Annotated in this window: 101 protein-coding genes; 75 read left to right on the top strand and 26 right to left on the bottom strand. The window is 43.3% G+C overall.

What is annotated here, in order from left to right:
• From ACNQO6_RS15740 to ACNQO6_RS15690, 11 genes are all read left to right on the top strand, one after another.
• On the top strand, positions 1 to 872 hold an 872-nt coding region (locus ACNQO6_RS15740), incomplete at its 5' end, for a DUF2345 domain-containing protein (protein WP_440209582.1).
• Positions 869 to 2,281, top strand: a complete 1,413-nt coding sequence (locus ACNQO6_RS15735; protein WP_440209581.1) for a hypothetical protein — start codon at positions 869 to 871, stop codon at positions 2,279 to 2,281. The genes ACNQO6_RS15740 and ACNQO6_RS15735, both read left to right, overlap by 4 nt.
• Before the next feature lie 6 nt (positions 2,282 to 2,287).
• Positions 2,288 to 2,710 (top strand): hypothetical protein, encoded by a 423-nt coding sequence (locus tag ACNQO6_RS15730; RefSeq protein ID WP_343580467.1) that lies wholly within the window; start codon positions 2,288 to 2,290, stop codon positions 2,708 to 2,710.
• Positions 2,711 to 2,885: 175 nt separating this feature from the next.
• Positions 2,886 to 3,344: a hypothetical protein gene (locus tag ACNQO6_RS15725; protein ID WP_075168164.1), complete on the top strand. Its 459-nt coding sequence runs from the start codon at positions 2,886 to 2,888 to the stop codon at positions 3,342 to 3,344.
• Positions 3,345 to 3,489: 145 nt separating this feature from the next.
• Entirely contained in the window at positions 3,490 to 3,930 is a 441-nt protein-coding gene (locus ACNQO6_RS15720; RefSeq protein ID WP_440209580.1) for a hypothetical protein, read from the top strand.
• A gap of 133 nt (positions 3,931 to 4,063) precedes the next feature.
• Positions 4,064 to 4,258: a hypothetical protein gene (locus ACNQO6_RS15715; RefSeq protein ID WP_343580462.1), complete on the top strand. Its 195-nt coding sequence runs from the start codon at positions 4,064 to 4,066 to the stop codon at positions 4,256 to 4,258.
• Complete coding sequence (locus tag ACNQO6_RS15710; protein WP_440209579.1) at positions 4,259 to 4,573, top strand: hypothetical protein; 315 nt, start codon at positions 4,259 to 4,261, stop codon at positions 4,571 to 4,573.
• Between the two features lie 279 nt (positions 4,574 to 4,852).
• Positions 4,853 to 5,758: a tetratricopeptide repeat protein gene (locus ACNQO6_RS15705; protein ID WP_343580461.1), complete on the top strand. Its 906-nt coding sequence runs from the start codon at positions 4,853 to 4,855 to the stop codon at positions 5,756 to 5,758.
• Positions 5,759 to 5,913: 155 nt separating this feature from the next.
• Positions 5,914 to 6,807: a tetratricopeptide repeat protein gene (locus ACNQO6_RS15700; protein WP_343580460.1), complete on the top strand. Its 894-nt coding sequence runs from the start codon at positions 5,914 to 5,916 to the stop codon at positions 6,805 to 6,807.
• Between the two features lie 141 nt (positions 6,808 to 6,948).
• A complete protein-coding gene (locus ACNQO6_RS15695) occupies positions 6,949 to 7,896 on the top strand; it encodes an RDD family protein (protein ID WP_440209578.1) in 948 nt (315 codons plus the stop codon).
• Between the two features lie 187 nt (positions 7,897 to 8,083).
• Positions 8,084 to 9,268, top strand: a complete 1,185-nt coding sequence (locus ACNQO6_RS15690) for a porin (protein WP_343580457.1) — start codon at positions 8,084 to 8,086, stop codon at positions 9,266 to 9,268.
• A gap of 51 nt (positions 9,269 to 9,319) precedes the next feature.
• Here the strand turns inward: ACNQO6_RS15690 and ACNQO6_RS15685 are convergent, their stop codons facing one another.
• Both ACNQO6_RS15685 and ACNQO6_RS15680 read right to left on the bottom strand, forming a co-directional pair.
• On the bottom strand, positions 9,320 to 10,153 hold the full coding sequence (locus ACNQO6_RS15685) for an EamA family transporter (RefSeq protein WP_440209577.1): 834 nt from the start codon (positions 10,151 to 10,153) through the stop codon (positions 9,320 to 9,322).
• 75 nt (positions 10,154 to 10,228) lie between these two features.
• Positions 10,229 to 11,209 carry a LysR family transcriptional regulator gene (locus tag ACNQO6_RS15680; RefSeq protein ID WP_440209576.1) on the bottom strand — a complete coding sequence of 327 codons (981 nt, stop codon included), beginning with the start codon at positions 11,207 to 11,209 and terminating at the stop codon, positions 10,229 to 10,231.
• Between the two features lie 100 nt (positions 11,210 to 11,309).
• Here ACNQO6_RS15680 and ACNQO6_RS15675 point away from each other — a divergent pair, with 100 nt between their 5' ends.
• From ACNQO6_RS15675 to cntB, 6 genes are all read left to right on the top strand, one after another.
• Positions 11,310 to 12,422, top strand: a complete 1,113-nt coding sequence (locus ACNQO6_RS15675; protein WP_343580451.1) for a tartrate dehydrogenase — start codon at positions 11,310 to 11,312, stop codon at positions 12,420 to 12,422.
• Positions 12,423 to 12,461: 39 nt separating this feature from the next.
• Positions 12,462 to 14,117 (top strand): BCCT family transporter, encoded by a 1,656-nt coding sequence (locus ACNQO6_RS15670; RefSeq protein ID WP_440209586.1) that lies wholly within the window; start codon positions 12,462 to 12,464, stop codon positions 14,115 to 14,117.
• Complete coding sequence (locus ACNQO6_RS15665; protein WP_440209575.1) at positions 14,114 to 15,067, top strand: alpha/beta hydrolase; 954 nt, start codon at positions 14,114 to 14,116, stop codon at positions 15,065 to 15,067. The genes ACNQO6_RS15670 and ACNQO6_RS15665 overlap by 4 nt, the downstream gene beginning before the upstream one ends.
• 64 nt (positions 15,068 to 15,131) lie before the next feature.
• Complete coding sequence (gene cntA / locus ACNQO6_RS15660; protein ID WP_343580448.1) at positions 15,132 to 16,247, top strand: carnitine monooxygenase subunit alpha; 1,116 nt, start codon at positions 15,132 to 15,134, stop codon at positions 16,245 to 16,247.
• A gap of 74 nt (positions 16,248 to 16,321) precedes the next feature.
• Entirely contained in the window at positions 16,322 to 17,773 is a 1,452-nt protein-coding gene (locus tag ACNQO6_RS15655) for an NAD-dependent succinate-semialdehyde dehydrogenase (protein WP_440209574.1), read from the top strand.
• 105 nt (positions 17,774 to 17,878) lie between these two features.
• Positions 17,879 to 18,835, top strand: coding sequence for a carnitine monooxygenase, reductase subunit CntB (gene cntB / locus ACNQO6_RS15650; protein WP_343580445.1), 957 nt, complete (start codon positions 17,879 to 17,881; stop codon positions 18,833 to 18,835).
• 185 nt (positions 18,836 to 19,020) lie between these two features.
• On the opposite strand, the gene pcaU is transcribed toward cntB, so the two are convergent.
• Entirely contained in the window at positions 19,021 to 19,845 is an 825-nt protein-coding gene (gene pcaU / locus ACNQO6_RS15645) for an IclR family transcriptional regulator PcaU (protein WP_440209573.1), read from the bottom strand.
• A gap of 247 nt (positions 19,846 to 20,092) precedes the next feature.
• Here pcaU and ACNQO6_RS15640 point away from each other — a divergent pair, with 247 nt between their 5' ends.
• The 17 genes from ACNQO6_RS15640 (at position 20,093) to ACNQO6_RS15560 (ending at position 38,198) form a co-directional block, all read left to right on the top strand.
• Positions 20,093 to 20,776: a 3-oxoacid CoA-transferase subunit A gene (locus ACNQO6_RS15640; RefSeq protein WP_440209572.1), complete on the top strand. Its 684-nt coding sequence runs from the start codon at positions 20,093 to 20,095 to the stop codon at positions 20,774 to 20,776.
• Between the two features lie 2 nt (positions 20,777 to 20,778).
• Positions 20,779 to 21,432 (top strand): 3-oxoacid CoA-transferase subunit B, encoded by a 654-nt coding sequence (locus tag ACNQO6_RS15635; RefSeq protein ID WP_440209571.1) that lies wholly within the window; start codon positions 20,779 to 20,781, stop codon positions 21,430 to 21,432.
• A gap of 133 nt (positions 21,433 to 21,565) precedes the next feature.
• Positions 21,566 to 22,774 (top strand): 3-oxoadipyl-CoA thiolase, encoded by a 1,209-nt coding sequence (gene pcaF / locus ACNQO6_RS15630; protein WP_440209570.1) that lies wholly within the window; start codon positions 21,566 to 21,568, stop codon positions 22,772 to 22,774.
• A gap of 8 nt (positions 22,775 to 22,782) precedes the next feature.
• Positions 22,783 to 24,132 carry a 3-carboxy-cis,cis-muconate cycloisomerase gene (locus tag ACNQO6_RS15625; RefSeq protein ID WP_440209569.1) on the top strand — a complete coding sequence of 450 codons (1,350 nt, stop codon included), beginning with the start codon at positions 22,783 to 22,785 and terminating at the stop codon, positions 24,130 to 24,132.
• A gap of 4 nt (positions 24,133 to 24,136) precedes the next feature.
• Positions 24,137 to 24,922, top strand: coding sequence for a 3-oxoadipate enol-lactonase (pcaD, locus tag ACNQO6_RS15620; RefSeq protein WP_440209568.1), 786 nt, complete (start codon positions 24,137 to 24,139; stop codon positions 24,920 to 24,922).
• A gap of 43 nt (positions 24,923 to 24,965) precedes the next feature.
• Positions 24,966 to 26,321 (top strand): MFS transporter, encoded by a 1,356-nt coding sequence (locus tag ACNQO6_RS15615; RefSeq protein ID WP_005231116.1) that lies wholly within the window; start codon positions 24,966 to 24,968, stop codon positions 26,319 to 26,321.
• 15 nt (positions 26,322 to 26,336) lie between these two features.
• Positions 26,337 to 26,750, top strand: coding sequence for a 4-carboxymuconolactone decarboxylase (pcaC, locus tag ACNQO6_RS15610; RefSeq protein WP_032875567.1), 414 nt, complete (start codon positions 26,337 to 26,339; stop codon positions 26,748 to 26,750).
• 10 nt (positions 26,751 to 26,760) lie between these two features.
• Entirely contained in the window at positions 26,761 to 27,486 is a 726-nt protein-coding gene (gene pcaH / locus ACNQO6_RS15605; RefSeq protein ID WP_004654275.1) for a protocatechuate 3,4-dioxygenase subunit beta, read from the top strand.
• Between the two features lie 12 nt (positions 27,487 to 27,498).
• Positions 27,499 to 28,128: a protocatechuate 3,4-dioxygenase subunit alpha gene (pcaG, locus tag ACNQO6_RS15600; RefSeq protein WP_005231114.1), complete on the top strand. Its 630-nt coding sequence runs from the start codon at positions 27,499 to 27,501 to the stop codon at positions 28,126 to 28,128.
• A 167-nt stretch (positions 28,129 to 28,295) separates the two neighbouring features.
• Positions 28,296 to 29,135 (top strand): type I 3-dehydroquinate dehydratase, encoded by an 840-nt coding sequence (gene aroD / locus ACNQO6_RS15595; protein WP_440209567.1) that lies wholly within the window; start codon positions 28,296 to 28,298, stop codon positions 29,133 to 29,135.
• Between the two features lie 20 nt (positions 29,136 to 29,155).
• Positions 29,156 to 30,616: a right-handed parallel beta-helix repeat-containing protein gene (locus ACNQO6_RS15590; protein WP_440209566.1), complete on the top strand. Its 1,461-nt coding sequence runs from the start codon at positions 29,156 to 29,158 to the stop codon at positions 30,614 to 30,616.
• 18 nt (positions 30,617 to 30,634) lie between these two features.
• The gene (locus ACNQO6_RS15585; RefSeq protein ID WP_440209565.1) at positions 30,635 to 31,864 is read left to right on the top strand and encodes a carbohydrate porin; all 1,230 of its coding nucleotides are present in this window, start codon (positions 30,635 to 30,637) and stop codon (positions 31,862 to 31,864) included.
• Between the two features lie 16 nt (positions 31,865 to 31,880).
• Positions 31,881 to 34,304, top strand: coding sequence for a glucose/quinate/shikimate family membrane-bound PQQ-dependent dehydrogenase (locus tag ACNQO6_RS15580; protein ID WP_199948875.1), 2,424 nt, complete (start codon positions 31,881 to 31,883; stop codon positions 34,302 to 34,304).
• Between the two features lie 175 nt (positions 34,305 to 34,479).
• On the top strand, positions 34,480 to 34,980 hold the full coding sequence (gene uraD, locus ACNQO6_RS15575) for a 2-oxo-4-hydroxy-4-carboxy-5-ureidoimidazoline decarboxylase (protein ID WP_440209564.1): 501 nt from the start codon (positions 34,480 to 34,482) through the stop codon (positions 34,978 to 34,980).
• Positions 34,980 to 35,315, top strand: a complete 336-nt coding sequence (gene uraH / locus ACNQO6_RS15570) for a hydroxyisourate hydrolase (protein ID WP_440209563.1) — start codon at positions 34,980 to 34,982, stop codon at positions 35,313 to 35,315. The genes uraD and uraH overlap by 1 nt, the downstream gene beginning before the upstream one ends.
• Positions 35,316 to 35,364: 49 nt before the next feature.
• Positions 35,365 to 36,738, top strand: a complete 1,374-nt coding sequence (locus ACNQO6_RS15565) for a nucleobase:cation symporter-2 family protein (protein ID WP_440209562.1) — start codon at positions 35,365 to 35,367, stop codon at positions 36,736 to 36,738.
• A 176-nt stretch (positions 36,739 to 36,914) separates the two neighbouring features.
• Positions 36,915 to 38,198 carry an OprD family outer membrane porin gene (locus ACNQO6_RS15560; protein WP_440209561.1) on the top strand — a complete coding sequence of 428 codons (1,284 nt, stop codon included), beginning with the start codon at positions 36,915 to 36,917 and terminating at the stop codon, positions 38,196 to 38,198.
• Between the two features lie 113 nt (positions 38,199 to 38,311).
• Here ACNQO6_RS15560 and hpxO read toward each other — a convergent pair whose 3' ends face one another.
• Positions 38,312 to 39,469: an FAD-dependent urate hydroxylase HpxO gene (hpxO, locus tag ACNQO6_RS15555; protein ID WP_440209560.1), complete on the bottom strand. Its 1,158-nt coding sequence runs from the start codon at positions 39,467 to 39,469 to the stop codon at positions 38,312 to 38,314.
• Between the two features lie 182 nt (positions 39,470 to 39,651).
• Positions 39,652 to 40,368 (bottom strand): FadR/GntR family transcriptional regulator, encoded by a 717-nt coding sequence (locus ACNQO6_RS15550; RefSeq protein ID WP_440209559.1) that lies wholly within the window; start codon positions 40,366 to 40,368, stop codon positions 39,652 to 39,654.
• Positions 40,369 to 40,532: 164 nt separating this feature from the next.
• Here ACNQO6_RS15550 and alc point away from each other — a divergent pair, with 164 nt between their 5' ends.
• From alc to ACNQO6_RS15535, 3 genes are all read left to right on the top strand, one after another.
• Positions 40,533 to 41,537: an allantoicase gene (alc, locus tag ACNQO6_RS15545; RefSeq protein WP_440209558.1), complete on the top strand. Its 1,005-nt coding sequence runs from the start codon at positions 40,533 to 40,535 to the stop codon at positions 41,535 to 41,537.
• A gap of 67 nt (positions 41,538 to 41,604) precedes the next feature.
• Positions 41,605 to 42,141 carry an ureidoglycolate lyase gene (locus tag ACNQO6_RS15540; RefSeq protein ID WP_440209557.1) on the top strand — a complete coding sequence of 179 codons (537 nt, stop codon included), beginning with the start codon at positions 41,605 to 41,607 and terminating at the stop codon, positions 42,139 to 42,141.
• Between the two features lie 148 nt (positions 42,142 to 42,289).
• On the top strand, positions 42,290 to 43,066 hold the full coding sequence (locus tag ACNQO6_RS15535; protein WP_440209556.1) for a hypothetical protein: 777 nt from the start codon (positions 42,290 to 42,292) through the stop codon (positions 43,064 to 43,066).
• 51 nt (positions 43,067 to 43,117) lie between these two features.
• Here ACNQO6_RS15535 and ACNQO6_RS15530 read toward each other — a convergent pair whose 3' ends face one another.
• Positions 43,118 to 44,131, bottom strand: a complete 1,014-nt coding sequence (locus tag ACNQO6_RS15530) for an isopenicillin N synthase family dioxygenase (protein ID WP_343581755.1) — start codon at positions 44,129 to 44,131, stop codon at positions 43,118 to 43,120.
• 335 nt (positions 44,132 to 44,466) lie between these two features.
• On the opposite strand from ACNQO6_RS15530, the gene ACNQO6_RS15525 reads away from it, so the two are divergent.
• The 5 genes from ACNQO6_RS15525 (at position 44,467) to ACNQO6_RS15505 (ending at position 49,488) form a co-directional block, all read left to right on the top strand.
• Positions 44,467 to 44,922 (top strand): hypothetical protein, encoded by a 456-nt coding sequence (locus tag ACNQO6_RS15525; RefSeq protein ID WP_440209555.1) that lies wholly within the window; start codon positions 44,467 to 44,469, stop codon positions 44,920 to 44,922.
• Between the two features lie 436 nt (positions 44,923 to 45,358).
• Positions 45,359 to 46,351 carry an ABC transporter substrate-binding protein gene (locus ACNQO6_RS15520; protein ID WP_440209554.1) on the top strand — a complete coding sequence of 331 codons (993 nt, stop codon included), beginning with the start codon at positions 45,359 to 45,361 and terminating at the stop codon, positions 46,349 to 46,351.
• A gap of 77 nt (positions 46,352 to 46,428) precedes the next feature.
• Complete coding sequence (locus tag ACNQO6_RS15515; RefSeq protein WP_440209553.1) at positions 46,429 to 47,250, top strand: ABC transporter ATP-binding protein; 822 nt, start codon at positions 46,429 to 46,431, stop codon at positions 47,248 to 47,250.
• On the top strand, positions 47,243 to 48,037 hold the full coding sequence (locus ACNQO6_RS15510; protein WP_436870617.1) for an ABC transporter permease: 795 nt from the start codon (positions 47,243 to 47,245) through the stop codon (positions 48,035 to 48,037). The genes ACNQO6_RS15515 and ACNQO6_RS15510 overlap by 8 nt, the downstream gene beginning before the upstream one ends.
• Positions 48,034 to 49,488: an amidohydrolase family protein gene (locus tag ACNQO6_RS15505; RefSeq protein ID WP_440209552.1), complete on the top strand. Its 1,455-nt coding sequence runs from the start codon at positions 48,034 to 48,036 to the stop codon at positions 49,486 to 49,488. Before ACNQO6_RS15510 ends, ACNQO6_RS15505 begins: the two co-directional genes overlap by 4 nt.
• 134 nt (positions 49,489 to 49,622) lie before the next feature.
• Here ACNQO6_RS15505 and ACNQO6_RS15500 read toward each other — a convergent pair whose 3' ends face one another.
• The 5 genes from ACNQO6_RS15500 to ACNQO6_RS15480 all read right to left on the bottom strand — a co-directional run bounded on the left by ACNQO6_RS15500 (position 49,623) and on the right by ACNQO6_RS15480 (position 54,116).
• Complete coding sequence (locus ACNQO6_RS15500; RefSeq protein ID WP_440209551.1) at positions 49,623 to 50,801, bottom strand: OmpA family protein; 1,179 nt, start codon at positions 50,799 to 50,801, stop codon at positions 49,623 to 49,625.
• A gap of 139 nt (positions 50,802 to 50,940) precedes the next feature.
• Entirely contained in the window at positions 50,941 to 51,186 is a 246-nt protein-coding gene (locus ACNQO6_RS15495; protein WP_032867068.1) for a zinc ribbon domain-containing protein, read from the bottom strand.
• Positions 51,187 to 51,449: 263 nt separating this feature from the next.
• On the bottom strand, positions 51,450 to 52,004 hold the full coding sequence (locus ACNQO6_RS15490; protein ID WP_440209550.1) for a dihydrofolate reductase family protein: 555 nt from the start codon (positions 52,002 to 52,004) through the stop codon (positions 51,450 to 51,452).
• Between the two features lie 100 nt (positions 52,005 to 52,104).
• Positions 52,105 to 53,055 carry an allantoinase PuuE gene (puuE, locus tag ACNQO6_RS15485; RefSeq protein WP_343579919.1) on the bottom strand — a complete coding sequence of 317 codons (951 nt, stop codon included), beginning with the start codon at positions 53,053 to 53,055 and terminating at the stop codon, positions 52,105 to 52,107.
• Between the two features lie 128 nt (positions 53,056 to 53,183).
• The gene (locus tag ACNQO6_RS15480) at positions 53,184 to 54,116 is read right to left on the bottom strand and encodes a LysR family transcriptional regulator (protein WP_440209549.1); all 933 of its coding nucleotides are present in this window, start codon (positions 54,114 to 54,116) and stop codon (positions 53,184 to 53,186) included.
• A 163-nt stretch (positions 54,117 to 54,279) separates the two neighbouring features.
• Here ACNQO6_RS15480 and ACNQO6_RS15475 point away from each other — a divergent pair, with 163 nt between their 5' ends.
• The 9 genes from ACNQO6_RS15475 (at position 54,280) to ACNQO6_RS15435 (ending at position 65,334) form a co-directional block, all read left to right on the top strand.
• On the top strand, positions 54,280 to 55,335 hold the full coding sequence (locus tag ACNQO6_RS15475) for a Rieske 2Fe-2S domain-containing protein (protein WP_440209548.1): 1,056 nt from the start codon (positions 54,280 to 54,282) through the stop codon (positions 55,333 to 55,335).
• A 137-nt stretch (positions 55,336 to 55,472) separates the two neighbouring features.
• On the top strand, positions 55,473 to 56,225 hold the full coding sequence (gene hutC, locus ACNQO6_RS15470) for a histidine utilization repressor (RefSeq protein ID WP_005231077.1): 753 nt from the start codon (positions 55,473 to 55,475) through the stop codon (positions 56,223 to 56,225).
• On the top strand, positions 56,222 to 56,803 hold the full coding sequence (locus ACNQO6_RS15465; RefSeq protein ID WP_440209547.1) for a HutD/Ves family protein: 582 nt from the start codon (positions 56,222 to 56,224) through the stop codon (positions 56,801 to 56,803). Before hutC ends, ACNQO6_RS15465 begins: the two co-directional genes overlap by 4 nt.
• A 238-nt stretch (positions 56,804 to 57,041) precedes the next feature.
• Entirely contained in the window at positions 57,042 to 58,718 is a 1,677-nt protein-coding gene (hutU, locus tag ACNQO6_RS15460) for a urocanate hydratase (RefSeq protein ID WP_440209546.1), read from the top strand.
• An 84-nt stretch (positions 58,719 to 58,802) separates the two neighbouring features.
• Complete coding sequence (gene hutH, locus ACNQO6_RS15455; protein ID WP_440209545.1) at positions 58,803 to 60,341, top strand: histidine ammonia-lyase; 1,539 nt, start codon at positions 58,803 to 58,805, stop codon at positions 60,339 to 60,341.
• 64 nt (positions 60,342 to 60,405) lie between these two features.
• The gene (locus tag ACNQO6_RS15450) at positions 60,406 to 61,818 is read left to right on the top strand and encodes an amino acid permease (RefSeq protein ID WP_440209544.1); all 1,413 of its coding nucleotides are present in this window, start codon (positions 60,406 to 60,408) and stop codon (positions 61,816 to 61,818) included.
• Positions 61,819 to 61,870: 52 nt separating this feature from the next.
• Positions 61,871 to 63,076, top strand: a complete 1,206-nt coding sequence (hutI, locus tag ACNQO6_RS15445; protein WP_440209543.1) for an imidazolonepropionase — start codon at positions 61,871 to 61,873, stop codon at positions 63,074 to 63,076.
• Positions 63,077 to 63,109: 33 nt separating this feature from the next.
• Positions 63,110 to 64,030 (top strand): formimidoylglutamase, encoded by a 921-nt coding sequence (hutG, locus tag ACNQO6_RS15440; protein ID WP_440209542.1) that lies wholly within the window; start codon positions 63,110 to 63,112, stop codon positions 64,028 to 64,030.
• A 32-nt stretch (positions 64,031 to 64,062) separates the two neighbouring features.
• On the top strand, positions 64,063 to 65,334 hold the full coding sequence (locus ACNQO6_RS15435; protein ID WP_005286774.1) for a Glu/Leu/Phe/Val family dehydrogenase: 1,272 nt from the start codon (positions 64,063 to 64,065) through the stop codon (positions 65,332 to 65,334).
• Between the two features lie 63 nt (positions 65,335 to 65,397).
• Here the strand turns inward: ACNQO6_RS15435 and ACNQO6_RS15430 are convergent, their stop codons facing one another.
• Together ACNQO6_RS15430 and ACNQO6_RS15425 are read right to left on the bottom strand one after the other, a co-directional pair.
• The gene (locus ACNQO6_RS15430) at positions 65,398 to 66,225 is read right to left on the bottom strand and encodes an SDR family oxidoreductase (RefSeq protein WP_440209541.1); all 828 of its coding nucleotides are present in this window, start codon (positions 66,223 to 66,225) and stop codon (positions 65,398 to 65,400) included.
• A 37-nt stretch (positions 66,226 to 66,262) separates the two neighbouring features.
• Positions 66,263 to 66,979 (bottom strand): enoyl-CoA hydratase/isomerase family protein, encoded by a 717-nt coding sequence (locus ACNQO6_RS15425; protein ID WP_440209540.1) that lies wholly within the window; start codon positions 66,977 to 66,979, stop codon positions 66,263 to 66,265.
• A gap of 118 nt (positions 66,980 to 67,097) precedes the next feature.
• Here ACNQO6_RS15425 and ACNQO6_RS15420 point away from each other — a divergent pair, with 118 nt between their 5' ends.
• Positions 67,098 to 68,180 carry a helix-turn-helix domain-containing protein gene (locus tag ACNQO6_RS15420; protein WP_440209539.1) on the top strand — a complete coding sequence of 361 codons (1,083 nt, stop codon included), beginning with the start codon at positions 67,098 to 67,100 and terminating at the stop codon, positions 68,178 to 68,180.
• Here the strand turns inward: ACNQO6_RS15420 and ACNQO6_RS15415 are convergent.
• From ACNQO6_RS15415 to ACNQO6_RS15405, 3 genes are all read right to left on the bottom strand, one after another.
• Entirely contained in the window at positions 68,141 to 69,571 is a 1,431-nt protein-coding gene (locus ACNQO6_RS15415; RefSeq protein ID WP_440209585.1) for a PLP-dependent aminotransferase family protein, read from the bottom strand. The two genes, ACNQO6_RS15420 and ACNQO6_RS15415, sit on opposite strands and share 40 nt — an antisense overlap.
• Positions 69,572 to 69,768: 197 nt before the next feature.
• Positions 69,769 to 70,773 (bottom strand): cytochrome d ubiquinol oxidase subunit II, encoded by a 1,005-nt coding sequence (cydB, locus tag ACNQO6_RS15410; RefSeq protein ID WP_343579908.1) that lies wholly within the window; start codon positions 70,771 to 70,773, stop codon positions 69,769 to 69,771.
• Entirely contained in the window at positions 70,766 to 72,211 is a 1,446-nt protein-coding gene (locus ACNQO6_RS15405) for a cytochrome ubiquinol oxidase subunit I (RefSeq protein ID WP_440209538.1), read from the bottom strand. The genes cydB and ACNQO6_RS15405 overlap by 8 nt, the downstream gene beginning before the upstream one ends.
• 359 nt (positions 72,212 to 72,570) lie before the next feature.
• On the opposite strand from ACNQO6_RS15405, the gene ACNQO6_RS15400 reads away from it, so the two are divergent.
• The 5 genes from ACNQO6_RS15400 to ACNQO6_RS15380 all read left to right on the top strand — a co-directional run bounded on the left by ACNQO6_RS15400 (position 72,571) and on the right by ACNQO6_RS15380 (position 78,047).
• Complete coding sequence (locus ACNQO6_RS15400; protein WP_440209537.1) at positions 72,571 to 73,389, top strand: hypothetical protein; 819 nt, start codon at positions 72,571 to 72,573, stop codon at positions 73,387 to 73,389.
• Positions 73,390 to 73,432: 43 nt separating this feature from the next.
• Positions 73,433 to 73,606 carry a hypothetical protein gene (locus ACNQO6_RS15395; RefSeq protein WP_324622158.1) on the top strand — a complete coding sequence of 58 codons (174 nt, stop codon included), beginning with the start codon at positions 73,433 to 73,435 and terminating at the stop codon, positions 73,604 to 73,606.
• 192 nt (positions 73,607 to 73,798) lie between these two features.
• Complete coding sequence (locus tag ACNQO6_RS15390) at positions 73,799 to 76,207, top strand: FdhF/YdeP family oxidoreductase (protein ID WP_440209536.1); 2,409 nt, start codon at positions 73,799 to 73,801, stop codon at positions 76,205 to 76,207.
• A 25-nt stretch (positions 76,208 to 76,232) separates the two neighbouring features.
• Positions 76,233 to 77,021, top strand: a complete 789-nt coding sequence (gene fdhD, locus ACNQO6_RS15385) for a formate dehydrogenase accessory sulfurtransferase FdhD (protein WP_440209535.1) — start codon at positions 76,233 to 76,235, stop codon at positions 77,019 to 77,021.
• A gap of 84 nt (positions 77,022 to 77,105) precedes the next feature.
• Complete coding sequence (locus ACNQO6_RS15380) at positions 77,106 to 78,047, top strand: Dyp-type peroxidase (protein WP_440209534.1); 942 nt, start codon at positions 77,106 to 77,108, stop codon at positions 78,045 to 78,047.
• A gap of 44 nt (positions 78,048 to 78,091) precedes the next feature.
• On the opposite strand, the gene ACNQO6_RS15375 is transcribed toward ACNQO6_RS15380, so the two are convergent.
• The 4 genes from ACNQO6_RS15375 to ACNQO6_RS15360 form a co-directional block, all read right to left on the bottom strand.
• Positions 78,092 to 78,487 carry an acyl-CoA thioesterase gene (locus tag ACNQO6_RS15375; RefSeq protein ID WP_440209533.1) on the bottom strand — a complete coding sequence of 132 codons (396 nt, stop codon included), beginning with the start codon at positions 78,485 to 78,487 and terminating at the stop codon, positions 78,092 to 78,094.
• Between the two features lie 85 nt (positions 78,488 to 78,572).
• Positions 78,573 to 79,973 (bottom strand): AdeC/AdeK/OprM family multidrug efflux complex outer membrane factor, encoded by a 1,401-nt coding sequence (adeC, locus tag ACNQO6_RS15370; RefSeq protein ID WP_440209532.1) that lies wholly within the window; start codon positions 79,971 to 79,973, stop codon positions 78,573 to 78,575.
• A 79-nt stretch (positions 79,974 to 80,052) separates the two neighbouring features.
• The gene (locus ACNQO6_RS15365; protein ID WP_440209584.1) at positions 80,053 to 83,163 is read right to left on the bottom strand and encodes an AdeB/AdeJ family multidrug efflux RND transporter permease subunit; all 3,111 of its coding nucleotides are present in this window, start codon (positions 83,161 to 83,163) and stop codon (positions 80,053 to 80,055) included.
• On the bottom strand, positions 83,163 to 84,308 hold the full coding sequence (locus ACNQO6_RS15360; protein ID WP_440209531.1) for an efflux RND transporter periplasmic adaptor subunit: 1,146 nt from the start codon (positions 84,306 to 84,308) through the stop codon (positions 83,163 to 83,165). The genes ACNQO6_RS15365 and ACNQO6_RS15360 overlap by 1 nt, the downstream gene beginning before the upstream one ends.
• Positions 84,309 to 84,454: 146 nt before the next feature.
• On the opposite strand from ACNQO6_RS15360, the gene adeR reads away from it, so the two are divergent.
• Positions 84,455 to 85,183 (top strand): efflux system response regulator transcription factor AdeR, encoded by a 729-nt coding sequence (gene adeR, locus ACNQO6_RS15355; protein WP_396514153.1) that lies wholly within the window; start codon positions 84,455 to 84,457, stop codon positions 85,181 to 85,183.
• A gap of 26 nt (positions 85,184 to 85,209) precedes the next feature.
• Here adeR and ACNQO6_RS15350 read toward each other — a convergent pair whose 3' ends face one another.
• Complete coding sequence (locus tag ACNQO6_RS15350; protein WP_440209530.1) at positions 85,210 to 85,482, bottom strand: transporter suffix domain-containing protein; 273 nt, start codon at positions 85,480 to 85,482, stop codon at positions 85,210 to 85,212.
• A 150-nt stretch (positions 85,483 to 85,632) separates the two neighbouring features.
• Between ACNQO6_RS15350 and adeS the strand changes: the two genes are divergently transcribed.
• Positions 85,633 to 86,709 carry a two-component sensor histidine kinase AdeS gene (gene adeS / locus ACNQO6_RS15345; RefSeq protein WP_440209529.1) on the top strand — a complete coding sequence of 359 codons (1,077 nt, stop codon included), beginning with the start codon at positions 85,633 to 85,635 and terminating at the stop codon, positions 86,707 to 86,709.
• Here the strand turns inward: adeS and ACNQO6_RS15340 are convergent.
• The gene (locus ACNQO6_RS15340) at positions 86,693 to 87,310 is read right to left on the bottom strand and encodes a TetR/AcrR family transcriptional regulator (RefSeq protein ID WP_343581434.1); all 618 of its coding nucleotides are present in this window, start codon (positions 87,308 to 87,310) and stop codon (positions 86,693 to 86,695) included. The two genes, adeS and ACNQO6_RS15340, sit on opposite strands and share 17 nt — an antisense overlap.
• Before the next feature lie 490 nt (positions 87,311 to 87,800).
• On the opposite strand from ACNQO6_RS15340, the gene ACNQO6_RS15335 reads away from it, so the two are divergent.
• The 5 genes from ACNQO6_RS15335 (at position 87,801) to ACNQO6_RS15315 (ending at position 93,390) form a co-directional block, all read left to right on the top strand.
• Positions 87,801 to 88,760, top strand: a complete 960-nt coding sequence (locus ACNQO6_RS15335; RefSeq protein ID WP_440209528.1) for a metal-dependent hydrolase — start codon at positions 87,801 to 87,803, stop codon at positions 88,758 to 88,760.
• Positions 88,761 to 88,965: 205 nt separating this feature from the next.
• Positions 88,966 to 89,940 (top strand): metal-dependent hydrolase, encoded by a 975-nt coding sequence (locus ACNQO6_RS15330; protein ID WP_440209527.1) that lies wholly within the window; start codon positions 88,966 to 88,968, stop codon positions 89,938 to 89,940.
• Positions 89,941 to 89,978: 38 nt separating this feature from the next.
• Positions 89,979 to 90,803, top strand: coding sequence for an SDR family NAD(P)-dependent oxidoreductase (locus ACNQO6_RS15325; RefSeq protein ID WP_343580643.1), 825 nt, complete (start codon positions 89,979 to 89,981; stop codon positions 90,801 to 90,803).
• A 92-nt stretch (positions 90,804 to 90,895) separates the two neighbouring features.
• Complete coding sequence (locus ACNQO6_RS15320) at positions 90,896 to 92,416, top strand: flavin-containing monooxygenase (protein ID WP_440209526.1); 1,521 nt, start codon at positions 90,896 to 90,898, stop codon at positions 92,414 to 92,416.
• A 95-nt stretch (positions 92,417 to 92,511) separates the two neighbouring features.
• Positions 92,512 to 93,390 (top strand): class I SAM-dependent methyltransferase, encoded by an 879-nt coding sequence (locus tag ACNQO6_RS15315; protein ID WP_440209525.1) that lies wholly within the window; start codon positions 92,512 to 92,514, stop codon positions 93,388 to 93,390.
• A 71-nt stretch (positions 93,391 to 93,461) separates the two neighbouring features.
• On the opposite strand, the gene ACNQO6_RS15310 is transcribed toward ACNQO6_RS15315, so the two are convergent.
• Together ACNQO6_RS15310 and crp are read right to left on the bottom strand one after the other, a co-directional pair.
• Positions 93,462 to 94,238, bottom strand: a complete 777-nt coding sequence (locus ACNQO6_RS15310; RefSeq protein WP_343580639.1) for a M48 family metallopeptidase — start codon at positions 94,236 to 94,238, stop codon at positions 93,462 to 93,464.
• 204 nt (positions 94,239 to 94,442) lie between these two features.
• Positions 94,443 to 95,150, bottom strand: a complete 708-nt coding sequence (gene crp / locus ACNQO6_RS15305; protein WP_343580638.1) for a cAMP-activated global transcriptional regulator CRP — start codon at positions 95,148 to 95,150, stop codon at positions 94,443 to 94,445.
• A gap of 148 nt (positions 95,151 to 95,298) precedes the next feature.
• On the opposite strand from crp, the gene ACNQO6_RS15300 reads away from it, so the two are divergent.
• A complete protein-coding gene (locus ACNQO6_RS15300) occupies positions 95,299 to 95,721 on the top strand; it encodes an OsmC family protein (protein WP_005231034.1) in 423 nt (140 codons plus the stop codon).
• A gap of 71 nt (positions 95,722 to 95,792) precedes the next feature.
• Here the strand turns inward: ACNQO6_RS15300 and ACNQO6_RS15295 are convergent, their stop codons facing one another.
• Positions 95,793 to 96,593, bottom strand: a complete 801-nt coding sequence (locus tag ACNQO6_RS15295; RefSeq protein WP_440209524.1) for a peptidoglycan DD-metalloendopeptidase family protein — start codon at positions 96,591 to 96,593, stop codon at positions 95,793 to 95,795.
• Between the two features lie 263 nt (positions 96,594 to 96,856).
• Between ACNQO6_RS15295 and clpB the strand changes: the two genes are divergently transcribed.
• Together clpB and ACNQO6_RS15285 are read left to right on the top strand one after the other, a co-directional pair.
• On the top strand, positions 96,857 to 99,436 hold the full coding sequence (gene clpB / locus ACNQO6_RS15290) for an ATP-dependent chaperone ClpB (protein ID WP_440209523.1): 2,580 nt from the start codon (positions 96,857 to 96,859) through the stop codon (positions 99,434 to 99,436).
• Positions 99,437 to 99,601: 165 nt separating this feature from the next.
• A complete protein-coding gene (locus ACNQO6_RS15285) occupies positions 99,602 to 100,021 on the top strand; it encodes a hypothetical protein (protein WP_440209522.1) in 420 nt (139 codons plus the stop codon).
• Positions 100,022 to 100,034: 13 nt separating this feature from the next.
• Here ACNQO6_RS15285 and rlmKL read toward each other — a convergent pair whose 3' ends face one another.
• Entirely contained in the window at positions 100,035 to 102,239 is a 2,205-nt protein-coding gene (rlmKL, locus tag ACNQO6_RS15280) for a bifunctional 23S rRNA (guanine(2069)-N(7))-methyltransferase RlmK/23S rRNA (guanine(2445)-N(2))-methyltransferase RlmL (RefSeq protein WP_440209521.1), read from the bottom strand.
• 286 nt (positions 102,240 to 102,525) lie between these two features.
• On the opposite strand from rlmKL, the gene ACNQO6_RS15275 reads away from it, so the two are divergent.
• The 8 genes from ACNQO6_RS15275 to ACNQO6_RS15240 all read left to right on the top strand — a co-directional run.
• Positions 102,526 to 102,894 carry a hypothetical protein gene (locus tag ACNQO6_RS15275; RefSeq protein ID WP_440209520.1) on the top strand — a complete coding sequence of 123 codons (369 nt, stop codon included), beginning with the start codon at positions 102,526 to 102,528 and terminating at the stop codon, positions 102,892 to 102,894.
• Positions 102,895 to 103,035: 141 nt separating this feature from the next.
• A complete protein-coding gene (locus ACNQO6_RS15270) occupies positions 103,036 to 104,052 on the top strand; it encodes an aspartate carbamoyltransferase catalytic subunit (RefSeq protein ID WP_343580626.1) in 1,017 nt (338 codons plus the stop codon).
• A gap of 12 nt (positions 104,053 to 104,064) precedes the next feature.
• Positions 104,065 to 105,300: a dihydroorotase gene (locus tag ACNQO6_RS15265; protein ID WP_440209519.1), complete on the top strand. Its 1,236-nt coding sequence runs from the start codon at positions 104,065 to 104,067 to the stop codon at positions 105,298 to 105,300.
• A 196-nt stretch (positions 105,301 to 105,496) separates the two neighbouring features.
• Positions 105,497 to 106,066: a hypothetical protein gene (locus tag ACNQO6_RS15260; protein ID WP_343580624.1), complete on the top strand. Its 570-nt coding sequence runs from the start codon at positions 105,497 to 105,499 to the stop codon at positions 106,064 to 106,066.
• Positions 106,067 to 106,377: 311 nt separating this feature from the next.
• Positions 106,378 to 107,793: an OmpA family protein gene (locus tag ACNQO6_RS15255; protein ID WP_440209518.1), complete on the top strand. Its 1,416-nt coding sequence runs from the start codon at positions 106,378 to 106,380 to the stop codon at positions 107,791 to 107,793.
• A gap of 184 nt (positions 107,794 to 107,977) precedes the next feature.
• Positions 107,978 to 109,027, top strand: a complete 1,050-nt coding sequence (locus ACNQO6_RS15250; RefSeq protein ID WP_440209517.1) for a DUF1311 domain-containing protein — start codon at positions 107,978 to 107,980, stop codon at positions 109,025 to 109,027.
• 81 nt (positions 109,028 to 109,108) lie between these two features.
• Positions 109,109 to 109,882: a Rossmann-like and DUF2520 domain-containing protein gene (locus ACNQO6_RS15245; protein WP_440209516.1), complete on the top strand. Its 774-nt coding sequence runs from the start codon at positions 109,109 to 109,111 to the stop codon at positions 109,880 to 109,882.
• Positions 109,883 to 109,969: 87 nt separating this feature from the next.
• The coding region (locus ACNQO6_RS15240; protein WP_440209583.1) for a hypothetical protein at positions 109,970 to 110,060 on the top strand (91 nt) is incomplete at its 3' end.

Below are 110,060 nucleotides of genomic sequence, written 5' to 3'. Positions count from 1 at the left end.
AGCAGGATCAAGCGCAAGGTGAACATCTGGATGCACAGCCTGCTAAACAGCAGCTGGAAGGCAATCAAAACAATGCCAAGGCGCTGAGTGAAGTCGCCAAAAACCAGCAGACCGATGAGATTGAATCATTGGATCAGCTCAAAGAATTCACTGAGCAGATTCAAGAAAAGATTGCGCAATTTAAAAAATCATTATTATTGCTGAACTCACCTGCGGGTATTGGATTAAGTACCAGTGAGGATATTCATCTCTCTGCGGACGGGCAGATCAACCAGTTTGCAGGCGACAGTATCAACTTAAGCACGCAGAAGAACCTGATTACGCATGCACAAAACAGAATCAGTGTATTCGCTGCGCAGAATGGAATTAAACAGGTGGCTGCGAAAGGTAAGTTTGAGGTTCAGGCGCAGTCAGATGGCATGGATTTACTGGCCAAGCAAGGCATCCAGATTATTTCAACTGAAGATCGGATTGAAATTACCAGTCCGAAAGAAATCGTGATCACTGCGGGTGGTTCTCAGATCAAGCTGAATGGCTCAGGGATTTTCCCTGTGACCAGTGGCAAGTTTGAGGTGAAGGCTGGGCAGCATTTGTTTATGGGTGGGGCAGCTATATCCCCTAAAATACCTGTTTTACCTGAAATGGATAACCCTTTTATTCTTCAATATCTAGTGAAAAATAAAGAAGGTCAGGTTATGACTGATAAACCTTACTTATTATTTGATGAAGATGGCAATATTCAGAAGGGAAAAACAGATGAGAATGGCTTTATGAAGTTAAAAACAGCATCATCGGCTCAAAAAATTGCAACCCGCGTGATGATGAATGAAATTGAACAAGCTGGTGAAGAAGACTCAGGAGAACAAGAATGAAGAGCCATTTCAGTCGATTAAAACTAACTGTTCAGACTCCATTAAAATTAAAAGATTTAACTTATAAGTTTATTGTAATAAATAATGCGACTAAGAAAAAAACTATATTTGAAGGTAATTTTGATGACCAAGGATTAACGGATTGGACCCAAATATATAATTTAAATACCACTCTGTTTTATGAAGTCTATTTGCGGGGTGAAATCCTACAAAAAATTGCTGTACAAGCTTATCCAAATAAGAAAACGCATAGTACCTTTACTATTAAGATGACTATAGAAATAGCTGAGAAGGTAAAACAAAATATTAAAGAAATTTATTTGAATGATGGAGAGGTGGCTTGGTATTTAATTAAAAAAACTGAAACAATGTTAGATTGGTCAAAAAGAGTTTTTAAAAAGCCTTTAAACGCATCAGATTGGGATATACTCCGAGCAAACAACCCACATATTTCAAATATAGCACCTATTCGGCTTCTGACCCCAGGGATGGTAGTGATTCTTTCAAACTCAACATCAGCAAAAGAATTGCAAAAATATAAGAATGATGCACAAAAAGCTCAGACTAATATTGAGCTTATGAAAAAAGATAAAAATTTTGATGCAGGATTCTTCGCTCAGAACTATGAATTTTTTTATGACGCCTTGAGTGATAGCAGAACGGAGATTACATATAAGAATATCTTTGAAAATAATGACCATCCTTTAGTTCAAAAATTTGAAAATCCTTCAAATGATAGTGGAATAGCATGGGGAGCAATTGCTAAAGGTGGAATTGATGCAACTTTAGCATTTCATGAAGGTACGACCACACGAATGAATAAAATTCATGGTCAATTAGCGTTAAAAATGGCTGAAGAAAGAGCAAAAGGATCAGGACTAGCAAATCCTAAAAACTTTAAGGCTTTTAGGCGTAAATATAGTGATTTATATAAGCAATTAGATCATGAATATTCAAAAGGAATTTTTAAGTGGGATCAGTCTATCAAAACTAATAATATGCGACGTATGATTAGTCAATCCTCCTTGGCCAGAGGAACAACTTATAAAGGTGGTATGAAAGAGTATGTAGAAAAAATGGCTGAGTTAGGGAGAATGAGCAAAGTCATTAAAGGTGGGGGATACTTATTTTTAGCAATTGATGTTTATAATGCAGGTGATGCAATTGCCAATGCGAAACCTGAGGAAAAAACTAAAACCACTGTAGTAGAAGTATCTAAAATTGCTGGAGGAATTGCTGGAGGAGCAGCAGGAGCTTTTATTGTATTAACTGTTGCTACAGGAGGGACTTCATTGGTGGTACTAGGGTTAGCGGCAGCACTTTCTGCTGGATTAGGGTGGTATGGTGGTGAAAAAGGAGGAGAAATTGGTGAGGCTGTTTATAACCAACTGGAAAATATAAAAAAGTAGTTTAATATGACTGAGACAATTATTTATTTATTTAAAACAATTCCTTTTGCTATGCTAGGAGGTTTTTCGTTAATTCTTTTTGTTATTCTTTCAATCTCTTTGTATATTTATATTTCAATGAATCTAAGAGGGATTCTAAGAATAATATTTAAAGATGAAGCATATTTTAAGCTTCCACTAGAGCCATTTAATTATTTTTTTATAAGTATTTTACCTTTAGTTTTTTGGCGTGAAATTTTAAATATAAAAAGAGGAATCACTTTTAAAAAATTATATGATAAGAATTTTTATTATCCATTAAATAAAAATCAACTATTCTTACTTTTGAAAAATTATCCATTATTTTTCTTTATCCAATATTTTATTTTCTTATTTTCTTTACTTTTTTTGATTTTTGGAACTTTCTTTAGTTTATTTGAAAAGGTTTAGTTTTGATTGAAAAGAGATAATTATTTGGTGCTGCAGCTGGAGTAATTGGATATACAATATTCCTACCTGTTTCCTTGACTATTACAGCTGTTGTTGGTGCAGGAATGATTGGTGGTGGAATGTTTATTGGAGATGCTGCTGAAGATGTATCAAAAAATATTACTGGTATATGTAAATGAATGAAAAATTAGTCATCTACGAAGCTTGGATCCTTTTTGGTTCAATAGGATTGGTTTTGATAATGCTTTTAATTATATTTATTTATAATTATATATTTATTAAAAATAATAGTAGAGAACTCTCTGAAAGAATTTATGGTATTGAAGAATATTTAGATAATGTTGGAGTTAATTTTGAGACTGTATTGAAATTAAGTTTTGTCTTTTCATTTATGTTTTTTTCTAGATTTATTGAATATCCATCATTTGGACGGATGTCTTATTTCGTCAAGCGTGGAGAAAAGAATGTAAACTTATATCCAAATCTTTATCAGGACAATGTATTTTATTTGTGCGAGAAATTTAAAAAGCAAATTATTATTCATGAAATATTGGAGGTCTTCTGTATATTGATAGGGGTAATAATGTTTTTTTACAAATATATTGCAAATTATATTATAAATTTAGGTTTTTGATATCTCTAAAAAAGTTGTTTACATATATCAGCACCTCTTTATTTCAAGATTTCTGCTGTTGAAGTGGGAGTAGGTATCTTTTCGGTGGTAAATATGGTGCAGACTTTGTTGAGGATGAACTCAAAAAAAGAACGGGGGTATGCTAATGGAAAGTCAATTAGTTGATTTTTATGGTAGCGTTTTAATTAGCTTGCTTGTTATTGGCTTAATACTAATTTTATATACATATATATATAACCTATTATTTATAAAGAAAAATAGTAAAGAACTTTCTGAAAAAATATATGGTATTGAAGAGTATTTAGATGAGGTGGGAATTTCTTTTGAAAAGGTACTACAACTTAATTTTATATTCTCCATGATGTGGTTTTCATATTTTATAACATACAAACGTTATGAAAAGATGCCGTATTTTGCAAAACGTGGAGAAAAGAGTCCAAGCTTGTATCCAAATCTATATCAGGATAATGTTATTTATTTATGTAAAAAATTTAAAAAACAAATTATTATAATTGAGATCTTATCTTTGTTTGTTTTTATTTTTGGAATCACATTTTTTTCTATGAGTCTATTGCTGATTTCCTAATATATTTAGGTTTTTAATGTCTGTTAAATATATTTATTTTTAGCGCCTATTTATTTCAAAAATTCTGTTGCAATAATGGAATTAGTATAAGTTTAAGAGATGTATATCTGATACTATAGAGCTTACCAAAAAAGTGATATATGTTGAAACAGCAAAATTTACTGGTGAATTGGTTGGAGGGGCTGTTGCATCAGCTAGTGCTGTTTTGATTGTTGGTAGTATTGGAGGAGGAGCAATAGTTGTAATTGCTCTTGCTGCTTACTTTGGTGGTAAATACACTGGTGATATTACAAAAGATATAGTAGCGAATAAAGTAGGTATCTGTTAAATGCAATTTTTGAATGAGCTAAATTTGGCTGAAAAAATATTCTTTTTATCATTGGTATTTAATATAATTTTATTACTGTTTTATTATTTTTTTTCTAAGAAAATGATTATTGATAATAAAAGGTATATTGGTGAGCTCCTGTTTAATGATGGAGAATATATAGAAAAATTTAGTTTGGAGGAAATTTTTATATTTACCTCTAGTCTTGCAAGAGTTTTTATTTCATATATTATCGAAATAAAAATTCTTAAAAAAGAAAAAATGTTTTTTTTAAAGAAGGAGAAAGTAGTCCTACGTATATTTATCCAAATTTAAATTTTATTAATGCTATTAGATTAATTGAAAATTTTCCTAAATGGATGATTTTTAATGTTTTTTTCTTTTTTTATTGTTTGCTCTATATTTTTGCTTTAATTTTCTTTAGAGAGGTTTTAGATTTGGGGAAATATTAAACTTTAAGTCATGAAGTGAGATATTACAGAATCATGTGCTAAGTGGGCTGTTTTATGAGGTGGTGGTAAATAAACTATTGAAAATTAAGTAATACTTGATTGTGTTGAAATAGTAGTTTGCTATTAAATTGGGGAGTTAATAATGAAATTTCGTATTTTATTAATGATTTTTGTTGTTCTTACATCAGCATGTAGTGAAGGCGGGCAGAATAATAAATCTGGAATTTTAACCAAAGACTATAAAGAAATTTCTGACTTTAAGACAAAAGATGATTTAGAAAAAGCGGCAAGAGCGAATGATCCTGAAGCATTATTCGTGTTAGGTTCCATGTATGCTACTGGTGAAGGTGTTGAATTTAATCAGAAAAAAGCTTTTGAATTATTTGAAAAATCTGCCAAATTAGGTTCTTCTAATGCAATGTTACAGCTAGGCTTGATTTATCGCAATGGTAATGATGCTGTAGAAAAAGATGATCAAAAAGCTTTGATGTGGTTTAAAGAGGGAGCTAAAAGTGGAAATCCTTCTGCAATTCATAATGTGGGTTTGGCTTATTATAAAGGTTTAAGTGTTAAAGAAGATAAAGCTACAGCATTTAAATATTTTATTCAATCAGCTCAATCAGGCCTATTACAGTCTCAAACTATTGTGGCATCTCAATTATATAATGGTGATGGCATCGATAAAAATTTGAAGGAATCATTTAAGTGGTCATTAAAGGCAGCAGAGCAAGGTGATGTAGAATCACAAAATGATGTAGGACTTTCATATGAGTTAGGAGAAGGGGTTCAAAAAGATCCAATTAAAGCACTCACTTGGTTTAAACGTGCAGCAGAAAATGGGCAGATCGAAGCTCAATATAATACTGCACTTAAATATTATAATGGTGCAGGTGTTGGACAAAATTTAGATGAGGCCCTTAAATATGCGGAAATGGCGGCTAATAATGGAAGTAATTCTGCCATAAAATTAATTTATTCTATTTATGCTAATGAGAGTAGTTCGAAGTATAATCCAGAAAAAGCACAATATTGGAAGTCTAAAATTTAATATTTTAATCTTGTTAAAAAGAAAACCCATTAAACTTAATGGGTTTGAAACTTATTTTTCCTTAAAGGTATAATTTGAGCGGGAGTAGATATGAGTTGTTATTGCTTCGGAGTTTTTAAACGCATTATTTAAGATGAAATATAAGGTTATTATTAATGAAGCTTAGATTGATATTTATTGCCTTAATAGGTTTTACATCCGCTTGCAGTGAGGGGAGTAATCAGGCATTAGATTCTCAAGTATCAAATTCAGGATTTTCATCTCAAAAAGAGTTAGAAAAAGCTGCTCAAAAAGGTGACTCTAAAGCTTTATTTATACTTGCATCTAGTTATGCAACAAATAGTGATAGCTTTGATGATCAGAAAAAGGCATTTCACCTATTTGAGCAGGCTGCAAATCTTGGTAATGATGAGGCTATGTTGCAGCTCGGCCTTTTATACCAGGATGGATCAAGTTACGTAAAAGAAATTGATAATCAAAAAGCTTTATTATGGTATAAAAGAGCAGCAGAAAAAAATAATATCGTTGCTTTACATAATGTTGGTGTTGCTTACTATGATGGTGTGGGAGTTACTGAGGATAAGAGTAAAGCGTATCAATATTTCCAGAAAGCAGCAAAATTAGGATTTTTACAATCTCAGAAAATTATAGCTTATCAACTATATACTGGTACTGGAGTAAATAAAGATTTAGAGCAGTCTTTTTATTGGTCTATGAAGGCGGCTGAGCAAGGAGATATCAAGTCTCAAAATAATGTGGCTCTCAATTTTGAAAAAGGTGAAGGGGTTGTAAGAGATCCTATTCAGGCGATGAATTGGTTTTTAAAATCAGCGAATAATGGTAATCATGAAGCACAATATAATGCTGCTCTTAAATATTATACAGGAAATGGTACTAATCAAGATCTAAATAAATCTATTGAATATGCAGAGAAATCAGCAATGCATAAAAATAAAGCAGCAATACAGCTTTTGGTTGATATTTACTCTGATATAAAAAGTCCAAAGTATAATACAGAAAAAGAAAACTACTGGAAGTCTAAGCTTTAATATTATTAAATGTAGGTTACTAAATGTAACATATCTAATTTTTTTAAATATAATTTAAGTTTTATCAAGGTGTTTGTATAATCCTAAATTACTGTTTAAGTAATTAAAGTATAGATGTTGATTAATTATAAAGGGTAAGTTTTGTCTTCTGTAAAATTTTCTTATATCGCTGGTTTCTGGCGTCGATCATTCGCTTTTCTTATTGATTTATTACTGGTAGGAGGTTTCTGCTGGAGTACAATTCGACTTCTCTCTGAGTTTATGTATCCATTTCCAGTTATATCTATTTTTATTGGATATGCCTTTGTTATTTTATATTTTGGATTGTTAAACAGCCACTTACATTCCGGACAAACTTTTGGTAAACAGCTTTTAAAAATCAAAGTGACTGACACACATGGGAAAGATCTTGCTGTAATCCCATCATTGCTTCGTTCAGCCATCTTGTTTGCGCCATCCTGCCTCATATCATTAAGTGGTTATTTTCCGATTTTACTGTTATCTGAATTATTCAACCTGTTATTGGTCTGCTTACAAATCCTGCTTATTTATTTTTATATTTTTAACCGACAAAACCGTCGTTCAATTCATGACTTCGTTGTGGGTTCAATGGTGATTAATTTAAAAAAAGATGATCAAGGACAGCAAGTTCCTGAGATGTGGACTAAGCATAAGATTTTTGCAGCATTGATTGCGTTGGTGGGTTTAGGCATTGGAATTTCTTCTTTCAATTTGTTTGACCGCAATAATACTGTTGAAATTAAAAAGTTTAAGGACATTCAACCAGAAATTATTCATGTAAAACGGATTTCAGAAACGGATGAAGAATCAGAGACTCAACTCATTTTATTTGATGTACAGATCAATGATCCAATAAAACTTAATAATTCATTTTTTGCCCAAGCGTTCGCAGATCATCTACAGACACTTGAGCCGCAGTTGATAAATGACAGCAGTAACATTTCAATTCTTTTGAGCACACGACTTCAATTTGGCTTAGCCTCCTCAATTGATTTGAATATGTACTCGGTTAAAAAAACACAGCAAGGGTTAAAAGTTGTAGAAGAGATTTCTACCGTAAATTTTTAAACCATGAAAAAAGCTGAAGCTATCTATGGCATGAATTAAATTTTTTTAATCTGTGTGCACATAGCTTCAGCAACTCGAATCCTGTCCCATTAAACACATTCCGTAAAGACCGACTTTATAGTTTAAGCATTGTTTGTCAGCGTGAATTTCTTCATTTTCATATGAGGTTAAACAAGGACGTACAACAATGAAAAAAGCACTGCTTCTCTTGGGTTCAATGGGTGTCTTGGCCAATACGCCAGTCTGGGCCGCCGATATCAGTATCGGTGACCCAAAAACCCAAGCGGGTGAACTGAAACTGACAGGTGCCATCCGTACCCGCTATATCCATAAAGACTATATTGTCGAAGCCAATGAAGGCTCCAAAAATGATGACTGGCGGTTGGCCGATATCAAGGCGGTCTTGAGTTATGAAAACCCGAACTGGATTGCATCGATGGATGTACGTTGCTACCAGTATGACCGCTTGTGCGATGCACTATTTTTAAAAGATGCTTGGGCAGGCTATAAATTTTCAGATCAGCAACGGCTGACAGTCGGTTTTCAATCGGTTGATTTTGGCTTTGGGCGACTCTGGGGCAATAGTTATTATGAAACTTTGCTGAATACCGTAGGACTGGAAGACATTCAAAATCTTGGGGTGAAGTACCAGTTTAAGGACAATCTATATAACTTTATTCTCGGTTTTTACCCGACCGATGGTGGTAATTACAAAGGTACCTCCAAGGATTCCAGTCGCTATAGCGGCAACTTTGTGCGGGCAGATGATCTGACCCAAGGCACTGATATTGATGAAAAGAATATGTGGGTGACGCGTTTATCCCGAAAATTTGAGCTAGATCAATCCCAGAATTTCTCCACGGAAATTGGTGGTTCTTACTGGTATTCGGAGTTGGAAAATAACCGCAGCAACCGAGATGGGCATCGTAGTACCTGGAGTATCTTTAGCACCACCAATTATCAGGCATGGCAATGGTTGTTCCTGGCAGGCGAGCAGGACATTAAAAACGCAGATGATCTTTTGCCAAAAAGTTCGACCATTGGCGCATTTGACTATCCTTATCAAGTGGCCAACAAAGGTAAATATATGGCCAATGAAATTAACTACACCTTTGCCGAGCCTTTTCATCAGTTAGAAAATATTAAACCTTATGTGTCGTATAGCCGTTTTTATAAAGATGAAGCAGGCTATCAAGATTCGGATCGCTTAATCGCAGGTCTATATTTTAACTATAAAAAAGTCGGCATACAGGGTGAATATATCTGGAGTCGCAATGACCCAATGACGGGCAGTGGCGCAGATGGACTGGCACAAGGTGACAGCAATCAATGGAATAAATTGTTCTATTTATCGCTGGGTTATTATTTCTAAATCCAGCTTGGAAAATGAGCCAGTCTGTTTGCGATAGACTGGTTTTTTCGTTTAGGCGGTTCTTAAGATCAAAGCCCCGATTAAAATGATGCACGAAGAGATAATCCGTACTGCATTGATGCGCTCTTTTAGAATAAAGATCGAGATCAGCGTGGCAAATAAAATCGAGGTTTCTCTTAGTGCGGCAACAATCGCAACCGGTGCAAGCGTCATTGCCCAAAGTGCCAAGCCATAAGAGAAAAATGAGCCGATTCCACCGATTAAACCTAAATGCCAATTATGGCGAAAATACGCACCCATCTGACGATACTGCATTTTCAGGGCAAACATAAAAAAGATCAGTCCTGAGAGCACGAAACTCCATAGGATATAGGCAATGGCTGATCCTGCAAGGCGAACGCCATGACCATCCAGCAAGGTATAACCCGCAATCAGGACGGCATTGACTAAGGCCAGACCAATACCTTTGCGTCCCGTTTTGGGCGCAGCCAGAATCATCGATAAAATGCCGACAGAAATGGTAATGATGCCTAGCCATGGATTGAATTGTAGTTGTTCATGCAGCAACAAGGTGCCTAAAACGGCAACAATCAGCGGTGCTGTGCCACGCATTAAGGGATAAGTCAGCCCCATATCGGCAACACGATAGATTTTAGCCACCATACCAAAATACAGAATCTGTATTGCGGTTGAAGCTAGAATATAAGGCCAGCTTTCGCGATGCGGTATGGGAAAAAAGGGCAGCAGGAGTGCGGCTAAAACTGCTGCGGATGCCGTAACCAGTACCGTGGTTAAAAACTTATTTGTCCCTGCTTTTACAATGGCATTCCATGTGGCGTGACATGTTGCCGCAAGTAAAATAAGGCCAAATATTGCCGTGCTCATACGCTGCCTGCTGATTTATGATCTTGCTAATGTGCATGATAGAGTTGAAAAAAGAAAGCCGGCAGCTTATCGCAATTATAGAAATACTTTCTCGGTATTGGGATTGATCGGTTCAATCGGTTGGATCAACTGACCACGGCTTAGATTCTGAATATGCTGTAAACGGTTGATCAGTTCATTTTGAATAAACAGGATACAGGTCTGTAATTTAGATGAGCTTTTTAAACGTGAAGGATACACTGCCCAGACATCAGCATCTTGCCAGTACTCAGGCAAGATATGCTGTAACTGACCGCTAATCAATTCATCTGCCACATCCCAGATCGAACGTAAGATAATGCCATGTCCTTCAATTGCCAGTTGGTGAATAATCTCGCCGTTATTGGAAATAAAACGTGGTGTGACATGCACCGAACGATCTTCCGAAGGATGGCGTAATTTCCATAACACTGAGGATTGATCTCGTTCACTGATGGTCAAGCAATCATGATTGCGCAAATCGTCCAGACTTTCAGGCATGCCTTGTTGCAACAAATAGCTGGGCGCAGCGCAGAAAATCCGGAAATTCGGCACCAGTTTTTTGGCAATCATGTTCGGGGCAATGTCATTGCCAATGCGAATATCCAGATCAATGCTGTGCTGGATCAGGTCTTTGGTGTTGTCGATGGTATCAAACTGAATCTCCAGTTTGGGGTACATGGTCATCAGTTTAGACAAAATGGGCGCAACATGTTTACGGCCAAAACCGAAGCTACTGACTATGTCGAGATGACCCGTGGGCGTGCTTAAGGGGTTATTCACCAGCTCACTGATTTCATCAAATTCATCCAGAATATTGGAGACCCGGTCCAGAATCAGTTTGCCATCTTCGGTCAAACTGACATGACGGGTACTGCGATGGAACAGTTTACAGTTCAGATTGGTTTCTAAAATATTGATGCGTTTACTGATAAATGCAGGTGAAGCACCGAGCTCCTCCGCTGAGTCGACGAAACTCTTACGTTTGGCGACTGTGCAAAAAACCTTTAAATCCGATAGGTTAGGTAGATTATTCACGATCCGTGTCCATTGGGGTGATAGTTTTCTTATTGATCATTGCTGTCGAAAACAGCATGTTTACAACTCAGGATATTAACCAAAGGTGTAAGGGAGCGTTATGGCAAAAAAGTATAAAGTTGCCACGATTGCAGGCGATGGAATTGGCTTAGAAGTTCTACCAGAAGGCATCAAGGTTGTAAAGGCAGCAGCAGACAAATATGGCATTCAAGTTCAAATGGATAGCTTTGATTGGGCCAGCTGTGATTACTACCTTGAACACGGCAAAATGATGCCGGATAACTGGTTTGAAGTCTTACAGGAATATGATGCAATTTTCTTTGGTGCGGTGGGTTGGCCTGAAAAGGTGCCGGATCACATTTCACTATGGGGATCATTGCTGCAGTTCCGCCGTCGTTTTGATCAGTATGTGAACTTACGCCCGGTCCGGTTAATGCCAGGGGTGAAATGTCCACTGGCTGGCAAGCAACCGGGCGATATCGATTTTTATGTGGTGCGCGAAAATAGTGAAGGTGAATATTCTGCCATTGGTGGTAAAGCCTTTGAAGGCACCGATCGTGAGTTTGTGTTGCAGGAAGCGGTATTTACTCGTCACGGTGTGGATCGCATTTTGAAATATGCCTTTGAATTTGCCGACCAGCGTGAGGCTAAGAAAATCACGGCTGCAACCAAGTCGAACGGGATTGCGGTGAGCATGCCGTATTGGGATGAACGAGTTGATGAAATGGCGAAACGCTATCCGCATATCAAGGCAGATAAGCAACACGTTGATATTTTAGCGGCGCGTTTTGTTCTACAGCCTGAGCGTTTTGATGTGGTGGTGGCGTCGAATTTATTTGGTGACATCTTGTCGGATTTAGGTCCTGCATGTACCGGCACCATTGGTCTGGCGGCTTCGGCTAACCTGAATCCTGAACGTAAGTTTCCGTCCTTGTTTGAACCTGTACATGGTTCAGCACCCGATATTTACGGCCAGCAAATTGCCAACCCGATTGCAGCGATCTGGTCGGGTGCCATGATGCTGGATTTCTTGGCAGATGGAGATGAGCAGGTGATTCAGGCAGGACAGGAGATTATGCAGGCGATTGAGCATGTGTTGGTGCATGGCCCGAAAACACCTGATGTCGGTGGAACTGCCAAGACTTATGAAGTGGGTGATGCGATTGCAGCCTGTGTGACTCAGCAAAAAATGGATTTATTCGCGATGGAGTAAGTACCCCTCAGGGAATAGTCACTATCCGAGATGGATTGAATAGATATGGATAATCAAATTACAAAACCTTATACAGATAAGACGCTTGCGATCACCAGTCTGGCCGTTGTATTTACTTCGGTGGCTGGTCTGGCAATCTACTCATCTGAATCAATACAACTGGCAGCAAAATGGATGCAATGGACCACGTCGGTATTTACCACGCCAGTCCTGTTATTTGCTTTTTTATCAATTATTTTTACCTTCGGTTTGGCCTTTAGTAAATACGGCAAAATCAAGCTGGGTGAAGGTAAGCCCCAATACAGCACCATGTCATGGATTTTCATGTTCATTTTGTCGGGGATTGGGTCATCTACCTTGTACTGGGGCTTTCTGGACTGGGCCTATTATTATCAAACACCGGGTTTGAATTTAGCTCCTGAATCAGCTGAAGCGCTGAAATACAGCGTGGCTTATTCCTTCTTTCACTCTGGTTTGAGTGCATGGTCGATTTATGCTTTGGCATCGATTTCACTGTGCTATAGCTACCATGTCAGAAAGAATAAAGGCTTGAGCTTAGCGTCAATGGTGGAAGCGGTTACTGGCTTTAAAGCGACAGGACCTGTTGGACGTGTGGTCGACCTGATGTTCTTGCTGTGTATGTTTGGTGCCTTGACCATTTCGCTGGTTTTGACTGCGGTCACCTTTACCAACATTCTGTCGCAACTCACGGGTATTCCCAATACCTTTATGACCAAAGTGATCATTATTTTAGCGGTATCGGTGTTATTTGCACTCAGCTCCTATGTCGGTATGGATAAAGGCATGCAGCGTTTGAGTCATATGGTGTGTTTGGGCGTGGTGCTGTTTGCGATCTATGTGCTGTGCTTTGGACCAACCCAATTCATTATGAATAATTCATTGATGAGTTTTGGACTGATGGCGACTAACTTTGTCGATATGAGCCTGTTTACCGACCCGATGGGCGATGGAAAATTCACCCGTGAATGGACGGTGTTCTACTGGTTATGGTGGATTTCTTATGCACCGGGCGTGGCGTTGTTTGTCACCCGTGTATCTAAAGGACGCACCATTAAAGAAGTGATTCTTGCCATGGTCATCGGCGGAAGTGTTGGTTTATGGTTCATCTTCGGAGTATTTGAGAATTACAGTGTCTATAGCTTTATTCACGGTATGGTCAATGTTCCGCACATCTTGAGTCAGCAAGGCGGGGAAGTGGCGATTGGTCAACTACTCGGCTTATTGCCAATGGGCAAACTGATGATGTGGTTGTTCCTTGGCATTATGGTGATTTTTCTTGCTGCACATATGGATGCGGTGGGCTATGCGGTGTCTGCAACCTGTACCCGTGGTTTAAGTGAAGGGCAAGATCCATCTCCGAATGCGCGCTTGTTTTGGTGTCTGATGTTAACCCTGGTGCCGATTGCGATGATTTTCTCAAAGGCACCCTTAGACACCATGAAAACGGCCACCATTGTGACTGCCTTACCGTTTATTGTGATTATTCTGGTGCAGACCTATGGTCTAGTGAAATGGTTGATTGAGGATTATTCCAAAGTGCCATCGCATTTGATTGAACAGCGCAGCTTTAGTGATCTGGACGCGCTTGAGCATACTGACCCAAATCAACAGATGCAGATTGATATTGCGGCAACCGCACTGGCCCATAAAAGCAGTCAAAAGGAATTGTCATGACACAGCAACCGAACACGCGCTATGAGTTAAGCGAAGAAATGCAAAGCCTAGTCTACTGGAGCAGCATTTATTCAGCCGCGGATAACGATATTGATTCGATACGTGCAGCCTATGATGCGATGTGCCTGCACTACACCTTGCCACGCGATGGGTCAGTCCATATTGAAGATAAAACCGTTGCGCATGCGACTCATCCAGTGAATGTTCGGTTGTATTCACCATTAGGCGAAGCACCCGCGGAGGGTTGGCCGTGTATCCTGTTTATCCATGGTGGTGGCTGGATGCTGGGCAATCTGGATTCACATGAATTTATCACCCGCTATTTAAGCCGTGATCTGAATGTTGCGGTACTGAGCGTAGATTACCGTTTGATACCCGAACATCATTTTCCTGCGGCTTATGAGGATTGTGAAACGGTCTATTACTGGCTGCGCACGCATGGGGCAGACTGGAACATCAATCCAGCGCAGATTGTGTTAGCAGGTGATAGTGCAGGTGGCAATCTAGCCGCAGCACTGGCGGTTCAGTTGCAACATACAGGGAAACAGGCCTGCGGACTGGCCTTGATCTATCCATGTTTAGGCAGCAGTTTTGATACCGCGTCTTGCCAGCAGCATGCACATGCACCGTTACTGACGCTCGAGGAAATGCATTATTACCTGAAGGAATATGCACCCAACGCAAGCGACTGGAAAGATACACGTTTAGCGCCATTGAACGCACAGGATTTTTCTGACATGCCGCGCAGTTTTGTTGCGGTGGCTGAATACGATCCACTGAGTGACGACGGACGTATTTTCGTGGACAAGTTAAAACAAGCCAATATTGCTGCCGAGTTTTATCTCGGCAAAGGATTACTGCATGGCAGTTTACGTTTAGTACGGGACTGTCCTGTGGTGCAGGATTTATATCAGCACATGCTGAGTTCGTTAAAGCAAATGTTCAAGTGATTTGAACATCAGCCAATTTTGATAAAACGGTCGTTAGGACAAAAGAGTTTAATGGAGTAAAACCATGAATGCAGTTGAAAAATTACCAGAAGATTTCTGTTCAAACCCAGATGTTGCATGGACATTCCCCAAAGTGTTCTATACCTCATCTCAGGTATTTGAGCGTGAAAAAGAAGAAATTTTTGCGAAAAGCTGGATTTGCGTGGCACATGGCAGTGAAGTTGACCAGAACAATGACTATATTACCCGTAAGGTCATTGGTGAAAACATTATCGTGATTCGCGGCAAAGACAGTGTATTGCGTGCATTTTATAATGTCTGCCCACATCGTGGTCATGAGCTGTTAAGCGGTAGCGGTAAAGCCAAAAACGTGATTACCTGTCCGTATCATGCATGGACCTTTAAGCTAGATGGGAGCTTGGCACTGGCGCGTAACTGTGATCATGTCGAGTCTTTTGACAAGCAAAACTCCAGCATGGTGCCGTTAAAAGTGGAAGAATATGGCGGTTTTGTCTTTATTAATATGGATGAAAATGCCACTTGTGTTGAAGATCAGTTGCCTGAATTTGCACAAAAACTGAATGAAGCCTGTGCGGTGATTAAAGACCTGAAACTGGCGGCACGTTTCGTAACGGAAACACCTGCCAACTGGAAAGTGATCGTGGATAACTATTTGGAATGTTATCACTGTGGTCCAGCACATCCGGGTTTCGCCGATTCAGTGCAGGTCGATAAATACTGGCACACCACTCATCAGAACTGGACGTTGCAGTATGGTTATGCACGTTCTTCAGAAAAGTCATTCAAGCTTGATCCATCGGTGAAAGACCCGACCTTTAGCGGTTTCTGGACCTGGCCGTGCACCATGTTTAACGTGCCACCCGGTGCAAACTTCATGACCGTGATCTACGAGTTCCCGATGGATGCGGAAACTACCTTGCAGCACTATGACATTTTCTTCACCAATGAGGAATTGACCCAAGATCAGAAAGACTTGATTGAATGGTATCGCAATGTCTTCCGTCCTGAAGATCTGGAACTGGTTGAAAGCGTGCAACGTGGCTTGAAATCACGGGGTTATCGTGGTCAGGGCCGGATTATGACCGACAAGCAACGTTCAGGCATCAGTGAGCATGGCATTGCCTATTTCCAGAATCTTGTTGCGCAATACCACAAATAATCGCGTATCAGCTATTCAGTCATTTAAGGTGCGGGACGCAACCGTACCTTGCTTTCAATCAATAGGATCATGACATGTCAACTTTGCAAGGAAGTCCATTATTTCAACAACGCGGATTGATCAATGGTGAATGGGTCAATGCACAATCCAGTGCCACAATCCCTGTGACCAATCCGGCGACGGGTGAAGAAATTGGCCAGATTCCAAATATGGGTGCAGCGGAAGCTACGCAAGCGGTAGAAGTGGCGTATCAGGCTTTAGCAGCATGGAAAGGATTAACGGCACAAAAACGTGCAGACCTGTTACTGGCTTGGTATCAACTGGTTTTGAGCCACGCGGATGAGCTGGCACGGATCATGACCATTGAGCAGGGTAAGCCTTTAGCCGAAGCCTTGGGTGAAGTGAAATATGCTGCTTCATTTATTCAATGGTTTGCCGAAGAAGGCAAGCGTGTTTATGGCGATGTGATTCCAACCACCAACAGTCAGCAGCGTTTTATTGTGACCAAAGAACCTGTGGGTGTGGTTGCCGCCATTACGCCGTGGAATTTCCCGATTGCGATGATTACCCGTAAAGCAGCGCCTGCTTTGGCAGCGGGCTGTAGCATCGTGATCAAACCTGCCAATGAAACGCCGTATTGTGCACTGGCAATTGCCAAGCTGGCAGAAATGGCCGGTATTCCAGCAGGTGTCATTAATGTGGTGACAGGCAAATCACAAGAGATTGGTTCGGTCTTTACCAGCCATGAAAAAGTCAAAAAACTGACCTTTACCGGTTCTACACCCGTCGGTCGTTTATTGATGCAGCAATGTTCAGGCACCATTAAAAAACTGGCGCTGGAACTGGGGGGCAATGCACCCTTGATCGTGTTTGATGATGCCGATCTGGATAAAGCGGTACAAGGCGCAATCTTTGCCAAGTTCCGTAATGCTGGCCAAACCTGTGTCTGTGCCAATCGAATCTATGTCCATGACCAGGTTTATCAGGCCTTTACCGAGAAATTTGTGCAAGAAGTACAGAAATTCAAAATCGGCAATGGTTTGGAGCCGAATGTGCAGATCGGACCTTTAATCAATGACAAGGCGGTAGTGAAAGCCAAACAGCTGATTGATGATGCCTGTGAAAAAGGGGCACAAGTGGCGTGCGGTGGTCAACAGCATGCATTGGGTCAGACTTTCTTTGAACCGACGGTGTTAATCGATGTTTCGCGTGATATGGACATTGTACAGGAAGAAATTTTTGGCCCCGTTGCACCGTTAATTCGCTTTACAGACGAAGCCGATGTGGTGGCACAAGCCAACGATACGATTTTTGGTTTGGCCGCTTATGTTTATAGCGAAAATATTTCACGGATTTGGCGTGTGGCTGAGCAACTGGAATATGGCATGGTCGGGATGAATTCCACCGCTATTTCCAACGAAGTCGTGCCATTTGGTGGTGTTAAACAGTCAGGAGTGGGGCGTGAAGGTTCTAAATACGGTTTAGAAGAATTCATGACCATTAAGTATATGTGTTTAGGATTATAGCAATACAGCCTGTTGGGATACGCTGAATAATCGGTCCAACAGGCCATTTGCGTTTAAAAATAGAAAATGCTGGGATGAGCAGCAGGCGGTAAAGAGGATTTAGACATGGCGAGTCATTATGAAATGTTCCCTTCAGTGGTCACTTGTGTAGAGCAACTGACTCCATTGATTAAGCGGTTCACATTTAAACGTCAGGATGGACAAAATTTCCCTCAGTTTAATGGCGGCAGTCATATCATTGTGAAAATGAATGATCAGTTGTCCAATGCTTATTCATTAATGAGCTGTGCTCAAGATCTGTCGACTTATCAAGTCTGTGTACGCAAGGATGTCGAAGGTAAGGGCGGTTCAGTCTTTATGCATGATCAGTGTAATGAAGGCTGCGAGATTCTGATCTCTGAACCGAAAAATTTGTTTCCATTGGCGGCAGATGGCGAGAAACATATTCTGATTGCGGGTGGGATCGGGATTACGCCGTTTGTACCGCAAATGGATGAACTGGCTGCACGCGGTGCCGACTATGAATTGCATTATGCCTATCGTTCCCCAGAGCATGCAGCACTGTTGGAAGAGTTAAAACAAAAACATGGCGAACATATATTTAGCTATGTGGACTCAGATGGAAAATGTCTTGATCTAGATCAACTGATTGGGTCTCAACCCAAAGGCACGCATGTCTATGTATGTGGACCTAAGCCAATGATTGATGCGGTGATTGATCGTTGCAATTACCATCGTTATCGTGATGAATATATTCACTGGGAACAATTTGCTTCAACTGTACCTGAAAAGGGGGAAGCATTTACGGTGGTGTTGGCAAAATCCAATCAGCAAGTCGAAGTTCAAGGCAATCAAACCATTTTACAAGCAATTGAATTGCTCAATATAGATGTGGAGTGTTTATGCCGTGAAGGAGTGTGTGGCACGTGTGAAACCACGATTCTGGAGGGTGAAGCTGAACATTTTGACCAATATCTCAGTGATGATGAAAAAGCCTCACAGCAGTCGATGATGATCTGCGTGTCGCGTGCCAAAGGCAAAAAACTGGTACTTGATCTGTAAGTTGTCTGATTGATCCAGCGTGTTTTTTAGCCAGTCACATCAATCTCGATGTGTGAAGTTGAAAAATTAATATTCATTTAAGCTGGGGTAATTAATTTAAACACACGGACATGACCCGTATACACAGTACACCTTTCGCCACATTCCAGATGTGGCATTTTTTTGCCTTGAATTTAAAGGGTGGGTTAAATCACTTGGCGCAAATCACGCGCCGTTTCCTGGAGCAAAGGTAAAATATGCGCAATTAAATAATCTTTGGTGGTACGCATGGTCGGAGACACGATATTTAAGGCAGCAACGACGCTGGCATTGGAGTCATATATAGGGACAGCCACAGCATGTACGCCCAGTTCATGTTCTTCACAGGAATAGCACCAATCCTGTTCCTTGATTTCGTGCAGTAATTCTAAAAATAGCTCAGTTTCGGTATGGGTATATTTGGTCAGGCGTTTTAAGGGATATTTTTCCAGCCAGCGCTTTTGTTGTTCGGGCGTTAAATGTGCAAGCAGAATCTTTCCAGCAGAAGTTGCATGGGCAGGGAGTCTATTACCTAAATGTAAGCCATAAGGATTGACCCGATCAGTTTGTTGGTGAGCTGCACTACGGGCAATGGTAATTGCTTCATAACCATCTAAAATCATCACTGAATAAATCAATGAGGTTTGATTGGTTAAAAGATTTAATAAGGGCTGACAGATTTTTGGAAGTGTAGAGCCATCCAGATAAGCCCCTGAAAATTTTAGAATCTTGGGGGATAAATAATAGTAATGCCCATCAAAATCCAAATAGCCTAAGTATTCTAATGTGAGTAAATGGCGTCGTGCAGCAGCACGGGTCATGCCGGTTTTTTCAGCGGCGGTACTCATATTCAAGCGGTGTCGTTCGGGACCGAAGCATTCCAGAATAGCCAAACCTTTGGCGATTCCTGCAATAAAGTCTTCATGGCGGATGGTCTTTTTATTTTCATTATGGTGAATTAACCGAGGGCTTTTAGCTTCATCATTTTCCATTGATTAGGTATCCGTTCCAAATCTTTTGTTGAAGAATTATTCTAAACCAAACATGACTATTTTACTTGGATAATGTTCGATGATCGAACATAAAAAATAATCATCGAACAAAATGCACTTCAACGTCTAGAAGTGAGCGCAGAATTTATCAAGAATGAATAGAAGAAATCCGAACAAAACACTCGACTTAATTTCATCGGTTTTCAGGATGAAAATACGAGTGATGCATCGTACAGGAAGTAGGTAGATGATTGATAAAAGTACGCTCACATTGACTGAGGCACTGGCACAGATCAAGGATGGCGCAACCATCATGATCGGTGGCTTTGGCACCGCAGGACAACCCGCTGAACTGATTGATGGATTGATTGAGCTTGGTATCAAGGATTTAGTCATCGTCAATAACAATGCAGGCAATGGCGATTACGGTTTGGCCAAACTGCTTAAAACAGGTGCGGTTCGTAAAATTATCTGTTCTTTCCCGCGTCAGTCCGATTCATGGGTGTTCGATGAACTGTATCGTGCCGGCAAGATCGAACTGGAATTGGTCCCACAGGGCAATCTGGCCTGTCGTATTCAAGCCGCAGGAATGGGGCTCGGTGCTGTATTTACCCCAACTGGCTTTGGTACCTTATTGGCAGAAGGCAAAGAAACCCGGCATATCGATGGTAAAGACTACGTGCTTGAGTATCCGATCAAGGCTGACTTCGCCTTAATCAAAGCACACAAAGGCGATCGCTGGGGCAATCTGGTCTATAACAAATCTGCGCGTAACTTCGGCCCGATCATGGCTATGGCCGCAGATGTCACCATTGCGCAGGTGTCTGAACTGGCTGAACTTGGTCAACTTGATCCTGAACATATTATTACCCCCGGGATTTTTGTACAGCATGTGGTCGCTGTCGATGCAGCCAATGGCATAGGAGCATAAACATGAGCTATCAAAAACTAAGCCGTGACCAGATCGCTGAACGTGTCGCGCAAGATATTCCAGATGGTGCTTATGTCAATCTGGGCATCGGCCTGCCAACCAAGATTTCAAACTATCTTCCAGCCGATAAAGATGTATTCCTGCATTCGGAAAATGGCCTACTCGCATTCGGTCCACCACCAGCCAAAGGTGAGGAAGACCCTGAACTGATCAATGCGGGTAAAGAATACGTCACCATGCTGACGGGTGGCAGCTTTTTCCATCATGGTGATTCCTTTGCCATGATGCGTGGCGGACATCTGGATATTGCGGTACTCGGTGCCTTTCAGGTGGCGGCCAATGGTGATCTCGCCAACTGGCATACCGGTGCAGCTGATGCCATTCCTGCGGTGGGCGGTGCCATGGATCTCGCTGTCGGTGCCAAGAAAGTGTTTATCACCACCGATCACAACACCAAGCAAGGTGAACCAAAGATCGTCGAAGCACTCACTTATCCGGCAACGGGATTGAAATGTGTTGATCGGATTTATACCGACCTGTGTGTGATTGATGTGACTCAAGACGGTTTAAAAGTGATTGAAAAAGTGGATGGTCTGAGCTTTGAGGCGTTACAGGCGTTGACGGGTGCTCAGTTGATTGATGCGACGCATGGATAATGTTTACACAGCCACTAATTACGGGTTAAAGCAGAGGCTTTTTATATAGGCATTGCCTACGCAAAGGAAGAATGACTAAACCCATAATTTGTGGCAGTGCTCACAACAGATTTAGAAATGGAAATGTAAGACTATGAAAAACGCTTATATCATTGATGCCATCCGTACCCCATTTGGTCGTTATGCAGGCGGTCTTGCCCCAGTACGTGCTGACGATCTGGGGGCAGTTCCAATCCAAGCACTCATGCAACGTAACCCAACTGTGGATTGGCAACAGGTCGATGATGTCATCTATGGTTGTGCCAACCAAGCGGGTGAAGATAACCGTAATGTGGGGCGTATGTCAGCACTATTAGCAGGTGTACCGTATCAGGTGCCTGCTACTACAGTGAACCGTTTGTGTGGTTCATCACTGGATGCGATTGCCATGGCTGCCCGTGCCATTAAAGCCAATGAAGCCGACCTGATTATTGCTGGTGGCGTAGAAAGCATGAGCCGTGCCCCTTATGTGATGGGCAAATCGGATAGTGCCTTTGGCCGTAGTCAAAAAATTGAAGACACCACCATGGGCTGGCGTTTTATCAATCCAAAGCTCAAAGAAATGTATGGTGTGGACAGCATGCCACAAACCGCAGAAAACGTGGCGGAACAGTTCAACATCAACCGTGCCGATCAGGACCAGTTTGCTTTAAACAGTCAGCAGCGTACTGCAACGGCGCAAGCCAAAGGTTTCTTCACCAATGAAATCGTGCCTGTCAGCATTCCTCAGCGTAAAGGTGATGCAGTTGTGGTCGATCGTGATGAGCATCCACGTGCATCAACCACTTTAGAAGCATTAACCAAACTCAAAGGTGTGGTCAAAGCCGAAGGTACTGTGACCGCAGGTAATGCTTCTGGAATTAATGACGGCGCGGCCGCTGTATTGATTGCTTCAGACGACGCAGTGGAAAAATATCAGCTCAAACCACGCGCCAAAATCATTGCTGCGACTACAGTCGGTGTTGAACCACGGATTATGGGCTTTGCGCCTGCACCTGCGATCAAGAAACTGCTGAAACAGGCCAATCTCACGCTAGAACACATGGACGTGATTGAATTGAATGAAGCTTTTGCGGCACAGGCTTTGGCAGTCACCCGTGATTTAGGTTTGGCAGATGATGATGCACGGGTTAATCCGAATGGCGGTGCAATTGCATTGGGTCATCCTTTAGGTGCCTCTGGTGCGCGTCTGGTGACCACGGCCTTAAACCAGCTTGAACAGATCAAGGGACAATATGCCTTGTGTTCGATGTGTATTGGTGTCGGTCAAGGGATTGCCTTGATTATTCAACGTGTTGAGTGAGGTCTGTTATGAGCCAGTTATACGCCAGCTTATTTTATCAGCCTGATGTCACTGCAATTTTTAGTGATCACGCTTTATTGGGATATATGGTACAGGCCGAAGTGGCTTTAGCTAAAGCTCAGGCACAGGTCAACGTCATTCCTGCTTCAGCGGCAACGATGATTGAACAGGTTGGTCAAAATGCGGTAGCGCACATCGATCTGGATGCGTTGGCTACAGCAGCAGGGCTGGCAGGTAATGTTGCGATTCCATTGGTCAAGCAATTCACTGCCTTGGTAAAACAGCAGAATGAAGATGCTTCACGCTATGTGCATTGGGGTGCAACCAGTCAGGACATCATTGATACAGCAACGATTTTGCAGTGCCGTGATGCCTTGGCATTGATCGAAAAGCAATTGCAACAGGCCTATCAAATTTGTTTAAAGCAAGCGCAGCAATATCGCGATCAGGTCATGATTGGGCGTACCTGGTTACAGCAAGCTTTACCCATTACGTTAGGTCATAAATTTGCCCGTTGGGCAGCTGCCTTGAAACGTGATCTTGATCGTCTACAGGCCATGAAAAGTCGCGTATTGACTGCACAACTCGGTGGTGCAGTAGGTTCACTGGCATCTTTACAGGATCAAGGCACAGCTGTGGTTGCAGCTTTTGCAGCACAACTCAATTTAACAGCGCCTGAATGTACATGGCATGGTGAGCGCGATCGTATGGTTGAGCTTGCCAGCACGCTTGCCTTGATTGTAGGGAATGTTGGCAAGATGGCAAAAGACTGGTCATTGCTGATGCAAACCGAAATCGCAGAAGTTTTTGAACCGACAGCAAAAGGGCGTGGTGGATCATCGACCATGCCGCATAAGCGTAATCCGGTGGCTGCAGCTTCAATTCTTGCCGCAGCCAATCGTGTACCGGCCTTAATGGCAAGTGTCTTTCAAAGCATGGTGCAAGAGCATGAAAGGGCTTTAGGGGCTTGGCATGCGGAATGGCTGGCGATTCCAGAAATTTTCCAGCTATGTGCAGGTGTTTTAGAGCGAAGCAGTGACGTACTTGAGCACATGCAGGTCAACACAGACGCGATGCAACGTAATCTTGAATGTACCCATGGCCTCATCATGGCAGAGGCGGTGATGATGGCGTTGGCCCCAAAGCTTGGCCGTTTGAATGCACATCATCTGGTTGAGCAAGCCTGCCAGCAAGCTGTTGCCCAACAGCAGCATTTAAAAACCGTGTTAGCAGACATGGAGCAAGTGCGAGCCCATTTCAATGATCAGGCATTCGATGAGTTGTTCAATCCTGCATCTTACCTAGGCAATATTCAGGCACAGATCGATGCAGTCCTATATGCACAACAAGGAGAGTAAGTACATGATCACGCATATCAATAATCGTCAGGGACATCCGCTGGCTGTTCAGGTTCAAGGGCGCAAAGATGCACCTGTGATCATGTTCTCTAACTCTTTGGGAACCGATCATGGGATGTGGCAGGCGCAAGTGACAGCTTTAGCTGAGCATTATCAGGTCATTACCTATGACACACGTGGACATGGTACCAGTAGTGTGATTGCCGATACGAGCTTGCAAAATCTGGTTGAAGATGTGATCGATATTCTTGATGCTTTAGCTGTTGAAAAAGCCCATTTCTGCGGTATTTCAATGGGTGGAATTACAGCCTTGGCCTTGGCCATCAATCATGCACAACGCTTTCATAGCATTACGGTTGCAAATTCGGCTGCAAAAATTGGGAATGCCGAGGCATGGAATACCCGTGCAGATAGCGTAGAACAAAACGGTTTGGCAGAACTTGTAAAAACCACGCATACCCGTTGGTTTAGTGAGCATTTTGATTATGCGCATGATGTGCTGGCACAAAAAACCATTCAGAGTCTGGCAGTGACACCAGCACAAGGCTATGCCAATGCATGTCGTGCCTTAGCTGATGCCGATGTTCGGGCGCAACTTGGTCAGATTCAAATTCCCGTTTTAATTATCGCAGGGCAATACGACCCCGTCACCACAATCCAGGATGCAGAGTTTATGCATCATCACATTGCAAACAGTCAGCTTGAGATTTTGCTGGCTTCACATTTATCGAATATTGAGCAACCACAAGTATTTACTCAGGAACTGACAAAGTTTATCCAAAGAATATAAACACTTAGGTTTGTTAAAAGGATTTCGCCTCAAGGAGACTACTATGGCGTTTCAGGATTACGCTGCAAAAAATAACAGCATGGATGCACAGGAATTAATTGATAATGCGCCGATTAGCAAGTATCAATGGATGATTGCAATTATCTGTTTTTTAATTGTTTTTTTTGATGGTGTGGATACTGCTGCAATGGGTTTTATTGCACCAGCCCTCACACAGGACTGGGGCATTGACCGTTCCCAGTTAGGTCCGGTGATGAGTGCCGCTTTGGGCGGTATGATTATTGGGGCTTTAGTCTCGGGACCAACGGCTGACCGTTTTGGCCGTAAGATCGTTTTGACAGTGGCCATGCTGATTTTTGGTGGTTTTACCTTTGCTTCTGCCTATGCATCAGGTCTGGATCAATTGGTGGTATTACGCTTTTTAACCGGTATTGGTTTGGGTGCAGCCATGCCGAATGCCACAACCTTGTTCTCGGAATATTGCCCGAAACGCGTACGCTCTATTTTAGTGGTGTGTATGTTCTGCGGTTTTAATCTTGGGATGGCGATTGGTGGCTTTATCAGTAGTTGGCTTATTCCTGCTTTTGGTTGGCACAGTTTATTCCTGTTTGGCGGAATTATTCCTTTGATATTGATGCTTCTGGTGATTGTATTCTTGCCGGAGTCTTATCGCTTCCTGATTGTAAAAAATAAGAGCCCTGAAAAAGTACGTAAAATTTTAAACCATATTGCGCCTTCACAAGTCCAAGGTATTACCCAGTTTCATATTCCTGAAGAAGAATCCAATGTTGCACCCAAGGGCAACGTATTCAAGATGTTGTTTTCTAAACAATATGCCAAAGGTACGGTTTTATTGTGGCTCACCTATTTCATGGGGCTGGTCATTATTTACCTATTGACCAGTTGGTTGCCAACCTTGATGCGTGAAACCGGTGCGAGCATGGAACGTGCGGCATTTATCGGCGGGTTATTCCAGTTTGGCGGTGTACTCAGTGCATTGGTGATTGGTTGGGCAATGGATAAATTCAATCCGAACCGGGTATTGGCAGTGTTCTATGTCGTGGCAGGTATTTTCGCTGTAGCCGTTGGTCAAAGCCTGAATAGCCCGACCTTATTGGCCATTCTGGTGCTTTGTGCCGGTGTTGCCATCAATGGTGCCCAGTCTTCCATGCCTGCATTAAGTGCCCGTTTCTACCCAACTCAATGTCGTGCAACAGGGATTGCATGGATGATGGGAATTGGACGTTTTGGTGCGGTATTTGGTGCATGGATCGGAGCGATCCTGCTTGGAAATAACTGGTCATTTACCGCCATTCTGAGCCTGCTAATGATTCCTGCTGCCGCAGCAGCAGTCGCCATTTTTGTTAAATCTATCGTTGCCCATACCGATGCAACCTAATCGAGGAAAAAGTCAATGAATGATGAGCAGCGTTATCAACAAGGACTGAAAGTCCGTACCGAAGTACTGGGCGAAAAACATGTCGGACGTTCTTTACAGAACCTGAATGATTTCAATCAGGACTTCCAGAACTTTATTAGTCGCTTCGCCTGGGGGGAAGTGTGGTCACGTGAAGGTTTACCACGCCATACCCGCAGTCTGGTCACGATTGCCATCTTATTGGCTTTAGGGCGAGAAGACGAACTGAGAATGCATTTACGTGCCTGCTTCAATAACGGTGTGACTAAAGATGAATTAAAGGAACTGATTTTACATAGTTCTTTATATGCCGGTTTGCCAGCAGCAAATGCGGCGATGCATATGGCCGAAGAAGTCTTTAAAGAACTTGGCATTGACGTGCAACCCGTTGCGGCACAACCACAGGATTAAGGAGACAGGCATGTTAAAACATACATTAGGTGCATACCCACAACGAAATACAGATGATCATCCGCCAGCATATACACCCGGCTATAAGACCAGTGTATTACGCTCGCCAAAGAATGCATTGATTTCAATTAATGAAACCTTGACTGAAGTGACGTCACCGCATTTTTCACCGAGTATTTTTGGCCCCAAAGATAATGACCTGATTCTGAACTATGCCAAAGAAGGATTACCGATTGGTGAACGTATCATTGTGCATGGTTATGTACGTGATCAGTTTGGTCGTCCTGTGAAAAATGCCTTGCTGGAAGTATGGCAAGCCAATGCATCGGGTCGTTATCGTCACCCTAATGACAAGTTTATTGGTGCGATGGACCCTAACTTTGGTGGCTGTGGCCGTACTTTAACTGATGAAAATGGTTTTTATATTTTCCGCACCATCAAGCCGGGACCATATCCATGGCGTAACCGGATTAATGAATGGCGTCCGGCGCATATCCATTTTTCCCTGATCGCTGATGGTTGGGCACAGCGTCTGATTTCGCAGTTTTATTTTGAAGGCGATACGCTGATTGACACCTGTCCGATTTTAAAAACCATTCCATCTGAAGATCAGCGTCGTGCCTTGATCGCACTGGAAGATAAAAACAATTTCATTGAAGCAGATAGCCGTTGTTACCGCTTTGATATTCATCTGCGTGGTCGTCGTGCGACTTATTTTGAAAATGATTTGACATAAGGGAGACATACGATGAATGCATGGAATTTTCAGGAATTGAAAGAGACCCCATCACAAACCGGCGGTCCTTATGTGCATATCGGCTTATTACCACAACAGGCCAATATTGAAGTATTTGAGCATAACTTCGATAACCAGTTAGTCAATGAGCAGACACAAGGGCAACGGATTCGTCTGGAAGGTCAGGTGTTTGATGGACTCGGTTTGCCATTAAGAGATGTGTTACTGGAAATCTGGCAGGCAGATGCCAATGGGGTTTATCCAAGTCAGGCGGATACCCAAGGCAAAACTGCCGACCCACATTTTCAGGGATGGGGACGTACAGGTGCCAATTTTGAAACAGGCTTCTGGAGTTTTCATACGGTAAAACCGGGCGCTGTTGCCGGCCGTAAAGGCTCGATTCAGGCACCGCATATCGCAGTCGCAGTTTTTGCCCGTGGTATTAATATCGGTTTGCACACCCGTATCTATTTTGATGATGAGGTGGATGCCAATGCCAATGATCCAGTGCTGAACAGCATTGAGTGGGCAGTACGTCGCCAGACTTTAATCGCCAAACGCAGTGACGTGGATGGTGAAGTGGTCTATCGCTTTGATATCCGTATTCAGGGTGATGATGAGACCGTGTTCTTTGATATTTAGATATTTCTTTAAATGTCTTCGTTTCAGGGATGGGCTGATCATGGAATTACTTGATTCCTGAAATTGGAAATACTCCTCATCTTAACCGGTGAGGAGCAATCAAAAAATGAAATGAGAACTCGGCAAGACGTCGCAGAGTTGTAAAAAATTTATTAAGGATGATACCGATGAAAATGAAAACACTGGCAGCAGTAATGTTGCTTGTTAGCCCCTTATTGATGGTTCAAACAGCACAAGCGCAAGATCATCAGCAAAAACAGGTTGAATTATCTGAACTGGCAAAGCTGCCGGTGAAAACCATTGTACCCATTACGGCTAAAACCAGAGAGCAGGCCATTGCTCAGGCAAAAGTGATTGCAGCCAATGCGGATGCCGATCTTGCGGAGTTTCGGATTGATTTACTGAATTTTGCCAGTGATCGCAAGCAGGTGATTGCCTTAGGCCATGAACTCAAACAGATATTAGGCACTAAACCGCTGATCGCCACGATTCGTACCCATAACGAAGGTGGGCAATTAACGATAAGTGATGCAGATTATGGCAAGACCTATCAGGCGTATTTACAGCAGCCATTTATGGACATGCTGGATGTGGAAATGTTCCGTGATCAGCAGATTGTGAAGGATACCGTGAAAATGGCGCATGCGAAAAAAGTACTGATCGTCATGTCCAATCACGACTTCCAGAAAACGCCACCCGAGTCTGAGATTATCAAGCGGTTACTTCAACAGGATGAGTTAGGTGCCGATATTCTGAAAATCGCAGTGATGCCGCAAAACAAACAGGATGTATTTATCCTCATGAATGCGACCTTGAAAGTCAGTCAACAGTCTAAAAAACCGTTACTCACGATGTCGATGGGCAAACTGGGCACGATTTCCCGCATCGCCACTGCCAACATGGGCGGTAGCTTTAGCTTTGGCATGATTGGTGAGGCATCGGCACCCGGCCAGATTGATGTGACCCAACTGAAACAGTTTTTAAAAACGGTTCAGCCTACGCAATAATTTAAAAAGGATGTTTAGACATGAAAACAATTTACTTACGTTTAAGTACTTTAGCCATCGCTATGGCAGTTTCGGGTTGGGCAGCAGCAGAAACGTATATTGTTGATCGTTATCAGGATGATGCGGATAAAGGTTCTTTGCGCTGGGCAATTGAGCAAGCCAACAGCAAGCCGACAGAAAGCAGCGAGATTCTGATTCAGGCAGTCGGCAAAGGCCCTTATGCCATTAAGGTGAATCGTCCATTACCTGAGATCAAAGCACCGGTAAAAATTATCGGAACGCAATGGGCAAAAACAGGGGAGTTTATTGCAGTCGATGGATCAAATTATATTAAAGGCACAGGAGTTGAAGCTTGTCCGGGGGCTGTTGAAGGACAATTCGGGACCAATGTTCGGACGACGACTTTACCGGGCATCGTGTTACGTGACATCAATGGCGTAACGATTCAAGGTTTGGAAATCCGTCATTTCTGTATCGGAATTTTAATGAACCGTGCGAGCAATAACTTGATTCAAAATAACCGCATCATGCATAACTACGGTGGTGCAGGGGTGATGCTGACAGGCGATGATGGCAAGGGCAATCCAACAGCGACCACCACCAATAACAACAAAGTATTGAACAACTATTTTCAGGACAATGGTGACGGGCTTGAACTGACCCGTGGTGCAGCATTCAATTTGGTTGCCAATAACAATTTTATTTCTACAGCAGCCAATCCTGAACCATCACAAGGGATTGAAATCTTGTGGGGCAATGACAATGCCGTGATCGGCAATAAATTTGAAAACTATTCGGATGGCCTGCAGATCAACTGGGGCAAACGCAACTACATTGCCTATAACGAACTGACCAATAACTCTAATGGTTTTAACCTGACGGGTGACGGCAACATTTTTGACAGCAATAAGGTACATGGCAATCGGGTGGGAATCGCGATCCGCTCTGAAAAAGATGCCGATGCACATATCACATTGACTAAAAACCAAATCTGGAATAATGGTAAAGAGATTAAACGTTGTGAAGCAGGTGGCAGTTGCGTACCGAATCAACGTGTCGGCGCGATTATTTTTGACGTTCCAGGACTGGAACATGCGCATTTTGTGGGATCTCGCGGTCATGGCGTCAAGATTGATCCTGCAAACTTACAGAAGACCTGCAAGCAGGCCAATGAACAAGGCTGTAATGCTCAACCCAACCAAAATATTCAGGCACCGAAATTAAGCTTGTCCAAAGGACAAATTGCAGTCGAAGTTAAAGGGCAGCCGAACCAGCGTTATCAGGTCGAGTTTTTTGGAAACTCATCGGCAAATTCAAATGAAGCCGAGTTTTATTTAGGTTCGGCGGTTGCTGCCACCAATGCGCAAGGAATAGCGACGCTGACTTGGAAACCGACAGCACAAGTTGCTTCAGTGACAGCAAATATTACGGATCGTTTGGGTGCAACGTCTGAACTCAGTTCAGCTGTAAAACTGAAATAAACGGCAAGGAGGCTGAATATGAATTCGAATGCATTTTTGCTCAAGATGAGCTGTCTGGCTGTGGCGATATGTGCCGCTCAATCTGGTTTTGCGGATCAACCCTGGTCACAGGATCGTCAATGGCTCCTCGGCGACTGGAATGGCCAGCGCCAGCAACTGGAAAAAGAGGGCTATAAATTTAACCTCAATGTCATGAACCAGACAGCAACAGTGCTGGAGGGTCTGGACCATCATCCCACCAAAAATGCCAATCAGGTGGCATTGGGCGCAAATTTTGATTTGGCTAAAATTGCGGGATTACCCAACACGACAGCCGCTCTCACTGTGACCAAACGGGATGGACGTAATATTGCCAGCAATATTGACATGAACGGTAGTCCAACGGAAATCTATGGGCGCGGTAATATCTGGCGCTTGACGCAAGCATGGATTAAAACAGGATTTCTGGACAATACCCTGCAGTTTAAGCTTGGGCGTATGGGCATGTCTGAGGACTTTAATGGCTCACACTGTAATTTCCAGAGTCTGATTTTATGTGGTGGCCAAGTGGGTAAGAGTCAGGGTGATGTCTGGTATAACGGTCCGGTGAGTGGCTGGGCTGCAAATGTTAAATACCAGTTTCTGCCAGAATGGACATTTGGGGTGGGCGTTTATGAAAATAATCCCGAAAATACTGAAGTGAAGGACAATGCCAATTTTAACCTGTCTACGGATCGGGCGAAAGGTGTCCTGATTCCAGTCGAATTGGCTTGGAAAACCAACAAATTAAACGGCTTGGCGGGCGAGTATAAAGTTGGCGGTTTCTGGAGTAGTCATGACTATGACCGGGTTGATACACAAGCAGGACATGATCCAAAGTCGGCTATCTGGCTGAATACCCAGCAACAGTTGAGCAGCAATGCCACAGATTCAAAGGGTGGTTTATATGGCGCCGTGAATCTGGTCTGGAACAACGATAAAACCGCCAATATTTCCGATACCCAGCAAATCGCCTTCTGGTACAAGGGAGCCTTGCCATCACGACCGGCCGACCAGATCGGTTTCGGGGTGGGGCGTTATAAATTTAACGACCAGATCCCTGCCAATCATGATCGTGATGATGAGATGAATGTTGAACTGAACTATGTTTACAACTATTCCCCAGCCGTAATGTTACGTCCCAACATCCAGTATGTTTATCAGCCAAGGGGCAATCCGTCTCGTGATAATGTCTGGGTAGCCGGTATTTCAGTTGGACTGAATTTCTAATACAGGAGTATGACAGATGTCTGAATCTTCAAGCTCGCATACCATACTGAAAATATGGTGTTTTATTCTGGGGCTGGTTTTATTGCTGACCGGACTGTTTTTTACAGTCGGTGGGGTAAAGCTGGCGACTTTAGGTGGATCCTGGTATTTCGTGATTTCAGGTGTCCTCACGCTGATCGCTGCACTTTTTATTTTCAGGAAAAAAGCGCTTGGTGTCTGGTTATTTACCCTGGTGTTTGCGGGGACAATCGTCTGGTCGTTGTTTGATGCAGGGCTGGAGTTCTGGCCTTTATTTTCACGACTGATGTTCCCAGCAGGCTTGTTTGCGGCCCTGATGTTTACTTTACCTGCCATTCGTCGTTATCAATTTCAACCGAGTGCGGATTTACCTGCTTATGGTCTTGGAATATTGACAGTGATTGGCATGGTGATTGGTCTCTATCAGATGTTCCAGCCACACCCAACCGTCACTGCATCGGGACAGGCATTACCGCTAATCCCGGTAAAAACCGATATGAAGCAGACCAACTGGCAGCATTATGGTCAGGATGCAGGTGGAAGCCGTTTTGCGGCACTGGATCAGATTACACGTGATAATGTGCACCAGTTGAAAGAAGTCTGGCGTTTCCGTACCGGTGATTTCACCACGGGTTCAGGCAATGGTGCAGAAGATCAGATGACCCCGCTACAGGTGGGCAACAAGATTTTCCTGTGTACGCCGCATAACAATATTTTTGCCTTGGCAGCGGACTCCGGTAAACAACTCTGGAAAGCAGAAGTCAATTCCAAGTCAGATGCATGGGAACGTTGCCGTGGTGTTGCTTATTTTGACTCAACGCAAGCGCTGGTTCAGCCGACGCTGGCTGGAGCGACCCCAGTAAAAGCGGTGGCAAACAATACCTCATGCTTACGTCGTGTTTATACCAATACACCGGATGGTCGTTTAATTGCCGTCAATGCAGATACGGGCGAACGTTGTAAAGACTTTGGTGTAGAAGGCACCGTTGACTTGCTCAAAGGCTTGGGTGAGGGAACCACAGCACCACGTTTTGAAGTGACTTCAGCACCAACCATTGCGGGTACGGTAATTGTCGTCGGTAGCCGTATTGCCGATAATTTTGCAGCGGATATGCCTGGTGGTGTAATTCGTGCATACGATGTCATTACAGGTGAATTACGTTGGGCCTTTGATCCACGCAATCCTGATCCGAACTATGTATTGAAGGATGGTGAAACCTATAAACGCAGTTCGGCAAATTCATGGGCGGCGATGTCTTACGATCCGCAAATGAACACGGTGTTTTTGCCAATGGGTAGCTCATCTGTCGATGTATGGGGCGGTAACCGTCAACCATTAGACCATAAATACAACTCATCCGTACTGGCTTTAGATGCGACCACAGGTAAGGAAAAGTGGGTCTATCAAACGGTTCATAATGATTTATGGGATTTTGATTTGCCAATGCAGCCTAGTCTGGTCGATTTCCCGATGAAGGATGGCAGCAACAAGCCTGCTGTGGTGATTGGTACAAAATCTGGCCAGTTCTTTGTACTGGATCGTGTAACCGGGCAGCCATTAACCAAGGTGGTTGAGCAAGCGGTGAAGCCTGCGGATATTCCAGGGGAACAATACAGCCCAACACAGCCACGTTCAGTCGAAATGCCGCAGATTGGTAACCAGACCATAACGGAATCTGATATGTGGGGCGCCACACCATTTGACCAGCTCATGTGTCGTATTAACTTTAAATCGATGCGTTATGAAGGTTTATTCACTGCACCGGGTACCGATAAATCATTGAGCTTCCCGGGTTCTCTAGGCGGTATGAACTGGGGCAGTATTGCCTTTGATCCAAGCCATCAATATATGTTCGTCAATGACATGCGTTTGGGCTTATGGATTCAGTTAATTAAACAGACGCCGGAAGATCTGGCAGTTCAGGCCAATGGTGGTGAAAAAGTGAATACCGGTATGGGTGCCGTGCCAATGAAAGGAACCCCATACAAAGTCAATAAAGACCGCTTCTGGTCGAAATTGATGATTCCTTGCCAAAAACCACCGTATGGCACCATGACCGCAGTAGATATGAAAACGCGTCAGGTTGCATGGCAAGTGCCAATGGGAACGGTAGAGGATACTGGCCCGATGGGAATCAAAATGGGCCTGCCTGTTCCAATTGGTATGCCAACCATTGGCGGTCCAATGGCAACTCAAGGTGGTTTAGTCTTCTTTGCCGCGACTCAGGATTATTATTTGCGTGCACTGGATTCATCTTCAGGTAAGGAGCTGTGGAAAGCGCGTTTACCTGTCGGTAGCCAAGGTACACCAATCAGTTATGTGTCACCGAAATCAGGTAAGCAGTATGTGCTGATTACTGCGGGTGGCGCGCGTCAATCACCTGATCATGGTGATTATGTGATTGCTTATAGCCTGAACTAAAGCTTTTTTAATCGATAGTAATAAAAAAAACGGCGATCCTCGGTGATTGCCGTTTTTCATTTAGATATCCAAACAAACGCTATCGAAAGCTTCATACGCCATAATTGGCATATTCATTGCTTTATTTAGGATATCTGGTCTGACCAGTCAGACAATGCCTTAAATTGGAGCAGAGATGCAACTCGAAACATTTAATCAACTCGATCCAGACAGAGCAGCAGGTGTTTTACAGGCCTGTGTGCATATCCCGAACTGGATTGCTGAACTGCTACAGCAACGTCCTTATCCAGCTAAAGAGCAACTTTATCAGGCTGCAGTGACACAAGCGCAGGCATGGTCATGGCCTGAAATTTCTGTAGCTTTGGCGCAACATCCTCGCATTGGCGAGAAAAAAGCAGCAGCAGTTTTGTCTGAGAAAGAGCAGCATTTTTCCCAACGTGAACAAGCTCAGATTGAAACGGATGCTGTGCTGCAACTGGCGCTATATCAGGGCAATTTAGATTACGAGCACAAATTTGGGCATATTTTTCTGATCCGTGCAGCGGGCCGCTCTGGTCAGCAAATCTTGTCCGAATTGCAACGTCGCTTACTCAATACGGTCGAACAAGAGCAAGTCGAAGTAAAACAACAATTGGCTGAAATTGCCTTGTTTCGTTTAAAACAGGAGATTCAATAATGGCGGGTATCAGCACACATATTTTAAATGCAGCACTGGGCCAGCCAGCACCTCAGGTTTTGGTGAAACTCTATCAGGAAATCAATCATAAATATGTTTTGCAGGATGAACAGTTAACGGATGCGGATGGCCGTATTCCGGCTTTCAGGATCGAAGCATTTATCCAGGCCAATTATCAGTTGATTTTTGAAGTGGGGGATTATTTTCAGACTTTGAACACAGCCAGTTTCTATCCAAGCGTCTGTATCGATTTTAAGGTCACTGATACGCAACAGCATTACCACGTGCCTTTATTGATCAGTCCATTTTCTTATTCAACTTATCGCGGCAGCTAAATCAACTTAAACAATGTGGACCTTATGAATCTAATTTGAGGAATTAACCATGCATCAAGACAACACACCTACAGAACGAGATGCGCTGATCTCGGCAGAACATCAATATTTAGGCATGAATAAAAACATTTTATATGGTTTGCAGCATGTGTTGACGATGTATGGTGGAATTATTGCACCCCCATTGATTATTGGAGCAGCTGCAGGACTGGAGGCTTCAGAAATTGGATTGCTGGTGGCTGCTGCCTTGTTTGTAGGGGGATTGGCGACGGTGTTGCAAACCATGGGTCTCAAGCATTTCGGAGCAAAATTACCGATTGTTCAAGGCGTTTCTTTTGCAGGCGTTGCGACCATTCTGGCAATTGTCAGCACCGGTGGCGGGTTAGCCTCTGCCTTTGGTGCTGTAATCGTTGCTTCCCTCATTGGTTTATTGCTGACGCCATTTTTCGCTAAAATCATCCGCTTTTTTCCACCCGTGGTAACCGGTTGTGTGATTACCATGATTGGTATTTCATTGCTGCCTGTGGCGATCCGCTGGATTATGGGAGGTAATCCCAAAGCTGAGAACTGGGGTGATCCGGCTAATGTCGGTCTGGCGGTGATGACGCTGGCGATTGTGATTATCTTCAGCATGTTGCGTAGCCAGATGCTCCGTCGGCTCGCGATTCTGGTTGCCATTGTTCTAGGTACTGTGCTCGCCTATGCGGCAGGATTTACCGATTTTTCAAAGGTCAGTACAGGTCCGGTTTTTGCATTTCCAAGTTTCTTCCATTTTGGTTCGCCTGTATTTGAGTTTTCTGCCATTCTTTCCATGACGATTGTGACCTTGGTGATTATGACCGAAACCACTGCCGATATTATTGCCATCGGTGAAATTGTTGGAACCAAAGTTGATTCGAAACGTATAGGCGACGGTTTACGTGCCGATATGTTATCGAGCGCCATTTCTCCGATCTTTGGTTCATTCATGCAAACAGCTTTTGCCCAAAATGTCGGGTTGGTTGCCATGACGGGCATTAAAAGCCGTTTTGTGGTGGCGACTGCAGGAGGAATCTTGATTATCCTCGGCTTATTGCCTATCGTGGGGCGGCTGGTGGCATCGATTCCCATGCCTGTTTTGGGTGGGGCAGGTATCGTGTTATTCGGTACGGTTGCCGCCAGTGGTATACGTACCTTAGCCAAAGTGGATTATAACGATCATAAAAACCTGATTATCGTGGCCACTTCACTGGCTATCGGCATGATTCCTATCGTCAATCAGGAATTCTATGCGCAATTTCCAACATGGGTAAAAACTTTATTGCATTCAGGTATTAGCTCAGCCTGTATTACCGCTATCTTACTCAACCTCATTTTTAACCATCTACCTTTCACTAAAAAAACAGTGGAAGTAGCAAGCTTGCCTTTAAATTCAGGGCATTGATCATCGCGGGTTCAGGTCCGAATATTCAGTCTGAATCCCGCTTTTACCTGCACATCATTCAAAGTTGCTTATTCAAGCTTGAATAGGTCAAGGGGAGTTTTTGTCTTGAAAAAGTCAGAAACAGGATTTTTAAAAGCCAAAAGTGATTTTTAAATCAAATCTTACGGGGAATTTTTATGAGAAGTTTTAAATTAAAATCAGCCATACTCGTGCTCGTGATGAGCCCAGCCATACAGGCGTGGGCGGCTGATACCAGTCTGAATCATCTATTGAACCTGCAACAGGATTGTCAGGCGAACGATCAACTGGCTGCGGCATTTGCCTGTGGCAGTCTGCATGGTGCAGTGAAATCAACCTATTACTCACTCAATAATGCTTATTTTGTGGATAATCTGAATCAGGATACGGCTGTCATCGGTGGTTATATAAAGTATGAAACAGCGCCTTTTTATGGGGTACAGGCCGCTGTTGGTTATGATATTCAGCGTCGTTTAGATGAGAAAGATAATAAGGCTGAAGTCGATGAACTCAAGGAAGATGGTGATGGTTTAGCAGAAGCCTATCTGACGTGGAAAAATGATTTGGCTCGGGTGACCGTCGGGAATCAGCGTCTCAATTTACCGTTTATGGGGGATTATGCAGACCGCCGTGTCTTGATGTTTTTATATCAGGCCGCCGATGTCCAGATCGGAGACAATAACGATTTCTTGCGCCTGACCAAAGTCAATAAATATAAAAGTTATGGCGAAGATGAGTTTACAAAAAGCGCTCGTCAGAATTCGAATCTGCAAACCGATGGGGTTTGGTCAGTGGGTGTTGGGAAACGTTTTCACTTAGCCGACGATCGAAGCTTAAAAACCCAGTTGTGGTATCAAAGTTATGATGATTATATCCGCCTGATTTATACACAAGCGGATCTGGCAATGCCAAAACTTAAATATGCCCCTGAGTTTTCACTGCAATATATGTCTGGCAAAGATCAGGGCAAAGCACTGGCAGGTGAGGTGAACAGCCAGATTTTTGGTGCACAGGCAGCAGTTAAGGTCTTGCCTGTAGCCACTTTAAAAGTTGCATATAACTATATTAAACCGGATCGTGAAAGTTATCTGAATGGTGCACTGTTAACGCCGTATGCCGCCAAAACCTCTTCAGGTGAAATTTTTGCCCAGCCTTTTTTTACCAGTACTCAGGATCTAGGTGCAGGTCATGCCCTGATGTTGTCTTTGGAAGGAAAAGTCTCTGATCAGCTCATTGCCGGTGCGCGTTATTCATTTATGGACTTAAAGGAAGCAGCACAAGTTGCCAGCCGTAATCAATCTGAATATATGCTGTTTGGAGTTTATAATTTTACAGGGGCGCTAAAAGGTTTCAGTATCAGTAATTTTGCAGGGATTCAGACTTCCCCACGTTATGACAAGAACTTCTTGCAGAACCGTTTGTCACTGAGTTATAAATTTTAAGCAATAAGTTCAACATCGAATGCATATTCTCGTCGGGATATGCATTTTTTGTGGACTGCAACATAACACGAAAAAAAGCCCCCTAGATAGGGGGGAGTTAAAAACAAAAACACTTAATCCAGTGGATTACCGATAATATTACTGATGATGCCTTGCATGATGTGTGATCCTTGCTCCTGATAGAGCGATTGATACCATTCTTCAGTTACCTGAGGATCTTTCATATGGGTGACATCACAACGTTTACGTGCTCTCAAGACCATTTCTCGTGTGCGTTCATTACGTTTGTTTTGATAACGTGCCAAAGCATCTTCCAGACCGAAGGTATTGATTTGCAAGGCACGGGCGAGATATATCGCATCTTCCATGGCCTGACAGCCACCTTGGCCAATATCTGGTGTGGTGCTATGTGCTGCATCACCTAACAGCACCACACGTCCTTTGTAGAAGTCCATAAAAGGTTCAATATCATGGATTTCGACACGATTGGTTTTTTGCTCATCTAAATGTTCAATCAGTTTTTGTACAGGTTCACACCAGCCGCTAAAATGAGTTTTGAGATCTTGCTTATAGTATTCACGTCGATTTTCCAGTCCTGCCTCCAAGGGGACATCAAAGAAGAAATAAAAACGATTTTGGGCCACCGGCATCAGTGACACACGTTTGCCTTCGCCGATATAAGTGGTCCATTGCATGGCAGGCGCAATGGTTTCATCAATATTAACCAGACCGTTCCAATTGACATAACCCGCATAGCGGCGTTCGACTTGATAGCCCAGTACAAATTGTCGGGTGAGAGAATGTGTACCATCTGCACCGATCAGTAAATCAGCCCGAACTTGTGAGCCATCCTGAAAATGAATGGTGACTTCTTCTTGATGGTTTTCAATTGCCGTCATTTTCATGCCCAGTTTGATATCTGCCAGACCAAATTGCTGCATTAATAAGTGTTGTAGATCGGCCCGGGCGACCGGGTAGGCGCGTTGCCCGACTTCTTTATATAAAGGAGATAAGCTAAATTGAGTCATGGTTTGTTGGCTCAGTCCATCGACATAGGCCAAAGACTCCATTTGCCCGCCGAGCGCCTGAATTTGATCGGTAAGGCCTAGATAATTCAGGCATTTGACTCCATTTGACCACAGTGAAATGGCTGCACCGACCGGTAATATTTCGGCTGCCTGTTCATAGATCGTGACCTGATGACCAAATTTTTTTAACGCGATACCAGCAGTCAAACCGCCCATACCTGCACCTACAATCGCAATATTCATCGTTCAGACCCTAAATATATAAATAAGTTTCTAAACAGTTCTAAGCGAGAAGTGTGCCAATTTTAGCAACTGGTTTTACTGGTCATACCAGATGATTTGCTTTATTAAAAAGCATAAAAGGGAAGGCTGCATGGATATGGTTCAAGGCATGGAGCAAAGTAGTGCAGATTTAATTTTCATACTTAGATTGAGCTGTTATGCCGAGCAAAGTACACACCCGCACGTTGCGCAGCACCAATAATATGCGCTTGCATGGCTTTTTCAGCCGCAGCTGCATCCTGATTAAATAAGGCTTGCAGAATGATTTCATGTTCCTGAATGGTTTTAAATGCCAGATTCGGCTGGACAAAAGGCAGGATCTGGCTTTTTTTAATCCATTCGGTATGCATTTTAAGTGTTTGAATAATAGACTGATTATGACTAAGTTCAATAATATGCTGATGAAAGGCATAATCTGCCTCAGAGGCTGCCTGCCAGTTCTGTGTCTGAATTGCAGAGGCCAGTGACTGGTAATGTTGCTGTAAGGTCGATTTATCCTGTTCAGTTAAATATTCGCAGGCCAACAGCGCACAAAAACCTTCCAGTACATAGCGTAATTGATAGAAATCCTTGAGAGAAACACGGTGTTCGCCGTCCCATTGTTCGGCGGCCTGACTGTGTTGTGAAATCACATAAACCCCTTTACCCGCCTTGATTTCCAATAATCCTAAAGCGGCAAGACGGGTGAGGGCCTCGCGTAACGAAGCACGGCTGATGCCCAACTGGAGGGCAAGATCACGTTGTGAGGGTAAAGCAGAACCGACAGGATAGGTATTTTGTTGAATGCGTTGATGAATCACTTCCACCGCTTGCTCAGTCACCTGAGATGATTTTCCATTGAGCATAGCTTGTGGACTCATAAGCAACACGCCTTAAAGATAAAAATAAACAGTTTGATTCTACACAAAATTCATCTTTTTGTTGGCGATGTCGATCAAAAATCGCTATATTTTTAACAACAGGTCAGACCAGTTGGACTGGATCTTGCATAATAGAATAGAAATCAAACCTTCAGGAACGATCAATGACAGTGCATGTTGCTAAAACCGTGGCTTTACCGACCCATTTGCAAGCGTTAACCAATCTCGCTGATGCCAGAATTGGTGCAAATATTGTGAGTTGTTCCGATGAGTTTTTTGCAGAAGCTGCAAGAATGTTGCAAAGTGCACCCGCTCAATTCATCGAAGGAAAATATGATGACAATGGCAAATGGATGGATGGATGGGAGACCCGCCGCAAACGTGAGTCTGGCTATGACTGGTGTATTGTTCGTTTGGGCGTAACGGGAATTGTATCTGGATTTGATATTGATACCTCATTTTTTACAGGAAATTATCCGGCATCTGCTTCTATTGAGGGCTGTTATGCCCCAGATAATCAACTGGAAGGGATCACCTGGACTGCTTTATTAGAAAACTCGGTTTTATCTCCGGATCAGCATCATTTTTTCGACTGCGCTGCTCAGAAAGTTACCCATATTCGTATTAATATTTTCCCTGATGGGGGCATCGCGCGTTTAAGAGTGTATGGCCGTGTGGTGCTTGAACATGTCGATACAACCCGGCAGATGGATTTAATTGGTTTAAAAAATGGTGGGCGTATTGTGGCCTTTAGTGATGCGCATTTCGGCCATCCGAATAATCTGCTCAGTCCTAATCGCGGCATTAATATGGGCGATGGTTGGGAGACCAAACGTCGCCGTGCCCCTGGTTTTGATTGGTGCATTATTGCTTTGGGACAAACAGGGCAGATTGAAAAAATTGAAGTCGATACCGCATTTTTTAAAGGCAATTTCCCCGCATTTTGTTCGATTCAAGCCGCTTATATTGAAAATGCAACCGATGCACAACTGATTCCGCAAAGTATGTTCTGGCCATTTCTATTGGAACAGCAACCTTTGACCATGGACCATATTCATGAATATGTTGCAGAAGTACTGCAACATCAAAAAGTAAACTATATCCGCGTCAATATGATTCCCGATGGCGGGATTAGCCGGATTCGTTTATGGGGAAAAGCGGTTAAATAATTTCTCATGAGTAAATGGCCTCATTGTGATCCCATGAGGCCGATAAGAAATGGAAGAGAATCCACCTATGCATGAAAAAAATATTGTAATCCAGCCTTTAACTCAGGACAGTTTTGCTGCTTTTGGGGAGGTCATTGAAAAGAGCGGCAAAGACTTTATCCCGATTAATCAGGGACTCACTGAGCGTTATCACGCCTTATCACTGGCACAAATTTCAGGTGATCATGTTGCTGTTGGGATGAGCATTTTTCACAATTTATTTGCAACTCAGATTCCATTTCAAATTGAGATGCTGGAACGACATCCTTATGGTTCACAGTCCTTTATTCCTTTACAGCAGCAGAAATTTATTATTGTTGTGGCACTGCCTTTTGATCAGGATCGTCCCGATGAACAAAGGATTTATGCATTTATGAGTAACGGACAACAGGGGATTACTTATCATCAGGGTATATGGCACCACCCTTTAATTACTTTGGAAGCCCATAGTGATTTTCTCGTGGTCGATCGTATTGGTGGCGGCAGTAATTGTGATGTGTATCATTTATCTCAACCTGTATGGATCAGTGAAGCTTTAGCACAGTCAGCGATCGTTAATCTCTGACTGTATATTGAAAAAATATATTTACCTTAGAAGATTGGAAGGAGATTCGTTTTAATTTAGAATTCTCAAGCATATTAATATTCGTATCTTTTTATTTTTTTAATTAAGATTTTTTTGTAGACCACCTAAATATTTATTCTAATTTTCTATGTCAACAAAACGCTATGTAGCAAGAGAATTGCTTGAACAGCATACAAAGCAAAAGAAGCAGGAGAAATTAGAACGAAGACGTTTGGCGCTTGAACAACAAGCAAAGCACAAGAAACAGAATAAAGTTCTACTCGTATTTTTATTGATTCTGTTTGTCCCACCTTTACTTTTATTTCCAGCATATCCACGCAATCAGTGGCAATTTGAGATTTATCGTTATATCACAGAGCAGATGTTGATTACGGTAGGGACCAAAGGTCCATTGCCATTTTTTACTATTCTTTCAAGTATTTATTGTACTGTTTTAACTTTTGTCGCGGGCTGTTGCATATGCCTGTTATTTATTAAGAAAATAGGCGTGAACAAAGCGTTTCAGGAAAAAATTTATAGTAAATTCTTTCAGGCTGAGTTTGAGGCATCGAAGAAATATCCGTGGCTGGAGAAGCCTTGGATTAAAAAAACGATTGTTTCAGGAATGTTTTTCTTTTGTTTTTTAATGGGTCTGATCCATTTTCTTTTGGATAATATCTCCTTTCAGGATGGTAGTCGTAGAGGTGCACTTATCCAGTTAGGTTATAATTATCGGATCGGTGTACTTTTTTGGGAAAGTACGTTTAGTATCTTTACCATATTCCCATTTTTTTATTTTGGTTTTTTATTTATTTATCTTGTTAACTATTTTTTCCGAGGATTAGGCACTGGAAAAATTATTATTTCCCAAAAAGTGGTATCTAAAAGAACCAAGAAGAGATCACGGAAAAAAATAAATCGATAATTTTTAATGGCAGACAGAGACCATCTGCCTCTGTCTACAAGGAATCAACGATTAATATTTCCCTTTAAAATTCGCACTGATGCGTTGTTTTAAATATTCTTTGGCTGTAATTGCTGGATATTTCTTTTGAGGACTTTCAATCAGCACATCTTCATTGGCTTGGCAGAAGAATGCCAGACTATAACGCGGCCCTTGATATTCATCTGCTTCCGGATTTTTGACCCGATGGAAATTAGAAGGTAATTGGTCATCACTCCAACGCATCAGCATATCGCCAATATTACAGGTGATGACATCATCCCGCGGCTCAATACTGGTCCATTGTTGTTGCTCCATATCTTTACCTGGGCAGACTTGCAGGCCGCCTTGTCCTTTACGCTGGAACAGTAGGGTTAAACAATCAAAATCGGTATGTGCACCGGCACGCCATAGCCCCAATTGATCTTTTAAAGCAGGATCAATGGCATAGTAATGCAACATTCTTAAAGTACTTTGATAGCTGTCTTGTTCCGGATCATGGGCAAGGCTAAAAAAGTTGTCTGCAAAACCCAGTTTATAAGCGAAACAGGAGAGTATTTTCATGCCCACTTGCCAGCAGGCCCGTTCAAATTCCAGCATGGTATTTTTAAAGTCGGGTAGCTCTTGCTCGGTCGGATAAAGTCCATCCATTCGTGGACGAGTGATTTGGTAGGATTCTTTCTGGTCTGGGGTACTGGTTGATGGACGTACCTGCGCCTTACTTTCCCAACCTGCATTGCGATTGAGCGGGTAACGCGCTTTGACGGGTTCAGGCAGAGCAAAAAACTGTTGTGTCATATCAAATGCGGTTTGAATCTGCTCAAGTGGAATACCATGATGCGAGACCTGAAAAAAACCAATATCCGTTGCTGCTGCCCAAAGCTGTTCGGCAATTTCATATTTACGTTGTTCAAAGTTGGATAAATCAATCACCCGAACTTCACGTTCAAAGGTCTCTTGACCTAAAGCGCCCATACGCGCTTCTTTTTGCAGTTCTTCTAAGCTGTAGTCATTTTCCGCTAATGCAGACATGTTGGCGCTATTCATATTTCAACCTCATCTTCTGGATAAACCGTGACCCAATCAAATGAATTGAAAGAGACGGGGTCACATTCAAAAAAAAGCTGCACTTTTTCCATAAGAGAAAGCTGGGTGGGAAAAGTGAGCTGATTTCTGAGCAATGACCCACATAACAGCCGATGTGACTGACTATGCTGAACGCTTCTACTCTGACAGAAAGGATGAAGCAGTTTTTGTGCCAGTTTATAAAGTGAAATAGATTGATGTTAAGATCGGCCTGAATTTTGAGCTATGTTGAATGGTTTAATTCACACTGCGTAAAATTAATTCAATGGTTAAGCTATCTGCAAGAAAGGACAGTAATGAGCGTATTTAATCGGCATACAGTGAATTGTCCACCATTTGGAAGATTGAAATATGGCAGTGCATATTGGCTGGGAGAAGTTGAACTTGATGCATTCGAAGGGATGCTTAGGGTTATTGTTCGAGCAAAACGTGATGGTCCAACAGATGCGCAGATTGCAGCAATGGCTCGTTTGCTTTCTGATGTCGCGTCCATCAAGGCATTGGCAAGTAAGGCAATGGTTGATGTTTTTGAGGATTGTGAACTTCTTCCAAGCGACTTTGGTTCTGATGTGCATCATATCTGGCAGTATCTTTCCCCTTGTGAAATAGAGGTTTCCGATGAAAACTATTTTGGTGGTGAAGATAGTCGGATCAATATAATGATTATTTTTGAGTCACCACAACATTTGGATTTTTTACCCGCTATAGTGACGATTGATGGGTACTTCGAGGAATGTGTGTCGGGAACTTGATGGCTACTTATTTTTTAAAACCCAGTTTTAGAATAATTGTTAATATGCAACATGGCTATTTAAAACATCCATTTGTCCAGTAGGTAGTTCATTTAAGGTGCATCTGCACTTACTGAATGCACCATTAAACTGCACTCAAAACCAAAGACTCAATACAGTTTATTCATCTTAGAACAATTAAAAATAAATCCGGCCTAGAGAATTACCAACAAAAACAAGGTGGAATCAATCTTGGCACAGAGCTTGCTAAATCATGATTGAGTATAAGCGGTCAGTATGTTGTGAACATACGGGACATTGCTCTACAGCGTTTGCTGTTCCTCTTTCGGGGACAAAGCCAATTGATTTGGCTTTGAGAGAAATGTGTACTTATACATTGATTATCCCCCTAAAAAGAATAGCAAGATGAATCCATACAGATTTAGGGGTCTTATTTATGAATATTCAGCACTATGTAGGCAAAGGGCGACGTACTGTAATTGCGGGCGCGTTATTGGGGTTGGCAATAGTTATCAGCTCAACCAGTTTTGCAGCCGATAAACTTGTTTTACAAACCACATGGTATGCGCAAGCCGAGCAAGGTGGATATTATCAGGCACTGGCACAGGGAATTTATAAAAAATACGGACTTGATGTCGATATCAAAATCGGCGGGCCGCAGGTCAATAACATGAGCTTATTATTGTCCAAGCGAGCCGATATTATTATTAATTATGATCTACAGGTCCTAAAAGGCATCGAAAGCAACTTTCCTATCAAAGCGGTGGCAGCACCATTCCAGTTTGATCCGCAAGGTGTACTAACCCATAGCGATGTAAAGTCTTTGGCCGATCTGAAAGGAAAAACGATTCTGGTCTCGACCAGTGGACAAGCAAGCTGGTGGCCTTGGTTAAAAGGCAAATATAAATTAGATGCAGCACAAGCTCGCCCGTATACCTTCAATATGCAGCCTTTTTTAGCAGGCAAAAATGTCGCACAACAAGCCTATGCCACATCTGAGGTTTTTCAGGCCAAAAAAGCAGAACCTTCGAGTCATTTCTTTTTATTTGCTGATGCGGGTTATCCAGCCTACGGCGGTATCTTGGTGACCCGTAATGATGTGATTCAAAACAAACCAGAGGTACTACGCCGTTTTGTTCAGGCATCGATGGAGGGATGGAAAAATTACTTAGCCGATCCACGTTTGGGTAATAGCATCATTAAAAAAGAAAACCCGAATATGAATGATGAACTACTCACTTTTGCTGTAGGACAAATGCGCAAATTGAAGTTGATTGATGGTGGAGATGCCAAGACTCAAGGCATTGGCGTCATGACGGATGCACGTTGGAAAGCAACGCGAGATTTTATGGTGAGTGCAGGGTTGCTGAACACTAAAACCAATTGGAAAACCGCTTATACCACGCAGTTTATTAAAGCAGCCAAATAATCTTAGATACTTTCCTTACAAGGAAGCCATGGTGAAAGGGTTAATAAAATAGCGCATTTGCATCAAGGGGAAATCACATGAATTCTGCTTTACCAATAGATACGCCAATACCTGAGTCTTCGAGCTTTATTACGCCGATGATTATGGCCAGAGGGGTTGAAAAAACCTATCCAAATGGCACCAACGCCTTACAACGATTAGATTTAAATATTGCCCGCGGTGAAATTGTTTCATTACTGGGGCCGTCAGGTTGCGGTAAAAGTACCTTGCTAAAAATGTTTGCCGATCTGGAGCAGCCTTCTGCGGGTGTGGTGCGCTGGAATGGCAAGGCTGAGATGCAATCGCAATGCAAAATGGCCATGGTGTTTCAGGAGGCAACGCTGATGCCATGGGCCAATATCGAAGACAATGTGCGTTTGCCTCTCGATTTACAACATATCTCAAAATCAGTGAGTACCCCGAAAGTGATGGCGGCTTTAGCAGCTGTAGGTTTAGAGAAGTTTAGCAAAGCCTATCCACGCGAACTTTCAGGGGGAATGCAAATGCGTGCTTCATTGGCTCGAGCACTGGTGACGGAACCAGACTTGTTGTTAATGGATGAACCTTTTGGCGCTTTGGATGAGTTTACTCGCCATAAACTGGATAGTGATATCCGGCAATTATGGTCAGAACGAGATCTCACGGTGGTGTTTGTCACGCATAGTATTTATGAGGCTGTGTATCTGTCTTCACGGGTTATTGTGATGGGCGCACGGCCTGGGCGGGTAGTCGCCGATCTGGACATTGAAGGACCTTATTTACGTGACGACACTTTCCGAAGCTCAGACATTTTTATCCGACAATGTTCGCATCTATCGCAATTACTGGCTGAGGCAAGCGGAGGGCATGCTCATGATTAAACCCTTGATACAACATCCAACCGTACAACGTATCGCAGCTCCGCTCGGGTTGGGGCTGGTCTTCTTGCTGATTTGGCAGTTGAGCTTCCAGCAGCTTGCGGTGCCGGTTTATGTGGTACCCAAGCCCAGCGATATTGTGATGGCGTTGATTCATCAATCCAGTATGTTATTTGGCAGTTTATGGGTGACTTTAAAAATCACCTTATTGGCTTTTGTCTGCGCCGTAATGATTGGCACATTGATCGCTTTTGTGTTTGTACAAAGTCGCGTGCTCGAAGCCTGTTTTATGCCGTATGCCATTTTATTTCAGGTCACACCGATTGTCGCGATTGCACCTCTAGTCATCATCTGGATTCAAAATACAACTTTGGCGTTGGTGGTGTGTGCCATGCTGGTTGCGGTTTTTCCTATATTAACCAATACCACTTTAGGTTTGCGTAGTGTTAATAAAGGCTTGCTTAACCTTTTCCAAATCAATAAAGCCAGTCGCTGGCAAATTCTGATGCGCTTACGTGTGCCGAATGCGTTGCCTTATTTCTTTGGTGGCTTGCGGATTTCCTGTGGCTTGGCGCTGATTGGTGCTGTAGTTTCCGAGTTCGTTGCCGGCGCGGGCGGCACCAGTGCAGGCTTGGCTTATCAAATCTTGCAAGCAGGTTTTCAACTGGATTTACCGCTGATGTTTGCTGCCTTATTCCTGATAACCTGTACGGGTTTGGGCTTATTTGTCGTGATGTCTTTATTAAGCCAATTTTTTCTAAGTAAATGGCATGAGAGTGAACAAGTATGAGTTCAAAGCAATTAAATCAAAGCTATTTAATTCAAAATGCCCATGCCATTTTAACGGGATTATCTGGTGACGCAGCGCGTTGTTCATCCACTGATATCCGTATCCAGTCAGGTAAGATTACTGAAATAGGGCGGTTAAGTGCTCAGCCGAATGAACAGGTTGTGAATGCTCAAGATTGTGTGATCTACCCAGCATGGGTAAATACTCATCATCATTTATTTCAGTCCTTGTTAAAGGGTGAGCCACAAGGTTTAAATCAAAACCTGACCTCATGGCTTGCCAGTACACCATATCGGTTCCGTAGAGCATTCGATGAAGCAACTTTTCGGGTTGCAGTGCGGATTGGTCTTGTCGAGCTATTACGTTCGGGGTGTGCAACGGTAGCCGACCATCATTATTTGTATTGGCCCAAGATGCCGTTTGATGGCGCTGCGATTTTATTTGATGAAGCCGAAAAACTGGGTATGCGCTTTGTGTTGTGTCGTGGTGGGGCAACACTTACACGTGGCTTGGAAAGTGAATTGCCTCAAGCCCTACGCCCTGAAAAGTTTGAAGACTATATGGCGGATATTGAGCGTTTGGTGCAGCACTATCATCAACCAGATTCAGATGCTTTCCGAAAAATCGTGATGGCACCGACCTCGACTTTACATTCGACTACAGCACAGCAATTACGGGAAAGTGCCAAAATCGCCAGACAATTGGGGATTCGGATGCATAGCCATTTATCTGAAACGGTGGATTATCTGGATGCTGCACGCGCCAAGTTTGGCATGACCCCAGTCCAGTTCTGTGCCGAGCAGGACTGGATTGGCAGTGATGTCTGGTTTGCCCATCTGGTGAAATTATTACCCGAAGAAATTCAGTTGCTGGGTCAGACCAAAACAGGTATTGCGCATTGTCCTCAGAGTAATGCCCGTTTGGGGAGTGGTATTGCCGATCTGGTTGCTTTGGAACAGGCAGGCATGACGATTTCGATCGGGGTAGATGGTGCAGGTTCCAATGAGGCTGCAGATATGTTATCTGAAACCCATGCCGCTTGGTTATTGCAGCGAGCCAGAAAGGGGATGTTAGCCAAGCCACAATATGAGGGCGGACAATTTGAAGGGGGTGCAGATGCTGCCCGTATTGAGGATGTAATCCGTTGGGGAACGGTGGGGGGAGCCAAGATTTTAGGGCTTGATCAAGTCGGGACAATCGAGGTGGGGCAACAGGCTGACTTGGTCATATATCAGTTAGATGATCCTCGTTATTTTGGATTACATGATATGGCGATTGGACCTGTGGCAAGTGGCGGACGCGCGCATATTAAGGCGATGTTTGTAGCCGGGAAAATGGTGATGGAAAATGATCAGGTTCCTGATCTGGATATGATGGAGTTGGCTTGGCAAGCCAAGCAAGCGGTGAAGCTGTTACAACAGCGGAGTATGGACATGGCAAAAATAGCCTAATCATCAGTTGTTAGATTGAAATCTATATAGACAAGATCCAAGGTTTAATCGTTCATCAAATGCGCATTGCAATACTGAGCTATTGCAATGCGCTTACGAGCATAAAACGTGACCATTGTTGCCTGCTGGCATCATTAAGTGCGCACGAAGATTTCCACCCGTCGGTTCAACTGTCTGCCGGCGGGGTTGTCTTGGCCGCTGACCTCGTTGGGCGCTACAGGCTGCGACTCGCCGTAACCATGTGTACTGGCGGCAGCTGCAGCACCACGCTGGCGCAAGGCCATGCCCACTGATTTGGCACGGCGTTCGGACAAATCCAGATTGTAGGCATCACTGCCCTTGGCATCGGTATGACCGCGAATTTCTATTGCCTTGGCTGGTACTTTCTGCAAGGCCACGGCCAAGCTGTCCAGCACCTTGGCTGCGTCAGGACGGATATCCGACTTGTCGAAATCGAACAACACCTGATCATTGAGAGTGATGATGAACCCGCATGGCGCGCCTGATGGAGCGAATTTTTTTAACGGTGGAAACTTGCCAGCTGGCGCGACCTTGGGAATTGGTGCCATTTTCACTTGACGTGCTGGTGTACCTATGCTGCCGTTCCCTTTGCCATCGTTGCTCACCAACCCGTGTGGACCGTTCCAGGTACCGCTGCCATCGGCGTTGATCGTGACAATGCCTTGCGGACCGTTCCAACTACCTGAACCATCACCTTCGTTACGAATCACACCATGTTCACCGTTCCAGGTGCCGCCACCTTTGCCGTCCAGTACGATGATGCCGTACTTGCCGTTATATGTGCCCGAACCGTCGGCCTCGACCGAGATGATCCCATCGTCAGCACCACCGTCGCCATTACCGTTGATTGTACCACTACCGTCTGCGTTGACGACGATGACGCCGCCTTCATAGTTGGCGGTGCCACTGCCATCTGCGTTGATATGGAAGATGCCTTCATTACCGTTACGCGATAGATTGCCTTGCGCATCCATGCTGGTGATGCCTGCATCGTTGAGTAATGCGCCGTCGGTCGCACAGTGAGCGGGCTTAACGCTAATACCAGCAACTGGATCAATGATGTCTTGCATTGATGCTTCCAGTGCTCGCTGGGCCGGGCCAATGCCGATGATCTCTGGCACAACGATTTGCGGGATCACCGGGAAGTCGACATCCCCGGCGGACTTGGCTGCGACTTTGGCAGTTTTCGCAGTCGCATCATTGGTCTTTTGCTCGTCAGCCGAGGGTAACTTCGTGCAGGAGCAAGCGAGCAATGCCATTCCCAGCACCATGAACCTGTTCATTGAAAACATGTCTAATTACTCTACTTATATATTGATCGTGTTTTGTTTTAATTAAGTCGCTTTAAATCTTTCAAATGCCTATGTTGCTTAATAAAAATCACGTGTACAACTCCACAACAAGGTGATGTAGTTATTTCATTAAGATCAATTATTTACTCTTGAGCAAAAAATAGGCGAAGACAAGCACCGCTAGTCCGAACAGAAGTCGCGCGATCCAGGGTGTGACCAGCCAAGCACCGAGTGCCATGATGGCGCGGCTCAAGACATGCGGTGATTGTAATGCCCCTGACTCGGGCGTGTGACGTTGGGTCTGCAGCGGATAACCGCAATGCGGGCAGGAGTTGGCTTGGGTCGAAACCTGACTGCTGCATTCGGGGCATGAAATAAGCGCCATAAGTATTCTTCCTTTTAAGTTATTTTCCATTTGGGCATTAAGAAATGCCGTATAGACACATGTTGTCGATTCGCAATCAGGTCATAAAATTGTATCAGCTAAAAGATTGGAAAATTTTTCCGAATCATCCATTTTATTTAACAGAATAGGTTGTTTCGGCTGAGTTGAGGGGGTTGCCAATTGCTTTGCTGTTCTCTAGTAAGGTAGATAAATAAATCATTTAAGGCAATAGATCATTTAAGGCATTCAACATCTGGCTAATTTTATATGGGTGCAACGGTATAATGTAATTCAACCCTACCTTCACCCATATGATGAACGGAGATTAATTTAAGTGTTGGCGCAAGTACTCGTCGGGGAAATAGTGCTTTTCCTTTCCCAAGGGTGACTGAACCAATTTGTATAATAAGTTCATCAAGTAAATTGGCGTCGTAGAACTGTCCAGCCAATTCGCCACCACCTACAATCCAGATATTCTTATCCGCAATGATGGATTGTATTTCAGCATAAACCGGAGTGATGTCTCCTTGCACAAAATGGATAGTTGCTCCTTCTATCAAGGGCAGTTTACGGCTGGAAAACACCCAGGCTGGCTGGGTATAGGGCCAAGGTGAACCTGTTTCGGCAGCAACTTGCTCTGCGTTATTCAATATCCATTCATAAGTTGCCGAGCCCATGACCAACGCACCAACATTTGCAATAAAGGTGGGATAACTTGAGTTATCTAGTCCCCCTAATGTAAATAACCATTCTAAAGAATCGTCTTCGGTCGCAATAAATCCATCTAATGTACTCGCTGCAAAATATTGTACTTTCATCCTGATCATCTCCTTATTTCAAAGGAGTAGCTTAAAACTTATTTTCTTTGGATAAATTGTTTAAATCGGATATACGACACTTTAGGACGCTTTAATAAAATTAAGCTTGAAAAGGATGATGTTTATACCAATGCTCAGCAATTTGTTGACGGGTACAAATCCAGACCCGATCATGATTTTGTACATAATCCAAGAAGCGTTGTAACGCCTTAAAGCGGGCAGGACGTCCTAAAATGCGGCAATGCATACCAATCGAAAGCATTTTCGGACGAGTTGCTCCCTCTGCATAGAGGACATCAAAAGCATCTTTTAAATATTCAAAAAAATCCTCACTACGATTAAAACCCGTAGGGGATGCAAATTTCATATCATTGGTATCAAGTGTATAGGGAATAATTAAATGCGGACGGGTTGCACCTGCTGCATTGCGGAGTGTTGTCCAAAAAGGTAAGTCATCACCGTAATAATCACTGTCATATTGCACCTGATCATATTCAGCCAATAATTGACGGGTATTGGGGCTATCACGGCCTGTATACCAGCCTGTCGGCATTTCACCAAACAAATCTTTAAGGATGTGCATGGCTTCATGCATATGTTGTTTCTCGGTTTCAATATCCATATTCTGATAATGAATCCAGCGTAAGCCATGTGAAACCACATCATAGTTGTGTTGTTTGATGGCTTCGACCACCAGTGGATTACGTTGTAAAGCCATCGCAACGGCAAAAATGGTCATGGGCAATTGACGTTTGGCAAACTCCTGCTGAATGCGCCAGAAACCGACCCGTGAACCATATTCGTAAATCGAGTCCATTGAAAGATGCCGTGCAGGATAACTTTCTGCACCACTGATTTCAGACAAAAACTGCTCTGATCCTTCATCGCCATGCAGAATATGTTTTTCACCACCTTCCTCATAATTCAACACAAACTGCACCGCGATTTTCGCTTGATTGGGCCATTGGGCATGGGGCGGTTGATCGGCATAACCGACCATATCGCGTGGATAATCTGCTGTTAAATGAGTGTCTGTATTGGGCCAAACCATAGCAATGCCTGAATCGTGAAAAAGGTGAATCTTCACATCAACTTACCCGATTGAATCTTTGAGTGTCAAATATTATATTGATTTAAATCAATGGTTTGTGTGTTTTGTTTTGGTGCAAAAATACAATTTTATTGATGAATATTGTTTTGCATGCGCGATTTTAGTGCCTCCATCTCGATAATGATTTGATTCATCATGATTTGCGCAATCCGGGAAAGTTGCCGTTTTGGTGCAGTACAAAGTGCAACCGTAATTGGATGAAGGCCGTGGTCATTGATTGTTCTAAACTCAAACGTACCATTTTCAATATATGGGGCTGTATCTAGATAACTCATGATGCTGATGCCTAAGTTTTGCTTAAGCAATGAGACCATCATACGGATATCATTACATTCGATTGTGTGTGCTGGGTTGAAGTCATGCTTTTTATAGAGTGCATGCACATGATCATGAATAATCAATGGTTCGGCAGCAACAATATGATTGAACTCCAGCGTATCGGAAAAGTAGATTTTTTCTTTATGGGCTAAAGCATGCTGTTTGGGAATCACGAAACCCAAGGGCATTTCAATAAAGGCGCTGATCTGTAATTGGTGCTGATGTTTGGGATTCAGTATCAAGCCAAAGTCGAGTTCAGCATTGATTACCAGATCAGCAATACGCTCACTGTCCATGACCCGAAGCTTAAAATTAATCCATGGATATTCCTGAGCAATCGACTGCATCACGGTACTGACAAAACTTTCACTGAGCGCTGCAATCATTCCAAAATCAATAGAACCGCGCTGTAAACCCTGGATTTCATTTAAACGCTTTTGTGTAGCTTGAAACTCTTTTTGCCAACTGCGTAGATCGGCATAGAGTAATTCACCAGCCAAGGTCAGCTTGAGTCCATTGGGCAAACGTTCAAATAAAGCCACACCGAGTTCTTCTTCTGCCAAAACGATTTGTCGATGTACCGCGGAGACAGAAATAAAAAGTTGATCGGCCGCTTTTCTTAAACTGCCTGTTTTGGCAACGGCAATAAAATAATCTGCAAAACGTGAAAACGGCAGTGCCATCATAGGCTCTCAATATAAAAACTGATACAGATGCAAAAGCAATTTTAGTGCCCAGCCTGTTCTAATTTTTAGAATGATGCATATAAATCATTCTAATAGACGAGAATATTGATCTATTCCACACTGCTCATGAAGAGAAAAATCTTAAAAATGAGCACAGGATATGAACGCAATTCCATTCATCAATCTTCCAAATAAGCCATGTCATAGCCAATTTGATGATCAGGACTGGCAGATTCTTGCGCAGCATTGGTATCCCGTGGCACGTATCGAAGATGTGAGCAGCAAACCGCAGCAAGTCACCTTACTGGATATGAATCTGGCTTTGTATAAAACCGAAACAGGGCAGATTCATTTAGCTCGGGATATTTGCCCGCACCGCGGTGTGCCTTTGAGTAAGGGCTGGGTTGAAGGAGACACTTTGATTTGTCCTTATCATGGCTTACATTTTAATGAAGACGGCAAATGCAGCAAAATTCCAGCGCAACCTGATTTAACTCACATTTCAGAGCGCTTTTCGTTGACCAAGTTTCCTGTGGTTTTAAAATATGGCTTGGTCTGGACCAGTATTCTCGGCAGAGATGAAAGTTTGGCGAATTTTCCTGTATTAGACACATGGGAGAGTGCGGCACATCAAGCCATTTTACCACCGTCTGTGGATATTGCAGGTTCCAGCGGTCGTCAATTGGAAGGCTTTATTGATGTCGCACACTTTGCCTGGGTACATCATCAGGCTTTTGCAGATCGAGACAATCCTGTGGTACCTAAATATTTGACCGAGCGTACGGATTATGGCTTACATACCAATTACATCAGTAATGTCAGTAACTATCCGCATGGGATGCAGCATTTAGCCCCTGATGATTTTTTATGGGAACGGATCTTTGACGTTTATCCGCCATTTTCAGCCGTACTGACCATTCATTTTCCGAATGACGGGGTGTTGAAGATTTTAAATTCCTGTTGTCCCGTCTCACATAACAAGACCCGTTTATTTGTACCCTTGACCCGTAATTTTGATACCACGGGGGACTTACAGGCTGTCTATGATTTTAATGCACAGATTTTTGCGGAGGATCAGGAGATGGTGGAGGCGCAAAAGCCAGAAGAATTACCTTTAGATATGAGTATGGAAGCACATTTTGAAGCAGACCGTTCTTCGGCGATGTATCGCCGGATCTTGGCTGAATGGGGCTTAAGCAAACGATATACGGTGTAGGGCACAATCAATTTAGTGGTTCAAACGGTGATTTGGATACTATTTCGTCTAAATTATTTATTTGTATAGGCTTGTATATACAATTTGCCTCAATTCAATATACAATGACTTAGAATATTTAGTATGAGTTTTAGCCAATGTCAAGAGCGACAAAGCAAAACGATTTAGATTTGTCCTTAGAAGAAGATAGTCCGGTTCCTTTGTATCTACGTGTGAAGCAAATGATTTCACAAAAGATTTATGAGGGAAGCTGGACTGTTAACAAAAAGATTCCTTCAGAAAGTGAATTGGTCAATTTACTGGGCTGTAGTCGCATGACGGTGAATCGGGCTTTACGCGAGCTCACCAGTGAAGGTTTATTGGTGCGTATCCAAGGTGTCGGTTCTTTTGTTGCAGAAGGACAAGGGCGTACCGCTTTATTTCATGTCAATAACATTGCCGAAGAAATTATTGCACGAAATCACAAGCATCATGCTGAAGTTTTGGTGCTGGAACAGATTCAGGCCAATGCCGAACAAAGTATGCTGATGCAGATTCGGGAAGGGCAAAAGCTCTTTCACTCGATTATCGTGCATTATGAAAATGATGTGCCTGTACAGATTGAAGATCGACTGGTCGATCCGATGTTGATTCCAGATTATTTGGCACAAGATTTTAAAAGTATTACACCGAATGCGTATTTAATGTCGAAAGCGCCGGTGACTGAAGGTGAGCATGTGGTCACCGCAATTTTAGCCTCAGCACAAGAGTGCAAATGGCTGAAAATCAACAAGACTGAGCCTTGTCTGTTGATTCGTCGTCGTACCTGGTCGAATAAACAGCTGATTTCCAGTGCCCGATTGATTTATCCAGGTAGTCGTTATTATCTGGAAGGTAAATTTACCCAATGATTCAACACTTAGACATAGCTGATTATCAGCAGATGCTATGGAAAAACGGGGCGGGTTATACCATTGAACTTGCCCGAAGTGACGGTGACAGTCTGGATACGTTTGATTGGCGTATTTCCATGGCAGATGTCAAAACTTCGGGTGATTTTTCCCTCTTTAAGGGCATGCAGCGTATCCTCACGGTACTGGAAGGTTCTGGCATCGTATTGAATATTGACGATGATTCCGAACATCTGAAAACTTTACAATCTGCGCAATTTAGTGGTGATCGAAAGACCAGCTGTGAACTGATCGACGGGCCAATTCGGGACTTTAATCTGATCTATAATCCTGAAAAATGGCGTTCTCGCTACCAATGGCTATTTGAGTCAGCCAGCACTGAGATGTTCAGTTCAGCCGATCTGATTTTTATTTTTAATCAGAGTCCAGAACCTTTGGAAATTGAAGTTGATCAGCAGGTTTTTCATTTGGCACACCAGCAAAGTCTCAAGATTGAGCAGCAAAAAACATTAAAAAAATTGCTTATAAAGTCACAGTTTTTAAAGCAGACTTGTCTCATTGAGCTCACAAAAATCTAATTTTTAGACTTTTAAAAAAACACATATGACCCCAGCTTGTATGTGTTTTTTATTGTCGATCAAAAAATAAATCTATTTATTTCATTGGTTTGTAATTTATTTTCATAAAAGAGTTGAAAAGCATCTTTTCAATATAAAAGTTTTGTGTAGTATATGGATGTATATACAAGTTAATACATTGCTATACAGTAAAAGCAGATTAATTTGCTGGTTCAAACTCAATGGAAGGAGTCCGATTGTGACAACAACGACAACAAAATTTCGTGATGTGGAAATTCGCGCACCGCGTGGTACACAGCTCAATGCCAAAAGCTGGTTAACAGAAGCGCCACTGCGTATGTTGATGAATAACCTAGATCCTGATGTCGCAGAAAATCCAAAAGAACTGGTGGTTTACGGTGGTATCGGTCGTGCTGCACGTAACTGGGAATGTTTCGACAAGATCGTTGAAACGCTAAAGAATTTAGAAACAGATGAAACTTTATTGGTTCAATCGGGTAAGCCAGTAGGCGTATTTAAAACCCATAAAGATGCGCCACGTGTTTTGATTGCCAACTCGAATCTGGTGCCTCATTGGGGGAACTGGGAACATTTCAATGAACTGGATGCGAAAGGTTTGGCAATGTATGGCCAGATGACAGCGGGTTCTTGGATTTATATTGGTAGCCAAGGTATTGTACAAGGCACTTATGAAACCTTTGTCGAAGCAGGTCGTCAGCACTATAACGGTGACTTGAAAGGTCGTTGGGTATTAACGGCTGGTTTAGGCGGTATGGGTGGTGCACAACCTTTGGCTGCAACACTTGCAGGTGCATGTTCACTCAATATCGAATGCCAGCAAACTAGTATCGATTTCCGTTTACGTACCCGTTATGTCGATGAACAAGCCACTGATCTGGATGATGCTTTGGCGCGTATTGAAAAATATACCAAAGAAGGTAAGGCGGTTTCGATTGCACTGCATGGCAATGCTGCTGAAATTTTACCTGAATTGGTTCGTCGTGGTGTGCATCCAGATATGGTGACTGACCAAACCAGCGCCCATGATCCATTAAATGGTTATTTGCCAATTGGCTGGACATGGGAAGTGTACCGTCAGCGTGCTAAAACTGAGCCAGAAGTTGTGGTGAAAGCAGCGAAACAATCGATGGCGAAACATGTTCAAGCCATGCTGGACTTCCAGAAAATGGGTGTGCCAACTTTTGATTATGGCAACAACATCCGTCAAATGGCGCAAGATGAAGGTGTAGAAAATGCCTTTGATTTCCCAGGCTTTGTTCCAGCCTATATCCGTCCATTGTTCTGCCGTGGTATTGGTCCGTTCCGTTGGGCTGCACTGTCAGGTGACCCGGAAGATATCTATAAGACAGATGCCAAAGTAAAAGAACTCATTCCAGATGATGAACATTTACATCGCTGGTTAGATATGGCGCGTGAACGTATTAGCTTCCAAGGTTTGCCAGCACGTATTTGCTGGGTGGGCTTAGGCTTGCGTGCAAAACTGGGTTTGGCATTTAATGAAATGGTGCGTAGTGGTGAGTTGTCAGCGCCTATCGTAATTGGTCGTGACCATCTGGATTCAGGTTCAGTGTCTAGTCCGAACCGTGAAACCGAATCAATGAAAGATGGTTCTGATGCCGTATCGGACTGGCCATTATTGAATGCCTTATTGAATACTGCTGGCGGTGCGACTTGGGTGTCATTGCACCATGGCGGTGGTGTAGGTATGGGCTTCTCGCAACACTCAGGTGTGGTGATTGTGTGTGATGGTACAGATGAAGCAGCAGCACGTATTGCACGTGTACTGACCAATGACCCTGCAACAGGGGTGATGCGTCATGCCGATGCGGGTTATGACATCGCAATTGACTGTGCCAAAGAGCAAGGCTTGAACTTGCCGATGATCACGCAATAAACAGACAAGGACATTACGATGCTTTTTGCAATTGTGTAAACAGCATCGTAAGCGAACAATAGAGTGCAAAACAGGACGCCAACAATGGAACTTCTAATTCAACCCGGCAAACTTAGCTTAGCAGATCTGCGCCACGCTTATTTAAATCCAATCAAAGTGAAACTCGATGACAGCGCTTCTGCTGGCATTAATGCAAGTGTTGCTTGTGTCGAAAAAATCGTGAATGAAGGCCGTACTGCCTACGGGATCAATACCGGTTTTGGTTTACTTGCATCAACTAAAATTGCACCAGAAGACCTAGAGCAATTACAGCGCTCATTGGTACTGTCACACGCTGCTGGCGTAGGTGAGCCGCTTGATGATGCGATGGTACGTCTGATTATGTTGCTTAAAGCAAATAGCTTGGCACGTGGTTTTTCGGGGATTCGCCGTAAAGTGATTGATGCCATTCTGGCGTTGATCAATGCTGAAGTTTATCCGCATATTCCACTCAAAGGTTCTGTTGGTGCTTCAGGTGACTTGGCGCCACTGGCACATATGTCTTTGGTATTATTAGGCGAAAGTAAAGCACGCTATAAAGGTGAATGGTTGCCGGCAGTTGAAGCACTTAAAATTGCAGGACTAGAGCCAATTTCTTTAGCGGCGAAAGAAGGTTTGGCACTGTTAAACGGTACGCAAGTTTCAACCGCTTATGCTTTACGTGGTCTGTTTGAAGCAGAAGATTTATTTGCTGCTGCAACAGTGTGCGGTGGTTTAAGCGTTGAAGCCATGTTGGGTTCGCGCGCGCCATTCGATGCACGTATTCATGAAGTGCGTGGTCAACGTGGTCAAATTGATGTGGCTGCGGCTTATCGTGACTTGTTGACTGAATCAAGTGAAATTTCTCATTCACATGAAGATTGCAGCAAGGTTCAAGATCCGTACTCATTACGTTGCCAACCACAGGTGATGGGGGCGTGTTTGACCCAGATCCGTCAAGCGGCAGAAGTACTGGAAATCGAAGCAAATGCGGTATCGGATAACCCATTGGTCTTTGCTGCTGAAGGCGATGTGATTTCGGGTGGTAACTTCCATGCAGAACCTGTTGCCATGGCAGCGGATAATCTGGCATTGGCGATTGCAGAAATCGGTTCATTGTCTGAACGTCGTATTTCCATGATGATGGACCGTCACATGTCACAGTTGCCGCCGTTCCTGGTTGCCAATGGTGGAGTCAATTCTGGCTTCATGATTGCTCAAGTAACAGCCGCTGCGTTAGCAAGTGACAATAAAGCACTTGCACATCCTGCCAGTGTTGATAGTTTACCGACTTCTGCAAATCAGGAAGACCATGTTTCCATGGCACCGAATGCTGGGAAACGCTTGTGGTATATGGCTGACAACGTTCGCGGCATCCTTGCAGTTGAATGGCTAGGTGCATGTCAGGGCCTTGATTTCCGTGAAGGATTGAAGAGTTCTCCAAAACTTGAGCGTGCGCGTAAAGTGTTGCGTGATCAAGTGCCTTACTACAGTGAAGATCGTTTCTTCGCGCCAGATATCGAGCAGGCAAGTGAATTGCTCGCGAGTGGTTGCCTGAACGAATTACTCATTCCGAGGCTATTACCGAGTTTGTCTGAAGTGTGATCAATAAATCGGTCACATGGAGTGGCCGAATCTAACTAAATTTCCTCAAGGATTGGAGATTATAATGTCACAGCACTCCACATTACAGCGGGGGCTAAACACCCGCCATATTCGTTTTTTGGCATTGGGTTCAGCCATTGGGACAGGACTCTTTTACGGTTCGGCCACTGCCATCAAAATGGCAGGCCCGTCCGTATTACTCGCATATATTGTTGCAGGGATTGCAATTTATATCGTGATGCGCGCACTCGGTGAAATGGCGGTACACAACCCGGTATCAGGTTCATTCAGTCATTATGCTTCTCAATATATTGGCCCGCTTGCAGGTTTTACCACCGGCTGGACCTACGTTTTCGAAATGATCATCGTTGCACTTGCCGATGTGACAGCGTTTGGGATCTATATGGGATTCTGGTATCCCGATGTGCCACGCTGGATCTGGATTTTGTCACTGATCATGTTCTTGGGTGCAATCAACCTGATTCATGTCAAGGTCTTTGGCGAGCTTGAGTTCTGGCTTTCCATCGTCAAAGTCACTGCCATTGTAGCCATGATTGTTGGTGGTTTGGGATTGATGTTCTACGGTTTCCATGCGGACCACAGTGGCTTTACCACAGGTATTCAAAATTTATGGATTCATGATGGCTTTATGCCAAATGGTATTGCAGGTTTGGTTGCCTGTTTATCTGTGGTGGTGTTCGCTTTTGGTGGGATTGAAATTATCGGTCTGACTGCGGGTGAGTCTCAGGATCCTAAAACCTCGATTCCCCGTGCTATTAATGCGGTTCCAGTACGTATCTTATTATTCTATGTATTGACGATTTTTGTATTGATGTCGATTTTCCCATGGAATCAGATTGGCAGTCAGGGCAGTCCATTTGTACAGATTTTTGAAAATCTGGGGATTAAATCTGCTGCGACAATTTTGAATATTGTGGTGGTCACAGCTGCAATTTCGGCAATTAACAGCGATGTGTTTGGTGCCGGACGTATGTTGTACGGGATGTCAAACCGTGGACAAGCGCCAAAAGTATTCCAGAAAATTTCGAAAAATGGTGTGCCTTGGATGACCGTGGTGGTGATGGCAGGCGTGTTGTTGATCGGTGTCTTGCTGAACTATCTGATTCCAGAAAATGTCTTCATCATCATTGCTTCAATCGCGACTTTTGCAACCGTTTGGGTCTGGCTGATGATTCTGCTTTCTCAGGTTGCGATGCGTCGTAAATTATCGAAAGAAGAAATCAAGGCACTGGATTTCCCAGTCATTGGCTGGCCGTATGCCCCTGCATTTGCAATTGCGTTCATGCTGTTCATTCTAGCCATGATGGGGTATTTCCCGGACTCACGACCTGCAATTTATGTCGGTGCAACCTGGTTAGTTCTACTCTGGATTGCTTATAACATCTGGGTGAAGCCGAAGAAAGATACGGTAAAAGAAAGTTCAAGCTTGCAACAAAATATCGAAATGGAAAGCTAAAGATCAAACTGCTCAGGTACTTATCCTGCCTGAGCAGTGAGAGGAAATGTGAATGAAAAAGCTTTGGAAAAACTGTCATATTGCCACCATGCAAAATGGGCAATATTCCAGTATTGAACATGCTGCAATGGTCACTTCGGGGCAGCATATCCACTGGATTGGAACCTTTGACGATGTTCCTGCCGATGCTTATTCCGAAACCATTGATTTGAATGGTGCTTGGGTGACTCCCGGCCTAATTGATTGTCATACCCATAGTGTATTTGGCGGCAACCGTAGTGTTGAGTTTGAAAAACGCTTACAAGGTGTCAGTTATGCCGAGATCGCGGCGAGTGGTGGCGGAATTGCCAGTACGGTTCGTGCCACGCGTGAAGCAAGTGAAGAACAGTTGCTGGCATCAGCACTGAAGCGTGTTCGTTGCCTGCTCAAAGATGGGGTCACCACCATTGAGATTAAATCAGGTTACGGTCTGGACTACGCCAACGAACGTAAAATGCTGCGTGTGATTCGTCAGATTGCAGAAACACTGCCAATGACGGTTCGCAGTACCTGCTTGGCAGCGCATGCTTTGCCGCCTGAATATCAGGATCAAAGCGATGCGTATATTGAGCATATCTGTAATGACATGCTGCCTAAATTGCATCAGGAAGGTCTGATTGATGCAGTGGATGCCTTTTGTGAATATCTGGCATTTTCTCCTGCTCAGGTTGAGCGCGTCTTTAAAACAGCCCAGTCTTTAAATCTACCCATCAAGCTGCATGCAGAACAGCTTTCTTCGCTCGGTGGCTCAAGTTTGGCCGCGCGTTATCAGGCTTTGTCGGCAGATCATTTAGAGTTTATGACAGAAGAGGATGTGAAAGCCATGGCTGCTGCGGGGACGGTTGCAGTGTTATTGCCAGGCGCATTTTATTTCTTGAGAGAAACCCAGTATCCGCCATTGCAGAGCTTACAGCAACATGGTGTGCGGATTGCCTTGTCCAGTGATTTAAATCCGGGTACATCGCCAGCTTTATCTTTGCGTTTAATGATGAATATGGGCAGTACCTTATTCCGTTTAACCCCTGAACAGACTTTAGCTGCGGTAACCCTTCATGCAGCACATGCATTGGGCTTGCAAGACACGCATGGCAGTCTGGAGCAGGGCAAAGTGGCAGATTTTGTTGCCTGGGACATCGAGCATCCGTCAGAAATCGTTTACTGGTTAGGTGGCGATTTGCCAAAACGTATCATTCAGCATGGCAATGAAATTTCGATCTAAGCCTAGGCTTATTTTTAAAGCGTGGTATTGATAATGAATCACTCATTTAAATGGCAAGGACGACACGATGGTGATGGTGAAGCACATTTACGTCTCCATCAGGTGGTCAATACGCAGCAGCACGCGTCATTCGCTTTGATCGGTTTTAGTTCCGATGAAGGGGTGAAACGCAATAAAGGCCGTTTAGGTGCAGCCGATGCCCCCGATATGATTCGGGCACAATTGGCAAACTTGCCTGTCCATCAAGCGGTAACAATTGCAGATCTGGGCACAGTGGTATGTGACAATGGCAAACTGGAACAGGCACAGGCTGAATTGGCAGATCAGGTTGAACGCAGCTTAAAACAGGGCATGAAACCGATTGTTTTGGGCGGTGGTCATGAAGTGGCTTTTGGTAGCTTTTCAGGTCTGTTTCAATACCTGCAAAATCATGAGCCGAATAAGAAAATCGGTATCATCAATTTTGATGCCCATTTTGACTTGCGTGAAGCGGAACATGTCACCTCAGGTACGCCTTTTTTAAATGCAGCAAGACTGTCTGAACAGCATCAGCAAGAATTTCATTATCTGTGTATCGGGGTAGCAAAGCACTCAAATACTAGAGTCCTTTTTGAAACGGCAGATCGACTAAATTGCAGTTATATCTACGACTTTGAATTACAACCGAAAAACGTTGAAATTTTACTCGAAAAAATCAGTGCTTTTATCGGAAAAGTTGACTATTTGTATATTACAGTTGATCTTGATGTATTTAGTGCTAGCATTGCTCCAGGTGTAAGTGCACCTGCGGTAAAAGGAATTGATTTATCAGTCTTTGACCCATTACTAGAGGCCATTAAGGAAACCGGAAAGATTAAAGTTTTTGATGTGGCGGAATGTAATCCACGGTTTGATTTGGACAGTAGAACTGCCAAGTTAGCCGCTTATATAATTTTTAACTACATATTTGATTGATGGATCATGTGAATTCATCAAAAGGTTAAAACATGTCTAATTTATCTTATGTCTCTCAAAATGACGGTCCATGGGCAACCTATCTTGAACAGATCGAGCGTGTTGCTCCATATCTAGAAGGTCTAGAAGGTTATGTGGATACATTAAAGCGCCCAAAACGTGCTTTGATCGTTGACGTGCCAATTGTTATGGACGATGGCACTATCCGTCATTTTGAAGGTTATCGTGTACAACACAACTTGTCACGTGGTCCGGGTAAAGGCGGTATTCGCTATCACCCAGATGTAGATTTAAATGAAGTAATGGCTCTTTCAGCATGGATGACAATTAAGACTGCGGTGGTGAATTTACCATTCGGCGGTGCAAAAGGTGGTATCCGTGTTGATCCGCGTCAGCTTTCTCCACGTGAATTAGAACGCTTAACACGCCGTTATACCAGTGAAATCAGCCATATTATTGGCCCACAAAAAGATATTCCTGCACCTGACGTAGGGACGAATCCAAACGTGATGGGCTGGATCATGGATACCTATTCATCTGGTCAAGGTCATACGGTAACAGGTGTGGTAACGGGTAAACCGGTACATCTTGGCGGTTCGCTGGGTCGTATCAAGGCAACAGGCCGTGGTGTATTTATCACAGGTCAGCAAGTTGCTGAAAAAATTAAATTACCTTTAGAAGGCGCTAAAATCGCGGTTCAAGGTTTTGGTAACGTGGGTAGTGAAGCTGCATATCTATTCGGTGATTCAAAGTCTAAAATCGTGACCATTCAGGATCATACCGGTACGATTTATAATCCTGAAGGGATTGATCTCGCTGCATTAAAAACCTACATGGAAACTCATCAAGGTGTGGGTGGTTTTGAAGGTGCTCAGGTCATCAGCGATGAAGAGTTCTGGACTGTAGACATGGATATCCTGATCCCTGCTGCTTTAGAAAGCCAGATCACGGTTGAACGTGCGAAAAACTTATCGGCAAAACTGGTTCTTGAAGGCGCGAACGGCCCGACTTATCCAGAAGCAGATGACATCCTGGTTGAACGTGGCATCACGGTTGTTCCTGATGTAATCTGTAATGCGGGTGGTGTAACCGTATCTTACTTCGAATGGGTTCAGGATATGTCGAGCTACTTCTGGTCTGAAGAAGAAATTAACGAAAGACTCGACAAGCTAATGATTCAAGCCATTAACGATGTATGGCATAAATCAAGTGAAAAAGAATGTACCTTACGTACAGCGGCCTTTATCTTGGGTTGTGAGCGTATCTTAAAAGCACGTAAAGAGCGTGGTATCTTCCCTGGCTAATTGAGCTGTGCTTTTGAAACGACCTTAAGACGCATGTTTTAAGGTCGTTTTTTTATGGTTGAATTAATCCAGAAAAAAGTCTTTCTGTAGCTGGGTATTGCCACTGACACAGGCATATTGCGCAAAATCAGTCATTCCGATACGTGCCAACGCTTGTTCATCGGTCAGGCTTTGTCCAGTGAGTTCTCCTTTTTGCGTTGTATAAATCGCAAAAGCTGCATAGGCCATGATTTCGGGTTTGCGGCTGAGTTGTCGCGTATTTTCCTCCCCCAGATTTTTTGAAACCGCTGCTGTGGCAATATAGGTCTCGGGCCACAGGGTATTACAGGAAATACCATAGTGACGGAACTCTTCTGCCATACCTAAAGTCAGAATCGTCATCCCATACTTGGATAGTGCATAAGGCGAGAGCATCCCCAACCATTTGGGAGACATGTTCACAGGCGGGGATAAGCTCAGAATATGTGGATGTGGAGCCTGCTTTAAAAATGGGAGCGCTGCTTGGGCACAAATAAAGGTCGCACGGTGGTTAATGGTTTGGATCAGGTCATATTGTTTTAAGGAAGTGGCTTCCACACCGGTCAATGCAATCGCACCCGCATTGTTAATCAGTACATCAATACCACCAAAGTTCTTGGCCGCGTGTTGCATGGCTGTATAAATCTGCTGCTCATCGCGCACGTCTAAAAGTAAGGGCAGCGCCTGACCACCAGCGGCTTCAATCTCTTCGGCGACACTATAAATGGTACCTGTCAACTTTGCTGTTTCAACTTCGGTTTTGGCTGCAATCACAACATTTGCCCCAGCTTGTGCAGCTTTTAGTGCAATCGCTCTGCCAATTCCGCGGCTGCCGCCCGTAATAAAAATGGTTTTTCCTTGCATGTTGTTCATGTAATTATCCTATGCTCGCATTGTTATAAAAACTGATTTAAATCATAAACGGGTGTGCAAATTTTTCTGGATTGTAGAGTTGTCGCTGTTTGGCTATCTCAACAATACGATGACGTAACTGACGTTTCATTACGGCATAGGTTGGTCGATGCTTTTGTGACATCTCTTCGGCAAATTTAAATACTTCTGCATTTAATGTCTCGGCAGGATGAATCTCATGAACAACCTGTGCATTTAAACATTCGGGTCCAGTCATTGCTTTACCTGTTAACGACATTTCCCAAATCGCATGTTGATTGGGAAGGAGTTGCACAATTTCAGCAATGCAATCAGTAAAGGGAATGGTCAGTTTGACCTCGGGAAAGCAAAACCGCCCTTTATCTGCGCGCATAAACCGAAAATCACAAGCCGATGCCAGAATTGCGCCACCAGCATAAGCATTACCATTAATTTCTGTAATGACAGGCAGGTTGAGCAAGGCCAGACGCAACAGCATATTTTCCAGTTGTAAGGTAAAGGCTTTTTTATCTTGCATGGATTGCTGCATGAGCCATGCAAGATCCAAACCATTACAAAACGTTTTGGGATGGTCACTTTGGATCACCAGACAGGCATTATCTGAATGACGTTCAATTTCATCAAAGACCTCGATATATTCATTCAGCACGTCTTGATTTAAGACGTTGTCCTGTTCGCCATTGATCAAGGTCAAGACATAAATGGACTGTTGCTGATCAAGTCTCATGGTGACCATTTAAGTGACTCCTTTTTGTATTCGTGATTTATTTTCGACTTATTATTTCGAATAAAGGACTCGCGCCATAGGGGAGACTATGCCATATTGATGATCATTTTAGGACAATGGATATGTCATGCGAGATCCGTTTGGATTGTTTCAGGAAACCATCTCGGTGTCTTATGCACACCTATTATTAGAAATTGTGCATGATTATGCTGTTGATGCTGAAACAGTGTTGACCGGGACAGGGTTAACGCTTGTAGAAATGCAACAAGCCGATGCCAAAATGAGTGCGCATCAATGGTCAAAACTGGTGGTCAATGCGTTAAGACTGACGGGCAATCCACGTCTGGGTATTGAATATGGCTTTAAATTACGTCCGACGTCGCATGGAGCCTTAGGGTTTGCGTTCCTGAGTTGTCCGGACGTCGAGACGGCTCTAAGTCTTTGCCAGCAGTATTTCTGTACCCGGATCCAAAATTTTATTCCTGAAAGGAATATTGATGGGGATGTAGTCTATGTGCATTTGAATGATGTACACCCTGTTAAGTTTGGCGATCAGCAGCAATCAAATCAATTAAGAGCTTTTTTAATCGAGAGTCTACTTTTTGGTGCAATTCATTTTCTTGGTCTATTTTCCGAAAAGCTTGCTGCAAGCTGTGAGGTCTTTGTTGACTGGACCGATGCACAGAATTATAAAACGATTGATCTTGCTCAGATCAGGATGCATTTTAATCAGCAGCGTAATGGTCTACGTTTTCCCAAGCAATATCTGCAATGTAAAAACCCGAATGCAGATCAGGTTGCTTTTCAGCAGGCACTATCCTATTGCGAAAATGACAAGCTGAAATTATCCAAACACAACAGCCGAGATCTACAGAAAAGCATTCGCTCCGAATTGTTGTACAAGGGCGGCAGTGCTTATCCAAGCTTGCCTTTAATTGCGCAGCGTTTGAATATGTCTGAACGAACCATCAAGCGGCATTTACAGGCACAAGGAACGACGTTCTTACAGATTCTGGCGGATGTTCGGTTTAATCAAGCCAGGAAGTTACTGCAACAGCCACAATATACTATTCAGGATGTGGCAGCTCTAGTGGGGTATGAAGAAGCCACCAATTTCATTCGTGCTTTTAAAAAGATGTTTGGGGAAACACCCAGTCAGTATCGGAAAAGCTATTTGTCCAAGGCCGATTCATCCGACATCGCCAACTGAACCGTTACAATAAAAAGTTCCAGTGAATGCTGAATCTGATCCGTCCATTCAAAAGAACAGTTCATACGGATAAAATGTTGATGCGAGGGCAATACATTAAATAAAGGGCTGGGGGCAACGCCGACCTGTTGCTGGATTAACTGTTCATAGATTTTCATACTGTTGACTTTATCGGGCAATTGAATCCAGAGAAAATAGCCACTTGGATAATTGTAGACCTTACAGCCTTTGGGTAAATGCTGTTTGAGATATTGAAAGAACTGCTTTTTATTCTTTTCCAAAGCCCGTCTGAGCGTTCTGAGGTGCTTTTCATAATGATGATGAGAGAGAAACTCAACCAGTGCATTCTGGATCAGCGCATTGGCTGAAATGGTGCTCATCAATTGTAAATGCTGAATATGCTCGGAAAATTTGCCTGCATAGACCCAGCCCATACGGAAACCTGAACCTAGGGTTTTGGAAAAAGAAGAGCAGTGCAGCACCAAATTTTGCTGGTCAAAATACTTCATCGGCAAAGGTTTATGATTGCCATAAAACAGTTCTTCATAGACATCATCTTCGATTAAATGGATCTGATGCTCATGCAATAGTTTGGCAATTTTATATTTAATTTCCTCACTGACCGTGAATCCGATCGGGTTATGTGCATTGAGCATAAACCAGCACACTTTGATCGGATAATTTTTAATGACCTGTTCAAAGGCTTCTATATCAAAGCCATATTGCGGATGCTCAGGAATGGTGATCACCTTGAGTCCTAAACGCTCTGCAGCCTGCCAGGCTCCATAAAAAATGGTTTGCTGCAACAAAATATAATCGCCTGGTTGCGTAATCGCTTGCAGCGAAAGATTCAGGGCTTCCAAACCACCAGATGTAATGACAATGTCATCTGCATCCGTGGGGATGCCTTGCATACAATAGCGTTGCGCGATTAGCTTTCTGAGCGCTAAATTGCCAGGCGGCAGATTGGTGGTTTGATCATAACTCTGCCGATTACGGGAAAGTTGCCCCATGATCTGAATCAGTTTGGGTGGATAGAGCAACTGGCTGTCCGGAAAAGCAGAGCCTAATGGACTGACGTGTTTGGATTGAATCGATTTAAGATATTTAAAAACCAGCGAGTTAATTTCAATCTTCGGATTTAAAGACACCACTGAATAGGCTTGCGGAATCTGGATATGACTTTGCTCAGCGACAAAATAACCAGACTTTTCTTTTGAATAAATCAGGCCTTGTGCTTCCAGTTCCTGATACGCATTCATGACAGTAATGAGACTAAAGCCTGAGCGCTGGACCTGTTCACGTAAAGATGGCAGTTTGGTATGCGGTTTCCATGTCCCGTTTTCAATGAGAAGTTTCAGGTTATGCGCTAACTGTTCTGATTTATACATAAAATAGGGTTGATCCGTGAAAATGGAACAGCCTTGATAAAAAGGCTGCTCCATACATCGTTCTAATAAGCAAACATCAATAGCAGTCTAAATAGACCAGCAATTATGGCGAGTGCAAAAAATCCAAGTAACCATAAGATTATAAACCATTGCGTTGAACTTAAATGCTGAGATTTTATTTTCATGCACCTTTCTCCTTAGTGATAACCTGCATCACCGACACGGACCTTATCTCTAAATACCCAGTAGGAAAGGATGGTATAGGCAATGATGATCGGAATAAGAATCACTGCACCGACCAGCGCAAATTTCTGACTGGAAGCAGGGGCTGCGGCTTCCCAGATCGTAACCGTTGGTGGAATAATATTCGGCCATAAACTAATGACAAAACCAGTGAAGGCCAAAAATACCAGTGCCAGGGTGTAGATAAATGGCTTTAAATCCTGACGCTTTTGACATGCTTTTAAAATCAAGGCAGTAAAGAGCAACACCAAAACCGGTACAGGACTAAAATACAGCAGATTTGGTAAGGCAAACCAACGTGCTGCAATTTCAGGGTGAGTCAGCGGGGTATAAAGACTGACCCCGGCAAACACCACAAATAACAGGATGATCAGCTTCGGCATTAACCGATACATCTGGTCCTGTAATTCGTGATCTGTTTTCATAATCAGCCAGCCACAACCCAGTGCTGCATACATGGCCACCACACCCAGTCCGGTAAACAGTGCGAAAGGGGTTAGCCAGTCCAGACCCGACCCTGAGAAAATCCCGTTGGTCGTCTGGATTCCCTGAATATACGCCCCGAGAATCACGCCCTGAAAGAAGCTGGACAAGACCGAGCCCCAGATAAAGGCCAGATCCCATAAATGCTTGGTACGATTGGCCTTAAAGCGGAACTCGAAGGCGACACCACGGAAAATCAATGCAATCACCATCAAGGTAATTGGCATATACAAGGCAGAAAGCACGGTGGAATAGACCAGTGGAAAAGCAGCAAATAAGCCTGCACCACCAAGTACCATCCAGGTTTCATTCCCATCCCAGACGGGCGCGACGGTATTCATCATCACATCGCGCTCTTCACGGTTTTTAATAAAGGGGAACAGGATGCCAATGCCGAGATCAAAACCGTCCAGCACCACATAGATCAGTACGCCCAGACCAATAATACCGACCCAGATCAGAGATAAATCAATCATGGTGTTTCTCCTTGTTTTGATCTTGCCCGTCAATACTTTCATCAACAGCACTCAGTGGGCGCATCGGTGTTTTGAAATGACCGGGGCCTGCAGGTTCAGGTTCGATCGCATCAATAAATTCAGGACCTTTTCTCAGCAGTTTCAGCATATAGTAAATACCGCTACCAAAAACGATGGTATAGACCCCGACAAAAATAATCAGACTGATGCCGACCTGATCGGCGGTAACGGTCTGCGACAGACCATCTTTGGTGCGCATCACGCCATAAATCACCCAGGGCTGGCGTCCGACTTCAGTGGTGACCCAGCCTGCAAGCAGGGCGATATAACCTGCTGGTCCCATGACGAAAGCAAACTTGTGAAACCATGAAGTGCCATACAGTTTGCCGGTTTTACGCAGCCATAAAGCAACCAGTGAAAGCAATACCATCAGCATGCCCAGACCGACCATGACCCGGAAACTCCAGAACACAATGGTGGCATTGGGACGGTCTTCAGGAGCGAAATCTTTTAAACCTGTGACTTTTCCATCCAGCGAGTGGGTCAGGATCAGGCTGCCGAGGTGCGGAATTCCGACTTCATACAGATTTTCCTCTTTGTCCATGTCCGGAATGGCGAAAAGCAAGAGTGGCATGGATTCGTTATGGTTGGTTTCCCAGTGTCCTTCAATGGCTGCCAGTTTGGCGGGCTGGTGCTTTAAGGTATTTAAACCATGATTGTCACCAATCACCACTTGCAGACATGACGTGACCAGAACCATCCATAGGCCCATCGAAAATGATTTTTTGACCAGTTCATCGCGACGGCCCTTAATTAAATGCCATGCAGCAGTACCCACCACGAGAAGTGACGAGACTAAAAATGCCGCCGCCGCCATATGCGCCAAGCGATAAGGGAAGGATGGATTGAAAACAATCGCCCACCAGTCAGTAGGGATCACAATCCCGTTTTCAATGCTAAATCCTTGCGGGGTTTGCATCCAGCTGTTGGAAGACAGGATCCAGAACATGGAAATACAGGTACCGATGGCAACCATCAAGGTGGCAAAAAAGTGTGCCTTGGGACTGACCCGTCCCCACCCGAACAGCATGATGCCAAGGAAGCCTGCTTCCAGAAAGAAGGCACTCAATACTTCATACGTGAGCAAGGGGCCTGTAACACTTCCCGCGATTCGGGAAAATTCACTCCAGTTGGTACCAAACTGATAGCTCATCACCACACCGGAAACGACACCCATACCAAAGGCAACGGCAAAGATTTTGATCCAGAACTTGAACAGATCTTTATAAATCGGGTTTTGGGTGCGAAGCCATTTCCATTCCAGCATAGCCAGAAAACAGGCCAAACCGATTGAGGTTGCTGGAAAGATAATGTGAAATGAAACAGTAAAGGCGAACTGTATTCGGGCTAATTCTAAAGCAGTGAGACCGAGATCCATATATCCTCTCCTATAACAGACGAGTAAAGCAGTCGCTAGGAAAATGTGAAAAGAATGAGCTTAAATGATTCAAAATCACCACAGCTTTAAAACTGTTTTGGCGTATTTAAAACCTTTTTAAGTTTTATTCATCATCCAGCCTTCTGCTGTATATGAGTAGATACAATTTCTTCTTGTTTTTTTATAACAGATAAGGACGAGCTAAGTAATCTGTTATATTTTTTTAGCAAAACTCTGTAGCTATTCAGTTGTATGTTGCTCATTCAAAATAGCATAAGCAACGATACAATGTGTTAAATAATGATCAAGCATTGTAAGTTGTTTAAATGACAATACTTCTGACTGAATGGCGTTTAATTATGTTTATAACCCCAGAGCTTAATGCATTGACCCAGCTTTTTCAGGGCAAGGCACCATCGCAATCAGTACAAGAACAGTTACAACTCGAATATGTCAATCTTGAAGCAACTTTACTGAGAGGCAAGGTACTCAGGGATTTTTCTAAAGATAAGGTCACTTATATTGCTCAGGCCAGAATTGCAAAAAATGAGGGTCATCTGGGTTATGTATTTGCGCCATTTATTATTGCAAATTTAAACCAGCCGGTAATTTATAGCACGCCGATTACACCATCAGTGTTATCCATTTTGAATCCGTATTATCAGGCAGAGAAAAGCATCCATCTTAAGATTGAAGATGTGCTTGATAGTCTGAAACTCTATATCGAGCTGGTGAATGATCCCAAAAATGAGGAAGATTTTCTTTTTAGGAGTCTGGTGAAAGCCCTGTGCAGAACAGATGTTTCCCATCTTTTTCTGGTGACGCATTTGCCGGTAGACCTGCACAAACTCAAAATATTGCAAGATTATCTCGAGGTCAGAATCACGATTATTCATGCTAATCAAGAGATACCCCAACTAGATCATGACATGATCAATATGCGCAAACTGTTGTTTAAAAATAAAGATGACCTGCATAAAGGAATTTGTACCTTATTTTCTAGTCTGAATGCCGGATTGGTGGCAAATATTGGCCAGTTTACCGAGCAGCAGGCTGCGCATCTGATTGAAGATATGTTTTATTCCGAACACATTTTCGAGAAGTTGTCGGTTTATGCGGAATATATGCAGACCCGGATTCAAAATGGTGCCAGTTTTAAAGTTTTGTCCACAACATGAACGAGGTTAAACATTTCTTAATCTTTGAACAGGAGCAGACCTTATGTCGCAACAGCAATCCAAATTTCCCTATTTAGCAGTGGGTATCAGTATTTTGCTCGGCTGTTTATTTCTGGTGTTTTTCTTTTTGGCGGTGAGCAATCAACCCGATTATATGCCGTCGCAGCAAAAGCAAAATTCGACCCAGACACAGCATCCCAACCAGACTGGTCAATAGTTGATGTAGCTGTTTATGTGGCTGACTGGCAAGGATTTGTTCGTCAGCTTTTTTTTGATTTATACATTCAATGGTTTCAAATTTTAAGTTTCATGTTAAGAGAATGGGACAAATCAGGAATAGAAAAATCACTGGATTCATGATAATCCTAGTTCATTAAGAAATGAAAATAGCTCAGCTGAGGGCGATGCAATGGATAATTCAGAACAAACGGTTCATAAACAAGAAAATAATGGCTATGCGAGAATCGAGCCATATACCCAGCCCGCAGGTGGATGGGGAGCATTGTTGAGTGTGGCACGTAATCTTAAACGCCAAGATATCCTCAAAAAAGGTTCGATCACTTTACTCAATATCAATCAGCCGACCGGTTTTGATTGTCCCGGTTGTGCATGGCCTGAGAAAAAAGATGCCCATGCCTTTAACTTCTGTGAGAACGGTGCCAAAGCCGTTGCCTTTGAAGCCACCAGTAAAACGGTGACACCAGAGTTTTTTGCTCAGCATACGGTCAGTTGGTTAGCCGAACAGAGTGATTTCTATCTGGAAGACTTAGGGCGTTTAACCGACCCGATGCGCTATGATCCTGTCACGGATAAATATGTACCGATTTCTTGGGATGATGCCTTTCAGCTGATTGCCAAACATTTACAAGCTTTAGACCATCCTGACCAAGCGGCATTCTATACCTCGGGACGAGCCAGTAATGAAGCGGCTTTTTTATATCAGCTGTTCGTCAGAAGCTTTGGTACCAATAACTTTCCAGACTGTTCCAATATGTGTCATGAAACCACCAGTGTGGGCTTAAAAGATGCCATTGGCTTAGGTAAAGGGACTGTTATTCTGGATGACTTTGATCAGGCAGATGCCATCTTTAGTTTTGGGCATAACCCCGGCACCAATCATCCGCGGATGCTTGCCACCCTGAGAGAGGTCTCAAGACGCGGAGGTAACATCGTTGCGATTAATCCGATTAAAGAACGTGGTTTGGAGCGCTTTCAAGATCCGCAAGCTCCTCTGGAAATGATGACCAATGGCAGTACCCCGATCAGTCGCTATTACTTCCAGCCCAAAATTGGCGGTGATTACGCGCTGATGTTCGGGGTGATGAAGCATTTACTGGAATGGGATAAACAAGCCCTTGCCAAAGGGAAGCATAGCGTTTTTGACCGCAGTTTCATTGAAATGAATACCATCGGTTTCGATGAGATGCTGGCGGAAATTGACCGGACTGAATGGTCAGAAATTCACAAGCACACAGGACTTTCACCTGAACATTTACAATCCATTGCCCAGATGTATCTCGATGCAAAAACGGCTATTTTCTGTTGGGGCATGGGGATTACCCAGCATCGTCACGGCACTGCCAATATTCATATGTTGGCGAATCTGATGCTGGCACGCGGACATATCGGACGACCAGGTTCGGGGCTGTGTCCAGTGCGTGGGCATAGTAATGTGCAAGGCGACCGCACCATGGGCATCAATGAAAACCCAAGTGATAAGCTACTTGATAGTATTGATCGTGTGTTTGGCATCAAGTCGCCGCGTAAACATGGTTTTGGCGTGGTCGATACCATCAAGGCAATGTATGAAGGTGATGTCAAAGTCTTTATTGGTCTGGGCGGTAACTTTGCGGTTGCAACACCAGATACACCTTATACCCAAGAGGCTTTACGCCGTTGTAATCTAACCGTCAACATTACCACCAAGCTGAATCGTAGCCATCTGGTGTGTGGTCAGGACGCCCTGATGTTGCCATGTCTGGGACGTACCGAAGTAGATATGCAGGTGCATGGCCCTCAAGCGATTTCAGTAGAAGATTCAATGTCGAACGTGCATCTTTCGGCAGGGCGTAATCCACCAATCTCTGAAAATATCTTGTCTGAACCGGATATTGTGGCGCGTATGGCGGAAGCCGCGTTACCTGATAGCAAAGTGAAATGGCGCTGGTATATTGAAAGTTATGACCGTATTCGTGATTCGATTGCCGAGGTGTTTGACGAGTTTCATGATTTTAACCAGCGGGTTTATCAACCGAGTGGTTTTCACTTGGAACATCCTGCCAATCAGCATGTCTGGAACACGCCAAGTGGCAAAGCACAGTTCTTGATTACACCATTATCCGAAGTGTATGAAGATAAAGAAAATCAGTATGCTGCTGCCTATACCGAGCAGCAGATGTATACCTTGATGACCACACGTTCGCATGATCAGTACAATACTACCTTATATGGTCTGGATGACCGTTATCGGGGCGTATTCGGGCAACGCCGTGTGCTGTTTATGAATCAGGCGGATATTGATGCAGCAGGCTTTGTAGCTGATCAATGGGTTGATATCGAAAGTGTCTTCTCGGATGGGGTTAAACGAATCGTGCATAGTTTCCGCATCGTACCTTATAACATTCCACAAGGCAGTCTGGCCGCCTATTATCCAGAGACCAATCCGCTGGTGGCTTTGGGCAGTCATGATAAATATGCCAAAATTCCAGCATCAAAAAGTATCCCGGTAATCCTGCATGCAGGTCAGGCGCCTGAGCATTTTAACTTAGCGGTTGCAGTTGATCCTGAACACGCCAATGAGCGCGTCGGTGGCGTTTAGTTGCACTGAAGTTAAGAGGTCAATTGTGGATACAAAAACACGCGGCTATGAAACGGTGCCAGTGCATCGTTTCCATCAGGATCATTCTGAAAATGAAATGGATTATATTGTTCAGGAGTATCCTGTAGCTCTGATTTATAATGGCATCTCTCATGCCGTGATGATGGCAACACCGTCAGACCTTGAGGTTTTTGCCAAGGGGTTTAGTCTCTCGGAAGGGATATTGCACAGTCTAAACGAGTTGTATTCTCTTGAGCTTCGTCATACGGCATTAGGGGTTGAGATTGATATGACGATTTCTTCTCGTGCATTTATGGCGCTTAAGGAACATCGCCGAATGATGGTGGGTCGGACTGGCTGTGGTTTATGCGGGATAGAGAGCTTAAAGCAATTTTATGCTGACCTGCCATTGGTGAGCAGCAAGCTTTCGCCCTTGTGGCTCAAGCAAATTCCAAATGCCATTGCTCAACTGAAAGCCCGACAAAAAATTACTGAACTCACTGGTGGCGCGCATGCAGCCGCGTGGGTGGTGCAAGGACAAATCGTGACACTCTTTGAAGATGTCGGGCGACACAATGCTCTGGATAAATTAATCGGTTATCTGGCTGAGCAAAAACTGAATGTTGCCGAGGGCTTTGTGGTGATGACCAGTCGCGCCAGTTATGAGCTGATTCGTAAATGTGCGCAATATAATATTGGTCTCTTGGCAACAATTTCGGCGCCAACCAGTATGGCCATTGAGATGGCCAAACAATTAAACCTTACTTTGGCCAGTTTTTGCCGAGGCGAGAGCTTTGTTTTATATACGCAATAATAGTAAAAATTTGTGTTTTGCTTGATCTGTAATGCATTGATTTGTGTAGGATATGAGCATTAAGTTTTTTTATTCCCAAATATTATGAATACACCTTTAAGACCTCAGCCTGTAATTAATAATCTTTCAGGTGAAAACGCTTTATTTATCGTACTCGGAATCAATACCAATCCAGATCATTCTGGTGTAATTGATTTTCTTGCTAATTTTTCAGCATTGGTCCGCAGTCTGACTAACCGTTTTCCGAATAGTAATTTCAGTGCTTCGGTTGGAATTGGCTCAAATGCCTGGGATTTGCTGTTCCCAAATTTAAATAAACCGAAAGAGCTGGCACCATTTCAAGAGATCAAAGGACCAAGACATACCGCGGTAGCGACAACAGGCGATTTATTCTTTCATATCCGTGCCAACCAGATGGCGATTTGCTATGAACTTGCCTCGATTCTGCATGAGCAATTAAAACAAGATACCTATCCAATTAGTGAAACCAAAGGTTTTAGATATTTTGATGGTCGTGCCATTCTTGGTTTTGTCGATGGAACTGAAAATCCTGAACATGAAATTGCCAAAGAGATTGCCTATGTCGGCCAAGAAGATGCTGAGTTCCTGGGTGGCAGTTATGTCTTTATCCAAAAATACCTGCATAACATGGAGATGTGGAAGGGCTTAACTACGGAAGAACAAGAAAAAGTTATTGGACGCAAGAAATATGATGATGTCGAGCTGGGTGATGATGTCAAACCTCAAAGTGCACATAATGTTGCGAGTAAAGCACATGACGCTGAGGGGAATGAACTTAAAATCTTAAGAGCGAATATGCCATTTTCCAATCCAACTGAAGGGGAATATGGCACCTTCTTTATCGGCTATTCCCGTTCTTTTAATATCACCAAAACCATGCTTGAGAATATGTTTTTGGGTAAAGAAACCGGATATGTCGACCGCTTACTGGATTTCAGTACACCTGTTTCAGGCAGCTTGTTTTTTGTCCCGACCTTTGATTTCCTCGAAGATTTAGGTGAGTAAGTTTCACCCGCTGAAATGAATGCGTTTATTTCAGCGGGAAATATTTATGGAGTGATCAGGTATTGTTGCAACTGGGTTCGGAATTGATCTGGGATACGCCCTGATTTTTGTGTGCTGAAATCAAAGTACACCTGAACTGCTTTGCCACGGGCAACACAGTGGTTATTTTGCCAAGCTTCATGGGCGACTACGAATGAAGAGTTACCGATATGCTCGATCCATGTTTTGATTTCGATGTCAGCACCGTAATAGATCTGGGCAACAAAATCGACTTCCACCCGAGCAAGAGTTAATGGCAGATTTTTAATTTCCATACTCGGGTTAAATAGGCGGAAAACAGGTTCACGTGCTGTTTCAAACCAGCCAGTGATCACGGTATTGTTGATATGCCCGAAAGCATCGGTTTCGTAGAATCTTGGGGTAATCGAAAGTGTAAACATGGGGTAAGGGTTATTTTCTTATTTAAACCTGCATACTATAAGGGCTGAATGTTTAAAAATCAGCCCCAATAACAGACTTAAGCGTTTACGAATACCGTGTTAATCCGCCCCCTAAGGCTTTATAGAGTTCGATCTGGTTATTCAACTTGGTTTGTTCAAGCATGAGCAAGCCTTGTTGGGCCGCGTAAGCAGAACGTTGCGCATCCAGCACGGTCAGGTAACTGTCAATGCCTGCTCTAAAGCGAGCCGTGGATAATTTATAGGTGGTCTCAGTAGCAGAGACTAAACGGCGTTGTGCACTCAAACGCTCGTCAATATGGGCACGGGCAGCAAGGGCATCATTCACTTCACGAAAAGCGGATTGAATGGCTTTTTCATAGTCGGAAACAGCAATTTTTTGCTCAGTTTCAGAAATTTTAATATTAGCTTTACGCGTTCCCCAGTCAAAGATTGGAAGATCAATACTTGGTCCAACTGACCAGGAGAAACCTCCTGATTTAAATAAATCTTTGAGATCTGTCGATGCATAGCCTGCTGAGCCTATCAGGCTAATGGTCGGGAACATACGTGCTTTTGCTGCACCAATATTTGCTCCGGCAGCAAGTAGTTGATATTCAGCAGCTTTCAGGTCTGGACGATTATTCAGTAAATCACTGCTTAAGCCCGTTGCAAAGCTGCGTTCAGCACTAATCGTTTTTACGGCTTGATGGGGCAGGAGATTTTGAGGCACCGCTTGACCAGCCAACAGATCCAGTAGGTTTTGTGCCTGTGAAACCTGAGTCTTATAAGTCGCGACATCATTGCGGGCGGTTTCAACCGAAATCTGTGCCTGTCGTAACGGAACTTCACTATCAATCCCGACATCAAAACGTTTCTTGTTGAGGTTAAAGGAATCAAGCTGGGCTTTTAAGGTCTGCTCAGCAAGATTTAAATTGGCCTGGGCAAAGGCATAATTCAACCAAGCCTGGCTGACTTGACTCACCAGACTAATCTGAGTCGCATCTCTGGCACTCTGGGTGGCAAGGTAATGATTCAATGCTGCATCTTTTAAACTTTGTACACGGCCCCAAAAATCCAGTTCATAGGCGGTTACTCCTAGACCGACTTGAAAGCTGGAATAAGGATTATTCGGATTTACAACAGGGTTGACCTGTCGTAGCGCACTACCAGTTGCTCCGATAGTCGGTAACTGATCTTTCTTGCTGATCTGATATTGTTGTTGTGCGCGTTGAATGTTGAGTGTCGCAGTACGTAAATCACGATTATGATTTAAGCTGATTTCAATCACTTGTAATAAGCGCGGGTCAGAAAAAAATTGTTGATAACCCTGATTTGCAATCGAAGTGCCAGCCGGAGCTTGGGTAAAGTTTTGTGGAATATCCGATTGAATCGCAGGTTTTGGTGCCTGCAGATTCATACATGCGGTTAAGGCAATCGAAAGTGTAGACACTAGCAGGCCACGAGATAGGACAGTCGCTTTAGACATGGTCTTCTCCAAATAAGATAAAAATAAATACAGAGGAGGAGTCAGAGGAAATCCATTGATTCCCTCTGCTCAATGTCATTTAAGATGGATTTTTCTGTTTCGGAGAAAACAGCTTCTCAACTGCGCCCAGAATAAAAATGAAGAACACTGGCACAAAGAAGATCGCCAGAATCGTTGCGGAAATCATGCCGCCAAATACACCTGTCCCTAAGGCATGCTGTGTTTCCGAACTGGCGCCTGAAGCGATCACCAAGGGAATCACACCACAGGTAAAGGCCAGCGATGTCATCAAAATCGGGCGTAAACGTAGTTTTGCTGCGGCAACTGTGGCCTCAATTAAACTCATGCCTTCTTCTTTCAGCATCTTTGCAAATTCGACGATCAAAATGGCGTTCTTGGCGGATAAACCAATAATGGTAATCAGGCCAATTTTAAAGAATACATCGTTCATCAGTCCGCGGGACATGATCGCAATCACGGCACCAAAGATACCCAAGGGTACCACCAGCATCACTGAAAGTGGAATGGCCCAACTTTCATAAAGTGCCGCAAGTACCAGAAACACCACCAGCATGGAGAGGGCAAGCAAGAATGCCATCTGAGATTCAGATTGTTTTTCCTGTAAGGATATACCGGTCCATTCATAACCAATGCCTTTCGGTAATTTGGCAATCAGGTTTTCCATTTCACGCATGGCATCGCCCGATGACGTATCAAAGTTCGGAATACCGGCAATACTCAACGATGGGCGACCGTTATAGCGGTTATATTGCTGTGGTGCTTTATTCCATTGTGGTGTGACCACTTCGGAGAGAGACACCAACTGTCCGTTTGAGCCCATCACTTTCAGGTTTAAAATATCTTTTAATTGCATCCGTGATTTGGCTTCAACCTGTACAATCACTTGTTGCATACGTCCCTGATTAGGGAAGTCATTGATGTACATTGATCCCATTGACGTTGAAATGATGTCGGAAACATCGGAGAACTTTACCCCCAGAACATTCAATTTTGCACGGTCAATTTTTAAAGAAATATTGTCGCCCTGTGGTAAGCCCTCATTCCAGACCATATAGAACTTTTTATTTTTGGCCGCCATTTCCATGAGCTGGTCTTGTGCAGCCAGGAGTGCTGGCATGCCCAGATTGCCACGGTCTTGTAAGCGTAAGCTGAAACCGGCAAAAGTGCCTAGCTCATCAATGGCAGGTGGAAGCACGGCCATGGTTGCACCTTCTTTACTATGTGCCATGGTTTCATTAACCGCATTGGTCATTTCGCTGGCACTTGAAGTCCGCTCTTTAAAATCTTTGAGTGTGGTAAACGCCATTCCTACGTTTTGGCCTGCGCCACTAAAGCCCCAACCCATAATGGTGGTATTGCTTTCCACGTTCGGGTTGTCTTTCAAACTGTTTTCAAATTCGTTGACCACAGCTCGGGTTCTTTCAGCCGTAGCATCGGAAGGTAACTGGAAGGTGGTCAAAAACCAGCCCTGATCTTCTTCTGGCATAAAGGCAGTAGGCCAGTACTTCATGCCTGCAAAGGTGAGACCGGTAATGACCACAAAGATCGCCATCATTGGAAGACTATGCTTGATCACTTTCAGCAGGATCAATTCATACTTCTTGGTGACTTTATCAAAGCTACGGTCAAACCAGGCGAAGAAACCTTTCTTTTGATGATGTCCATCAATCGGTTTCAGGATGGTGGCACACAGCGCAGGGGTCAGGATCAATGCCAATAATGCCGAGAACAGAATCGACACTGACATGGTCAGGGTAAATTGTTGATAGATAATGCCGACCGAACCACTGGCAAAGGCCATGGGCAAGAATACTGCAGCCAAGACCAGGGTAATCCCGATAATCGGACTGGTGATTTCCTTCATGGCCTTGGAGGTCGCTTCTTTGGGTGGAAGCCCTTCAGTTGCCATGATCCGTTCGACGTTTTCCACTACCACAATTGCATCATCGACGATAATACCAATGGCAAGCACCATACCAAACATGGTCAGTACGTTAATCGAGAAGCCTGCCATAAGCATGACCGCAAAGGTACCCAGCAGGGCAATGGGGGCAACAATTGCCGGAATCAGGGTATAACGCACATTATGCAAGAACAGATACATCACGATGAAAACCAGTACCATGGCTTCCAATAAGGTATGAATCACTTTTTCGATTGAAATTTTAACAAAAGGTGCCGTGTCATAAGGAATACTGAACTGCATGCCTTCAGGCAAGTTGAGTTTTAATTCTTCAATCTTGGCTCTGACCCCTTCGGCTGTCTTCACTGCATTGGCACCCGGACTGAGCTGGATTGCAGCTGCTGTTGCGGGTTGACCATTTTCTAAAATTGCAAAGTTATAGGCTTGCGACCCCATCTCAACCTTGGCAACATCTGACAGTCTGATGACACTGCCGCTGGTTTTACTTTTAAGACTGATATTCTTAAATTGTTTAACATCACCGAGCTGGCCCTCAGCAGACAAGGGCACGGTAATCAATTGGCCTTTTACCGCAGGGAGATCACCGAGTCGGCCAGGGGCAATCTCGACATTGTTCTCGCGAATCGCATTGTTGACATCACTGATGGATAGGCCATAAGACACCAGTTTGTTTGGGTCAACCCAAATACGCATGGCTTTTTCAGCACCGAAGGATTGAACCTTACCCACGCCTTCAACACGTTTCAGTTCTTCCACGACATTACGGACCAGATAGTCACTCAGGTCAACTTCTGAATATTGTCCTTTGGGCGAGTTGATTCCGACCAGCATCAGGAAGCCTGATGAAGAGGCTTCGACCTGTAAACCCTGTTGGTGAACCACTTGGGGAAGACGCGCTTCAACGGCTTTGATCTTGTTCTGAACATCTACCTGTGCCATTTCAACATCTGTACCGGGTTTAAAGGTCGCCGAAATCTCTGCGGTACCGGAGGTATCTGTGGTTGAGCTATAATACAGCAGGTTTTTTACGCCGGATAATTCCCGCTCAATCAGGGTGACCACACTGTCATTGATGGTCTTGGGTGTTGCACCTGGATAAGTGGCACTAATATTGACCTGAGGCGGTGCCACGCTTGGAAAGCGGGCAATCGGGAGTTTCGGAATACTCAGTAGCCCAAACAATATAATGAAAATCGCAATTACCCATGCAAATACAGGGCGGCGAATGAAGAATTGTGACATCATCATTGAGCTCCCTGTGTTGCTGGGACTTTCCAGTTGCTAATCTCAAGTTTTTGATTCGGCTGGATACGGTCAATACCTTCTACAATCACTTTATCGCCGGCTTTTAAACCTTTATTGGCGATATAAAACTGGTCATAGGGCTGTCCCAGTTCAATTGGGCGTATCTCTGCTGTACCTTTGCTATTGAGTACATAGACTTGCGGTTCACCATTGATATTGCGTTGTACCGCTTGTGCCGGGATTAATAATGCTTGCGGGATAGAAGCACGGTCGATATTGACGCGTACATACATGCCGGGTAGCAATTTTCTTTCAGGATTCTGAACTTCGATCCGGATGGTCACATCCCCGGTTTCAGGGTCCACATTGATGTCTTCAAATAGCATTTTCGCCGTGACGTTATACGCTTGTCCGTGGCTATTGGAGATACGTACAGTTTTTTCATTATTGGCAGACAACTCGCCACTTTGTAGGGCAGCCTGCAAACGTTCATATTCACCGATCGACTGTTTGACATCAACATAGACTTTATCAATCTGCTGTACGGTTGCCATGGTATTGGCATCTCCTTGGCTGACCAATGCACCTTCGGTCACAAAAGATTGACCAATACGTCCCGAAATCGGGGCACGCACTGTGGCATATTGCAGATTCAGATTCTGACGGGTGAGGAGCGCTTTCATCTGGGCGACATCAGCCAATGCCTGACGGTATTCAGCTTGGGCATTACTGACTTCCTGCTTACTGATTGCGTTGCTTGGCAATAGTTGTTCATAACGTTCCAGCTGCACTTTTAAACGTGCGACCTCAGCTTCGGCCTTGTTCAGCGAGGCTTTGTTGCTGTTTACATCGGCCTGAAAGGTTTCGGCATTAATTTTATAAAGTGCTTGTCCTGCTTTGACTTCACTGCCTTGTCGGAACAAGACTTTTTCAATAATGCCGCCCACCTGAGGACTGATTTCTGCCGTCCGGAACGCCTGGACACGTGCCGGCAGGTTCTCGCTAAAGCTCACCGATTGCGGTTGGATATTTAAAATGCTGACTTTGGCAGGCGGTGTTTCAGCGGGTTTTGTCTGCTCGGAACCACAACCTTGCAGTACAAGTCCGATGGATAAAAATAATGGAAGTAAGAGCTGCTTTTGCATGCTGTCCAAACCTTGGGAGTTTTTGATGCTGCTATTATTTTCGCGCTGTGTGTAACGACCATCGGTGAAGTGTGGAAAAAGTGTGGAGATCCGGAGATAAATCGGCGTATCATTGAAAGAGATTGAAATTATCCGATGACTGATTCATGTTTGAAGCCTCATTTTCTTTTGATTGCCGTGATAAGCAGATTCTCGTCGTAGAAGATGAGTATGATATTGGCGATATTATTGAGCATTACTTAAAACGCGAAGGTATGCAGGTACTCCGCGCCATGAATGGCAAGCAAGCCATTGAAATCCATGCATCGCAGCCGATTGACCTGATCTTGCTGGATATTAAATTACCTGAGCTCAATGGCTGGGAAGTGCTGAGCAAAATCCGCCAGAAAGCCCAAACGCCCGTCATTATGCTGACCGCATTGGATCAGGATATTGATAAAGTCATGGCCCTGCGCATTGGTGCAGATGATTTTGTGGTCAAACCGTTCAATCCGAATGAAGTGGTGGCACGTGTGCAAGCCGTGCTGAGAAGGGCACAACAAAATCAACAGGCGCAAAATAGAAATCTGCTTTATAAGAATATTGAGATTCACACGGATTTACACAGTGTCTATGTCCGTCAGCAGGACAAAAAAATCATGCTCAATCTCACCTTGACCGAGTATAAGATTCTGCTGCTGATGATCGATCAGCCCTATAAAGTTTTTACCCGCGGGGAGCTGATGAATCATTGCTTGCCTGACAGCGATGCGCTGGAACGGACGGTGGACAGTCATGTCAGTAAATTAAGGAAGAAACTGGAAGAACACGGTTTGCAAAATATGCTGATCAATGTGCGCGGAGTCGGCTATCGACTGGACCACCCTGCGCAGTGAGCATATTTTGACTGTGTACGGTTTTTTTAATTCAAATCATCAGGTTTTGGCTTATGCGATTTAAAAGATGAAAACAGTCGTTTAAATCCAGTCTTGATTCTGTCCCAATATTCTTTGCCTAATAGCGCAATAACGATCAATAACAGGATTTCACCGCCAATTGCCATTGTGGTCATGACCAGTGCTTTGTGCGGAATATTCAGAAAAGGAACAATCGGAAAGGCAATCCAGTAAACTCCGACAATTGCCAAAAGGATAAAACCTATTTTTTTACGCAGATTCAGTTGTTGATTCAGCATGAGTACCACATTTACACAATTTTCAATTTTGCTATTTTTCGGCAGGTATGAGGAGAAAGGATCATGAAAGTGTGGAAAAAGTGTGTAAAGCATGAAAAAAAACAGCGTATCATGACACAGTAACAAAGCAGGTGAACCGGGAAAGTCGGCATGAGAAATAAATCGGGAATTAGCAAGCAGCTATTTATTGCCTTAAGTATTGTCAACTTAAGTGTGACGCTTTTCTCCGTGCTGATGGGTTATTTGATCTATAACTATGCCATAGATGTTGGCTGGATTACGTTAAGCTCCTTGCAGGAAGACTGGACCGAATTTCATTTTATCGACTGGATCTGGTTATCTACGGTGATTTTTTGTGGTGGGGTCATTTCCATCATTATCGGCATGCATCTGGCCCAGCGCTTTATTAAACCCATTAATTTTCTTGCCGAAGCGGCCAAGCAGATCAGTCAGGGAAATCTTTCTGCGCGAGCAGATGACCGTCACATTCATTCCACTGAAATTGCAGAACTGATGCATAATTTTAATAACATGGCGCAGAAGCTGGAAAGTTCGGTTGAAAATGCACTGGTCTGGAATGCAGCCATCGCGCATGAGCTGCGGACACCGATTACCATTTTGCAGGGCCGTTTACAAGGTATTCTGGATGGGGTGTTTAAACCGGATGAAGCCTTGTTTAAAAGCCTGCTCAGTCAGGTGGAAGGCTTATCTCATCTGGTCGAAGACCTTCGAACCTTGAGTCTGGTTGAAAACCAGCAACTCAGGTTAAATTATGAAATGGTTGACTTTAAAGCACTGACTGAAAAAGTTTTAAAACTGTTTGAGCAGCGTTTACAACAGGCTCAGATCGAACCCGTACTTGAGATTGCCACTATTCAGGTGCATTGTGACGGTCGTCGTATCGAGCAGGTGTTAATGGCCCTGATTGATAACGCAATTCGTTATGCCGATGCCGGAAAACTCAACATTTCTTTGAAAAAGGATCTTCAAAACTGGATCTTACAGGTCGCCGATGATGGTCCAGGTATCGCAGCACAATATCAGCAAGATTTATTCAATCCATTCTTTAGACTGGAGCAGTCCAGAAATAAAGAATTTGGTGGAACAGGACTGGGCCTGGCGGTTGTGCACGCAATTGTTATGGCACATGACGGTCGCATTGAATACAGCAATCCAGCTCACAAGAGTGTGTTTACGATTCAGTTGCCGATCAAGTCTCTGCCTTAGCCAGCTCTGCCTCAATATAGCTAATAATCATGGTGCTTAGGCCTTTGACCATTTCATCAAAGCTAATTTGCGGATTGGGCAAGATTAGGTGGCGTGCCACATTAAAAATACTGCTATTAATGCTGATATACGCTGTCACGCTCAGATTGTTCACTTTTAAGTAGCGCGGATGGCGAATCATATATTTCATCAATACTTCCATCAACGCCATTTCAATTTGGCCGATATATTTTTCGTATTTGAGCTCTGTTGCATAGCGAAGACAAATCAGATAACGATCATCATCGCGAGTGAGTAAGTCCCTAAAGGTATAAAAAATCATTTCGAATAGAGGTTCCAGCTCTTGTTCGATCATAATCGGCGTCAGTTCTTTCACCATATCCAGGACTTCTTTGACAAAGGTTTTTGCCATTGCATCATAGATTTCTTCTTTATTCTTAAAGTATTCATATAAAGAGCCAACACTGACTCCAGCAATGTCTGCAATGTGTCGTGTAGTAGTGCCACTGGTGCCGTTGGTGGCAACTGCAATAAAACCTGCTTCAATAATGGTGTCGAAGGTGACTTTCGAGCGAGACTGACGGGGTTTACGTGTAGCCATAAGGTATTATTATTAAAATCCGAACATAACGTCAGATTAACATGTCGCAGAAAGTGATGAAAGTAGCGCTTAGTTAATCCGAACAATTAAAATAATGAACCTGGATAAATTCAATGTTTATCTGCAAGCTTCTTATTCGATGGAGAGCTATTTGAGCTATAAGAAAAGCATGTCCATGGGTTTTATTTTATCTATCTAATTAATATTTATCATTAAATTTTAATAAAACGATATGTTTACACAGATCTCGATTATCATTCGATCGGCCTTGGCATGTTCAATAAAAGCTCATCATAAATGAAAAAATTACCCGAATTGAATCCGAACATAAGATCGGTTTACAGTGAGTCTAGAACAGGAACTGGTTCCTAAAAATCTCCCGAATATTTTTTCGAACTTCTCTGGCAGTTGGGAGAGTCGAAAAGAGATGAACCAAATGCAACGCATCTAAAAGGGCAAAAGACGCTCAAGTAAGTAGGCAGGTGTAGCCATGATTAGCAGCACATTAAAGAAAGGTTTAAGTCTATTTAAATCTAATCCCATCACTGAGCAAATTGATTTTGCGAGTAAAAAAACGATTCCTATTCGTCATTTGGCTATCGGATTTGAAGGCAAACAGGTTGATTTATCATTTTATATGAATAATCAGTTTGCCACGATTTTCTTTGCAACACTTTCGGTATTCTTAACCTATGGTGAAGATCTGGTGATTGAAACAGCACGTCATCATCGTGATCAGCTGAAAGATCCTATTTTAAAGCAACGTGTCACCTCATTGATTGGCCAGGAAGCGATTCATTCAAAATTACATAATGAATTTAATGATGCAATTATTGAGCTGGATTATCCGGTGCGACTCTATCGCTTTCTCGGTGAAAAGTTTTTTGACTATATTTTCTTAAAATTTCCACAGCCATTGAAGCTTTCTCTCATGGCAGGGATTGAGCATTTTACTGCCGTCCTGGCAGAGTACATGATGGCACATGAACAGAATTTCTATTTCTCTGATGATGCCAAAACACGTGCTTTGTGGATGTGGCATATGCTGGAAGAATCTGAGCATAAAGATGTAGCCTATGATGTGTATCAAACCTTGAATGGCAACTATGCATTGCGTATCTCAGGTTTCTTCCTCGCTTACTTTACCATTCTCGGTTTGATTCCATTTTCAGCCACGCTGGTGCCGGTGTTACGTAGGCCACAAGAAATGCTGACAGCAAAATTCTGGAAAGATGCGCGCCGTGGTGTGAAGCTGATTTTTAGTCCCAAAGATGGTGTTTTTGGAAGTACGCAAGGCCGTATCTTTGATTATTTACGTACTGATTTCCATCCCAATGACCATGACGCGTCCGCGTATTTCGAATATTACGAAAAGAAACTTCTTTCAGAGGGCGGCGCTTTATATCCGTTCTTTGTGAAGGAGTTTACGCCGAAGGTACAAGCCGCTTAATACACAATGAAGCATGTACAGCAGGCAGGTAGTGGCCTGCTGTGTTGGCAAAAAAGCTCAGTGTGTGATGAGCAGTTTGGTTCTTGTTGCCTCCATTGCCGTCATGCACTATGCAAACCAAACCCTCTTATCCAGTCGCTGTATGTCGAGATATACAAATTGGCTAAGCCTTTTAAGTTGTAATGCAGTTTTAGGGGATCGAGATATGGTCGCTCAAGTTCTTCGCCATGTTTTTTCAGATAAACTCAGTACCAAATATCAAGGGATTGTTCAGAATCTGGCGAATAAATCACCGATTCCAATCCGTCATTTTGATTTCAAGTTCAATCCTGCGGAACTGGATGAAAAGTTCTTTTTAAATAAAGAACTCGCCACATCTTACTTTCATGCCTTGTCTATTTTCTTGACCTTTGGTGAAGATGTGGTGATTGAAACCGCACGTCATCACCGTGATTTTATTGAAGATCCGATCCTGAAACAAAGACTCACTTCACTTATTGGGCAAGAGGCGATTCATTCAAAAATCCATAATCAGTTTAATGATGAAGTGCTAAAGGAAAATGGCTATCCGGTTGAATTGTTGCGTGCCATTGCCGGTAAAGTGTTTGACTATGGCATTTATAAACTGCCGCAATCTCTACAGCTTTCATTGATGGCAGGCATTGAGCATTACACGGCAGTGTTGGCTGAGTTCATGATGCAACATGAAGACTATTTGCTAGGGTCACAAGATGAAAGACAACGGGCCATGTGGATGTGGCACATGCTGGAAGAATCTGAGCACAAAGACATTGCTTATGACGTGTTTCTGGCACTTTCAGGCAATTACTGGCTCAGAATCACAGGCTTCTTATTGGCAAGCTTAACCATTCTTGGTGGGGTGTCATTAGGGGGATATCTGATGCCGTTCGTGCGCAAACCGAGCAATTTGTTCAATCCACGTTATATGAAAGATATTGTAGAAAGCACGGCATTGTTATTTGGCAGTGAGCGCGGGGTATTTGGAAGCAGCTTTATGCATATTCTGGAATATTTACGTCCAAGCTTTCATCCGAATGATCATGATACCACTGCCTATATGGCTTATTACAAAGAGCGTTTATTAAACCCTGAAACAGGGTTGTTAAGTCCGTATTTCCTTAAAGAGTTTGTACCTCCTGTACGTGCAGCTTCTGCATAACTGGGTCGCTATAAAGATAAAATTGCTGGAACATAAAGATGAAATTATTTAGGAAAAAGCGCAAGCCAAGCCAACAGGCATTTGCTGTGGTAACGGGTGCCGGAAGCGGGATTGGTCGTAGTTTTGCGCTCGAACTGGCGAAACGAGGGGGGACGGTAGTCTGCTCGGATATTAATTTAGATGCCGCCAAAGAAACGGTCGCGCAGATTGAAGCCTTAGGCGCAAAAGCGTTTGCAGTGAAATGTGATGTTGGTAATGCCAAACAGGTGGAAAAACTGGCACAACAAGCAGAGCAGTTGATGCAACATCCCACCACACTGGTCATCAATAATGCCGGCGTGGGTTTAGGTGGAAAATTTGATGAAACGTCGCTGGAAGACTGGAAGTGGGTTTCTGATATTAACTTGTGGGGCGTGATCCACGGCTGCCATTATTTTGTACCGAAGTTTAAACAGCTTGGACATGGGGCAATTATCAATGTGGCTTCTGCTGCATCGTATACAGCTGCACCAGAAATGACAGCCTATAACGTGACTAAAGCGGGCGTACGTGCCTTATCGGAAACGCTTTCTGCCGAGCTTCGAAAACATAACATCAAAGTCAATGTGCTCTGTCCAACGTTGGTGCCAACCAACATTATCAAGAATGGCAAAGTACCACATAAAGGTATTCTGGATTATGCGTTGACCAATCTGGCATTCACCACCAGTGATAAGGTCGCAAAGCTGACGCTGGACCGTCTGGATAAAAACGAGCTTTATACCATTCCACAGATTGATGCCAAATTATTCTGGCTGATGAAACGTACTGCACCGAATTTATATGCAAAATTTTTAGGTACATCATACCGGTTTATGAAATAACGCCTGTTGGGCAAAAGAACTGAAGAGTGAAATGAAGAGAGAACCTGTGGGTAATCACTTATTTCAGCTACATGATACAAAGGACATTTTAAATGACAGCTCAAGCAAAAAAATTAAACTCAGCTGAAGGAAAGGCACTCCCACAACATATTTATGACACCTTTATTGTGGGTGCGGGTATTTCAGGGATTGCGACGGCCATTCGTCTGGATCAGGTGGGTTATAGCAACTACAAGATTATTGAAAAAGCGACACGTGTCGGTGGAACTTGGCGTGAAAACACCTATCCGGGGTGCGGTTGTGATGTACCATCGGCTTTATATTCCTACTCATTTGCGCCAAGTGCCAAATGGAGTCATTTATTTGCTCGCCAACCTGAAATTCTGAGCTATTTAGAAGAAGTTAGTCAGGACTTTGGCGTCAGTTCAAAAATCGAATTTGGTACAGAACTACTCAATGCTGCTTGGGACAAGGAACGCAATTTATGGGTGATGGACACCAATAAAGGGCAATACCTGTCTAAGACTGTGATTTTTGCAACAGGGCCGATTACTGAAGCACAAATTCCGAAACTTGAAGGTCTGGAAACCTTTAAGGGAGAAATGTTCCATTCAGCTAAATGGAACCATGATTATGATCTCACTGGTAAACGTATTGCAGTGATTGGTACTGGCGCATCAGCGATTCAGTTCGTACCGCAAATCCAACCATTGGCAAAAGAACTGTTTGTTTACCAGCGTACAGCACCGTGGGTGGTGCCAAAACCTGATACTGACTTGGGTGATATCAGCAAAGCACTGATTGAGAAGTTTCCTCTGATCCAAAAAACCTGGCGTCAAACCGTTGCCCAGTCACTCAATGCGATTAACTTTGGTTTACGTAATCCAGCGGTGTTAAAACCGGTAGGTGAATTGGCCAAACTGATTTTACGCTTCCAGATTGAAGATCCTGAACTCCGTAAAAACGTGACGCCGAATTTTACTATTGGCTGTAAGCGTTTATTGTTCGCCAACAACTATTATCCTGCTTTACAGCAACCGAATACCAAACTGATTCCACATGGATTGGTGAAGGTCGAAGGCAATACTGTGGTTTCAGCAAATGGTGAGCGTCATGAAGTGGATGTGATTATTTGGGGCACAGGCTTTGAAGTCTCGCACCCGCCAATTGGCAAACGTGTGACCAACGAAAAAGGCCAGATACTCAATGATCTCTGGAAAAGCAGTTCGCCAGAGGCTTATTTGGGTACCAGCATTGAAAATGTGCCGAATGCATTCTTGGTATTAGGGCCCAACGTACTGGTTTATGATTCATTTATTGGTCTGGCTGAAGCTCAGCTGGATTATATCGTCGATGGTCTACTCAAAATCAGAGATCAAGGCATTGCCAAACTGAACATTAAGCCAGAAGTAATTAAACAGCATAATGAACTGGTACAGAAACATCTTAAAACCACCGTGTTTAATGCTGGTGGATGCAAGAGCTACTATTTGGATGCCAATGGTCGTAACTTTGCTGCGTGGCCTTGGTCGTTGAAAAAGTTGAAGCAACGTTTAAAACATATGGATCTTAATGATTATCAAGTGACCTATCAGACTGAAAAAACCAACTGAGTTTAGGGCAGTCATAACAAGAGCAGCAAATTTTATCTGAGGATGGAATTTGCTGCTTATTTTTTGCAAGATAGAAATAAAGATGGGGGAAAATAATGAAAGAAGGACAATCGAGCCGAACGGCGGAAGCGGCTGCTGCATTGCGCGCCAATCATTTTAACAATGCAGCAGAACCAGTGTTTGCTGATCCTTTTGCATTCGAGCTGACCAGTCAAGGTTGGAAGACATTGCTGACTACGCCATTAACCGTCAAGCTGATGAATTCTTCGGTATTCAACCGTACCTTGGGTTTATTAACCGGACAGGTGGTCGGACGCTCGCGCTATGCAGAGGATCAGCTCTATGTCGCCATTGAGCGGGGGATAGCACGATATGTACTGGTGGGTGCAGGTCTTGATTCATTTACCTTAAGGCAGGCGCAGCAATTCCCTCAGCTCAAGATTTACGAGGTAGATCATCCCGATACTCAAGTCGAGAAACAAAAAAAATTACGCCAATTGGGCGAGCTTCCAGCGAATGTGGAGTTTGTTGCAGTTAATTTTGAAAAAGAATCCATTGCAGAGGCTTTGGCGCGTAGTACCTTTCAGCAAGATCAGGCCGCCTTTTTCTCGTGGCTGGGTACAACCCATTATCTGGAACCAGAAACAACCTTAAAGACTTTGCATCGCATTGCACAGATTGCTGCGCAGGGAAGTGAAGTGGTTCTGGACTATTCGATTGATTATCGGGAGCTCGACGGGATAGAGCGTTTCGGAAGCTTATTTGTCTCCCAATTTACCCGATTTCTAAAAGAACCGTTAAAGGGACAATTTAGACCTAAGTTGCTGCATCAGGCTGTTGAGCACATGGGATATAAGGTCATTGAGGATTTATCAGGGAATGGTTTAAGTGAGCGTTATTTTCATGCTCGACAAGATCATATCCGGCATACCATTGCAACGCATATGCTGCATTTACGCTTAGCTCAGGGATGAGTATTCAGCGGCATGCATAAAAAGCCCTTAAAGACCTGGCGGTATTTAAGGGCCGATGCCGATGCAATGAATTAACGGCGTTTATTATAAACCGCCATTGCTGCAGGTAAGTTTTTACGCATGTCGCTGATACGTTGAGTGTTTGACGGGTGAGTAGACAGGAATGATCCACCACCAGCGCCATCAAGACGGTTCATTTTTTCCCATAAGCTGATGGCTGCATTCGGGTTATAACCTGCTTTTGCCATTAACATTAAACCGCCGTAATCGGCACGACTTTCCAGATTACGTGAATAAGGTAGACCGATACCAACCTGGCTGCCTAGATCGATCGCAGCACTACCTAGATCGCCAATGCTGCTACCTGCATATGATTTACCAATACCAATTGCAAGGTTAGTTAAAGCCTGTGCACCGATTTTGCTTTTTGCATGCTCTTCTAAGGCATGGGTCATTTCATGGCCCATCACTGCTGCAATTTCATCATTGGTCAGGTTGAGTTTGTTGACAATACCGGTATAGAACACCACTTTACCACCAGGCGCGACATAAGCGTTGACCGTGTCAGATTTTAAGACCGCAAGCTGCCAGTCAAAACGTTGACCGGTCTGGTTCATTTGATCCGCATAAGGCTTTAAGCGGTTAAATACGGTATTGATACGCTGATAAGTACTTGAACTGCTATCCAGCTGGTTTTTAGCACGTGCTTCCTGCGTCATTTTTGAGAAACTTTGTGCTGATTGCGCATTTAATGTCGCGCTGTCCGCACCCGCCATATCTGCGAACGAAGCGCAGCCAGAAATGGTCATCACAGTTACAGCACATAGGCTTAAAGCTAATTTCTTCATACTTATTCTCTCCAAATCAGTATCTTATGAATATAGTCATGATCACGGTGGATTATAAAAAATGTTTACAGCAGTTAACATTCTGAATAGCTCTATAATCATTGTAATTATGTAATCGGCATTGCTTAAAATTTATATTTAAGCAAATAAAAGCCAGTGGCATTGCACTGGCTTTAAAATAGATTAATTTAATTGAGCATTAAATTAATCTTCGTCATCATACTCATCTTCAGAGAAAGTATTTTCTTCTAAAGAAGCATCAAAGATTAAGATGGCCTTACCATCAGTTTGAATCATCCCCTGATCTTCAAGTGTCTTGAGGACACGTCCAACCATTTCACGAGAACAACCGACAATACGGCCAATCTCTTGACGGGTAATACGAATCTGACGTCCATTCGGTAAAATCATTGCCTCTGGTTGAGCAGATAAGTCAATTAAACAACGCGCAATACGACCAGACACATCAATAAATGCCAGATCGGTTACTTTACGTGTGGTATTTTTAAGACGGCGAACCAGTTGAGCAAATACAGCATAGCTTAAATCTGGATATTGCTTGCTTAACTCGTGGAAATTGTCGTAAGTGATTTCTGCGATTTCGCAGACATCTCGTGTACGTACTTCTGCGGTACGTTGAGGGTTCTTTTCAAAAAGCCCCATTTCACCAAAGAAGTCGCCCGGGTTTAGATAGGCAACTACGATTTCTCGTTCGTCATCTTCACGTAAGATAATTGACACTGAACCTTTTAATATTAAATACAGTGATTTTGATTCCGTTCCAGCGTCAACAATCGTGGTGCGTTTAGGATATCTATTAATATGAGCACGTTTTAGCAGCGCTTTAACTGATTCAGGGAGTTGACCTGGTGATAAAGCATCAGTGCTAAGTTGTGAAAAATTTGAAGTCATGCTTAAAATTTCCGAATTTGGATAAAACCGATCGCACAGACCCTTGGAAGAGCCTTTTCTACACAGAAGAGATGAAATTCCTTATCAACTCATTTTATGTTAGTGTACAAGAACAGAGTAAATTTATAACGTTTTTCGGGTAGTTGCAATGCAAACAAGTGTACATTGGTTAGAGAATGTTGCTTTTGAAGCAAAATCAGAAAGTGGCCACAGTGTGGTGATGGATGGTTCTGCCGAATATGGCGGTGAAAACCGTGGTCCACGTCCTATGGAATTGATTTTAATGGGACTTGGTGGGTGTGCTTCGTTTGATATTGTGACCATTTTAAAGAAATCTCGTCAAGATGTGACCGATGTCGTATGTCAGCTTAAAGCGGAAAGAGCGGATAGCATTCCAGCGGTGTTTACCAAAATTCATTTGCACTTCATCGTCACTGGTAAAGCGGTAAAATCTAAACAGGTAGAAAAAGCAGTCGAATTGTCTGCCGAGAAATATTGTTCAGCCAGTAAAATGCTGTCTGATGGTGGCGTAGAAATTACCCACGACTTCGAAATTATTGAAGCGGCTTAAGGCTTAAACTATTAAGTTTTGCTAAAAAATGATCGGTTTTTGCACCGATCATTTTTTATTGGGGATTCTGTTTATTTTAAAAATAACTGTGGATCTACCCGAGCATTATTCAGGCTCATTCCCCAATGTAAATGTGGACCTGTGACGCGTCCTGTCTTACCGACCAGTCCGAGCAGTTCACCTTGCTGGAGGTGTTGACCTTTCTCTACATTAATTTTGCTGAGATGGCAGAACATACTGATCAGCCCCTGACCATGATCAATCAGTACCGTATTGCCATTAAAAAAATAGTTGCCTGTCCCGACAACCACACCCTCTGCAGGCGCAACGACTTTTTGTCCCACTGGCGCGGGAATATCGAGGCCAGAATGCGGGGCGCGTTCTTCACCATTGAAAAAGCGTTTTCTGCCAAAAGAGTTGCTAAATTTACCGGCGGTAGGGCGGATGAAGTTAGGAAAGCTGTGCCAGCTGCTTGGCGTAAATGAATTATAAATATCATTTTGCTCTTTTGCTTCACGTGCATAGCGATCAAGCTGGTCCTGATTCGGATTGACATAGTCCTGATTCTTGACGTTTAAACGCTGCTCAGCATAACGGTATGGCGTTACTTCGATCTGAATCGGCGTGGTATTGGTAGTTAAGCTCAAACTGCCTAATGGCGCAGAAAGTGGAATACCAAACACGGCATATCGCTGTGTGCCTTCCTGAGTAATGAGTACCGGCTTTTGCTCATAAAAGACCTGAGTGGTATTTGTGTTTAAGGGAATGACAGCAATCCCACCAGCACGACGAGAATCTTGTGGAAGTTGGGCAAATACCGAATGAAGAGGCAGCAGGCAAGCTGCACCCAATAAAATTTTTTTTAAGTACATGAGCGTCATTTTGAATCAACTAAAGGGTTAAGCTAAATTGTTCGGTGAAAAATCACAATCATAATTGTGTTTAGTACGGAACAGACAGAAAAATTATACAAAATATACTTGAAATAGATTGTTTATATACCCATATTATTACTGAGTTTTATTCATTTTATATATTATAAAATATTGAAAAATATATAATTTTTTATTTGAAATTTAAAAAAGTGTTCCCATCTAAGTGATAAGTTAGAAATTTGTTGTGAGGAATAACAAGAATGCGTTTTGAAAAATTTACAAACCGCTTACAGCAAGCACTCTCAGATGCACAATCATTGGCAATGGGTAAAGACCATACCTCGATAGCAGGTATTCATATTCTTGCTACTTTATTGGAAGAACCTGCCAATTTGAGTTTGTTGCAACAAGCTGGCGCGCGTTTACCAGAGTTAAAGCAGAAGCTGGAACAAGCCGTGCAAAATGCGCCAACCTTGGCAAATCCTACCGGTGATATCAACCTCAATCCTGAAGCGGTAAAGGCGCTGAATTTAGCTGACCGTTATGCACAGAAAGCAGGCGATGAGTTTTTATCAACCGACTGGGTATTACTTGGGCTGGCAGAAACCGGTGAAACCAAAACCATTTTAAATAGTGTAGGGGTTACACCTGAAAGTTTACGTAAAGTAATTGAAAATATTCGAGGAAATGACAAAGTCATGAGCAATAATCATGAAGATCAACGTGACTCACTGAATAAATATACCATTGATTTAACTGAACGTGCCTTAGCGGGTAAGCTGGATCCCGTAATTGGTCGTGATGACGAGATTCGCCGTACCATTCAGGTGTTATCACGCCGTACCAAAAACAACCCGGTGTTGATTGGTGAACCAGGGGTCGGTAAAACAGCGATTGTAGAAGGTCTGGCGCAACGTATTGTCAATGGTGAAGTTCCAGAAAGCTTAAAGAACAAGCGTGTGCTTTCACTTGACTTGGGTTCATTACTCGCGGGTGCAAAATATCGTGGTGAATTTGAGGAGCGTTTAAAAGCAGTCCTCAAAGACCTTACCAAGCACGAAGGTGAGATTATCCTGTTTATTGACGAGCTGCATACACTTGTTGGCGCAGGTAAAGGTGATGGCGCGATGGATGCAGGTAATATGTTAAAACCTGCTTTGGCACGTGGTGAATTGCGTTGTGTGGGTGCGACCACTCTAGATGAATACCGTCAATATATCGAGAAAGATGCTGCGCTTGAGCGTCGTTTCCAGAAAGTGTTGGTCGATGAACCGAGTGTAGAAGATACCATTGCGATCCTACGTGGTCTTAAAGAAAAATATGCAACCCATCACGGCGTGCAAATTCTTGACTCAGCCATTATTGCTGCAGCGAAGATGTCGCATCGGTATATCACGGATCGTCAATTGCCCGATAAGGCGATTGACCTGATTGATGAGGCTGCGTCGCGCATCAAAATGGAAATTGACTCTAAACCAGAAGCGCTGGACAAACTTGATCGCCGCTTAATCCAGTTGAAAATGCAATTGGAAGCGGTGAAAAAAGATGAAGACGCGGGTAGTAAAGCCGAAGTGAATCATCTTGAGCAGCAGATCGCTGAAAAGCAAAAAGAGTATAACGATCTAGAAGAGATCTGGAAAGCTGAAAAAACACTGGTTGAAGGTGATAAAAAGGCACAGGTTGAACTTGATCAGGCACGTAGCGCTTTGGAAAAAGCCAAACGTGAAGGTGATCTGGCTGAAGCTGCACGCTTGCAATATGGTGTCATTCCAGAGTTGCAAAAACGTCTGGAACAAGCTGAAGTTGCTGAGGAAAATGAAGAGCCGAAGCTGATTCGTACCAAAGTCACTGAGAACGAAATTGCTGAAGTCGTGAGTGCAGCAACAGGAATTCCTGTGGCGAAAATGCTACAGGGCGAACGTGAAAAACTTCTCAATATGGAAGAGTTTTTGCATAACCGTGTGGTTGGGCAGGATGAAGCTGTGGTTGCGGTTTCCAATGCAGTACGTCGTTCACGTGCTGGCTTATCCGATCCGAATCGTCCAAGTGGCTCATTCCTGTTCCTTGGTCCGACAGGGGTAGGTAAAACCGAGTTAACCAAAGCATTGGCTAACTTCCTGTTTGACAGCGACGATGCCATGATTCGTATTGATATGTCCGAATTCATGGAAAAACATTCTGTCAGCCGTCTAGTGGGTGCACCTCCAGGCTATGTCGGTTATGAAGAAGGTGGTGTCTTAACTGAAGCCGTTCGTCGTAAGCCGTATAGCGTGGTGTTATTCGATGAAGTGGAAAAAGCACATCCAGATGTCTTCAATATCTTATTACAAGTATTGGATGATGGCCGCCTAACCGATTCTCAAGGTCGTGTGGTTGACTTTAAGAACACTGTTATTGTGATGACCTCTAACCTGGGTTCGCAAGATGTACGTGAACTTGGAGAAGGTGCAACCGATGATGAAGTACGGGCAGTGGTGATGAGTGCGGTCACGCAGCATTTCCGTCCAGAGTTTATCAATCGTATTGATGAGCTGGTCATCTTCCATTCGCTGCAAAAAGCACAGATTCGTGGTATTGCAGATATTCAGTTAGATCGTTTACGTACTCGTTTGAGTGAACGTGATATGGGCTTAACGGTGGATGATACTGCTTTTGATTTATTGATTGATGCTGGTTTCGATCCTGTCTATGGTGCGCGTCCATTAAAACGGGCAATTCAGCAACAGGTGGAAAACAGTCTGGCTCAGAAAATCCTGTCTGGTGAGTTCCAGCCTGGCGATAATATACTGATCAAAGGAGAGAGTGGTCATCTGGTGTTTGACAAGTTAAAACTGAGCTAAACCTAGCTTAGAAGATGGCCCAAAGATGGTGATGAAAATCACCATCTTTTTTTGTATTGGTGCATCTGGTCAGATTTTTACAGGAATATTACCAATGACATTGCCACTGCTATAAAAACTTGATAGTTTCAAAACAAATAAGAACAAGATTCAGGATGAATTAAAATGCAAAAAAATAGACATCATTACACAGGCTCGTGTGTGATTTTGTTGTTCAGCGCTTTATCTTCTATCGGACATGCTGCACAGCCATTGCCTGAGGGAACCTTGTCTTTGCAAACAGGAGCATTGAATAATGCCTTGCCAAGTATCATTATCAAAGCTCAACAAGATGCATTAAAGCCTGCTGAGGAACGCTGGCGTTCACAGCGTGTGTTGAGTGACCGGAATTTACGTGAAATTCGTGTCAGTATGCTTGCTGAAGGAGGTTTTTCGGCTTACGAAGAGCAGAAAAAAACCACGGTGTTGGATGTTCGCGAAAAAAGAAAAGCGACCATAAAGCCCCATGCAGAGGCTCCTGATCGCTTTATGATTTATGAGTTTGACTCACCGAATATCAAAAAAAGTAAAATTACTTTTCGATGAGTATTTGCAACTTTTAAATACTTGGGTGTTGAATTTTCCAGGCACGATGGATTTTCTGATTACGTTTGAAGTCCAGGCCAATGGTTTCAGAAGTGATTTCTTCGACCTGATACATGGCCTCAATCTCTTCATCTAGCTCAAAACCACGATAGTTATTTGAGAAGTAAAGCGTACCGTCACTGGTTAGGCGGTTCATCGCACGTTTAAGCAATGAAACATGATCACGCTGTACGTCAAAGGTACCATAGAATTTCTTCGAGTTAGAGAAGGTTGGCGGATCAATGAAGATCAGATCATATTGCTCATGACCTTCTTTAAGCCACTCAAAGCAGTCGCTGGCGAAGAACATATGTTGTTCATCGGCATGATCTACGGTTAAACCATTTAGAACAAAGTTCTCCTTCGACCAGCTTAAATAAGTATTAGATAAATCGACACTGGTGGTACTGGCTGCGCCACCTAGAGCAGCATGTAAGCTGGCCGTAGAAGTGTAGCTATACAGATTCAGGAAATGCTTGCCGCGTGCTTCTTTAGCAATGCGTAAACGCATCTGGCGGTGATCCAGGAATAAACCCGTGTCCAGATAATCGGTTAAATTTACCAGAATACGCGCATTGCCTTCCTGAACGATAAAGCGTTTAGAGGCAGTGCTCTGTTTGGTGTATTGATTTGTTCCAGCTTGACGGGCGCGGGTTTTAATAAAGATGGCATCACGATTGAGCCCTGTGACCGCTCGGATTGCTGCCAGACCAAGGTTAAAACGTTTTTTCGCTTTTTCTGGATCGATTTTCTTTGGTGGTGCATATTCTTGCACATGCAATTTGTCACCATATAAATCAACCGCCAGATTAAAGTCTGGCAAATCTGCATCATACAAACGTAAGCAATAGATATTTTCCTTAACCGCCCACTTTTTCAAAGCTTGCATATTTTTTTGCAAACGGTTGGTAAAGTCTTCGGCACCCTCGATCGGTTCAAATTGTTGAGGTTGCCAATTGGCCAGGAAGGGCTGGGTTACAGTCGCAGGTTTGACTGTACCAAAACGGGTATAGATCGGTAATTTACCGTTCATCAAACGCAAGGTTTGTGGGTCGTTAAATGCCAGCACGTCTGCCTGCTCAATTTGAGCGGCGATGATGGCTGCACGCTGATTTGGGAAATTCTTTTGCAGTAAGGCAGATAAACCGAGATATAAAGAACGATTCGATGCTTTGTCGCCTAAACGTTCACCATACGGAGGGTTGGTGACGATGAAGGCTTTTTTACCTTCCGCATGGAAATCATCCCAGTCGGCCAAAGTACGTTCTTCAATCTGGATCTGATCCAGTAATTTTTCAAAACCGGCAGCGATGATGTTCTGGCGTGTCGCTTTAACTGCTTCCCAGTCGGCATCATAGGCATAGAATTGGGGTAAGGGTTGTTGTAAGGCTTTTTCATGACGCTCGGCGGCTTCGGCTTTGAGGGTCATCCATAATTCATGGTCATGTCCATGCCAGCCATTAAAACCAAAACGGCGAACCAGACCAGGTGCGCGGTCCGTCAGAATCAAGAGTGATTCAATAATAAAGGTACCTGAACCACACATTGGATCAAGGATAATATCGGGTTGATATTGGGCCAGTTGTGCTTTCTGTAAAATCGCCGCAGCCAGATTTTCTTTAATTGGGGCATCGGTCATAAAACGGCGATAGCCACGTTTATGTAAAGAATCACCAGATAAGTCCAGACAATAGGTATGTTCGGTTTTACCCGCCAATACATAGAGTGTGATTTCTGGTTGCTTGATATCAATACTAGGACGCTTGCCCACAGCTTCCATAAAGGAGTCGACCACACCATCTTTAACACGGAGTGTCGCAAACTGGGTATTGACCTTAATTTCACGTTCAACATGCAAACGAATGGCAAAAGTACTTTGTGGTGCAAAAATCAAAGACCAGTCAAAGCTGATCGCACCTTCATAGAGCTCTTCAGCAACATCACGTGCGTCATGGGTATGTTCGAGTTCATGGGTATGAATCGGTAACAGTACGCGAGAGGCAAGACGCGACCACATACAAATGCGATATGCATTTTCGAGTGTGCCTTTAAAAACCAAACGTCCAGCGAAGCGTTGAATGTTCTGAATCCCTAAATCTTCGAGTTCTTGTTGTAATAAGGTTTCAAGTCCATCCGCACAGGTCACCCAATAGTTTGTCAGACGTTGTGTAGAATTCATGCACATTTCCAAAAAAGCAGTTCAGCAATCGGCTATTTTAACTGATTTTTGTTTGTTCTGTCGGTGCATATTTGTGTGATTGTTAGCTTTATCAGCAATTCCTCCTACTTTTTTGACGAAATGTTGTCGGCCTCAACTTTTTTAATGTCAGTTGATGTCGTGCTGAGAATTGTTTTGTTGAAAAGTTGGTACATGTTTTGCTTTCTAAATCAGTACTACATCAGTGAGCAATGTTACTTAAAGCTGATGAAAATTAAGAATTTTAATTTTAGGCTGTGGGGATGTTATGAAAGAAAGCATGAACAATGAAGTACTGGTCAATGCCGAAGCTTTTACAATTGCAACTCAAATGTATGTCCGCTTAAGACGTGTTTGTGGACGTGTCATTGATGTGATGTATCTGGTCAATAATCAGGATTATGCCAAACATATACTGGACATTGCTCTTGACACGCAAGATCCGGAGTTGCAGCGCTTTGTGGCACGCCTGAGTCCATTGATTGCGTTATATCCTGAAGCTTGTTCTTCACCTGTACTGGAGAATAAATTGAATGTTGAAAAAGATGTGGTTTCAGATGCCTACTCAATGGAAGTGACCGAGGAAGAAATTTATCAGGCTCAGGTGCATCATCACTATATTGGTGCATTACGCTAAGTTATAAGTCATTTAAAGTAGAGAAATTAAAAAGGATGTAAGGGGAAGTACATCCTTTTTTACTTAAGTGCTGAAAACTTCAACGACGCAGCAAAACTAAAGTCTGTATAATGCCTTAACTTAACGTGTTAGGAATCTCTTATGCACTTGGCGGCATTGCATACTTTGAGTCAGATCCAGCTCAACCAACAAGGAAATCTAAAACACTTTTTAACCATTGAGGGTCTTTCTAAAGAAACCTTGACCAAGATTTTAGATACAGCGCAAAGCTTTTTAGATGAAAATAATAATTTGATCAACCGTCCGTTACTTGAAGGACTGACGGTCATGAATCTGTTCTTTGAAAACTCCACCCGTACCCGTACGACTTTTGAAGCTGCAGCAAAACGTCTGTCTGCCAATGTCTTGAATATCGATATCGCGCGTTCAAGTACATCAAAAGGTGAAACGCTACGCGATACCTTGTGGAATCTGGAAGCCATGGCGGCGGATATTTTCGTGGTACGTCACTCCTCATCAGGTGCAGCACATTTTATTGCCAAAGATGTCTGTCCAAAGGTCGCGATTATTAATGCAGGAGATGGTCGTCACGCACATCCAACTCAGGCCATGCTGGATATGTTGACCATTCGCCGTGAGACCAAGAAACCCTTTGAAGAGCTGACAGTTGCCATTATTGGTGACATCAAACATTCACGTGTGGCACGTTCGAATGTCGCTGCATTGCAAACATTGGGTTGTAAAGATATCCGTGTAATTGCACCAAATACGTTGTTGCCCGTCGGCTTTAATGAATATGGTGAGCATGTTCGCCTGTTTAATAAAATGGATGAAGGTGTGAAAGATTGTGATGTGATTATTGCCTTACGTATTCAAAATGAACGGATTGACTCACCAGCCTTATCATCACAGGCTGAATTCTACAAAATGTACGGCTTAAACAAAGAGCGTCTGGCACTGGCGAAACCAGATTGTATCGTAATGCATCCTGGACCAATGAACCGTGGCGTGGAAATTGACTCGAGCGTGGCAGATGGGGATCAGTCCGTAATTTTAAGACAGGTCACCAACGGTATTGCAGTTCGTATGGCAGTATTGGCACTTGCGATGCAAGGGCAATTACAAGAACAAGGTTTAATTGAAGCGATTGCACTGTAAGGGATGGATCACATGAGTATTGTAAAAATTGAAAATGTCCGTGTGCTCGATCCGATTCAACAGACTGATCAGGTACAAACGGTTTATATTGAAAATGGTAAGCGCATTGATGCCGTTGACCAGGTTGATGAAACACTCAATGGTCAAGGCAAATGGTTGATGCCGACCATGGTGGATTTGTGTGCACGTTTACGTGAGCCAGGCCAGCAACAGCATGGTACCTTGAAATCGGAAGGTAAGGCTGCACGTGCCAATGGTATTTTGCATGTCATCACACCGCCAGACTCAAAGCCGATTGTGCAGGACAATGGTGCCCTAATTCATGGCCTCATCGAAAAAGCGCAACTGGATGGTGGTATCTACTTGCATATCATTGGTGCACAAACTCAAGGTTTAAATGGTAAGCAACCTGCCAATATGGCCAGTTTAAAGAAGGGTGGCTGTACTGCGGTTTCTAATGCCAATGCTGCATTTGACAATGATGATGTGGTGATCCGTACGCTTGAATATGCTGCTGGCTTGGGTTTAACCGTGGTGTTCTATGCCGAAGAACCACAAATTGCCAAAGACGGTTGTGCGCACGAAGGTTTTATTGCTTCTCGTCAAGGTTTACCGATGATTCCTGCGATTGCAGAAACCGTTGCGATTGCCAAATATCTTCTGATGATTGAAGCAACTGGGGTGAGAGCACACTTTGGTTTGTTGTCTTGCGGTGCATCGGTCGATTTAATCCGTGCAGCAAAGGCCAAAGGCTTACCGGTAACGGCAGACGTGGCTATGCATCAATTGCATCTTACCGAGCACTTAACGGATGGCTTTAACTCACTTGCACATGTGCGCCCGCCATTGCGTTCGGAACAGGATAAGACATTATTGCGACAAGGTGTCAAAGAGGGGGTAATCGATGCGATCTGTACCCATCATGAACCTTTGAGCAGTTCGGCGAAAATGGCTCCGTTTGCAGAAACCCAACCGGGAATTACGGCATTCGATACCTACGTCGCTCTAGGCGTGCAACTGATTCAGGAAGGATTGTTCGAACCGTTGGAATGGGTTGCAAAAGTGACTTCGATCCCGGCACAGGTTGCCAATATGACGGACCGCTGGAAGCAGGAAGCAGGCTGGGTGCTGATTGATCCGGAACTGCAATGGACGGTGTCTAAAGAGACCATCCTTTCACAAGGCAAAAATACGCCTCTTATCGGTCAGCAATTGACGGGTAAAGTCATAACGACTTTCGCTGAATAAGCTGCGTGTTCATGAAGCGGAATAAGAGATAGGTCTTATTCCGCTTTGTAAAGTGTGATGTAGATATTGTATTTAAATTTTACAGAATAGATAAAAACAAGAAAAATAGATTAAAGTAGCTATATAAATGAGATATGCCTTACATAAAATTATAAAAAAGAGAAATAAGCCATTCTAATAATTGGAGCTTAATACGATGTCTATTCATCCTATGGAATTACTTAAACAGAAAGTTTCATCTGTGATTGTGAATGATCAAACCAGCTTGATGAATGAAAAAAATGATGTTTTATCAAGATTTTACCCTATTTTGCTTTATCGTTTTTTAGAAAAACCTGAACTGGTCGATAAATTAAGAGAAAAACTTACGCCTTCTATTTCTGATTTGCTGGAAGAAAATGAACGGGTTAAGAATGCAGTATTGTTAAGACTGGCAGCCGGAAAAGTTTCCGTGGCTGAAGTGGAAATTACCTTAAATCGGGCAATTCCTAAAAGTCTGGCGGTTCTATCAAATGAAGTGGGTAACGATGCGATAGGTATTATTTACTATTTAAGAGATCATAAGGCGTCTATTTATTCTTTATTGCCCTGTTGGACAAGCGAAGTCTTGGCACAATTAAATGAAACAGCCATTAAAGAGCCGTTGCTAGAGCTTATTCCTGCCATTCCGGTCGTCCCGCCAGCGAAAAAACAGAACAAAATTTTTCCGCTTTTTACTGTGCTATTCGGCTTTTCACTGGTTTTTTTATATCATTTAAGTAAATAAGGCATGTGAATTTAAAAGGGTGTTTTTTGCTGGATTGTTTTGTAAGATATTGATATTAATTGTGAAAAATGGTTTGAATGAGAGGGTTGGTGTTCATTTCTGAATTGAGTAATAGTGGACCAGTAGTTAAAAAAGATGCCTATTCCTTATTTTTCTTTGTAAATTGTGATGTAAGTATTGTATTTAAATTATATAAAAGTGAATAAAAAAAATACAAAAGATTAGAATGAAAAAGCAGCAGTTCACTTGAGCTTCGCTTTTTTCTTGAGTGTTCTGAATATTATAAATTTAATGTGTTGGAGTGAATAACAATGTCAATAAACCCAATGGAACTGTTAAAGCAAAAAGTGACATCGGTGATCGTGAATGATCAAGATGGTCTAGTGAATGAAAAAAGTGCTCTTTTATCCAGGTTCTATCCCATTTTACTTTCTATTTTCGCAGCAAAACCCGAACTCATCCAGAAGTTAAAGGATTCAATTTCGCCCTCACTCTCAGATTTATTAGGTCATAATGAACAAATTAAAAATGCGCTTCTGACCAATTTAAGTAATGGGCAACTTTCCAGTGCCGAAACAGAGCAGACCTTAACTCAAGCGATTCCCAAAAGTCTGGCTGCTTTAACCAGCGAAGCGGGAAATGATACGCAAAGTATCGTGAATTATCTAAAACAGCATATCGATTCGATCCGTTCACTGTTACCCGCATGGGCAGTTGCTCTATTGGCACCGCTCGGACTAGTGTCGGGTGCATCTGCTTCTACTTCCAATTTCGTGAATACATCAGCTGCCGCTGCGCCTAAATCACGTGCCTGGTTGCCGATTGTAGCCATTATCATTCTCGGTTTGCTGGTGGCCTGGTTGTGGAAGTCATGCCAGCATAAACAAACCACTGCTCCGGTAAATGATGAGGCGAATTCAGCTTCACAAGTGGCGACAGATGCGGCGCCAGCAACATTATCCTTAACCACAGATGCTTCAGGTAACTTGGCGCAATGTCAGGTTGGCGTTGGCGATCAAGGGCTCTTGGCGACCATACAGGCCAAAGTGAAAGAGCTATTCTCTGCAAGCCAACAATGTACAGTGGATACCGCAACCAAGCATGCTGGAAGCTTTATGGATCAGGCAGGCCTTGCCGGTGTTTTAGGTCTGCTTAAAGGTGTACCGAATGTTTCTCTGGACTGGATTGGTGACAAGATTACCCTGAAAGGTGGGGATGCGAATCAACTGAATGATCTACTTGGAAAAATTAAAGGATTGGTGCCGAATACTGAAGTCGTGGTTGAAGCACCCATGACGGCGGCAGACTCTGTGAGCCATAGTTTAAATGCCGCACAGGATGCACTGGCGAATATCGATGCCAATCAGGTTGATATAAATGCAGTGATCAAGGCTTTAAATCTACAGATTATTAATTTTGCAACCGGATCAAACCAGATACCAGACGAAAACAAGGCTATTCTGGATAAGGCGGCAGCCTTAATGAAAAATAGCAAAGATGCGAAATTAACGGTTGCGGGCTATACCGATTCAACCGGTAATGCCAATAGCAATAAAACCCTATCGCAAAAACGTGCTCAGGCCGTGGTGGATTATTTAGTCAGTCAGGGGGTTGCTGCTGATCAGCTCACAGCGGTGGGGCATGGCGCAGATAATCCGGTGGCAGATAATACCACTGAAGAAGGACGTTTTAAAAACCGCCGTATTGAGTTTTCAATTACGCCATAAATTCAGGGTTAAAACATTATATGAAGGAGCTATTGAGAAAATAGCTCCTTTAATTTTATCTAATAAATGCCCCGAAACCCTGTTCTCGAAATTAATTTAAATAAAATATAAGAAAAGACTCGAATAGGTGGAATTAAATTGAGTAGAATACGCCCGAAAAAAACAAGATAACAGGGTAATTAATATGAATAAGTTTTTTATATTCACCACCTTAACTGCAGCAGTTTTATTGACAGGATGCGATAAATTCAAACCTAAAGATAAAGTTGAAAATGTTGAAGCCGCAGTGTCCGAATGGAGCTGTACCAATCAGGATAACCTGAATAATATTCAGGCTGCATTAAAAAAGGCATATTTAAAGCAGATCGAACGCAGTTTGCGTGAAAGTGAATATCAGGCAGATTATGATGTGCTGGATAAAATTAACAAGGGTCTGAAATTTGAAATCAAAAATGTGCGTACTTTAGATAATACCGACAGTGAGCAAGCGTCAAAAACATTATTAGATTGTGATAGTCAGCTGGTGATTTCATTCCCTAAAGGCTTACAGAAACGTGCTGAAAATGCTTATCTGGAAGAGCAGAAATATCAGAGAGATGGCGAGGATGAAGGGCAGTCAACCTATACTTTGGGTGATTATTTCTCAGATAGCGGCTATCCATTAAAGCTTGAAGATGACCAGTTGCGTGGTGACTTCACCTATAACCTGACCAAGACGGATAAAGACGGTGTGGTATTGAATATTCCGGATCAAAATGCCGTGATTGATGGGGTTGTGTTTATGGCAACCAAAGCAGTCCATTACATGGCCTACCTCAAAGAAAATCGCCTGATTGAACAGAATAGCGAAAAGGCGCAGCAGGAGTATGATGCAAATTCATCTGCTCAGATGGAACTGGCGCAAAAAGCAATGGATATCCGTAAAAAAGAGCTGGATGCGGAAAAGAGCAAGCAGGTTGAGCGTTTGAACCAGACCTGGGACAAGTTCAGTGCTGAGCAGAAGGCACAATTGCAGCAGGACCAGTCTGACTGGTTTGAGAAACGCGATGTAGATTGTAAAGTACTCTCACAGAAAAGTGTCTACGATACGCCTGAGAAAGATCGGGAAACCTATCAGAAGCAAGCGGGTTACTGGAACGACGCGATGCATAAGCAAGATCAGGACATGCAATATACCAAATGCTTTATTCAGCGCACGATTGAACGAGTTGTTTACTTAAATAATGTCAATTAAGTGAACAAGCAGAAAAGGACGAATTGATTCGTCCTTTTTTTATTGGCATGCTTAAGCAAATCACGTGCTTAGATAAAGTTTATGAAAATTACATTGATCGGTGCAGGGCGTGTTGCCACACATTTAGCTAAAGTCTTACAGTTACAGCACCAGATTGTTCAAATCTTTAGTCGAGACTTACAGCGTGCCCAGACCCTTGCCAATCTTGCCAGTGCCCAGGCGATTGATGACGTGAGGCAGCTTGATCCGCAAACAGACTTGGTGATTATTGCGGTTAGTGATCAGGCAATTTCCAGTGTAATTGAGTGGATTGCACCTTATTTACCAGACAACCTGATTGTGCATACCTCGGGCAGCACCAGTTTATCGGTTCTGCAAAGCCGTCATCATCGGGCAGGTGTCTTTTATCCCTTGCAAACCTTTAGTTTTGACAGGGAAGTAAACTGGGCAGATACGCCGGTGTTTGTTGAAGCTGTTGAGCCACAGGATTTAACCTTTTTGTCGGAATTAGCAAACAGTTTAAGCCATCGTGTCTATCAATATAGCTCTACGCAACGTCAAACTTTACACTTGGCAGCAGTATTTGCTTGCAATTTCAGTAATTATTGCTATGACATGGCAAAGCAGATTGTCGATGCCGAGCAGGTGGATTTTAGCTTACTCTATCCACTGATTTTAGAAACCGCAAACAAAGCCACAGCCAATGATCCCAAGGATATGCAGACTGGTCCCGCAATGCGAGGAGACCAAAATATATTAAATATGCATCAGCAGTTATTGGGAGATTCTAATCGTTCTGACTTGCAGGATATCTATGCTTTAATGAGTGAAGCGATATTAAAACGGCATCAATAGCGAATTTTAACAATAAGTATACAAAATAGACAAATCAGTCTGTTTTGTATAATATTAATAAAATTTTATTTTATATTTTATAAAAAGATGTTGGCTAATATATTTCAAGCTTTAGAGAGTCTCGGCCTTACAGCACAAAAACGTGCCATTCATATTCAGTTTTCGAATCAAAATTTAA

The organism is Acinetobacter calcoaceticus, assembly GCF_051947995.1.
In the GTDB taxonomy this organism is placed as follows: Bacteria; Pseudomonadota; Gammaproteobacteria; order Pseudomonadales; family Moraxellaceae; genus Acinetobacter.
This window is presented reverse-complemented; position numbering and strand designations above follow the sequence as displayed.

Excerpts from the sequence above, each read along its gene's own strand:
- crp (WP_343580638.1), bottom strand. The coding sequence starts at position 95,150 with ATGACTTCAAATTTTTCACAACTTAGCACTGATGCTTTATCACCAGGT.
- ACNQO6_RS15690 (WP_343580457.1), top strand. The coding sequence starts at position 8,084 with ATGAAAAAAGCACTGCTTCTCTTGGGTTCAATGGGTGTCTTGGCCAAT.
- ACNQO6_RS15245 (WP_440209516.1), top strand. The coding sequence starts at position 109,109 with ATGAAAATTACATTGATCGGTGCAGGGCGTGTTGCCACACATTTAGCT.
- ACNQO6_RS15580 (WP_199948875.1), top strand. The coding sequence starts at position 31,881 with ATGTCTGAATCTTCAAGCTCGCATACCATACTGAAAATATGGTGTTTT.
- adeR (WP_396514153.1), top strand. The coding sequence starts at position 84,455 with ATGTTTGAAGCCTCATTTTCTTTTGATTGCCGTGATAAGCAGATTCTC.
- ACNQO6_RS15420 (WP_440209539.1), top strand. The coding sequence starts at position 67,098 with ATGCGAGATCCGTTTGGATTGTTTCAGGAAACCATCTCGGTGTCTTAT.
- cydB (WP_343579908.1), bottom strand. The coding sequence starts at position 70,773 with ATGATTGATTTATCTCTGATCTGGGTCGGTATTATTGGTCTGGGCGTA.
- ACNQO6_RS15340 (WP_343581434.1), bottom strand. The coding sequence starts at position 87,310 with ATGGCTACACGTAAACCCCGTCAGTCTCGCTCGAAAGTCACCTTCGAC.
- hutH (WP_440209545.1), top strand. The coding sequence starts at position 58,803 with ATGGAACTTCTAATTCAACCCGGCAAACTTAGCTTAGCAGATCTGCGC.
- ACNQO6_RS15330 (WP_440209527.1), top strand. The coding sequence starts at position 88,966 with ATGGTCGCTCAAGTTCTTCGCCATGTTTTTTCAGATAAACTCAGTACC.
- ACNQO6_RS15310 (WP_343580639.1), bottom strand. The coding sequence starts at position 94,238 with ATGAAGAAATTAGCTTTAAGCCTATGTGCTGTAACTGTGATGACCATT.
- ACNQO6_RS15510 (WP_436870617.1), top strand. The coding sequence starts at position 47,243 with ATGATTAAACCCTTGATACAACATCCAACCGTACAACGTATCGCAGCT.
- ACNQO6_RS15335 (WP_440209528.1), top strand. The coding sequence starts at position 87,801 with ATGATTAGCAGCACATTAAAGAAAGGTTTAAGTCTATTTAAATCTAAT.
- clpB (WP_440209523.1), top strand. The coding sequence starts at position 96,857 with ATGCGTTTTGAAAAATTTACAAACCGCTTACAGCAAGCACTCTCAGAT.
- hutI (WP_440209543.1), top strand. The coding sequence starts at position 61,871 with ATGAAAAAGCTTTGGAAAAACTGTCATATTGCCACCATGCAAAATGGG.
- ACNQO6_RS15475 (WP_440209548.1), top strand. The coding sequence starts at position 54,280 with ATGAACGCAATTCCATTCATCAATCTTCCAAATAAGCCATGTCATAGC.
- ACNQO6_RS15405 (WP_440209538.1), bottom strand. The coding sequence starts at position 72,211 with ATGGATCTCGGTCTCACTGCTTTAGAATTAGCCCGAATACAGTTCGCC.
- ACNQO6_RS15430 (WP_440209541.1), bottom strand. The coding sequence starts at position 66,225 with ATGAACAACATGCAAGGAAAAACCATTTTTATTACGGGCGGCAGCCGC.
- hpxO (WP_440209560.1), bottom strand. The coding sequence starts at position 39,469 with ATGAATATTGCGATTGTAGGTGCAGGTATGGGCGGTTTGACTGCTGGT.
- ACNQO6_RS15275 (WP_440209520.1), top strand. The coding sequence starts at position 102,526 with ATGAAAGAAAGCATGAACAATGAAGTACTGGTCAATGCCGAAGCTTTT.
- ACNQO6_RS15360 (WP_440209531.1), bottom strand. The coding sequence starts at position 84,308 with ATGCAAAAGCAGCTCTTACTTCCATTATTTTTATCCATCGGACTTGTA.
- ACNQO6_RS15495 (WP_032867068.1), bottom strand. The coding sequence starts at position 51,186 with ATGGCGCTTATTTCATGCCCCGAATGCAGCAGTCAGGTTTCGACCCAA.
- ACNQO6_RS15685 (WP_440209577.1), bottom strand. The coding sequence starts at position 10,153 with ATGAGCACGGCAATATTTGGCCTTATTTTACTTGCGGCAACATGTCAC.
- ACNQO6_RS15735 (WP_440209581.1), top strand. The coding sequence starts at position 869 with ATGAAGAGCCATTTCAGTCGATTAAAACTAACTGTTCAGACTCCATTA.
- ACNQO6_RS15705 (WP_343580461.1), top strand. The coding sequence starts at position 4,853 with ATGAAATTTCGTATTTTATTAATGATTTTTGTTGTTCTTACATCAGCA.
- ACNQO6_RS15255 (WP_440209518.1), top strand. The coding sequence starts at position 106,378 with ATGTCAATAAACCCAATGGAACTGTTAAAGCAAAAAGTGACATCGGTG.
- pcaG (WP_005231114.1), top strand. The coding sequence starts at position 27,499 with ATGAATGCATGGAATTTTCAGGAATTGAAAGAGACCCCATCACAAACC.
- pcaC (WP_032875567.1), top strand. The coding sequence starts at position 26,337 with ATGAATGATGAGCAGCGTTATCAACAAGGACTGAAAGTCCGTACCGAA.
- pcaF (WP_440209570.1), top strand. The coding sequence starts at position 21,566 with ATGAAAAACGCTTATATCATTGATGCCATCCGTACCCCATTTGGTCGT.
- ACNQO6_RS15505 (WP_440209552.1), top strand. The coding sequence starts at position 48,034 with ATGAGTTCAAAGCAATTAAATCAAAGCTATTTAATTCAAAATGCCCAT.
- ACNQO6_RS15320 (WP_440209526.1), top strand. The coding sequence starts at position 90,896 with ATGACAGCTCAAGCAAAAAAATTAAACTCAGCTGAAGGAAAGGCACTC.
- ACNQO6_RS15325 (WP_343580643.1), top strand. The coding sequence starts at position 89,979 with ATGAAATTATTTAGGAAAAAGCGCAAGCCAAGCCAACAGGCATTTGCT.
- ACNQO6_RS15380 (WP_440209534.1), top strand. The coding sequence starts at position 77,106 with ATGAATACACCTTTAAGACCTCAGCCTGTAATTAATAATCTTTCAGGT.
- ACNQO6_RS15270 (WP_343580626.1), top strand. The coding sequence starts at position 103,036 with ATGCACTTGGCGGCATTGCATACTTTGAGTCAGATCCAGCTCAACCAA.
- pcaU (WP_440209573.1), bottom strand. The coding sequence starts at position 19,845 with ATGGAAAATGATGAAGCTAAAAGCCCTCGGTTAATTCACCATAATGAA.
- ACNQO6_RS15720 (WP_440209580.1), top strand. The coding sequence starts at position 3,490 with ATGGAAAGTCAATTAGTTGATTTTTATGGTAGCGTTTTAATTAGCTTG.
- pcaH (WP_004654275.1), top strand. The coding sequence starts at position 26,761 with ATGTTAAAACATACATTAGGTGCATACCCACAACGAAATACAGATGAT.
- ACNQO6_RS15550 (WP_440209559.1), bottom strand. The coding sequence starts at position 40,368 with ATGAGTCCACAAGCTATGCTCAATGGAAAATCATCTCAGGTGACTGAG.
- ACNQO6_RS15500 (WP_440209551.1), bottom strand. The coding sequence starts at position 50,801 with ATGTTTTCAATGAACAGGTTCATGGTGCTGGGAATGGCATTGCTCGCT.
- ACNQO6_RS15640 (WP_440209572.1), top strand. The coding sequence starts at position 20,093 with ATGATTGATAAAAGTACGCTCACATTGACTGAGGCACTGGCACAGATC.
- ACNQO6_RS15490 (WP_440209550.1), bottom strand. The coding sequence starts at position 52,004 with ATGAAAGTACAATATTTTGCAGCGAGTACATTAGATGGATTTATTGCG.
- aroD (WP_440209567.1), top strand. The coding sequence starts at position 28,296 with ATGAAAATGAAAACACTGGCAGCAGTAATGTTGCTTGTTAGCCCCTTA.
- ACNQO6_RS15655 (WP_440209574.1), top strand. The coding sequence starts at position 16,322 with ATGTCAACTTTGCAAGGAAGTCCATTATTTCAACAACGCGGATTGATC.
- adeS (WP_440209529.1), top strand. The coding sequence starts at position 85,633 with ATGAGAAATAAATCGGGAATTAGCAAGCAGCTATTTATTGCCTTAAGT.
- cntA (WP_343580448.1), top strand. The coding sequence starts at position 15,132 with ATGAATGCAGTTGAAAAATTACCAGAAGATTTCTGTTCAAACCCAGAT.
- ACNQO6_RS15730 (WP_343580467.1), top strand. The coding sequence starts at position 2,288 with ATGACTGAGACAATTATTTATTTATTTAAAACAATTCCTTTTGCTATG.
- ACNQO6_RS15615 (WP_005231116.1), top strand. The coding sequence starts at position 24,966 with ATGGCGTTTCAGGATTACGCTGCAAAAAATAACAGCATGGATGCACAG.
- ACNQO6_RS15365 (WP_440209584.1), bottom strand. The coding sequence starts at position 83,163 with ATGATGTCACAATTCTTCATTCGCCGCCCTGTATTTGCATGGGTAATT.
- ACNQO6_RS15400 (WP_440209537.1), top strand. The coding sequence starts at position 72,571 with ATGTTTATAACCCCAGAGCTTAATGCATTGACCCAGCTTTTTCAGGGC.
- ACNQO6_RS15540 (WP_440209557.1), top strand. The coding sequence starts at position 41,605 with ATGCATGAAAAAAATATTGTAATCCAGCCTTTAACTCAGGACAGTTTT.
- ACNQO6_RS15375 (WP_440209533.1), bottom strand. The coding sequence starts at position 78,487 with ATGTTTACACTTTCGATTACCCCAAGATTCTACGAAACCGATGCTTTC.
- uraH (WP_440209563.1), top strand. The coding sequence starts at position 34,980 with ATGGCGGGTATCAGCACACATATTTTAAATGCAGCACTGGGCCAGCCA.
- ACNQO6_RS15415 (WP_440209585.1), bottom strand. The coding sequence starts at position 69,571 with ATGTATAAATCAGAACAGTTAGCGCATAACCTGAAACTTCTCATTGAA.
- ACNQO6_RS15350 (WP_440209530.1), bottom strand. The coding sequence starts at position 85,482 with ATGCTGAATCAACAACTGAATCTGCGTAAAAAAATAGGTTTTATCCTT.
- ACNQO6_RS15295 (WP_440209524.1), bottom strand. The coding sequence starts at position 96,593 with ATGTACTTAAAAAAAATTTTATTGGGTGCAGCTTGCCTGCTGCCTCTT.
- hutC (WP_005231077.1), top strand. The coding sequence starts at position 55,473 with ATGTCAAGAGCGACAAAGCAAAACGATTTAGATTTGTCCTTAGAAGAA.
- ACNQO6_RS15700 (WP_343580460.1), top strand. The coding sequence starts at position 5,914 with ATGAAGCTTAGATTGATATTTATTGCCTTAATAGGTTTTACATCCGCT.
- ACNQO6_RS15315 (WP_440209525.1), top strand. The coding sequence starts at position 92,512 with ATGAAAGAAGGACAATCGAGCCGAACGGCGGAAGCGGCTGCTGCATTG.
- ACNQO6_RS15710 (WP_440209579.1), top strand. The coding sequence starts at position 4,259 with ATGCAATTTTTGAATGAGCTAAATTTGGCTGAAAAAATATTCTTTTTA.
- ACNQO6_RS15515 (WP_440209553.1), top strand. The coding sequence starts at position 46,429 with ATGAATTCTGCTTTACCAATAGATACGCCAATACCTGAGTCTTCGAGC.
- rlmKL (WP_440209521.1), bottom strand. The coding sequence starts at position 102,239 with ATGAATTCTACACAACGTCTGACAAACTATTGGGTGACCTGTGCGGAT.
- ACNQO6_RS15390 (WP_440209536.1), top strand. The coding sequence starts at position 73,799 with ATGGATAATTCAGAACAAACGGTTCATAAACAAGAAAATAATGGCTAT.
- alc (WP_440209558.1), top strand. The coding sequence starts at position 40,533 with ATGACAGTGCATGTTGCTAAAACCGTGGCTTTACCGACCCATTTGCAA.
- ACNQO6_RS15265 (WP_440209519.1), top strand. The coding sequence starts at position 104,065 with ATGAGTATTGTAAAAATTGAAAATGTCCGTGTGCTCGATCCGATTCAA.
- ACNQO6_RS15585 (WP_440209565.1), top strand. The coding sequence starts at position 30,635 with ATGAATTCGAATGCATTTTTGCTCAAGATGAGCTGTCTGGCTGTGGCG.
- ACNQO6_RS15395 (WP_324622158.1), top strand. The coding sequence starts at position 73,433 with ATGTCGCAACAGCAATCCAAATTTCCCTATTTAGCAGTGGGTATCAGT.
- puuE (WP_343579919.1), bottom strand. The coding sequence starts at position 53,055 with ATGGTTTGGCCCAATACAGACACTCATTTAACAGCAGATTATCCACGC.
- uraD (WP_440209564.1), top strand. The coding sequence starts at position 34,480 with ATGCAACTCGAAACATTTAATCAACTCGATCCAGACAGAGCAGCAGGT.
- ACNQO6_RS15665 (WP_440209575.1), top strand. The coding sequence starts at position 14,114 with ATGACACAGCAACCGAACACGCGCTATGAGTTAAGCGAAGAAATGCAA.
- ACNQO6_RS15625 (WP_440209569.1), top strand. The coding sequence starts at position 22,783 with ATGAGCCAGTTATACGCCAGCTTATTTTATCAGCCTGATGTCACTGCA.
- cntB (WP_343580445.1), top strand. The coding sequence starts at position 17,879 with ATGGCGAGTCATTATGAAATGTTCCCTTCAGTGGTCACTTGTGTAGAG.
- ACNQO6_RS15480 (WP_440209549.1), bottom strand. The coding sequence starts at position 54,116 with ATGGCACTGCCGTTTTCACGTTTTGCAGATTATTTTATTGCCGTTGCC.
- ACNQO6_RS15590 (WP_440209566.1), top strand. The coding sequence starts at position 29,156 with ATGAAAACAATTTACTTACGTTTAAGTACTTTAGCCATCGCTATGGCA.
- ACNQO6_RS15250 (WP_440209517.1), top strand. The coding sequence starts at position 107,978 with ATGAATAAGTTTTTTATATTCACCACCTTAACTGCAGCAGTTTTATTG.
- ACNQO6_RS15725 (WP_075168164.1), top strand. The coding sequence starts at position 2,886 with ATGAATGAAAAATTAGTCATCTACGAAGCTTGGATCCTTTTTGGTTCA.
- ACNQO6_RS15520 (WP_440209554.1), top strand. The coding sequence starts at position 45,359 with ATGAATATTCAGCACTATGTAGGCAAAGGGCGACGTACTGTAATTGCG.
- ACNQO6_RS15675 (WP_343580451.1), top strand. The coding sequence starts at position 11,310 with ATGGCAAAAAAGTATAAAGTTGCCACGATTGCAGGCGATGGAATTGGC.
- ACNQO6_RS15300 (WP_005231034.1), top strand. The coding sequence starts at position 95,299 with ATGCAAACAAGTGTACATTGGTTAGAGAATGTTGCTTTTGAAGCAAAA.
- ACNQO6_RS15535 (WP_440209556.1), top strand. The coding sequence starts at position 42,290 with ATGTCAACAAAACGCTATGTAGCAAGAGAATTGCTTGAACAGCATACA.
- ACNQO6_RS15425 (WP_440209540.1), bottom strand. The coding sequence starts at position 66,979 with ATGGTCACCATGAGACTTGATCAGCAACAGTCCATTTATGTCTTGACC.
- ACNQO6_RS15450 (WP_440209544.1), top strand. The coding sequence starts at position 60,406 with ATGTCACAGCACTCCACATTACAGCGGGGGCTAAACACCCGCCATATT.
- ACNQO6_RS15285 (WP_440209522.1), top strand. The coding sequence starts at position 99,602 with ATGCAAAAAAATAGACATCATTACACAGGCTCGTGTGTGATTTTGTTG.
- ACNQO6_RS15565 (WP_440209562.1), top strand. The coding sequence starts at position 35,365 with ATGCATCAAGACAACACACCTACAGAACGAGATGCGCTGATCTCGGCA.
- ACNQO6_RS15525 (WP_440209555.1), top strand. The coding sequence starts at position 44,467 with ATGAGCGTATTTAATCGGCATACAGTGAATTGTCCACCATTTGGAAGA.
- ACNQO6_RS15435 (WP_005286774.1), top strand. The coding sequence starts at position 64,063 with ATGTCTAATTTATCTTATGTCTCTCAAAATGACGGTCCATGGGCAACC.
- ACNQO6_RS15465 (WP_440209547.1), top strand. The coding sequence starts at position 56,222 with ATGATTCAACACTTAGACATAGCTGATTATCAGCAGATGCTATGGAAA.
- hutG (WP_440209542.1), top strand. The coding sequence starts at position 63,110 with ATGAATCACTCATTTAAATGGCAAGGACGACACGATGGTGATGGTGAA.
- adeC (WP_440209532.1), bottom strand. The coding sequence starts at position 79,973 with ATGTCTAAAGCGACTGTCCTATCTCGTGGCCTGCTAGTGTCTACACTT.
- ACNQO6_RS15530 (WP_343581755.1), bottom strand. The coding sequence starts at position 44,131 with ATGAATAGCGCCAACATGTCTGCATTAGCGGAAAATGACTACAGCTTA.
- ACNQO6_RS15260 (WP_343580624.1), top strand. The coding sequence starts at position 105,497 with ATGTCTATTCATCCTATGGAATTACTTAAACAGAAAGTTTCATCTGTG.
- ACNQO6_RS15635 (WP_440209571.1), top strand. The coding sequence starts at position 20,779 with ATGAGCTATCAAAAACTAAGCCGTGACCAGATCGCTGAACGTGTCGCG.
- ACNQO6_RS15560 (WP_440209561.1), top strand. The coding sequence starts at position 36,915 with ATGAGAAGTTTTAAATTAAAATCAGCCATACTCGTGCTCGTGATGAGC.
- pcaD (WP_440209568.1), top strand. The coding sequence starts at position 24,137 with ATGATCACGCATATCAATAATCGTCAGGGACATCCGCTGGCTGTTCAG.